This window comes from Neiella marina, from assembly GCF_002165625.1.
GTDB classification, from domain to species: domain Bacteria; phylum Pseudomonadota; class Gammaproteobacteria; order Enterobacterales; family Neiellaceae; genus Neiella; species Neiella marina.
In genome coordinates this window covers 57,672-143,987 of the sequence record NZ_NGNS01000010.1, presented here as the reverse complement: position 1 = coordinate 143,987, position 86,316 = coordinate 57,672, and the positions used below count along the sequence as shown (strand labels likewise).

Here is an 86,316-nt window from a genome sequence, read left to right as displayed (position 1 = left end):
GCACTTGAGCCTTGGCATGAAAACGCCAGAAGAAGTGCACAAAAAAGCCAGCGTTGGAGGAACGCTGGCTTAATCAAAAACCGTCAACTTATTTTAGGACGGCACATTTTCCGAGTACGAGCAATGGGTCAAAAACGAACGACCGTATTGCCAACTCCTACAGCGCGTTGCCAACTCATTCGTTTATGGGTTTGCATCATCACCATAGCCACAGGCCCCAACACCAGTCCCGCCAATGCCCAACGCTTCGGGCACAAAGCACTTGAGGTTGCAACAACATACGCCACCGACGCGAGCAACGCATGCAACAAAACAAGTAGAAACAACAACAGCGGATCTCCTATTCGATTGAGGCGCGAATTATATGTGCCTGATTGTTCAAATTCCAGCCACTTTTAGCCGTTTAATAAAAACTCTCATTGTCTTTAGCCATCTGCAGCAGCCTGTCACACGGCTCAAACCGACTGCCATGGGTCTTGGTTAACGACTCTAGCCGATTAACAACCTGTGCAGCGCCGAGAGCATCCAGATAACGGAAAGGGCCGCCCAAGAAAGGCGGGAAACCAATACCAAAAATGGCGCCAATATCGCCATCACGAGGACTCTGGATAATACCCTCTTCCAAGCAGCGTGCGGCTTCATTGAGCATTTGTAACACACAACGCTCAATCACATCATCTTGCCGTAGTGATTGGTTTGCCGACACGCCGAGCAGCGGATAAACGCTTTCATCGACTTTCTTAGTGCCCTTTCCGCCCTTGTATTGATAGAAGCCACGCTTGTTCTTCTTGCCCTTGCGATCGTCTGCCAATAATTTGTCAAAGGCGGCAGGGGCGGTAAACCGCTCTCCCAAATGTTGTTGCAAAATCGGCGCAATCTTAGAGCCGACATCAATACCCACTTCATCCAACAACTGCATCGGGCCAACAGGAAAGCCAAATTGCACCAAGCTGCGATCAATATGGTCAACGGGCTCTCCGGCTAATAGTAGCTGAGCTGCTTCATTGACATACAAAGCTAAGATGCGATTGACATAGAAGCCAGCACCATCTTTGACGACAATCGGCGTTTTACCCTGCTTGCGGGCAAAGGCAACGGTGGTGGCAATGGTTTGATCAGACGTTTTGTCGTGTGCAATGACCTCCACCAACGGCATTTTGTCGACTGGCGAGAAGTAATGCAGGCCAATGACATTCTCGGGACGCTTAGCATGAGCTGCGATATCGGCAATCGGCAGTGATGACGTATTACTGGCGAACACAGTGTGCTCCGAGCAATTTGCTTCTACATCAGCGACCATTTGATGCTTCAGCGACAGATCTTCGAATACTGCTTCAACGACAATATCGGCATCTTTTACCCCAGAGTAATTGAGCGTGCCGGAGAGCTTCGCCATCTGAGCAATACTTTGCGATTTGGTGACAAAGCGTCGCTTGACTTGTTTTTGCAAACGCTCGTAGCTGTACTGCAGGGCATGGCTAATGCCTTGTTCAGAAATGTCTTTTATGCGCGTAGGAATACCGGCTTTGATCGCTGTGACATTGGCAATGCCGCCGCCCATCAAACCACCACCCAACACCAAGGCTTTACTAATATCGGCTGGTTTGGCATCGCCGCCGCCAAAATCTTTCTTCATCTCGGTGGTGGCAAAAAACAGTTGTCGCAGTGACTCTGATTCCGGTGTCATCACCAACTTAGCAAACTCTTTGGCTTCTTTAGCCAACCCGCGTTTGATCCCGCGTTCAATACCATGGCGAACGACCGCCAAAATTGCCTCAGGCGCAGGGTAATTGCCCTTAGTTTTTGCCAATAGTTGTTTTTTGGCTTGGGAGAACAGTAACTGCCGGCCTGGGCCATTGGTTTCGAGAACCTTGGCCATCAAGTCACGTTTGAGCTGGCGCTTACCGGGTTTGCCGGTCTTGGCCAAGGCAATAGCGGTATTGAGTAATATCGACTCAGGCACCATGTCATCAGCCAATTTAGCTTTTAATGCTTGTTTGGCCCGCAATTGTTTGCCGGTGAGCATCATATCCAGTGATTTGGCGATGCCGACCAAACGAGGCAAGCGTTGAGTACCACCACCACCGGGAAGCAAGCCAAGCTGGACTTCAGGCAAACCTAAACGTGTTTTTTCATGATCGGTGATGACACGCCAATGACAGGCCATGGCCAACTCTAAACCACCACCCAAGCATGTGCCATGAATGGCCGCGACAACCGGAACCGGGAATTGCTCAATTTCAGCAAACACCTCATGACCAGCCAAAGCAAGGGCTTCGGCCTCGGCGGCGGTTGAGCATGCGTCAAGCATGGCAATATCTGCACCAGCGATAAAACTATTGCTCTTACCGCTGATCAACACGACCCCGCGAACCGTTTGTTCGGTCATTGCGCCACGGATCTGCTGCAGCACAGCTCGGACTTGATCGGCAAACTCGGCTTTCAAGGTATTAACCGACTCTCCCGGCACGTCCATGGTGACCACGGCAACGTCCTGTTGAAAGGATAACTGAAAGACTTGTTGTTCCATTGCTGTTTGCTCGCTCATTATTCTGCCTCCAACACCATTGCTGCACCCAAACCACCTGCGGCACACGCCGTGGTTAACGCCAAACCGCCACCTCGCCGTTTTAATTCATGGAGGGTCTGCGTGATCATGCGAGCACCGGTTGCGGCAAACGGGTGACCATAAGCAATCGAACCGCCATTGACATTGAATTTATCCATGTCGATGTCACCAATCGCCTTATTGCGTCCTAACTTCTGTTCAGCAAACTGTTTTGAGCCAAACATTTTGACATTGGCTAGGGTTTGAGCCGCGAACGCCTCATGCATATCAATAAGGGTTAAATCTGCGAGCGATACCCCGGCTCGGTCGAGCGCAATGGGGGTGGCGTAGCTCGGCCCCATCAACATGTCTTGCCAGACGTCAATGGCACTAAAGCCATATGAGCGGATGTAGCCGAGTGGTTCATAACCCAGAGCTTTGGCTTTGGATTCTGACATCAACACCACAGCGGCTGCGCCATCGGTCAACGGCGTGCTATTGGCCGCTGTCACACTGCCGTGGCGACGGTCAAATGCTGGTCTTAGTTTGGCGTAGGATTCGAGATTTGATTCGGCTCTGAAGACATTGTCTTGCTCAATAAAGCTCTTGTTTTGTGGGGTGTGAACCGTCATCACTTGCTCTGCCATTAGGCCTTCCTGCCACGCTTTGGCAGCCAAAGAATGAGAGCGATGGGCTAGAGCATCTTGATCGGCGCGACTGATTTGATGACTCTTGGCCATTTGCTCTGCGGTATCGCCCATGCTCAAGCCAGTTGAATATTCAGCGACGGCAGGGGGAACAGGCAATAAATGCTTGAGCCGCAGTTTTTTCAGAATGCGCCAGCGCTGATTAAACGTGCGCGCCTTGTTTAATTCCACCAAAGCTGTCGCTAAGGTTTTCGATACGCCAATCGGCAACACGGAAGATGAGTCGGCACCACCAGCAATCCCAACAGAGGTGTGGCCCGCGATAATGCTTTCGGCAACATTGGCGACAGCTTGGAAGCTAGTGGCACAAGCGCGCGACACGCTATATGCGTCGGTTTTAACATCCATACCAGTGGCCAATACGATTTCGCGAGCGATATTTGGCGCCTCTGGCATTTGAACCACTTGTCCAAACACAAGCAACTCAACTTCTTTAGGACTCAATTCCAACCGCGTTACCAATTCTTGAACCACGGTTTGCCCGAGTTCAACCGCCGGTATCTTATGGAAAGCAGTGGCTTGTTTGGCAAATGGCGTCCTTAGCCCAGCAACTACAGCGATGCGGTCGCCGCTGCGGGTCGTCAGCACAGAGTTGGACATGTAATGCTCCTGTGTCGTTATTCGTTATATTGCCTTGCTTGCGCAAGAGGTCAGACCTGTTGACTTTGGAGTGTATCAGGTTATTTTTGATTTTAAACACTTGTTTTGATTTTGCAGAGAAAACGGTGATCCTTGCCGAAAAAGTTGCTCTAAACGACAAACCAGATAGCTCTGTCACGGCGAGCTTACTTGCTGAGGAAAGTAACCGCCTTGCGGCAGCAAGCAAACAAGTTCATAAGCTGTTTCACTTTCATCAGGGCCAAACACTGGACGAATAGTTTCAGACACGGTAAAAATACCGCCCAAAGTCATCACACTGAATCTCGATCTCGAATCCATGAAACAAGCATTTGACGCACTAGCGCGCTACATGAGCACGCAGATCATTGGCCAACCAGAATTGGTAGAGAATATGTTGGTTGCCCTACTGGCAGAAGGACACATTCTGGTCGAGGGCCCTCCAGGTCTGGCAAAAACTCGAGCGGTCAAAGCGCTGTCAGACGGCATTGAGGGTGATTTCCAGCGCATCCAGTTCACTCCGGATCTACTGCCTGCGGATTTGACCGGCTCAGACATCTACCGACCAGAAGACGGTAGTTTCCAATTCCAGCCGGGCCCATTGTTTCATCCGTTGATTCTGGCCGATGAAATAAACCGGGCACCAGCCAAAGTGCAGTCAGCATTATTGGAGGCCATGGCCGAGCAGCAAATCACTGTCGGCGGTAAAACTTACCCGCTTCCCGATTTGTTCATGGTAATGGCGACACAAAACCCGATTGAACAAGAAGGCACCTATCCGCTGCCCGAAGCGCAGCTTGACCGATTTTTGATGCATCTCAGTCTCGATTACCCCGATGCTGACGTTGAGCAGCAAATTCTCCGTTTGAATCGCCGTGAAGCGCAAGCTCAGCAAGGCGAAACCGTCACGCCAATGTCGACCCAAGTACTATTTGCCGCGCGGCAAGAAACCTTGGCACTGCATATGGCTGAGTCGGTCGAACGTTACTTGGTGGAATTGATTATTGCCACCAGACAGCCAGCGCGATACAGCAAAGAATTGGCGCAATGGTTGTCTTACGGTGTCTCGCCACGAGCGTCGATTGCTTTGGAACGTTGCGCGCGCGCCCATGCTTGGTTGCAAGGCAATGACTTTGTCGCCCCGGACAATGTCCAAGCGGTATTTCCAAACGTGATGCGTCACCGCTTATTGTTAAGTTATCAAGCAGAAGCCAGTGGCGTTAGCGCCGATGCTATCGTCCAACAGTTACTGCAATTGGTGCCTGCTCCGTAATGAACTGGTGGCGCAAGTCAGAACCGGAACAACAACAGCCAGCCATGGGTGACGGCATCCACGTCACCATGGATGATTTGCTTGTCTGTCAGAACCTTGGTCGCTTGTTGGCACTTCGTCCTGATCCGCGAAATGTCGGACGCCGTCATGGTCAGTACTTGTCTCGGATGAAAGGCCGCGGAATGGAGTTTAGCGAAGTGCGAGCCTATCAACAGGGCGATGATATCCGGGCAATCGACTGGCGTATTACAGCACGAACTGGCAAAACCCATACAAAGCTTTACGACGAAGAAAGAGAGCGGCCGATATTTGTGCTGTTGGACTTATCTGCCAGCATGGACTTCGGCTCGACCCTGTATCTAAAGTCAACTCAGGCTTGTTATTTGGCAGCTGCTTTGGCGTGGTCGGCATTTAATGGTGGCGATCGCATTGGTTTAGTCGCTATGACGCCGTCGGGATTAACCGAAGTACCCGCTCGGCCAAGGCGTCAGGGTTTAACTGCGGTACTTGAGCGTATTTGTGAGTGCCAGCAACAGCATCTAGCGCATCAGCAACAGGCCGCACAATCACCAACACTGGCACAAGCTGCTGAACATTTACGTCGTCACGCCCACACCGGAGCCCTGATCGCAGTGATCAGCGACTTTCAGCAGCTCAATGACGATTCTCGTCAGGCATTATCTCTGCTGAAAAGACACAATCAGGTGATGACCTTTCAGGTGGTTGATCCGTTGGAGCAAAACCTTGCCGATGTCTGTCAGCAAGACTTGGCCGTCACTGATGGCCTCAGATCAGGTAACTTAACGTTATCCAGCAGCATCACCCAACGAGCTTACCGACAGTACATCCAACAAGGGTTGGCTCAGCGTCAACATGTACTTGCACAACTCACTCGTCACCAATACCTGATTAGTGCCGCCAGCAATCTTGAGCAGCAACTCCAACACCAAGGACAACAACCAAATGATGGGGTGAACGAATGACCCCAATGAATCTGCTAATGGCCAATCAAGCTGCGCCAACCATGCAGTTGCCACTGAAAGATATTGTCATCGCCGCACCGGTGTCATGGTGGCCATTGGCTCCCGGCTGGTGGTTGCTGATTGGGTTATTGTTATTACTCAGTGTATGGTTCGGTCGCAAACTATGGTTGCGTCAGCGAGCAAAACAGTTTGCCAACCAAGCCTTAAGTCGCATTCAACAATGGCAACAGGCACCAGCGGATGTGACTGCCAGCCAAGTCAATGAATTGCTCAAAGTCGTCGCTTGCCACTATGGTGAAGCCGAACAGTTGGCCAAACTCAGTGGTTATCCTTGGTATCAGTGGTTGCAGGCATCGAGCACCGAGAAACAGCGACCTCAAGTCGATCAAATGTGTCAATTGTTGCAGCACCACCTGTACAGCGGCGGCTCGTTAAACCCAGTACAGCAAGAACAACTACTGATAGGTTGTCAGCAGTGGTTAACGACGAGTTGGCGATTGGCCGCAAGCACAGCACAGGCAACTACTAACCAAGCGTCGTCGCAGCCAGACAGAGCCGGAGGTGCGGCATGATCACCTTTATCTGGCCTTGGCTGCTATTGCTATTGCCTCTGCCCTGGCTATACCGCCGCTTTCGCTCCGAGCAGCCTCGGCAAACAATTAAACTGCTGATGCCGAGCGCCATGCCGCTGGTTGATGGTGGCACTGGGCAACAGCAAACGCGCTTGCCTCACTTAGTGCTATCGTTGATTTGGCTATTGTTGCTCGCTGCGCTTGCGCGGCCGCAATGGCAAGGAGAACCGGTTGGGCGACCATTGGAAGGTAGAGATCTGATGGTGGCAGTCGATCTGTCAGGTTCGATGGCGCAGCAAGACATGCAACTCAACGGCCAAATGGTCGATCGTCTAGTCATCGTCAAACATGTGCTGAAAGACTTTATCGAACGGCGTCAGGGCGATCGAATCGGTTTGGTGCTGTTTGCCGACACAGCATACTTGCAAGCTCCGCTGACGTTTGACCGTTTTACGGTGGCGACATTCCTTGATGAAGCAGTTCTTGGCTTGGTTGGGCGCCAAACCGCCATTGGTGATGCTATCGGCGTGTCGATTAAACAGATCCTCAATCAACAATCTGAACACAGAGTACTGGTATTACTGACCGACGGCGATAATACATCCGGCTCGCTCGCCCCTGAGGAGGCGGTGAAGTTAGCCCAGAAGCACAATGTCACGATTTATACCGTTGGCGTTGGTGCCGAGGTCATGACACGTCGCTCATTACTGGGCACTCGCCATGTCAACCCATCAGCAGATTTGAACGAAGAGGCGTTGAAATCCATTGCTCAAGCAACCGGCGGCCAATACTTCAGAGCTACTGATGCGCAAAGCCTGGAGCAAATTTACCAGACCATTGATGCACTGGAGCCAATGGCAAGCGATGAAACCTTCTATCGTCCGGTGATTGATGTATTTTTCTACCCTCTTGGGGGGGCTTTGCTACTGGCGCTGTTATTGATGGGTTGGATCCAGCTGGCCACCAGTCGACTATTTGCCAAATCATCAAATCATGCTGAGCGGGAGACGTGGTAATGGACTTCGCTTGGATTAGACCCGACTGGCTTTGGTGCTTAATACCTTGGTTGTTGCTGTCATTGTTATCAATTCCCCGGCGCCAACAGAGCGGCAAAGTGCAACAGTTGGTCGCTAGCCATTTACGCCAGCACATGATCGAGCAACCGAAAGCAAGTAAAGGTCCGATGCCCATTGTGCTGACAGCATTATTAATTGCGATTATCGCTGGCGCAGGGCCAAGCTTTAGTCGCCAGAGCACACCTCTGGTCAGCTCAGAGCAAGCTAGGGTGCTGGTATTGGATATGTCGCTGTCGGTATGGGCGACGGATGTCAAACCCAACCGTTTGGCTCGATTACGCTATAAAGCGATCGATTTTATTAATGCCAGTCACAGTAGCGGTGGCGGCGAAACAGGGCTTATCGCCTATGCCGGTGACGCATTTATCATCAGCCCAATGACCAGTGATGCCCGAACGCTGACCACACTGATCAACTCGTTGAGCCCCGATATCATGCCGTCCTACGGCTCGCGACCTGATCGCGCGATTGAACAAGCCGTCGCACTACTCAATCAAGCAGGCCATACCAGCGGCAACATCATTATGTTTACCGATGGCATTGCTGAGCAGCGAGTTGATGCGATCAACGACAGCCTGCAAGGTAGAGATTTCCGCCTCAATATCCTCCAAATTGGCACCGCTGCGGGCGCTCCGATTCAACTTCCTAACGGCGAGTTACTGAAAAACAACCGCGGTGAAATCTCAGTCCCGACAGCGGATCCAGCAATCAGCAAATCGTTGGCGTCAACATTTGGCGGCGTCGCTATTGCCTTGACCGACTCGAACCGTGACATCGATTACTTGGTCAATACAACCAAAGCAGCGGCTAAATCTTCAACTAACCAGCAACAACAGCTTACCGCCGAACTGCGCGCTGATGCTGGCCCCTATTTGGCAATTCTGCTGGCCCCTTTGATGTTGTTGCTATTCCGCCGTGGCGCGGTCGTTGTCATCGCTGTTTGCTTGCTGTTGCCGTCTCAGCAAAGTGCAGCGTTTGGCTGGCAAGACTTATGGCAAACCAAAGCTCAGCAAGGTCAACAAGCTTTTGATCAAGGGCAACATCAACAGGCAGCAGGATTATTCAGCGAGCCAATGCGAAAAGGTATGGCGCACTATCGAGCCGGTGATTATCAGCTCGCTGCTGAGCAATTTCAGCAGGTCGATTCAGCCGATGGAAGCTACAATCTCGGTAACGCCCTCGCGCAACTTGGTCAGTTCGATGAAGCAATTGACGCCTACCAACAAGCGCTACAGCAACGCCCTGACTTTGCTGATGCTAAGGCCAATAAAGAGCTGCTTGAGCAACTTAAAGATCAGCAGCAACAACAACCGGATCAGCAAAACCAGCAGCAGGATCAGTCCGACCAATCACAACAAGACTCGGATTCGCCCGATCAGCAGGATCAAGATCAACAGCAATCGCAAGACCAATCTCAAGATCAGTCTTCCGAGCAAAATGACCAGCAGTCTGACTCGCAATCCGATAATTCAGAGCAAAATGGCGAGCAGCAGCAATCAAATAGCGATGATTCCGAGCCCAGTGATAGCTCTGAACAGCAGTCAGACCAATCTGCTGACAATGACAGTCAACAACAGCAAGATGAACAAGCTAATTCTGAGTTGCAATCTGATTTGGCCAACCAACCAGAATCAGAACCACAACAGCAACAGCCAGAAAACTCAGAGTCATCGCCACAAGCTAATCAACCACAGCCAGAGCAGCAAGAACCGGCAGCAGAGCTTGACCAACCGCCGGCAGGACAAGTTGCAGCGGGCTCGGATGATGAACCAAGCGATGAACAACAGCCGATCAGAGAAGTGCAACTAGAACGCCTTCCGGATGATCCATCTGTTTTGCTGCGCAACAAAATGCAACTGGAATATCAAAAACGGCAAGCGGATGGCACCTTGCTGGCAGAAGACGAAGTTTGGTAACCAACACAGAGGTTTGAGAAACAATGAAGCAATTGATTGCATTGGTTATTGCGTTAGTTAGTGCATTGGCCGCTTGGCCGGTATTTGCACTCACGCAAATCACCGCGGTGGTTGATAAGAACCCAGTGCTCACCAATGAATCTTTTGTTCTTGAAATCACCGCTGACGATGATCTAAAGCGCAACGCTATCGACACCACGGTATTGCTCAAAGACTTCGTCGTTGGTCAAACCAACATCAGTCGCTCAACGCAAATCATCAACGGCACTACCCGCCGAACCACAACCTGGACTACTTTGCTGATTTGTCGAATTCCGGGCAACTACACAATTCCTGCGTTTAGTACTCAGGGCGTATCCTCGGCTCCGATTGAGCTGGAGGTGGTAAAAGATGTCGGCAATGCCGCCCAACCTCGAGATATTTTCTTCCGCAATGAAGTCGTTGGCTCACAACTTTATCCCAATCAATCTGCCGTATTGGTCACCAAGCTGTACCTCGCAGCGCAGCTTGAGCGCGGCAGTCTTACCGACCCTGAGGGTGAAGGCATCAGCTTTAAACAAATGGGTGACGATCAGGACAAAGTAGAAATCATTAATGGCCGTCGCTATCGGGTGATCACCCGCAAGTATGCAATGACCCCGCAACAAGCAGGTACATTCACCATTAGGCCACCGATGTTCAGCGGCATGATCGTTACCGGCAAACCGCGAAGCTTTTTTGACAATGCCACCACCAAACCAGTGCAAGTTGTTGCCGACGACTTGACTCTCGAAGTCATGGCGGTACCAGAAGGTGCCAAACAACCTTTTATTCCAGCTCAGTACATCACCTTAGAAGAGTCCTTTGATGCTGCCGACAATCAATTAACCGTTGGCCAGCCGGTCACTCGCTCGATCACGGTGACTGCGACCGGCATTGATCAGAGCGTACTGCCGCCGCTGCAAGTGAGTTATCCGGCCTCGGTCAATGTTTACCCCGACAAACCGGAAGTATCGACCACCTACCAAGGTAATAGCGTGATTAGCCAACAAATCGAGGCTGCAGCAATTATCGCGACCCAACCCGGTGAGTACGTTCTTCCTGAAGTTCGCTTGGAGTATTGGGATACCCGCTATCATCAAATGGCAGAAGCGGTGTTGCCCGAGCGAACCATTACCGTTATCGCAGGTAACCAAGCCGCGCCAGTGGAAGACCTTGCACCTGCCCCAGCACAGCCGACAGCGGTTCAAGATGGAGGCTTTTCGTCACCTGTCGTCTTCGGCCTAGCCGGGCTGTGGCTAGCAACATTGGTGGGTTGGTTCACTCACGTTCAGATCATTCGTCGGCGCCAACCGATTGCGGTGACCAAACCAGCCAATGCTAAAGAACATGTGGCAACCGGTGATCATTGGCAGGCGCTGGTTGACGCCTTGTCTTCACATGACGCCAGCCAACTCAATCGCGCGTTAGGCGCCTGGCTGAGAGCAACTTGTGACTGCAGCTCATTGTCTCAAGTTGCTTCAACAGCTCATCAACAGCGAGCACTGGCTGCTTATCGAGCGATTGTTACCAGCCAATATGGCAAGTATTCGGCTGACGAGTTGCAACTTCAGCAGCACTACACTGATTTGCACTCTGCCCTGTCGGACCTGCGTGATGAACTGCAGCAACGGCAACAGCACGTTGACCCATTAAGTCTCTACCGCAATAAATAAATGTTGAGCGGGGGCTTGCATGCCCCTAATCGAACATAGCTGCTAATAATTGACAGCAGATTTTAGGCAAAAAAAAGGCATACCCGAAGTATGCCCAAAAGTGCTGGAGAGGCTGTGAGAATCGTTATCGTTGTCCAAGCTGAAAAATCAGCAGTTCAGCTTGGCACGAAAATGTGAGACTGGCGGTTAACTGAACACCTTGTTCGGTGGTTTCAACTTGATGTTTAACAACAACTGGCTCTGACGCAATATCGTCTGCGGCACTTTGCCAGCCTGCAAGAACATCATTTGCAGCGTTTTCATCAGCACACTCAGCGGTTAGAGTCGCTGTTGTATCACTGTTATCGAGAATCGAGCCCACATCTACACAACAACATGCTGGTGTGTCTTCAATCTTCTCTGCTACTGTTTTGCTCATATCAGTTACTGCCATAGGTCAATGGCGCTCACTATACCGAGGTGCTGGTCAAGGATCTTGAACTGGATCAAGTTCTGATCACACAATGGTTTTGTCCCTGTTTGCAGAATGGAATTGAAAAAAGTGCGAAATAAAAAACAGCACTCTCCGGTCATATCGGACATGAACAGTAAACAACAACGCTATGAAGCCCTCGTTGGGGCATTTCATAAAGACATATATCGATACGCCTACTGGCTCTGTCATGACTCAGCAGTGGCTCAGGACTTAGTGCAGGAAACATTCTTGCGAGCTTGGAAAAGCCTCGACTCTCTAAAGGATGTCAATGCTGCCAAATCTTGGCTCATTACGATTTTGCGGCGCGAGAACGCTCGTCGATTTGAACGCAAGCAATTCGATCTGGTTGACATGGATGATGTACCGCTGGCCGACAATGCGTCATTGGATGCTGAAGCGACCATGGAGCAGCAGCTAATTCGTCGCCAGATCCAAATGCTGGCGCCTGAGTATCGCGAGCCATTGTTGCTGCAAGTGATCGGTGGCTACAGCGGTGAAGAAATCGCGGAAGCATTAGGCCTAAATAAGAATACGGTGATGACGCGCCTGTTTAGAGCGCGTAATCAATTGAAAGAAGCATTGGAAAACAGTATTGATGACAGGAGGCAAGGCAATGGATGACTTAGAATTTCGTCGTCGGCTAATTGCCGAACCTTACGACGATGACGACGCAATCAAGCAAGCGCTGCTTGAGGGTGACAATCGTCAGCAGTTCGCCAAGGACATGAGAGCCCTTGATGATAAAATCGCCGCGGCCCTCGATGTCGATGTGCCTGAAGATTTGGCTAATCAGTTATTGCTGAAACAAAGGTTTGCCGAGCACAAGCAGCAAAATGAGCGTCGCAAGTGGATCTTCGCCATGGCAGCTAGCGTGACCTTGGTGGTGACCGCCACGTTTGCGCTGTGGCCGCAACCGCACGCCAACTTGGCCGATTATGCCTTAGCACACGTGTATCATGAGCCCGAGTCAATGACGACCTTGGATGAAAATGCCAACCTCAGCCAAGTCAACGCGAAACTCGCCAGTTATGGTGCCGAAATGAGTGCTCTGGACGGCCGGATTTTTTACGCCAATCATTGCGACTTCAAAGGCAAACGCAGCCTACACATGGTCCTGGAGCACCAAGGCCAACGTGTCACTGTCTTTGTGGTGCCACATATTGACGCCTTTAAAGATACACCTGCGCAATTTGAAGACGACCGTTATCACGGCATGATCAATCGTCATGGTGAGCAAGGCCTGATTATTATTGGCGAAAACCCAGAGCTAGTCGAAAACACCAGTAGTTCACTAGAGCATGCCATCAAGTGGCAACGCATCTAGTCTAGCTAAGTTCTCACGGCGGTTTTGACCATATCAATATGGTCGACACCGCCGTCATCATAAATCTCTCCAACGCACTCAAAACCAAGGCTCCGATAAAACGGCCGCAAATGCGCCTGAGCAGAGATAGCAATATCTAGCCGGGGATACAGGTTGTCGCACTCGGCCAGCAAGTCGAGCATGATTGCTCTCCCCAACCCTTTGCCACGGTGACTTTCACTGATCGCTAAACGGCCAAGGTGAACAACCATGTGGTCTGGTTGCGGCGGGATAAGTCGAGCATAGGCAATGGGTTTAGCATCCGACTCCAACACATAATGCCAGCACTGGCTATCCAAGCCATCCAGATCACGGTAAAGACTATTTTGCTCAATCATAAAGACATCTTGTCTCAGTTGTAGGCAGGCCATCAGACGCTGACAATCCAACTGGCAGAATTTCAAAAAGTGGCGAGAAAAGCTATCTATCACAGAACACCCGAATTATTACTGTCAAAACCAAATTAGTTAGCCGGTTACCGTTGCATATTGTATGCAAATAAATACACTGCGCACTCTTTTATCATTCTGTTCCTCGATTAACGATCATTTATGCCACATACAAAACGACTATCGCGCAGTGTCGCTTTCATTTCCTCGCTCGCAACAACGACCGTCAGCGCCGCAGGCTTTCAACTCAACGAACACAGTGCCAATGGCTTAGGGAGGGCATTCGCAGCGGAAGCGGCGACCGTCGAAAATGCCTCGATTTTGTCTCGTAATCCGGCAGCGATGAGTCGATTTGATGGTATCGCCATCAGCGGCCAACTCAGCTACGTTAATCCCGAAGTTAACCTTTCTGGCACCACGACCAATCACTTAGGCCAGCTATACAACTCATCATTAGCGCCAGCCGCTGAAATGATTTCTGGTAGCCCGTTGAATCGAGTGACCACCGAATACTCCGCTGATAGCAAAGATGTCGCTCCCGGTGCATTTATTCCAAGTTTTTACTTTATTGCCCCAATTACCGACCGTATCCACTTTGGTTTAGCCACTTTTTCAAATTTTGGCTTAAGTACGGATTATGACGATGATTTCAATGCTCTCGAGTACGGAGATAAAACTGAAGTCACAACGATTAACATCAATCCAAATATCTCATATCTGATTAATGAGCAATTCTCAGTGGGTATTGGTTTCAACGCACTATATGCCGACGGCAGTTTAAAAACTTCCACGCCAGCCTACATGAACGATCATGCTGCGACATACCAGCAATACAACCAAGTAGCGGCGTTAACCGCAGGTCAACTGCCAGAGATTCCGCTGGTGCCAGGCGGCGCAACCATCGCTGATGTTGAAGGCGATGGCTGGGATTATGGTTGGAACCTTGGTGTGCTTTGGTCGCCCTCCGAACAAACCGATATTGCCTTGACCTACCGTTCAGCAATTAGTGTCGACTTGGAAGGCCACTTTACTTCCGACTTGCTGCAAATGGATAAAGCGCCAGGTAAATTAGCACTCGATCTGCCAGCACTAGCCGAGTTCGCAGTGAATCATCGAATTAACGAGCAATGGTCTATCCAAGCCAGTTATCATTACACTGGCTGGAGTTCATTCGAGGAACTAGTCGTTGAATTTGATGACACCACTGAAATTGGTGACAGCTTACTCTTAAAAGAAGAAAACTTTGATAACTCATGGCGTGCAGCACTCGGTGCAACTTATATTTTAAGCCCTGAATTAACTCTTCGAGCCGGCTACGCCTATGACGCCAGTCCGGTTAAAGATCAGTACCGCACTATTTCTATTCCTGATACCGACCGACGCTGGTACAGCGCGGGCTTTACCTATCACTTAAACAACCACTCGAATATTGATGTTGGTGCTTCATTTCTCCATGGCAATTCGACCCGCGTTCACGAGGAATTCGAATTACAAGGTCAAACAATCACCACCCTTGATGTTGAGTTAAGTAAGGCCAACGCATATATTTTTGCAGCGCAATATAATCATCAATTCTAGTTTTATCGCAAAAGCCCGTTATTTTGACGGGCTTTTTACAATTTATTAGCTTCCTAACAATAACAATACTTTCGCCAATTGGATTTATTTTTCAATCGGATATAAGATTAACCCGTTATCGAAAATAAATAACCAAACTCCCCCTCCGGCAATTAGGAAGTAACATGACCAACATCATCGATATACTAGGTAATTATCGCCGCTTGCGTGCTGCGCTTCGTGGTGAGTCCTCGGACGCTTTGGTGGAATACAAAGAAAAATTAGAAGCACTAATTGAAGAAGTTAAAGCAGAAGAAGCTGAGCGTTTAGAAGAAGAGCAAGAGCGTCTGGCTAAAATTGAAGAGATTAAAGCGCTAATGGCAGAGAATAACATTAGCGAATCTGATTTAGGTGTTATTGCTGCGGCACCAAAAACTAAACGTGCGCCTCGCCCAGCTAAATATAAATTCACCTTGGCCGATGGTTCAGAGGCGACTTGGACTGGGCAAGGCCGCACTCCCAAGGCACTTAAAGCAGAGCTCGATGCAGGTCGCTCACTCGAAGAGTTTTTGATTTAGCCGCCGACATTAGAATTGTAATAAAAAAGCCCCGACCGAATCGGGGCTTTTTTATTACGGCAGAGCCAAATACCAGTTCGACAATCGTTGTATTTCAGGCGCACTTTCAGCATCAGATAATTGTATATCTAGCCAGCGTCCCTGTTCATTTTTATAAACTGCCAATTCGGCAATAAGGCGATTTCGCTTCATCAATATCAACGCATATTGCAATGTGCCAGGCGTCCCCTTGCCTTTGGCAAGCGCATCAATTGGATTAACAATCTGCAATTGACCTTGAAGATGGTCTATATCGGCCTTGTTTGCTGCCGCTTCTAAAACAACCTGATCAGCCATCGCAAATAGTGGTTGCAACTCGACTGGTTGCAGCCAAGGCTGCCGTTCAACTGTCAAGTCGATTGGTTTTTCTATTTGGTAGCTATAACCATCTTTATCGACGCGCAGCCACTGAGCATCATCGGCTATTGTTGATAACCAAACATGACGGAAAAAGTTTCCCTCCGCGAGTATGGTTAAATGAAATTGAGCAGTTAATTCACCAAAGTCAGTGGTGGTATTCCAAGGCGCAGTCGCCACAGTCTGAGATTGGTCGGGGTAATCCACTGACGCAACAATGGATGCCCGCGATAATTGACCAATGAGAGCCGCAAGTCGCTTCATATTAACCGGATAATCATCGGCTTCTTTCACCTGCCAACCTGTTGCTTGTTGATCTTGGGCTGGCTCCATTGTCAACCAAGGCTGTTGTTGTTGATCGTCAATCCGGATCTGCGTTAGCGCTGGGCTGTGTACCATCAACATGGGTAAAAAAATCCCCTGCCTTGGCCCTGTGGGTTGATTGCTGCCGCTAAAGGCGTATATCACCAAAGCAATAATCAATGACACGCTCACCGACCATAGGATCAGTTGACGACGAGTTCGATACATAAAGACAGGTCTCCGGACAGTTAATAAGCCATGCACTTGCGCTGTAATCGCAACCCGAGCAGAATACGCTGAGATTGCCGACATGGAAAATTTTATTGTGAATAAGCTGCCGTTATTACTGGTTGTGATGTTAAGTGCCTGTGCTGGCGATTATGACGTCAACACCAATTTAGATCCGCAGAACTTCAAAGAATATTTTAAACCCAGCGAAGTAAAGCTATATCCACCAAGCGAGCTACCACAAGAAGCTCAACGTATTGCCGCAGTATCAGGTTTCAGCTGCCAAGAAAGTGGTAATGCAGTACCGGCTTCCATCGCCGATGCCAGAACGGATGCTCGCATTAAGGCTGCCAACCTTGGCGCCAATGCTTTGGTCGTCGACGTTTGTGAAACGGAACAGGATACCGAGTCGCCAGCTTGTGTGTCGTTGGTCTCTTGTTACGCCCGCGCGTTCTCTATCCCCGTTACCGAGCAACCATGATCGCCATCGGCACTATTCGTTCTCCTTACGGCGAGAAGTTTGCAGTTCCAAGACAACCCGGTTTAGTGTCCGAAGCCCTTGGCTATTGTGAGCTCAGCGGTGAATTTGGCGTGCCAGAGACAGTCAGAGGGCTCGAGCAGTTCAGTCATATCTGGCTACTGTTCCAATTTCATCAGACAATCGAACAGGGCTGGCAGCCCTTGGTTCGACCTCCTCGGCTCGGTGGCAACAAGAAAGTTGGAGTCTTCGCCTCTCGCAGTACCTTCCGTCCCAATGGCATCGGCATGTCGTTAGTTGAACTGATAAATGTGGAGTCGCTAAAACGCAACGGCCAGCCTTTGAACCGTCTGACAGTCAAAGGGTTAGACTTAGTTGATGGCACACCGGTCATCGACATAAAGCCCTACCTGCCATACGCCGAGGCTGTTGTCGAAGCGCAAGCCGGATACGCAGCTCAAAAGCCGAGCAATACCCTCAAGGTCAGCTGGACTCAGCACGCTATTGACGCCCTGCAACGCCACAACAATAGCGATGTTGATGATTTACCAGCAATGAATACCAAGATACTAATTGACCAGGTACTGAGCCAGGATCCTCGGCCAGCCTACCAAGCAGGGCAGCTTAGTGACCGCACTTATGGGGTAAAGTTGGCCAACACCGATGTCAAGTTTCGCTTCCCTGCCCCAGAAGTTGTTGAAGTCATCAGCGTTGAGTAGTTGCCGTCTAGCTAAAACGAGTTTTACTGAGCGAGTCAGGCTCAATCGGATGTTGCTTGTAGTAGGTATCTTTCGCCTCATACATCCGCTCATCAGCGCGATGAAATAAATGGCTAACATCGACTTCTTCACTTGAGGCGTAGCCGACACTAAAGCTAATCGGAATTTGCTTGCTCGAACCGTCCTGTTGCAGCAAGGCTAACTGTTGGTCTTGCTGCTCTGCCAAACGCGCCATCAAACGCTCACAGCTGGCAATCGTTCCCTCTTGTACCAACAACGCAAATTCATCGCCGCCCATTCGAAATAGTTGATCGGTTTTGCGACAGCTATGCAGCAAAACTTCGACGATCGCTTTAATAAACTGGTCACCCGCATCATGGCCAAACTGGTCATTAACCCGTTTGAGACCATTGGCATCGATGACAAAAATACCAACATGGTTGTTGGGATAACGCTCAAGAATGTTACGGCTGCGCTCAAACGATTCGTTAAAGGCCTTACGATTCGGTAAGTCGGTTAGCTCATCAGTACGAGCTGCAAGCTCGAGCTCCGAAGTCAATTCAATGGTTTCAGTAATCACACTGATTTGCTTGGCAAATACTCGCACGATATCACGCTCTTGTGGACTTACTTCATCCAGTTGAAAAGCCAAAACACCCAAGAAGTTATGGGTTCGGGAAATCAAGTCAAATAGGTAGAATCGCTTGCCTTCATTGACCAGTGTTTCAGGCAAGCTCTGTCGTTGGTTGGCAATTCGCTGTTTAAGTTCGGCTAGCAGCCATTGTTCATCCTCAGCCATTAGGCCAAGCGACTGAAACTGGCGTTCGGTATTGCGTGAGGTTGCAATAAGCAGAGCGACAGGGACATCGTCAAACAGTTCGTGCAGCTGATTAAGGCAAAGCTCGGTGACATCAGCGTGCTCACCACACTGTTGAAGCTCAATGCTTAAGCGCTGCAAACTCTGCAGTATTTGTCGGCTTCTACCTTCTCGCGCGGCTGTTTCACTCAGCTCTTTGGTTTTCTCTGCAACTCGCGCCTCAAGTTGCTCATTCAGCGCTCGTACCTTGGTCAGATACTCGCCTTTCAAGTCGTCAATGCGCTGAAGCTCTTCATTTTTCTGATGCAGACTATCGAGCTGCATCCGAATAGTTTTGCCCATTTCGCTAAGTAACTGGCGAACATCTTCGAATTCGCTGAACTTGAACTTCTCTCCTTTGGAGCTGTAATGTCCCTGACCAAATCGCTTGAGGATTTCAGACAATTGCTTAAACGGTGTACCAAGCCAATTGGCGACCAAAAACGCAACTAACACCGACAAGCAGATAGCAATGGCAATGCCCAGCGTTAAGGCATTCATCGACTCTTGTAACTGCAGCATTCGAGCGGAGCGGCTAACATGCAGTTGCAACATGTATTCGAGTTGATTAGAGGTGTAATCGCTGGCCAACGGCAAAACATCTCGCTCGACCATTAGGTCATCATGCTCGAGTTCAACAAACTTGATGCGGGGGGAGGCAACGATAATTTCATCGTCGTGGAGGATCTCGATCAGTTCATCAGTGCCAAGATTATCTGCCACGATCTTGTAGACCACGTCAAATGGCAGTACCGCCAGAATGTAGCCCGCCGGTTCGCGCGTCAGCCCCTCTTGCAGCGAGTGGAAATAAAGCGGCATCAATACCGCAGCACCAAATGGCGACTCGGTGTTTAACTGTTGTTTAATTCTTGATGGTCTAACCAAGTTATTATTATCAAATTCAATTAGGTACTGTTGTTTTTCCCTCACTAAACCAGAGGCGACAGCGAGTTTAGCATCCGATAACAACTGACTACTTTCATAACTTGGAATATCACCTAACACTTCATCAACGACATGAAGTTCTGAGTCAAGCAGGTACAAACTCGACACCAAAGGGGTCTGTTCAACAAACTGCAGCATGGAGTTGTGGGCGTTGCTGACAAACAAAAAGCTGTCGAGCGCTTGGATTAAATAACGCTCAGAAGAGAACAATTTAAAATTGGTTGAAAAAATCGAGAACTTAAAGCGAATATCTTGTGACATGCTAAACAGGACTCGAGTCAATTCTTGCTCCATCGAGTCCTGAGTTGCTTTGTATTGTCGATCCAGCAGCATCAGTGAAATGGTAACCGAAGGCACCACTGCAGCAGCCAAAATGACGATTCCTAGCAAATGTCGGATTTTCACAACTACTCCTAACGCCCAGCCATGAAGCGGGCCAATTCTCGATCTGCCACTTGCTGCATGTATTGCGCAGTTTGCTCTGGCGTATAGCCTTTATTGATAAAGCGCTGATAAGCAACCGCCATTGCTTGCCAAACGATGGCCATTGATGCTTCGCTTGGCATTGGGTTGGTGGTCGCCAACTGCTGAAACAGCACTCGCTGTTGTCCTGATACACTGTCGCGCAAAGCAGCAAATACCGCGCTGTTGGTCGGCAGCAATTGATAGCTTTGATAAGTCTGACGTTGAATCAACTCACTTTGGACAAAACGGGCAAACAACCGTAACGTCTCTTGGCGCTTGCTATCGCCCATCACTCTTGGGAAAGCCAGGGTAAAAGTTGAGCTAAATGGTCGTAACGGTTTATCGTCAATTGCCGGCAGTACCGCTAGCCCCAAGTCATCACCCAACTCAGCTTTCAAGTCAGCATATGCCCAGTCACCATTGATGGCATAGGCGGTTGCACCATCGACAAAATCTTTTTGGGCGCAGTTGTAGTCACACCCGGGATCAATTAAACCTCGGTTGCTTAGTGATTGGTAAAAACGCAAGGCCGACACCATCTGTGGCGTATTCAAAGTGACTTTGCCATCAGTAATTGGCGTGCTGCCGTAGGCGCCGAGAAACGGCACAAACCAAAACATCTCGTTGTAATTCCAACCAATGGTTCGAACGCCCTTAGCAGCCAAAGCATCCTGCTGCTTGAGCAGCTGATGCCAACTGGTAGCGGGTTTCGCAACCAGCGATTTGTTGTAGTACAACATCAGGTGGTTGCCTTGGATCACTGGCACACCATAGAGATTGCCATCAATGACCGCGGTATCTTTGGCGTTGGCCGAAATAGCCGGATCTAACCAGCTGTCGTTAAGGCGGTTCAATTTCAGCTCATGGTAAAGACCAAGAAAGTCTGAGGGCACGAAGATCATATCGGGAAGCACATTGTTCTTCGCCCCCAATAGCAATTCAGCTTTGACCCGTGAGGTTTTATAAGCAGAGATTCGAATCCGCTGACCAGTTTCGGCCTCAAATTGCTTGGCCAGATGTACAACAAAGTCCTGAGCTTGATGGGCATGCCAAAGCTCAATATCTGCACTTTTTGACGCTGCTGATACGACAAACAGCATGACGCAGACAAAGGATCTAAACATCATTAAGGTTCCAATTTTAAAACACGTCATTAGACGACAAACACAACCAGCAGCATCATGCTTCACTCAAGCTTGCACCGGCTGCGTTTTCGATGCAGCAGCACGCTGATTGAACACCTTCGCTGGCACTACGGTTTTGGCGGTATCGTAACCTACTTGAAACAACCTTTCTTTGTCTTGATCACTTAAACGAAAATCGACTGGCGAGGTGTTACCAGTGTTAACAACTACGGTACGGTGCCAAAATTTGTCATTGACATATTCACGGCTAATCGTCGTCATGAAGGTACGAATCAGCAGCAAAACATAATTAACCACCGGGAACATGCCATCGGTTTCAAGGGGCTTTTCATCGGCATCGCCACGTAACCTGAAACATACGACAGGGGTACCATCATCGGCCCAATCTCGATGAAGGGCATCCTCAGATAAGATGCTACCATCCACCATCAGGTGTTTATCGTAGGGTTTAAAGGCAAAAATTAACGGGATGGACATTGAAAATCGGACTGCTCGTGAAACTTTTTCATTGGGAGTCAGGGTCCGATCAAAAACCACAGGGACGCCGTTGCGAACGTCAGTAGCCACGACATGAAGATCCATTGGTAGATCTTTAAAACACACGCCACCGAGTTGCTTATCGAGCCAAGCCTCAAACTTGTCTCCTGAGCAAAGCCCGCCGTTACGAATCAAACTGATGAGGGAAAAGCCCTTGAACTGTTCGAAATCAGTATCGAGGGCAATTTGCTTTATCTGTTCGAGTGATTTACCACTGGCGTAGAGCGCACTGATAATACTGCCACCGGAAACTCCAACAATGCGGTCGAAATCGATATTCATATCTCGCAATGCAGCCAAAATACCGATATGAGCCGGTAAACGAGTACCACCACCGGCGAAAATAGGCACCATTGTGCCGCCGACTGTATCTAAACTATCGCTCATTCTTGCCCTGATGCTTTGAAAATAGGTTCTTTGAGTATGGCTCAGGGTTAGGATTTCACGAATGTTCCAGAGCCAACTCTGTTGAAAGATTGCAAAGGGTCACAAAAGTAGAGCGAATCCAGCTACCTAGATAGCTGGATTGGTTTGAGAGATGGCGTTACTGCCCTACTTTCAACTGTTGCCAGTAACGATTGTAAATTTCAATTGCTTCACCGACGTCACTTTGAAATTCACCTTTCTCAATGATGTCAGCAGGCGGGAAAATAACTGGGTTATCACGCAACTCTTGATCGAGCATTGAGATCGCTGTTTTGTTTGGCGTCGCATAACCAACATACTCAACGCAAGATTTAGCAATCTCAGGCTTCATCATGAAATTAATGAAAGCGTGGGCTTCTTTGACATTGGCAGCTCCAGCTGGAATAGCAAAGCTATCCACCCAGAAAATAGCGCCTTCATCAGGATAGACATACTGAATGGTGTCATCTTCCTCTTGCGCCATCATCACTTCGCCGTTCCAAATCATACCGAAGTTAACGTCACCGGCCATGTAAGGCTCTCGCGGCGCATCAGAGTTAAACACCAATACGTTAGGCATCAACTTTTTCAACAGCTCGTATGCTTGTTTGATTTGTGCTGGATCTTTAGTGTTTGGCGAGTGTCCATTGAGCAACAAGGCGACATGGAATACTTCGCGAACATCGTCCATTAACAACAATTGCCCTTTGTACTTGGGGTCCCACAATTGTTTCCAACTATGGATTGCAGCAATGTCCATCTCGCTTGCATTGACTCCCAAACCTGTTGATCCCCAGAAGTAAGGGATGCTGTAGCTGTTTTTCGGATCGTACTCTTTGTCAAGCAAAGCAGGATCCAAGTGCTTTAAATTAGGCAACAAGTCCTTTTGCAGCGGCTGAATCATTTTCTCCTTGGCCATTTTGGCGACGTAGTATGTCGATGGCACCACCACATCGTAGCCAGCATTCTTTTGCAGTTGCAGCTTTGAGTACATGGTCTCGTTGCTTTCATAAGTGGCGTAAACCACTTCAATACCGGTTTCTGCGGTAAATCGCTCAATAGTGTCCTCGGGTATATATTCACTCCAGTTGTAAACCACTACCTTGCCACTGGCGATTGCAGCCAAAGGCGCGAGCAATACAGTTGTCGCAAACAAACGAATCCAGTTCTTCACGTCACTTTTCTCCTGACTAAAAGACTAAAGATAATTAGCGAGATAACAGATATAGCTAGCAACAACGTCGCTAGTACATTCACTTCTGGCGAAACCCCAACTTTCACCATCGAAAACACCCGAATCGGTAGCACGTCATAATCCGGTCCGGTAACAAACGAACTAATGATGACGTCGTCCAAACTCAAGGTAAAACTGAGTAGCCAGCTTGCCATCACCGATGGCAATAAAAGCGGCAACAACACAGTACGAAAAGTCAGCCACTCTCCGGCCCCCAAGTCTTGAGCCGCCTCGATTAAATGGTTGTCAAAACCCTTGAGCTGAGCGTATACCGTGATCACCACAAAGGGTAAACAAAAGGTAATATGGGCCAATAACAAGGTCCAAAAGCCCAGTTGAATTCCAAGCGCCACGAACAATACTAAAAAGGTAATCGCCAACACAATATCCGGCGACATCATCACCACAAAAAGCGCTGAGCTGGCGGCTTGTTTGAGACGGAATCGATAGCGGTAAATGGCAAGAGCCATCAAGGTACCAATCAGTGCTGCAGCAGTCGCGGCTAAAAAGGCGATGGTCACGGAGTGACTAAAAGCCGTCAACAAAGTGTCGTTGGCGAGCAGCTTTTCGTACCACTTCCAAGAAAAACCAGTCCACTTGTAGCCATACTTTGATTGATTGAAAGAGTTGACGACTAACACCACTATTGGCGCATAAAGGTAGATAAACACCAAAGCGACCAAGAAGATTTTAAAGATTCTCATCATCTAAACCTCCTTGGCGCTGAACAAATCGGTTGGCAATGACATACAGCCACAACATCGCTGCCATCATGACAATCAAGGTGATACTAAATGCCGAACCGAACGGCCAATCGCGAACAACCAAAAACTGGTTTTTGATGACATTGCCGAGCAACAGGTTCTTGGCGCCGCCTAGCAAATCAGCAACATAGAACATCCCCATAGCGGGCAAAAATACGATTAAGCAGCCAGCAATAATACCTGGCGCGGTCAGCGGCAAAACAACATGAACGAAACGCTGCAGTGCATTTGCTCCCAGGTCTTTCGAGGCTTCTGTTAAATCGGCGGAGAGCTTTTCGAAGCTTGCCATCAACGGCAACACCATAAATGGCAGTAGTACGTATACCAAGCCAACAATCACGGCAAACTCGGTGTACAACATGGTGATTGGCTGATCGACAATTCCCGTACCCACCAATACCGAATTGATAACGCCTTTTTTGCCTAATATCAGCTTTATGGCATAGGTTCTAATCAAGCTGTTGGTCCAAAATGGCACCATCATCAACACCAACATCACAGCTCGCGCCCAAGGTGGTTGCTTGGCAAGGATATAGGCGAATGGGTAACCAATAATCAGACACACCACAGTGGCAATCGCAGACAACCACAGGCTATGGAAGAACACATCGAAGTAAATCGGTTGCAGTACTTTTTGATAGCCTTGCAACGTCAGTGGCCACACTGCTAGGTGTTCGCTATCTGGGGTCATGAAGCTGGTCATAATGACCAGCGCATGAGGCGCAATCACCATCAGCATCAGCCAACCAAGCGTTAGCGTAATCACCAGTTGGCGAAAGCTCAGCACATTTGCTAAACCATTTTTGGTCATTCCAAAGGCCCCGCTTTGATCACGTGCTCCCAACCATCAATCCAGCTGACCCAAACCCGCTGATTGATTGAGTAATCGAAATCTGGATCATCCTCGTTGAAGAACTCGCTGGCCCGCAGGGTATTGCCATTCTCCAAGGCAATTAAGGTATCGATGGTTTTGCCGGTATAACTGCGCTCTAACACTTTACCCAAAAAGCCCTGCTCATCTTTGGGCTGATCTTCAATGTATTCGATTCGGAGGTCTTCTGGCCGCAACAGCACGTGTACTTCATCGCCGACTTCCAAGCGAAACTCTGCACCAGCGACTTTCTTCACCCCACCGATATTGACGGTATAGCTCAGCTCATCATTTTCAGCTTCTACCACGCCATCAAAGACATTGATCTCGCCGATAAAGTCAGCCACAAACATATTGCGGGGCGCTTCATATATTTCTCTTGGCGAGCCAATTTGCTGGGGTTGACCGTGATTCATGACCAAAACTCGGTCAGACATTGACAGCGCTTCTTCTTGATCATGAGTGACATAGACAAAGGTAATGCCGAGTTTGCGTTGGATTTGCTTCAACTCCATTTGCATTTGTTGTCTAAGTTTGTGGTCGAGCGCACTCAACGATTCGTCAAGCAGTAGCACCTTCGGCTTCATCACAATGGCACGAGCTATTGCTACTCGTTGCTTTTGGCCACCGGACAATTGATGTGGCTTGCGCGACTCAAAGCCGCTCAATTTGACCACTGCCAAGGCCTCCGCCACCCGCTGTTTGATTTCGGCTTTGGTCACTGCCGCCATTCGCAAACCAAAACCAACGTTTTCGGCCACCGACATATGAGGAAATAGTGCGTAACTTTGAAACACGGTATTGACCGGGCGGTGTTCGGCGGCAACAGCAGCTATGTCGGCATCGTCGAGTAATATTTGCCCGCTGTCTGCTTGTTCAAAACCTGCGATTAGCCGAAGCACCGTGGTTTTACCACAACCGGATGGACCTAAGATGGTAAAAAACTCGCCATCGAAAATATCCAACGAGAATTCTGACAACACCTTTTGTGAGCCAAAACCTTTGACGATCTTGCGCAACGACAACAACACTTCCGCGTCAGCCATATCAAATGAGCCTTCTTCTTAACTTCCGTTTAATCAAAAGTGTAATTCAGCGAATCCGAAACAAGGAAATAAAATCATTGTTGGGATGTTAGCCAAAAAAAACCGGGCGATGGCCCGGTTTCTCATACGTCTTGTAAGTTCGATCAGTTTACTGAACCGCAAGACCTCGACGAATCAACAATGCTTCAGTAGTTGGCTGTTGACCACGGAATAACTCGTAGCTAGTGGCAGGCAGCTTGCTGTTGCCGACAGCCAAAATGAACTTGCGATACAAATCACCATTTTCGCGAGTCAGACCACCGTTTTGCTGCACATAAGCAAACGCATCAGCGGCAAGAATTTCACTCCACATATAGGCATAGTAACCAGCCGAGTAACCACCGGCGAATACGTGAGCGAAGTACGGCGACTTGTAGCGAGGCGGAATCGCGGCAATATCAACACCGTGTTTCTTTAATGCTTGCTGTTCAAATGCTTCTGCGTCTTGCAATGGCGCATCAGCGCTGAGGGCATGCCATTCCATGTCGAGCAACGCAGACGCCATGTATTCAAGGGTATCGAACCCTTGATTAAAGCTACGTGACTTCAGCACCTTCGCTAACAATTCAGCAGGAATCGGCTCACCTGTTTCGTAGTGGCGCGCGTAGTTGCCCAGCACCAATGGATCCTTCGCCCAGTCTTCTTGGAAGGTTGATGGGAACTCTACGAAGTCACGCGAGACATTGGTACCGGCGAGCGTTTTGTAGTTGACGTCAGAGAACATGCCGTGAACGCCGTGACCAAATTCGTGGAACATGGTAGTCACATTGTCATAGCTCACCAGCGTCGGCTGACCTTCTGGCGCTTTTGGAATGTTCATTACATTGACGATGACAGGCTTGTTCTCCAACAATTTGGTCTGCTGCACAAATGCACTCATCCAAGCACCACCACGTTTGCCTTCACGAGCAAAGTAGTCACCGTAGAAGATAGCAATACTGCTGCCATCTTCGTCAAACATCTCATAAGCTTCAACATCTGGATGGTAAACCGGCAGATCAGGGCGTGGCTTCATAGTGATGCCAAACAAGCGATTCATGGTGAAGAACACACCATCATGCAGTACCCGATCGAACTCGAAATATTGTTTTACTTGGCCTTCATCCAAGTCGTACTGATCTTGACGAACGAGCTCAGCATAGTATTCCCAATCCCAAGGCTTAAGCTCGAAATCACCGCCGGTCTTAGTAATCATGGCCTGAATCGCTGCCGCTTCTTTTTCTGCGTTAGCAACAACAGCCGGCACCATGCTAGCGAACATGTCCATCACAGCTTGTGGCGTTTTCGCCATCGTGCTGTTGAGCTGGTAATCGGCCCAGCTATCAAAACCAAGTAACTTGGCTCGTTCTGCGCGCAATTGTGCTAGGCGCGTGACGAGAGGACGGTTGTCCAGTTCACCTGAAATGCCGCGACCCGCAGAGGCTTGCCATAGTTTTTGGCGGCTATCGCGATTATCCATCGAAGCAAGCAGCGGATGACGTGTGGTATTGGTAAGCTCAACCACATATTGACCTTCCAATCCGCGGTCTGCAGCAGCAGCGGCAGCTATCGCCAATTGTGCTTCGCTTAAGCCAGCAAGTTGTTCCTTGCTACTAAATACGACTGCGCCTTGGCGCGCCATTTTGAGCAGGTTTTGGCCAAAATCGTTGGTCAATGCTGCGTGCTCTTCGTTCAATGCTCGAATTTGAGTTTTTTCAGCTTCAGTCAACAAGGCGCCAGCAGCGACGAAGTTGTCATAATAAACTTCGACCAAGCGCAATGATTCAGCATCAAGATCAAGCGTTTGACGATTCTGATAAATACTCTGAACACGTTGGAACAACGCGTCATTGAGGTAGATATCGTCTTCATGCGCACTTAACAATGGTGCCATGCGACCTTGAATAGCACGAATCTCTTCGTTGCTATCTGTGCCAGCTAAGTTGTAAAAAACGCTCGCAGCGCGATCAAGCAAGGCACCGCTACGCTCCATGGCGACAATCGTATTGTCGAAGGTAGCCGCCTCGGTATTGTTGGCAATTGCTTTGATTTCTTTGCCTTGCTGTTCAATACCGGCCAGCATCGCTGGTTCAAAGTGTTCGGTAGCAATGGCAGTAAAATCGGGCGCTTGATACTGCAAAGAGCTGGCAGTCATTAACGGGTTGATAGTCTCGGCTGGAGCGGCTTGTGTTGTCTTCACGTCGTTTGTTGATTTTTCGGTAGATTGAGTCGTCGCTTGTTCTGAACAAGCGGACAAAGCCAGTGCAGAAGCAACGACGCTGGCTATTAGCGTTAAACGCATGGAAAACCTCATTGTTGTCGGTATGGAGTAAAGCGCTGCCACTTTATAGTGGCTAAGTCATTGTTATGTCCGGACTTCTCGATTGCTGGCTCAGCACCCGATAACACATATATTTCATATTAAATACAATATGTTAACAATCAAAAATAGAAGCCGACGGTCGATTGTACTCAGCCTTTGATGGGACACAAGTCAGGCAGCTAAAAACATGTCGATGATATGATCCGAAACAAGGCGGGAAGCAAAGCCACTCGCGGGAGTGGCTCACAATTGCTGTTGCAAAATTTGGTCTTGATACTGCTAGTCGCTACGACTGACAAGGCCGATAGCCTTTGGCGGCATCGAGCCAGTTGTTGTTTAACCAAGCGGGGCCCAACTTGGCTGATTTTAACTCGTTGGTCCATCGCAGTGGCTCTGCCATCAAGGATAAATCAGCCCCTGTGCCGCCAAACGGCTCAAACACCTGATCACCGGTGGCAAAGGCATCGCAGCCCGATAACTTGCTGGTGCGATCAATAGTGACACCTTCTTTCACTAAGTTAGAGACTGCCCAATCACTAATATTGCCACTTAGCGCCTTAAACGATGGAAAGTATTCCGCCACATTCTGCTTTCCTTGTTTATTGGTGTATTTTGACTCCGGTGTGAAATCGACACTGATCGCCTGACCCTTGACCCAATACTCATCCAATGGTTGATGCCCCATTTGAAACACTAGGTTATTGGTAAACGTCGTTTGTTGAGGTGGACGAGTCATGTCCTGATCGCGTTTGTACCAAGATGACAACATCACAGGTTGCACCGAGCGCACGACCGTATTACGGTCAAAAACGTTATTGACGCTTAATTGATAACCATTGATATGGGCTTTGTCATCAGCCTCAGAATAGCCCGCCGCCATACCCAACGCGGTGCGGTAAGTTTTGCCCTCAGTTTCTCCTTGCGCACCAGCGGCACCGTCGATGTAATTGTTCAACACCACATTATCTTTGCCGATGACCCGCACGCCACCTGAGCCTGGCCGTTGGTTTTGCAAAAACCAGTTGTATTGCACTGTGTTACGGTCACCGTGACGCAAGGTCAAACTCGCTGAGGTATTACGAATGGTGTTGTATTGGTACAAGTTATCGGACGATTTATTGGAAATAACTTCGGGCTCACCAGCAACGGATGCGTCATAAAACAGGTTCATTTCAACTCGCACTTGAGCACTAACATGCTGCCGACTCGACTCTCCAATGAGCAGGGCTTCACCGCCATTATCTAGCGGCTCACCTTCGTTTCGAGACGCAAAGTAGTTGTATTGAATACGATGATTGGCCGGTTTGTTTTCCTTATCGGCATGCTTGAGATTGAGCTGCAGTACCCGTCCTTGAGACTTTTTGCCACCAAAGTAGTTGTGGCGAACAATGTTGTAATAACCATAAATGTCGACCCACCGATAGTCGGCTGCCAGCGCCTCTGGATGTTCTTGGTCAATACGGATGTGCTGCAAGATGCACATTTGACACATATCCGCTGATTTTTCGGTACTCGCTCCGGGTTTTATATTGGCAATAGGCGCACGCAGTTTTTTGTTATAGAGCGAAGGCTTGATGTTCTTCAAATCAAAGCCATCGACCACCACATAGTGGCCATAGTAATAAATCCAACTTTCGCCGGTTAATACCACCCCTCCAGGCGTTTCAGCTTTCAGTCGAACTGGCTTAGAGCGCTTACCCTTGCCCTGAATGGTAATTTTAAAGTTGTGATACTCGCCGTCAGGGATGACGATAACATCACCACCCCGAACGCCGGTTTTCTTCCACTCTTCATTGCCACTGCCTTGGTAAACTATCGTTTTGGCCTGACAAAATGACATTAGAGAGAATCCCAATAAAACCGATATCATTAAAGATTTAAAGGTTCGAAACAGCACAGCAATACTCCGGAAGCCAGATTACAAAACGGAACCATTGTCATACCAATAAAAATATTTATCCAAACCAATTATCATTTAGTAGATAGCATCCACAAATATTGGTTATGCCAAAATAAAAAAGCCCGCTAGAACCGAGATCTAGCGGGCTTTTTAGAGTGGTAGAGCGAGTTAAACTTTGCCGGCTACCAGCTCAAAAGTCTTCTCAGCATCCAACACAGGCTGATAGTCAAGGTAATCCAAGCCGGCAGCAAAGACATAACGCGTTAAGGCGCGTTTGCACTCTGCTATCAATTCATCAGGATCCCAAGCTTTCTCAAAATATTGATCGATACCCGCTTGGTTAATCGCCTGTATCGTGTCTTGATGAGTCGCTAATCCTGTCAACAAAAACAACCGAGTTTTGTTGAACCGACCATCACTGGCGATCTCAGTCAGCATCTGAACACCATTTTTCTCGGGCATCACATGGTCAGAGATCACCAACGCAATTGGCTTTCCCTCTGCATCCAGCTCTTCAAGCAAATCCAAGCACTCTTGTGCCGATTGACACTCTTCGATGTCGCAATGGGAGCTCAGTGAATCGATATCTCGGGCCACAGCATTGAGTACTTCCGGTTGGTCATCAACACATATGATCGTTAATTTTTCCATTTTATGCTCCTTATACGTATCCAACGACGCGCATCAAATAAACCATCACAAAGGTCAAAGTCACACCAATAGCACCTAACGCCGCCCCCACTTTGGCCATATCACCGGTTGTTGTGTGGCCAGCTGCGTGGGCCAGTGCATTGGGCGGGGTACTAATGGGTAGCGACATGCCCAAAGACGCCGCAAAGGTGACACACAACAAAATGGCTTTGGTGCCACCAAAACCAGCCAGGCTATCCATGCTCACGGCTAATGCTGCAACGATCGGCATCAGTAAGTTTGCCGTTGCTGTATGCGACATGAAGTTTGCCATCAATAAGCACAATAAGGTGACCGCAAGAATCACCAACAGCGGCGAAAACTCTGAGAATGGAATTGCGCTAACAGCATGAGAAGCTAAGCCTGTCTTATCTAATGCTAGCCCCAAAGCAAAACCACCTGAGACCAGCCACAACACATCCCATGAAATGTTCTTTAGATCATCTTTGCCAATGATTTTCGTCACCGAGAATACTGCAACGGGAATTAATGCCACAGTGTAAGAGTTCATGCCATGAGAGCTGCCCATTAACCAAAGTAAAATGGTCACAGCGAAGGTGACGTAAACCACAATAGCTTTTGGTGTTTTAAGAAACTTACCCTTGATGGCCAATTCCATTTTGTCTTGCTGGCTTGGGAACAGGGTTTTCAGCAAAAACCATGCAATCAGCAACATCACCACAACAAACGGCACCGCGAAGGACATCCATTCACCGAAACCAATATAGTTTTCGCCAGTAAGATACTTCAGCGCAATGGCATTAGGCGGCGTACCGATAGGAGTGCCAATACCGCCAATATTGGCAGCCACCGGGATAGCTAAAGCAAATGCAGCCTTGCCACGATCTCCCGGCGAAAATATCGACAGCACCGGAACTAGAATGGCCAACATCATCGCAGTCGTTGCAGTGTTCGACATAAACATCGAGAAGATTGCCGTGATCACCATTAATCCCAGCATGACGTTCGCTGGCTTATGGCCAAAAGGTTTGAGTAGCACCCGAGCCAAGTTGACGTCCAATCGATACTTAGTCGCCGCCATAGCAAGAAAGAACCCGCCCAAGAACAACATGATAATTGGCGACGCAAAGGTTGCCATGATGTCTTTGTAGCTCAACACCACCCCGAAATCTGGCTGCTCAACACCGCTTTTGAAAAAGATCAATGCTTTATCTGACAGCACCAACAGCTCCAGCACAATCACTAGTACCGAAGTCGCGTAAATGGGGATTGGTTCTAGTACCCAGCACAATGCAGCCATAACAAATATGGCCACCACTCGTTGTTCCTGAATGGTCATGCCTTCGATGCCAAAAGCTGACAGAGGTAAACATAAAATGACGATCGGTAAGCCAAAGGCGAGCAAATACCGGAGTGCTTCCTTAAGTTTCACAGCAGACAAATCCTTCGATTGATGGCAGGTATCGAGATGACGGAACTTGTGAGTCTAGTCAAATCGTTGCGTATTGCGAATGCGTCAGATCAACTCGTTATGAATGTTCGTGATGTTGCACTGTTTTGAATACAGCACATTGCACAAATGAGAAGCATCATCTTCACCCCACCCCCATTTGCACCACAATAGAACATTTAAATTGATCTAAATCAATTTACCCATAAACACCAAAACCAAATACAAACCATTTAATTTCAACAAGTTAAAAAAACACCGCTTTATATTGGTGCGTTTGGTTCATTAATTGCTTGGAAAAACTGTCATTAATTTTTACACACCAAGCAATGCATAAGTTCAATACAACAGAAGCGAATCAAGGATGATGAGTCGACTACTACAGCAGCTCGGATGCTCTGGCTGCTACAAACTTAGTTTTATCATACCAATCCCCGCAATACTCAGCGCTGTCGCCGGTCAGTTTGAGGTGGCCTTTGCGCTGGCGTTAGTCGGGCTTGGTCTGCAAACAATCTTGTTCAAGGTGATTCACAACGATAGCGTCGCACTGAATGACTATTTACATGAATTAGAAACGCAGCATGACAACCACGTAGAACGCTGGCTTAAAGGCCCGCTGCGGCAACTGCAAGAACCGTTTGTTGATATGTTGCGTAGCAAAAGTCGCAGCCTAGACAGTTTGCAAGCCATTGTGCACGAAATGGGCTACTCCAGCGCCGAGCTTGCCAATAACGCCAACCAAGTCGCGACCCACTCCGAAGATCAATCTGCTGCGACCACCAGTACAGCCGCCGCAACGACAGAAATTTCCCAAAGCATCGACGAAGTTGCACAACGAATAGAGGACACTCGAACCGCGTCGGAGAGTGCAAAATCGATCTGTTTGGAGGGACATCAAGCGCTTCGATCGGCACAAGAACAAGTCAACACAGTGACAGCATTGGCTAACGAGACGGGCTCGCGAATCAAATCTCTGGAAGACAATCTATCGACCGTTGTCAGTATGTCTCAAATCATTCGTGAAATAGCAGAACAGACCAATTTACTGGCGTTAAATGCCGCGATAGAAGCCGCCCGAGCCGGCGATCATGGTCGAGGGTTTGCGGTTGTAGCCGATGAAGTACGCGGCCTCGCTCAGCGCAGCCACGAGTCGGCAAATGCTATTACCGAACATGCTTCTGGCGTCACCAACAACATGAAACAAGTGGCTGATCATATGGACCATGTAGTGTCACAAAGCGATCAGTGCTTAACCAGCGTGTCTTCAGCAGTGGATGTATTAGAACAAATCGTTAGTACTTCTGATCAAGTCTCTGATGAAATTGCCGGTATCGCCAGCGCAACCGAACAGCAAGTCATCGCCACTCGTGAAATTTCTTCCCATATCGAAAATGTCGCTGTTACTGCTAAGGAAAATGCTGTTATGGCAAAACAAACAGCCGATGTCGCTCAGCATTTAAGAGCCTTAGTGCAGTCATAGGATTAGTCTGATGAATAGTTATCTCAATATTATTTTGATGGTGGTAGCGATATCAGCGCTACTTATTGTTGTTATGTGGTTCAGCAACTACCGCATTCGCCAGCAAGCCAACATGCGCTACCAGCAAGGGATTGATTGGTTGCAGCAACTGCGCAAACTACTGACGTCAGTGCAACAACACCGAGGTTTAACCAATGGCTATCTCAATGGTGATGACTCAGCAAAAATTAGAATTGCTGAATTGCAGCGCCAGATCAGTCAGGTTATTGCCAAACTAAACCAGCAAGGACAATGGATTAAACGCTCTGAGCGCTGGAGCAGTATTCAAGATCACTGGGCTCGATTATCAACGAATTACATTAATCACCAAGCCAGTTACGCATTGGAGCAGCACAACCGTTTAGTGATGAACGTACTGCACTTGATCGAAGACTGCGCCGAGCAACATCATTTGCAAGAGTTACAGCTGACCTCAAATCAACCCGCTGAAGAGCTGTGGAAGTCGACTTTGTTTAATGCTGAATACATTGGCCAAGCCCGAGCGTTAGGAACTGGCGTCGCCGCATCTGCTCATTGTGGCAGCGTCGAACGAATTCGGTTGAAGTATTTGCACAGCAAACTGGAGGAATACCAACTCTCGGTGGCCACCAGCCAAATCAAAGGCAAACTATCGCCATTGCTGTCGAGTATGGAAGCCAACGTCATGGTTTCTCACCCATCAATTAAACCGGCGGATTACTTCGCTCTGGCGACAGAAGCGTTGGATACTGTGCTGGTAGGTTTTGACCAGGGGTTAGAACAACTTAATCGGCAGATCAAAACAACTTAGCGATATTCGCAAGTGCCATAAAAAATGCCAGCTGCAAGACCTGCAGCTGGCATTTTCTGGAGACATTCGTTGTTGGTGTATATTCAGCCTAATTTGAGAATGGCGGGCTGGGCTGTTCATCTTGCAACGATAGCAAGGTTTCACTAACTAGATTGTGAGCAAGCTGCTTTTGCTTCTCATCATGGAGATGAAGCCCACTGGTCATTTCTTGTGAATCTTCAGCTGAGTTGCTTTTCGCTCCGAGCGGTCGACAAATACTGTTGTCTACATTCGCCATATTGGCACCTCTAATAACGGGATAGTTCACGGATAGCCATCAATTATAGTTTTTACTTGGCTGGCTTCGTTATAGCTAATAATGATTATCACTCTGAGTCAAAATAATTATTTAGTCAGCTTGTTAATGTTAAGTTGCGAGCTGGATCATGGTTACTGCTGATAACTGTACCTCTGTGTCACCAAGCAGTTGCCGCCATCGCCTTAAAACCACTAATTTGCCCGATTAGCCGTCAGCGTCGTTAGTCAACTTTAAGTTAATTATCAACTGCAATTTGAGCCATAAATTATGATAAAAATCATATATTAATTACTATTTGGTAAGGCCAAACCGTACAGATATGCTAGGCTCAAAGAAGTTCTCAGGACACGGACCCTTGTCGGACGACATTTAACACATGATGGAAAACCAGCAATCGACAGATGTGCGGCAAACCAAATTGGCCCAGTCAGAAACCGGCTGGCCTAGCTTAAAAGAGTGGTTTGTCATCGCCGTAGGTGTGGCAATCTGCATTGGTATTTATTCTGGAATCAACGTCAACACCAGCCGCCTACTGCAAGCTAAACAAACCGTCGAGATCATCAGCTCTGCCCGAAGCACCAGTAATCAGGTGCTGCTATTTATCCAACAAAGTGACCTCAGACAAACCAAATTTGCCATTGAGCAGCAATTGATCAGCGTTCAGCAATTGCTGCATTTGCTGCAGCACGGCGGCAACTACCAACAACAAACCATCGCTGCTGTGACCACTACCAACCAGCAAAGCGCGCAGTTTACATCGGCTCAGCAAGCCCTGCTTGAGCTAACAACTAGCCTTAGCACAGCTGAGGACTATGATAATCACCTGCAAGCAGCGATGGTGTTAGAACAGGCGCTAGCTCAGCTTGAGCGACATTTTCAGCTTCAGCAGAGCAGTCAAATTGATTCGTTTTACTCATTGCAGCTGGGTTTAATTGCCGTCGTTTTGTTGATTACTGCTGCTGGCGTAATCGTATTGCGTCGCAGTCATGCCATTCATCAATCAAATGAGCAGTCACTCAAACAATCGGAAACAGCCGCTAAACATGCGGCTGAACAACTGCAACTTGTTATTGATGGTGCTGAGCTGGGTTTTTATGACTGGGATTACAACTCCGGCACCGTTTCAGTTAATAGCCACTGGCTAGAATTCTTGGGATTACCTGCCGATCGGCAGCAGTTCAATATTGAAGAGATTATGGGGCGAATTCACCCCGACGATAGTCACCTTGTGCAACAACAATTGAATGAATGCATTCAGACTGGTTCCGGCTATACCCTTGAATACCGACAACAGCATCAACTGGGCCATTGGGTTTGGTTCGAGGATTCAGGTAAGGTCGTCGAGGTAAATCATCACGCCAGTGGCAATACCCAGCGGATATGCGGCACGGTTAAGAATATCAGCAAGCGCAAACAAGCCGAATTGGAGTATCGGGAAAACGAGCGCCGTTTTCGCCACTTAATCGAGGCGCTGCCAACGGTAGCGGTTCAAGGGTATAACCGCGACCGAGAGGTCATTTATTGGAACGACGCCAGCCGCCGAGTCTATGGCTTTAGCAAACAAGAAGCTTTGGGGCAAAGGCTGGAGCATTTAATCATTCCCGAACCAATGCGCGACGCAGTGGTTCAGGCCCACCACGAGTGGGTATCTGGCGGTAAAGAAATCCCAGCATCTGAACTCAACCTACTGCACAAAGATGGCCATTTAGTGCCGGTGTTCTCAAGTCACGTAATGCTCAATCAGGACACCGACAATCCCGAAATGTTCTGTGTCGATGTCGATTTAACCGATCAACATCGGACCGCGGCAGAGCTTAAGCGGCTAGCATCAAAGGACTTGCTGACCAACCTACCGAATCGACGTTTCCTCGAAGAAGAACTAAATCGCCGACTGGCGGAAGCTCGCCGTTTCGATCAACAGCTGGCATTGTTGTTCATTGATTTGGACTTGTTCAAAGACATTAATGACTCAATGGGGCACAACGCCGGTGATCACTTACTACAGCAAGTGGCTGACCGGCTGAAAGCGCATTTGCGCCACTACGACACTTTATCTCGTTTCGGCGGCGATGAATTCATCATAGTGTTGCCCAACATGTCGGGCAGAAATGAAATCCAAACCGTGGCCGACAAAGTCATGGCGGAATTTGAGCACACATACCGCCTATTCGAGCAAGATATCTATGTCACCGCCTCCATTGGCATCAGTATGTATCCGGACGATGGAGAGAGCAGCGCTGAACTACTGAAGTTTGCCGATGCCGCCATGTACCAAGCCAAAGAATCCGGTCGCAATCGCTATCGTTTCTTCGCCGCGTCAATGAATGAACAGTTAAATCGGCAACGCCAGATCGCTATCAATTTGCGTCAATCATTGGATCGAGACGAATTTCATTTGGTGTTCCAACCGCAAGTCGATCTGCGCAATCAACATATTATCGCCTGTGAAGCTTTATTGCGCTGGCAACCGAAAGAAGCAGCAGATTGGGCTTCTCCAGCAGAATTTATTCCAGTGGCTGAGCGTTCAGATTTGATTATACGGCTCGGTCAGTGGGTCATTCAGGCGGCTTGTCGACAAGTGGCCAAATGGCGCTCACAGCAGTTGCTACCGATTCGGGTCGACATCAATGTTTCGGGCAAACAACTGCAGCAGCCAGGATTCTTCAACTTTTTCAGCGAAACGTTAGCCGAGTATGGCCTGACACCAAAAGATATTGGTATTGAGCTAACCGAGAATGTGTTGATCGGTGCCGACCAGGAATTGTTGCGGCGGCTGACATCGCTTCACGAATCAGGCATGGAAGTATCGATCGACGATTTTGGTGCGGGCTATTCGTCCCTCAGTTATCTCAAGCATTTCCCAGTACATACATTAAAAATTGATCGAGCATTTGTCGTTGAAGCTCCTTATCAGGATAAAGACAAGGCGATTTTGGAAGCCATCGTCCAAGTGGGCCACAAGCTTGGATTAAACATTGTGGTCGAAGGAATCGAAACCGAACAACAAGCAATATTTTGTCAAAAACTACACTGTGACTTGGCACAAGGTTACTATTTCTATAAACCGATGCCTGCCAATCAGTTGGCTGAACTGTTAGCTCAACCTAGCTAGGATTAATGATGTCACCGTGTTCATCGCAAAACCCCTTGCTGTTGCAAGTCAATACGCGGGTCGAGCTCACTCGCCTTAGCTTACAACTCGGCCGTGCGGCAACACTTGACGATATTGCTGACCAGCAAATTGCAAGTTGGCAAAACGACGGTTATCAATGGGTTTGGCTACTCGGTGTATGGCAGACAGGTGAGGCTTCAAGGCAAGTGTCACGCACACACCCTTATTGGCAGCAAGAGTACCAGCAAACTCTTGCTGATTTGACCGAGCAAGATATCGACGGTTCCTGCTTTGCCATCGCCGACTACCAAGTTCACTCCAAACAGGGTGGAACCGCAGCGTTGGCCAGACTGAGAAACCGGCTAGCACAGCATGGCCTCAAGCTGATGCTCGACTTTGTCCCCAATCACGTCGCGCTTGATCACCCTTGGGTCACGCAATCTGACAACATGGTGATCAAAGCAACAGAACAGCAACTGCGTGATCAACCAGAGAACTATTGTCGTTTGCACGATGGCCAGATCATCGCTTATGGCCGCGACCCTCATTTGCCCGGCTGGCCTGATACAGCACAGCTTGACTACAGCCAACCAGCGCTGCAGCAGGCAATGACTGAGACCCTAATAGCAATCGCCAAACAATGCGACGGACTTCGTTGCGATATGGCTATGTTGCAATTGCCAGAAGTCTTTGCCCGCACTTGGGGCCTGACCATGGCACCCTTTTGGCAGCAAGCCATTGAGCGGGTCAAAAGCAACAGCGCCGACTTCGTGTTTATGGCCGAAGTCTACTGGGATATGGAGTGGCAGTTGCTGCAACTCGGCTTTGACTACGCTTATGACAAACGCTTGTATGACCGGCTATTGACTATTGAACCAGAGGCCATTCGCGATCACCTAAATGCCGACCTGAACTATCAGCAAGGGTTGGTTCGGTTTATTGAAAACCATGATGAAGTGCGGGTAAGCCGCCAACTTTCCATTGAGCAACATCAAGCAGCCGCGCTAATTGCTTTGACCGCGCCTGGCTGTCGCCTTATTCATCAAGGTCAGCAACTGGGCTATCGAGTGCGAATCACCCCACATTTGATTCGTGGCCCAAATGAGTTAACGGAGCCGAGCTTATCCGAGTTTTACCAACAACTTTTGGCTTGCTTAAAACAGCCGGTGTTTCACAATGGCGATTGGCACTTGTGTGACTGCACGCCAGCATGGCCTGAAAACTATTCCTCAAACAGAATCATCACCATGAGCTGGAGCAACAACGAGCAACTGTTTTTGATTGTGGTGAACTATGCCCCTGACGCCAGTCAGGGTTACTTACAAGGACCATTCATCGACAACCAAACTGAACATCTGCAGTTCAATGACTTACTTAGTGAAGCACGTTATCTGCGTGACCGTGGCGAACTGCAAGATAAGGGCTTATATCTCGATTTGCCCGCGTGGCACTGCCATCTGTTTGAAGTCACCGGGACTTTAGCGTCACGATAAGCGTCGCCATAGTTCATCACTAAAGTGGTATATAAATCACACCACCAGCCGCAACAATTATTCAATATCAACGTCCATGCCATTAACTTCGATTAAGTTAGCTTGGCACTCGCGATACGATAGCAGTATTAGCACTTTTAATAATCGTAGACACACTGACTGACGCATGACCCAACAACATGAGAAGCAACGTCAACTGACGCGCTATAAACAGCAATCGACTGTAGGTCTGGTTTATCAAATCATCGATCAACTTGGCCCTGTTTCTCGCATCGAAATAGCTGAAATTGCCCACTTAGCACCTGCCAGCATTACCAAACTTACCCGCCAATTGCTGCCGCTTGGCATTATTCAAGAACAAGATCCACAAGCGTCAACAGGCGGCCGCCGAGCGATTAACTTAGCGACTACCCCGACGGCACATCACATTGTTGCTGTCAGAATCGATCGCGCGCAGCTGCACTTGGGGCTTTGCGACTTGGCTGGTCAAACACTGGCAACTCGACTGGTCGATTTGACTGCCGCTAGTGCCAAGCAACTGCTCAGCCAAATCAGCGATGAGGTATCGACGTTATTGGCGATTCATATCCGCAAGAAGCATCAGCTCATTGCCATCGCTATTACCTGTCCCGGCTTACTAAATACCGAAACAGGGGTGATTAGCTACTCGCCTCACATTCCGCTGGAACAGCCCTTCGCCATTGCCGACGAAATTAGCGCGGTGTTTAACGTCCCCTGCTACTTGGGCAACAGCACGCGTTCGTTAGCGCTGGCCGAACACTATTTCGGCAATGCGAAGGATTGCCGCGATGTCGTCGTGGTGCGCATCGATCATGGTATCGGCGCTGGCATCATCATGGATGGTGAAGTACTCATGGGGCAGGGCTTGAATCGAGGCGAAATTGGTCATATTCAAGTCAACCCTTTGGGTGAACGTTGTCACTGCGGCAATTTCGGCTGTCTGGAAACTGTTGCTGCCGATGACGCGGTGGTGAAACGCGTCAAACAACTGAAAGATTCGGGCTACGCAACCGGACTGTCAATGACCAACTTGACCATGTCAGCAATATGCCAAGCAGCATTGGCAGGCGATCAGCTCGCCCAGCAAGTGTTGAAAGAAACCGCCGAAGCCATCGGCAAAGCGCTCGCCACTACTGTCAATCTGCTGAATCCACAAAAGATCATCATTGGTGGCGATATAGTGCAAGGGTGGGATGTCGTTGCCCCTGTGCTCAACGCTAGCCTCCAGCAACAGACTCTTGAGTTGTTTTATCAACGGCTACAAGTGAAAGCGTCGACGATCAGCCAAGACAGCTTGCTGGCGCCATTTGCGTTGATTAAACGGGCACTAAACAAAGGCCCACTACTTTATTCAATGATCGACAAGTAGCAGACAATGTCAGCTTTGGCCGGTTCGCTATGCAGTTTGCGGCGGACTGATACGAATATTAGCCAGCTCAAGATGGCTTTTACCCGCGCAACTGAGGACAAACTTATTGGTGACCTGAGTCCAAGAGAAACCTGATTTACTCAATGACGCTAGTGGCACACTGAGCTCATGCCACTCGCCATCGGCAACTAAGGTTTGGTTAATATCAATCGCCGTAGTCACCAAGTCATTGGGCGCTGTCATGGTCAATAGCATTGGCTCGGTGGGTAGCGCAACAACCCGAACCATAAACACCAAATTGGCGCCATTATCAGCAAAGGTCGACAAATTACGGGCATGGCCCGCGATCGCAAAGGTCGCTAGCTCTTCACCAAGCCACTCCAGCCCTAACGCATCTTCTTGCACTTGCCAGTCGACAGTATGAATAGCCAACAGCTGCCCCAATTGCTGAGTGCTGCTCACCACTAGTTCCTGTAGCTCGCCAGCTTCTAACTGCAAATGCATGTTTTCGCCAGGAACTCGTTGGAACAGAATCAAATCGTCGGAAGGCTTTGGATACGGCAGCGTGTTTTGCTCTGGTAACTGTGCCAAACTCCGATCTGGGTGTTGATAATTCAAACCAAACCCATAAGCAAACAAGGGCTCATAATTCGGATCTTCTTGATTTAACATGAGCTGATCATCAGTGCGCGGCCATGAAAACGATAGCTTGCCTTGAAAATCATAACGGATTCGGCCAGCAGCATCGGCCACTAAAACATCTGCTACCCCTTCGCCTTCAGTTCCCGGTAGCCAAGCCACGACAAAAGCATCCGCAGCATTCAACTCCTTATTAACCCAAAGCGGGCGACCGGTGACAAATACAGCAACAACAGGAATACCCTCGGACTTGAGACGTTTGAGTAGTTTCAAGTCATCTTTGTGTTGATAGTCGTACTCAATGTGCTCAATATCACCGACCCCCTCGGCATAGGGAATTTCACCAAAGACAACGACAGCAACATCGGGCCGTTGTTGGTAGCTGCCATCAACCGACAACTCAGTGCTGCCTTGCTGAGAGGATATGGCATCGATTAAACCTTGGCCGATCGACTTTGCCCCCGGAAAGTCCGAGTTGGTGTTATCCGTGCCCTGCCAGGTCACGCTCCAGCCACCGCATTGACGAGCAATGTCATCGGCCGCATTACCGGCAATCAAAACATGCTGCTTGGGTTGAATGGGCAATAACTTGTCATTGTCCTTGAGCAACACCAATGACTCTCGCACCGCTTGGCGAGCAATCGCTCGATGACCATCATCACCGATTAATTCTTCGTTGCCAGCGTATCGGCGCTCAGCTGGAGGCAACGAATCCATTACACCTGCGCGATATTTCACTCGCAAAATTCGGCGCACGGCGTCATCAATACGCGCCATGGAAATTTCACCGTTATGGACTTGCTCTAGGGTATTGTCAAAAAGACCTTGCCAGTGCTGCGGCACCATAATGATATCGACGCCGGCATTAATCACTGCGGCACAACTGTCGTTGCGACAACCAGGCACTTGCGCATGACCATTCCAATCGCCAACAATTAAACCGTCAAACCCCATGCGTTGCTTCAATACGTCAGTCAACAAGTATTTGTGGCCATGCAATTTGTCGCCATGCCAGCTATTGAAGGAAGCCATAATAGTTTGTACGCCGGCCTCAATGGCACTGGCATAACCTTGGCCGTGCAGTTGATAGAGCGCTTGCTCATCGCTTAGATTGTTACCCTGGTCAATACCGCCATCAGTGCCACCATCACCGATAAAGTGCTTGGCACAAGCAATACATTTTTCCTCACTAAAGAAATCACTATTGCTGCCATTGCCTGTCGCCACGCCTTGGATCCCTTCGACCATAGCCTCGGCATAACATCGCACTAACCCTGGGCTCTCGGAATAGCTCTCATAAGTCCGTCCCCAGCGATTGTCTCGGACCACAGCGACCGTTGGCGCAAACAGCCACTCAATACCAGTGGCAAGTACTTCTTTTGCCGTAGCTTCACCAATGGCTTTAATGAGTTCAGGGTGATGACAGGCGCCCAAACCGATATTGTGCGGAAAGATGGTAGCGCCAATGACATTGTTGTGGCCATGAACGGCATCTGTGCCCCACATTGTTGGGATCCCTGCATCGCTGGCAATGGACGCTCGATAATACTTGTCAGCAACCGATACCCAGTCAGAGGTAGTCGCATGTTTATCATTGTTTGGATAAGAGCCGCCACCATTAAGATAAGAGCCAAAGCAATACTGCTGCATTTGCTGCTCAGTCACAAAGCGGATTTCGGGCTGAATCATCTGGCCAATCTTCTGCTCTAAAGTCAACGTCTGCAGCTGTTGCTCGATCTTGTCTTCCAACGTTAAATCGAAGCCAGGCTGTGCCGTCAACTTCGGCCAACAATTGATGTCATAGTTGTTGCGCAAAGGCATTTTGTTCTCCAGATCAAAACGGTGGCAACCGCTAAAGCAGTGGCATTTTAACACCGACACTTCTAATGGAAATGCAGCATAACCAAATTCGGCGACAAATGAAAACGTTTTCAAATCACATATAAGTTAACGGTAACAAATATGTCAACATAATTCTAATTATCACTATCATTAATTGTCCATTTAGCGAACCATATAACCGCCTTGTTCGCTCATTTGGGCCAATAAAAAACGCCCAGCTTTGCTGGGCGTTTTTTATTGGCAAGCACGTTGGACGAGGCTACTTCAGATCCCCTGCAATGCGAGTCATTTCGTCAATCCATATCGTGCGCATTTGATCGACCGCATCATCATAGTTGTTGGCAACAAACGATGCTTCTCGTTGAAACTGGCCAGTAATGTAATTGCCATCCGGCTGTTTCAGTTGATAGCGCCCAGCAACTCTCAATTGCGAGTCAGATATCAAATGGAAACGATTGACTTCAATTTCCAACACCATGGTCTCTTGCTCTGGACTCGAGCCAGCCAGCACTTTCACATCAGGCAGTGCTCTTGCAAAAGTTTCCACTGTCAACGCCGACAATTCACCGGCAAGCGGGCTCGCCCAACGCTGACGCGGCAAGCTAATAAGTTGATTGTCGCCTACTTGCGCCATGATTCGCGGATCATTTAAGTAATCAGCAACCAATACCCGACGCACTTCCAGCAAACCAGACAATGAACTATTGGTGACACCATTGAGTTCAACCGGCGAAGCAATCAACGAATATTGGTTTGGTTGCTGGGGCGGCGATGCGCAGCCAATGACCAAGGTTGCAGCTAACATCGCGGCATAGATTTTTAGCGCATTCATTCACTCGTGTCCTTCTTCAAAACTGGATCCTGCACCTGACCACCAAAGATAAGGGCGTCAGGCTTTTGATTCACCATTTCCAACAACGGCTTAAGCTCCCACAAAACATGCTCTAGCGACTGCACCGTTTGTCGTAAATCTTGGTGCAATGCGCTACTGCTATCGTAAGTCGCCAGTGTTTTCTGCAATTGCTCCAGCGTTGCCGCTAAATCAGCGTCAGACTCTTCATTAACGAGGATCTTATCCAGCTTGGCCGCTGCACCATCGAAGGTCGCCATCGCTTTATTGGCATTGCCAAGTACCGCGTTGAGGCGCGCCACCGTCGTTTCCAGCGGCAAATCTTCAATCTTGTTCATGATGCTAGAGATCTGCTCGGTCATCCGAGTTAACCCGCTTGGCATGGTTGGCATCATTTTGAAACCTGCATTGTGGGCAACTTTCGTCAGTGGCTCGGACACTGGCGCAGCATCATCGTAGAAGTCGAGATCAATATAACGAGCGCCTGTGAGCAAATTGCCGGTTTGGATAGTCGCCCGGAAGCCACGGGTGATCATCTCTTCCATATCGGCATACCACTCTTCCTTCGTTGGTATGTCACCCGGATCGAACCAGCGTTCAAATTCAAAATGAACCAACACTGGGATAATGCCGTTTTTCGACATCACTTCCGATTCAATCGGCTTGCGATACGGCGCTTCGATCACGGTGCCAACGCGAATCCCACGGAATTCGATAGGTGAGTTAGCGCCCAAATTGGCGATCGACTCTTCAAAGAACATCAACGCCGGTACGTAATGCTCAAAACTGGCTTCAGTGGCTTCTTTCTCCGACACATAAAGCTTGAAGCTATCACCACTTTTTACCTTTCCGAGCGGTAGTTCATCTTTCGAAAAGCCAAATGTTACACCGCCACTCAGCAAGCTCTCCATCGAATCAAGCTGAACACTTAAACCAGCGGTATTCATCTGCAACTGAATAGCCGATTGAATCCAAAACTTACTATTGCTAGCAAGCAAGTCGTCAAATGGAGCTTCGACAAACAAGGTGTAATCAATGTTGCCGGTCTCAGTGTTGTAACTCACTTGCTCAACTTGACCAACGGCAAAGCCCTTGTAGTTGACCGGCGTTCCTGCTTCAACAGACTTACTGCCGGTACTGAAAAGGCTGAGTCGAACACCATCGCGATCGGGGTCGCCCAAAGGCGGCTCGTTGAGTAATTGGTAACTCTTTTTGCGTTCTGAACTGTCGCCGGGGCGGACCTCAATGTAAGCGCCCGACAGGATAGTCGTTAAACCGCTAACCCCACCACGCCCTATTCTGGGTTTGACCACCCAAAGTTCACTGTCCTCAACCAACATTCCTGCGTAAGGCTTATCAATTCTGGCCTGTACTATGGTATGCGAGTAATCATCACTGAGGATGATCGATTCCACCTTGCCAATATTGACAGACCGAGATTTGAGCATGGTTTTTCCTGCAACCAAGCCATCTGCGTTAGGCATAGTAATAGTGACCAAAGGGCCTAAACTGCTGTAATGCTGATACGCCATCCACAGCCCAATGAGTGCCGCAACAATAGGCACAAACCAAACTGAAGATATCTTTGCCTTACTCATGAACGATTGTTCTCCTTGATGTGGCTATCATCCCAGATTAACCGCGGATCAAAACTCATTGCTGAAATCATGGTCAGGATCACGACGCCAGCAAATGAGACCGTCGCCGGACCGGGGTAGATGACGATTAAGCCGTCAATACGAATCAGTGCTGCCAGTATGGCAACAACAAAGACGTCGATCATTGACCAACGTCCAACAAACTCAGTGAGCCGATAGAGCTTGAGTTGCCTTTGCGGATCATAGTTTCGAGTTGATTTCACGCTGTATGCAAGCCAAGCGATAGCAACCATTTTAGCCAATGGCACCATCACGCTGGCAATGAAGATCACCATCGCCACCGGATAAGACTTTAACTGCCAGAGTAAAATCACCCCCCCCATAATGGTGGCTGGATCGGAGCCGCCCAATAGGCTGGTATCCATAATAGGCAATACATTGGCTGGAATATAAAGCACCACCGAAGCAATGAGAAAAGCCAGCACCCGATCTAAATTGGGGTCTTTGCGCGCATGGGTTTGATGATGACAGCGCGGACAAACTGATTCTGCGAGGTGATTAAGGTGGCCGCAATAGTGACACAATTGATAGTCATTGGCGTACGCTGAGCGCTGAACGTCGTTCACCTCGACCGCTTTAGCGGGCGACACCAACTGCTGCCACAGCCACGGCAAGTCGGTCACAATGGTGGTTTTAACCAGCAATATAGTGAACAGGCAAAATGCCCAGAAACTCAGACCAAAGCCGACATCAGCCATGCCCATTACCTTCACCAAGGACACCAAAATACCAATCAAAAACACGTCGACCATCAGCCAATGCTTAGAATGCTGCAGCATCAGCAAACAAGTGCGCGCAGCAAAGGGCTTTTTGTTCAGTATCATGGCGCCGTGCAAGTAAAAGATAATGGCCAAAAAGCCGAGAGGAAATATCACCAAGGTGACAAACAGCAGTAAGGCTAATTCATTGTATCCGTACGCGATCAGACTACGGACAGTTTGAGCGAAATTCATCGTCACCGAATGCCCAGCAGAAGCAAACGACATGAACGAGTACATCAGCGATGCCACCAACATCATGATAGCTGCGCTCGCATAGGCAATCGGCGCAAACAGCGGTGCTTTGTGAACAACTGAAATATGATGATGGCAGCGAGGGCAATGAATCGCTTCGCCGTCATCGGCTACCGCGTTATCGATAAGGTGGTCGCATTCTTCACAAGCTGTTTGCGCTGTCATTGATTGGCTTGATGAAGCAACCTGATGGGGCAATGGCTTTGATTCAGCAAACTCGCTAGTCGGAGTCGATTTCGCGCTGGTCGCTTGGGCGCTCACTGTATGGTCAATCCGTTAGTTTTGTGGCGTTAGGATTAACCTATCATCAATCTGGCGCCATTGAAAATACTTCAAAAAACTCATGCCCAAAAGCACAACACCGCCCTGCTCTGACGGGTTGATAAACGCCGCTACTCGTTGGCGTTGTAGACCGCCGAGTCGAACTTCATCGATTTCAGTACGAAACACCCGAATCCGACCGTTGGCAGTACTCACCGCGGCTTGTTGGCCTCGCCGCAGACCGGCTCGCTCGGCAATATCTTCGGGAATGCTGAGGTAGGTAGCACCGGTATCAAGCAAAAAAGTCACATCAACCCCATTAATTTGCCCTGGCGCCAAGTAATGGCCAGCTTGATTTCGGATTAATTCCACCCGCATTGAATCATCAATCACCAGCGATCGATTTGGATCTTGTTTACCTTCTAGGAAGTCATTGAAGAACAATCCGGCCAAAGCAAAGAAGCACAACCAGGCCATGATTGCCATCAATCGTCCCATTGACTTGGTTGTTGTTGCTGGCGATCCCATCTAAGCTCCTCTTTCTAAACGGCAAACTTGAATTTCAACTAAACGCTGACCGGTCGCTATCGGGCCAGCAATATCATCCCATAGGATACTTGATTATGTATGCTGTAATATTCCGCGCTGAATTGGAACAAGTCGACGCGCAATACTCACTGCTGGCCAACCAACTTCGTGAACTCGCATTTAAGCAATATAACTGTATCGAGTTTACGGCCTGCACTGAGGGAAGTTCAGAAATCGCTATTTCTTACTGGCGCAGTTTGTCAGATATCACGGCCTGGAAACAACATAGCAAACATTTGCTCGCCCAAGACATCGGTAAAAACCGGTGGTACAAAAGCTATCAAGTTGATGTAGCAGAAATTTCTCGAAGTTATGCTTTTGACAGGGAAGCACTAAGCGAAGCGGGTGAGAGTTAGCCCGAAACAAACAGTTGGTTTACCATTGAAGCAATGTCGTCCACTTCAGCAAGCGAATGCCACTGGAGAACCAACAACATGCGTTGCAAAACCCTGTTTTTTTGTTTTTCACTAATCCTTATCACTGCTTGTGGCGGTGGTGGCAGCTCCTCGCCTAGCGCTTCATCCGGTGGCGACAATGATGGCCCGAGTACAACACTAGCAACCATTTACCCCTATCGGACGAGCGCGTACAGCGCTGTGCTAAATGACTGTGTCACAGCCTACCAAGATGACATGTCGTGCTTTGTCGATACGCTACCGCCTTTAGGTATTGGCGATGACACGGTAACAGTTGATGACATCATGGATCGCTTAGTCGTCAGTCACGATTGGATGGCACAACGCTTTGAACGTTTCTTGCAGCAAGCTTCGCCAAGCATGATTGCAATGTTCGAGCCCTTAACCGCCGTGGTGATCGCGTTCGATATCCGGCCTGCTTTCTACCACCCATTGACTGGCGCTATGTACATCGACCCGGCATTTTTATGGTTGACTCCCACAGAGTATGCTTCAATCGATGATTCACCGGATTATCGTTCTGGGTTTGGTAGCAACTTGGCTCTGGATACTGGTTGGCGCTACGTTAATGTCCATGGCAACTACATTACCGTGAGTAACTTTTCCGATGGCAATGACAGCCGCTCATTTGCCGACATTGTGCCGGGCGTGACCAATCTATTGTTTCACGAATTAGCTCATGCCAACGATTTTCTGCCACCCGATGTTCGGAGCAGCGTTCGCCTGCCATTAGGGGATGACTCATTTTTCGACCTGATTGATGACGTATTTGCCAACAACCAGAGCATTCAGCAACGGCTTATCGAACCATTTCCGCTGCTCAACAATACCCTGAAGACATTGGCTGAAGTGTTGTTTGGCGGCAATGCGGCCAGTGCCAACCTGCTGCAATTAAGCGCGACCGAAGCTGGAGTGATGTTCGAGTTAGACGGCGCCTCGGACATGTATAACTATTACACCAGCGCCGAAGATGTCGCGATGTTGTTTGAAGAAGCCATGATGTCATACTCCATGGATGCCCTCAGAGACGTCGCGTTTTTAAACACCGACAGCGACAATTACTGTGACCAAACCATTGGCTGGGCTCAGCGCGGACGGATTGGTGAGTTTCAAGTCAACAATCGGGCGCAAATGGTGGTGACGATGATGCTGCCAAACCAAGCGATGCAAGTGAATGCGCACTTGGCCAACTTAGGTTCAGCTCAAATTATCCAACCAGGCTTACCCTGGTGTGATTCTCGCTCAGCATTGAGCATGCAACCATTAACGCTGCGATCGGCCGCAAATGCCCCCGGCAAAACAGAGTCGGAACAGCGCTTACCTATCGGCCATTAGCCAATGCGATGAGGCTCAACAGTAACATTGAGCAGCTTTGAGCCTCTCATCACCACTTCTCCGGTGTAGCGTTCATAACCCGTTGAGGTAAATTCAAACTGATAACAACGTTCAATCACCAGCTGGCCGGATTCGTTGCGCCGAAAACGCCAATGGCCTTGCACAACGCACTCATCGAGCAACTGCAATCCTAGGTTTTGGCAATATGCCCGAGCGGCTCTAAGCGCTCGCTCTTGAGCTTCTCTGGCCTTCCACCAAATCAAGCAAACACTGGCAAGACACAATAAAACGATGACAGTAGTTAAGTCGAAAACCATGACCAAAGAAATGCGCAACTTCAATAAGGCTGCATAGAGTTACATACCAGCAGCAGATTGCAACATTACTGTGGCTAAAGATCCTTGTGGTCAACCTTGCTGGCAACGACATGATCTAACACGGGTGTCATGGTCACAGGGCGTTCTTTGCGAATAATGGCCGACATCATTTTCTGCCGTGCTTCTTGGTCAGAATCTTCGATCCGCAATGCTTTAAGCCAATGCTGTTCGCTAGGCCAATAGGACAATGAGCGCCACCACCCATCACTGCACTTACTTAATTTCGAGCCCAGCGCGCCGTATTGATTGACGTTGCGATGGACAATTTCACTCCAACCTTCTTGAAACACCTGTTCTTTGCCAGGTTTTAACTGCCAACGGTAAAGTACGTGAAACATAATCTTTCTCTCCGGCAACAACTGGTTACCTTATTAATAGCATTCCCAAATGGAACAAGTGATGAGTAATCACTCAATTTACTGGGTTGAATGAGGTCCTTACCACAGTTTTGCGACAAACAAAGCATTTACTCCAGTAAAAGTCTATTCACAAGTCCGCTTTATTTTTTACATTTTTAGCGCATAATGAATTTCGTAACATCGACAAAAGCCTTAATTTTCAATGCGCGTGGAAATAACGATATGAAAAGGATAATGCGATTAGGGGCGCTGTTGTTGGGGATGGTTGGTATTGCTCAAGCAGCACCAACCACTGACGACTATCAGTTCCCTTTCTCTGACCCATTCAAAGCAACCGTTTTCGGCACTCCGGCCGATTTCAAAGCAGATCTGCCTGACGATATTCATCGTCGCGAGTTCAGTATTGATCTGTACCCAGAACGCGAAACACCCGAGGTATTTTGGTATCACGAAGGGTTCCAGTACTCCGTGGTTTACCAGAAAAAACCAGCGCCTTTGGTCTTTTCGATTGCCGGCACCGGCGGTAAGTACAATGGCGGCAAGATGATTGCGCTGGAAAAAGCGTTCTTCAAAGCCGGCTATAACGTCATTTCCATCACTTCACCAACGCACCCGAATTTCATTGTCAGTGCCTCGAGCAAACAAATGCCCGGCTACTTGGAAAAAGATGCCGAAGAGATCTATGCGGTGATGCAGAAGACATTGGCTGATGCTCAGAGCAAACTCGGTGACAAACTACAAGTAACCGACTTTTACCTCACTGGCTATAGCCTTGGTGGCGCCCACTCTGCCTTTGTTAGCAAGCTCGACGAAGAGAAAAAAGCGTTTAACTTCAAAAAAGTATTATTGGTAAACCCACCGGTGAGCCTTTATAACTCAGTGGTTATTCTCGATGGTTACGTTGAGTCAGTTGGCTCTGAGGGGCTGCGCAATACCGTCAACGGCATTTTCGATCGAGTTGGCGACAGCGTCTCTCACGCCACCCGCGTTGAGCTGACCCCAGAGTTTCTATACAAAATGTTTGTCGCAGCCAATGTCAGTGACCAAGAGCTATCGCAACTGATTGGACTAGCATTCCGGCTGAGCTCAACTGATATGATTTTTGCCATCGATGTGATGCAAAACATCGGCGCACTAACCTACAAAAATCACCAAATCAGCAAACATGAAAGCATTAGCCACTCGTTTTTACGCGGTGCGTCAATTGGTTTTCTAACCTACTTCGAGCGCGGCATGGTGCCGTTTTATCAAGCTCGCAATCCAGACTTATCGAGAGCCGATATGATTGATCGCTTGAGTCTGATTGAGCTTGAAGACTATCTCAAGACATCGGAAAAAATCGGTATGGTCACTAATGCCGACGACATCATCTTGGCCGGTCCAGATTTGAAGTTCTTAGAAAACACCTTTGGTGATCGCGGCTGGATTTATCCAAATGGCGGCCACTGCGGCAACATGGACGAGAAAGTGTGGGTGGAAGACATGCTCGCTTTTTTCGCCAGCAGTAATTAAGCAGGGAGCAATCAACGATGAAACAATTATATTTTGTGCGCAACCTGGTGCTCGCTGCTGGCGTCGCACTGCTTACTGCCTGTAGTGCGACACCCGATTTAGAGCCTGATGCTGAAGAACCGAGGATCCCACTGCCAGATACATCTGAGATGGATCCACGTGGCATCGGCTACGTCGACAATGATCCATGGGAAGGCTTCAACCGCCGCATGTATTACTTTAATGCCAAAGCTGACGAGTACGTGTTACTGCCGGTGGTTCGCGGTTATGAATACGTGACACCGGAAGTCATGCAAACCGGGGTGAACAATTTCTTCAGTAACTTGGGAGAAATCAACACCTTCATGAACTCGGTGTTGCAGCTCAAAGGTGAGCGAGCAATCACCACGGCGTTCCGCTTCGTGACGAACTCAACCATCGGTATTTTCGGCCTGTTTGACCCAGCAACCGCCATGGGTGTCTACCGTGAGAAAGAGGACTTCGGTCAAACCTTAGGTTACTGGGGTGTTGGCGATGGCCCTTATTTGGTGGTGCCACTACTGGGACCATCGAGTGCCCGAGATGGCTTTGGTTTAGTGGTTGACTCATTAGTCTACAACGAAGTCGTTGACGAAATGGGGCTGAAAACGAACGAAGAAATCGCGATGATGATTATTCGCTCAATTAACGCTCGAAAACAGATTCCATTCCGTTACTACTCAACAGGTTCAGCATTTGAGTACGAGTTAATTCGCTTCTTGTACTTCCGAGCTCGCGAAATTCAAATTCAGCGCTAACTGAATGTTGAAAAGACTCCGCTACGGCGGAGTCTTTACTTTGCAACAAACAACTAGCCCAATAATTCATATCATTGGCGAGCATCCATCAGTCACAATTTGACGTTAGACTCCAATGCTATTCTGAAGTGTTAGTTCCACTTGCCATTAAATGTGCAATGTTCATCAGTATCGAGAAGCAAGGATTAGGTTCATGAACAAACATCCCATCAAATTACGAGCACTAGCTTTATTGGCTATAGCTGGCATTACCGTGAGTTGCTCTGATGCGCCACCACCTCCACCACCAGCACCGAAAATCGAATTTCAAGTCATCGACCTGAAACCTCTTAATCCTGCAGTTGAGTTTGTTGGCCGCACCGTTGCTTCTGAAGACGTATCAATCAAAGCTAGAGTCAGCGGTCAACTGTTGGCGCGCCACTTTAAAGACGGCGCTAAAGTTGAGCAAAACCAGTTGTTGTTTGAGATTGACCCGGCCTCCTACACTGCTGAACTGAACCGTCAGAAGGCAACATTATCGCAAGCCAAAAGCGCTTATGAAGTTGCCTCATTGCAATATTCCAGAGGCAAACAGCTTAATGAGAAAAAGCTGCTGTCGGATATGGATATGGATGAGCTAACCTCACGCATGCTACAAGCCAAAGCATCCGTCGAAGGAGCTGAATCTGCAGTAGAGGTCGCCGAGTTAAATTTAGAATACACCAAGGTCCATGCGCCGGTTGCCGGTCGCATGAGTAAGTCGGAAGTATTTATTGGCGATTTGATTACTCCAGAGCGCCAAATGGCCAGCTTGGTTCAAGTGGATCCAATGTGGATCGACTTTCAGGTGTCAGAACGCAGCGTGTTAAATGCACGTCAGCAAATGCTAGAGAGCGGCGCCCATTCAATCGATGATTTGAACATCTCATTGCGTTTGCCCAACAACACCATGTTTGATCAGAAAGGCCGCATCAATGCGTCAGAAAACCGTATTGACCAAGCTACCGGCACAATCTCTATCCGAGCAATTTTCCCCAACCCGGACCAAATACTAATCCCCGGCATGTACGTCACCTTGATTATCGAGGGCATAGAGCCAGTCGAAGCGGTATTGATTGAACAACGGGCAATTTCTCAAGATCAGCAAGGCCATTTCGTGATGGTGGTGAAAGACGACAATACCGTTGAAAAGCGCATCATCAAAGTTGGCAACCAACAAGGCATCTTCTGGCATGTTGAGGAAGGCTTGAGCCCAGGCGAGCGCGTCGTCATCAACGGCTTACAGCGTATTCGCCCCGGCATCACCGTTGATCCGGTCGAAGTCACAGCCGTTCCGTTTGAAAGCAACTAAAGTAATAGGTGACGAACAATGATCAGTAAGTTCTTTGTCAATCGCCCCAAATTTGCTTTTGTCATTTCGATCGTCCTGACCATCATGGGGTTAATTGCCATTCCGGTATTGCCGGTGGCTGAGTTCCCCGAAATCGCACCACCTCAGGTAGCGGTCAGTACCTCTTATCCAGGGGCTAATGCGGTGGTGGTTCAAGATACCATCGCTAAAATCATCGAATCGGAAGTGAATGGCGTAGAAGACATGATTTACATGTCTTCTAAATCAGCCAACGATGGCAGTTACAGCCTGACGGTGACATTTGAAGTGGGCACCGATGCCGACATGGCTCAGGTCAATGTCCAGAACAGGGTGCAGCAAGCCATGCCGAAGCTTCCCGAGGAAGTCGCGCGGCAAGGTATCAAGGTCAATAAGAAAAGCTCAAGCATGTTGATGATCGTCAACTTGATCACTGAGCCAGACAAATTTGATTCGCTGTTTCTGACCAACTATGCCGGTATCAACATCGTTGACAACTTAACTCGAGTAACCGGCGTCTCCGAAGTCAACGTTATCGGAGCCATGGACTACGCCATTCGAGTTTGGCTCAACCCTGATCGAATGGCGGCACTGAATATCACCACCTCGGATGTTTCAGATTCTCTGCGCGAGCAAAACATTCAGGTCGCTGCCGGTCGAATTGGTGCCGCTCCGGTGCCTCGCGATCAACAATTCCAATATACCCTATCGACCCAAGGCCGGCTGTCATCGGTCAAGGAGTTCGAAGAGGTTATTCTGCGGACCAACCGTGACGGCTCGACTGTGTCATTGGGTGATATCGCTCGTATTGAACTCGGCTCACAAACCTATGATGCAGAAGGCAAGCTGAACAATGCCCCAAGTGCCCTGATCGCTATTTATCAAATGAGCGATGCCAATGCGTTGGATGTAGCAGATGGCATCTACGCCGAGATGGATCGGCTATCAGAAGCCTTTCCTGATGGCATGAGCTACGAAATTCTCTATGACACCACTGAATTCGTAGAAACATCAATCAACGAAGTGGTAACGACACTCTTTATCTCGGTAGCCTTAGTCGTGTTGGTGGTGTTCATCTTCTTGCAAGATGTCCGCTCCACCTTGATTCCAGCAATTGCCATTCCGGTGTCGCTGATTGGTACTTTTGTGTTCCTGTTAGCCGCCGATATGACCATCAACACGGTGTCATTATTCGCCCTGATCCTAGCCATCGGTATTGTCGTCGACGATGCCATTTTGGTGGTTGAAAATGTCAGTCGAATCATGGCCGAAGAGGGACTGTCGGCGCCAGAAGCAACCATCAAAGCCATGGCTGAAGTATCTGGTCCAATTATCGCAACAACCTTGGTGTTGCTTGCGGTATTTGCGCCAACGGCGGTCATGCCCGGTATTACCGGGCAAATGTATGCTCAGTTCTCAGTCACAATTTGTATCTCGGTGATTATTTCATCGATCAACGCGCTGACTCTGAGTCCTGCCCTCTGCGCCTCGTTACTGAAAGCGCCAAAGCAGAAGAACACCGGCTTCCATGGCCTGTTTAACAAGTACTTTGGCCTACTGACCGAAAAGTACACCGGCCTGGTTCGTCAAATCCTCGGCAAATTTATGCTGGTAGGAATTTGCTACCTGGTCATCATCGGCTGTACCGCATTGCTGGGTTCAGCACTGCCGACCGGTTTTGTACCGCAGGAAGACAAAAAGGCCTTCATGGTCGATGTTCAGCTGCCTGACGGTTCATCAATCAACCGCACCGATGAGGTGATGGAAGAAATGGTCAATATGGTGCTATCGGAGCCAGGCGTCGAGAACGTCATTCATGCCTCTGGTTTTAGTATTCTGACCAATGCCATTGCCTCGAATGCTGGTTTGATCGTGGTGAGCTTAAGTGGCTGGGATGAGCGTCTCGATGACGATATGCACGAGCAACAAATCCTCCGGCGAGTGCAAGCAAAACTCAATACCATTGCCGAAGCTCGAGCTGTTGGCTTCTCACTACCACCAATATCGGGGGTGGGTAACGTCGGTGGCGTCGAGTTCGTGCTGCAAGATTTGCAGGGCCGCGGTGCTGCCGAACTATCGAACGTGATGACTGGCTTTATCATGGCAGCCAATGCGCAACCAGAGGTTGGTGTTGCCTTTAGTAATTTCCGCGCCGATGTACCGCAGCTTTACGTTGATGTTGACCGCCGTAAGGCGAAAGTCCAAGGTGTACCCTTATCAGAGATATTTGGCACCCTATCGACTTTCCTCGGCTCTGCGTACGTCAATGACTTTAACCTGTTTGGTAAAGTGTTCCGGGTGATGACCCAAGCTGAAACCGAGTTTCGCGATGACCCTCGTGATATTCAGCGTTTTTACGTTCGCACCGGCAGTGGCGAAATGGTGCCTCTGAGCACCCTCGTGCAGGTGCAACCGAAGCTTGGGCCTGAGGTACTCGACCAATACAACCTCTATCCATCAGTCACCATCAACGCGCTGCCAGCCCCTGGTTATAGCTCTGGCGAGGCCATCCAAGCGTTAAGTCGGGCTGCGACCGAATCGCTACCCGCTGGCTACAGCTTTGAGTGGACCGGGCAAACCTATCAGGAGTTGAAAGCAGGCAACTTAGCCTTGGTTATTTTTGCCTTGGCGATTGTCTTTACCTATCTGTTCTTGGTTGCTCAATACGAAAGCTGGACCATTCCGCTGGCCGTGATGTTGGCCGTACCATTAGCGGTCATGGGGGCCTTCCTCAATGTTTGGTTTGCCAGTTCAGATGTCAATCTCTACACCCAAATCGGCTTAGTACTGCTCATTGGCCTAGCCAGTAAAAACGCGATTCTGATTGTCGAATTTGCCAAAGTGCTGCGAGAAGATGAAAAGCTGCCCATTCTCGAAGCGGCAGCCAAAGCTGCTCGGCTGCGTTTCAGAGCCGTACTGATGACGGCTATCTCATTTATCTTTGGCATATTCCCACTGGTGGTTGCAGTGGGAGCAGGTGCCGCAAGCCGCAACTCGTTGGGCTATGCGGTATTTGGAGGCATGCTGGTGGCAACGCTGGTTGGTACCTTGATCGTGCCGGTGTTCTTCGCCATGTTGCAAACCATGCGAGAGAAGGTCAAAGGGCGAGCAGAAACGGAGCAAGCTTAGTCCTAACGAATGACATCACAATCGTCAAATGCCGCCAATTGGCGGCATTATTTTTTGCGTTGGCGTTTGGACTAAACTGTTAGACAAAGATTCAATGCAAGGAAGTATCATGTCGACACCAACCATGGCGATCAGCGGCATTATCACGGCTGCAATGCTAAGTACCGCAAACGCCGAACCCGCCAAGCAAAATACCCTGCGCGCGGAAGCACAACAGCTGGTGCAACAATTCGGCCAGCGGCTCAAGCCGCAGCTGATCAAAAGTATGCAACAAGGTGGGCCGGTCGAGGCGATTGCAGTGTGTGCAACCAAAGCCCCTGAGATAGCGAGCCAATTGAGTGAAAGCTCGGGTTGGCAGATGAAGCGAGTGAGTCTGAAAGCACGCAATCAAACTTCTGCGCTGCCAGATGCGTGGGAAGCAAAGGTATTGACAGCATTTGATCAGCAAGCCGCCGAGGGCAAAATAAATGGCCCGCTATTCACCGATTCGCTCGAGCAAGGCAGCTATCGATTCATGCAAGCGCAACCGGTTGAGCCATTATGTTTGCATTGTCACGGTAAGAACTTAACACCGGATATCAAAGCCAGTCTCAAACAGAATTATCCACAAGACATGGCAACGGGCTACCAGCTAGGCCAAATCCGCGGCGCATTTAGCCTAACCAAGCCGCTCGATTAACGATGGAGATTACACACGGTAAAGTCTTCTGCTGGGACTTTGGCAACTTGCCAGTTGTCACCTTCAGCGCGGACCAAATAAGCTGTTTGAGCTATTTCGACAAGTTGCCAAGGCTGCTCTTGCCACTCAATTGATGGCCCTGACAACACAGAACCACTATCAGTGCCATCGGGTAAGTCATTACTTATCACCAAGTCATCGCGGCGGGCGAGCTTGTATTGCAAACAAAAACTGAATTTCAGTAGCTGCTCTGAATGTTGGCGCTCGGCTTGCCGCTGCGCTTGTTCCAGCTTGTGTCTGGCAACCAAAGCTTGTTCAGCTTCTCTGGCTTGTTGTTGCACTTGTTCGGCAGCTTGCTGTTCCTTTGCAACTTCGGCAGCAGCAAATTGCGATTCAAGGGCATCGGCAGAACTTGGCGGCGGCGATTTTGGCTCTACTGACGTGGGCGCCGCAGCCATGGCGTCTTCAGTCGCAACTTCCATTGGCACTTGGTTTTCGACAATGGTGTTGTCGGTCTGTGGTCGCCATTCAATCAGATCCGGTTGCCATAACCACCAGCCAACCACTGCGACTCCAATCACCGACGCGGCTCTCGCCCACATGGGTACCGACGCCCAATCACGACCCTTACGCAACTGGCTATGGGCTTGTAAGCGGATTGCCTCATCCACTTCGGCTTTTGGCTGCAACTCAGTCACTGCTTGGTAATAGGCTTTTTCTAAATCCCCATCACTTGGGCTATTTGGCTTGGATTCATTACTCATGATGGCGTTCCCAACAACGACGTAATTGACTGTAGGAAGCTCGGATGCGGCTTTTCACAGTTTCAAATGTTGCTCCGAGGATTAGGCTGATTTCTTCCACCGCAAGGCCAGTTTGTTTGAGCATAAAGGCATCGCGCTGCACTTTAGACAAGCGACCCACGCACATTAAGATCACCGCATTGGTGGCTTGTTGCAGCTGAATTTTTTGCGGGTCGACATCGTCACTAAACTGCTCTACGACGTTGCCATCATCACTTGTTTGACTCGGCTGACGTTGCTGACCACGCCAGTAGTCGGCAATTTTCCTTCTGGCGATGGTAAACAGATAGCCTCTAAAACTACCGCAGGGCATATAGTCCGATGCTTGCTCTATGACTACCATCCAGCAATCCTGAAATACCTCATTGGCAACGGCTTCAGGTAATTGTTGCCGAATAAAGCCAAACAGGGGCTGACGAAAACGCTGATACAAAATATCAAACGCGGCGGCATCGCCACGTTTGCCATAGTCATTTAACAGTTGGTCATCATTTCGCAGGGTCATTCAAAGTGCTTTCCATTGCTGCGAGTGGCGCAGCATGAATCGTCTCCATAGTCTGGGTTAACTGTGGTTGATCACCAAATTGTTGACCACTCTGCTGACTCAAACTTTGAGCCAGTCGTAATAAGCGAACAAATTCAGCGCGATAACCAAATCGATCAACGCCTTTTCCAGCATTCGCCAGTTCAATCAGCTGAGCATAATCGAAATCGGCCAGATAGTCGTTGTTTCTTAATTTTTGGCCAAATGCAGCGACAGCAATAGCAAACTTGTCATCACTGGATAATTCGCTCCGCGCCAGCAATTGCTGACGATTCAATCTCACTCGCTGAAGTTGAGATGCTTGCTGTTGCTGCAACTTATAGCGAACACGCAGTTCAGCCAAGTCGTCATTGTCATTGCCATGGTGTTGAGATTCATGCTGTGATTCACGCTGAAACACCAACGGATCGATGCGCGACGGTGCGTCCGCCAGCGTCAATTCGTACAAAGCTGTCACCGTGTGGCCGGCGCCAATATCACCGGCATCTTTGCGATCTTCATTAAAATCTTGCCGATTCAGCACTCTGTTTTCGTAGCCAATCAAACGATACTCGGTCACCACGGTAGGGTTAAATTCAATTTGTAACTTAACATCGTGAGCAACAACTTGCAGAGAACTTCCCAATTGATCCACCAATAGCTTCTGCGCTTCATGCAACGTATCGATGTAGCCAGCCATGCCGTTGCCGATATCGGCCAATTGTTCCATCAAATGATCGTTATAGTTGCCTTGGCCAAAGCCCAGAGTGGAAAAGTGAACACCTTGCTGGCGTTTGCGTTTAATCAACTGTTTCAGCTCATCAATATCAGTAACGCCAACATTTAAATCGCCGTCGGACATCAACATGATTTGATTAATGCCTTGCTCAATTAGATGTTGTTGGGCTTGTTGATAAGCCAGCTGAATGCCAGCACTGCCATGAGTTGAGCCGCCTGCCTGCAACCCAGCAATGGCCTGTTGAATCTTGCTCTGTTCGTTGGCCGGCGTGCTAGCCAAAGCGACACGAGCACCACTTGCATAGGTGACGATGGCAAGACGATCGTCGGCGCGAAGCTGACTCAGCAACAACTGCAGCGACTGTTTAACCAATGGTAACTTGTTGTGAGCACTCATCGAGCCCGACACATCCACTAACACCACCAGATTGGCATCTGGCCGATCGCTAACATCGGGTTGAAAACTATTAAGGCCAATTCTGAGTAAGTGGCGATTGCTATCCCAAGGCGCAATCGACAAGCTGGTGTCGATCGTTATCGGCTCTTCCGCATTTTGTGCCCGCGGGTAGTCGTAGTGGAAGTAGTTCAGCAACTCTTCCACCCGCACAGCATCTTTGGGTGGCAACCGGCCGCTCTCAAGCCAACGTCGGATATTGGCATAACTGGCGGTATCGACATCAGCGCTGAAAGTGGAAACTGGCTTGTCAGCAACCAAGGTCACTTGGTTATCGGCTAGTTGCTGGTAATTGTCGCCATTGGTTCTGCTCTGGTGGTGGCCCATATCAGCACTCAAAACCATTGCCTGAGGGGCTATCATCCGCTTAGCCGACTGCATTTGGTGAGCTTGTTCGCTGGCAAATCGCGGCTGCTGTGGTAACGGTTGCGCAACCACAGGCACGGATGCCGCATGACTACCATCAGTTTGCGGCGCCGCCGGTTGCTTAGCCATTTCGGTTTGGCTGCAAGCCGAGAGAGCAAGTACCAGACAACTGCTGGCGATTAGATATCTGGAGTTGTTAAGAGAACTAAAAGACATCGACGATTTCCTCTGGTTAATTCATCTGTCACAGAGGTAATCGTTTGACGACAAAAAACGGGGCAAACTTTTTTTTAGGTCTGTTTGTATATCGGTGACAATTGAGCAAAACGCAGTTTCGCTCGCCAAAGAAACAACGACACCGAGCAAGCAATAATCAATAACAACAAACGTACCCACCATATCGGCACCACATAGGCACTGAATGCCATTGTTGGCCACATCACTACCATCGCCAACCAAAATGCTTTTGGGCTTACCGCTCGATGTTCTTGATAATGACGCAATGACTTGCCAAACACCGGATGATTGATCAACCAAGCATGAAGTCTGGGCGAAGCACGAACACTCAGAGCGGCAGCCGCTAACAAAAATGGCGTGGTAGGCAACAGCGGCAAAAAGGCACCAAGTAGTCCGAGGCCGACACAAATCAGCGCGAGCAGGTGCATGAGTAAGTACTTTATTCGCATGAGCTCATGTTAGCGCTGGCCAACGAATTGGCGCAACCTAGATTTACCGCAAAGCTACCACCGGCGCTCTGATTAGCTTAAACTTTGCGCCAATGAGAGAACGGTTCCACTCAACAAACTAACAGGGCTGGCTTTTGGTACAACGCAATTTCGATCCGGGCTACGGTTACACAAAATCTCAACTGCTTGCAGTGCCCGCACCGCAAGAGCCGGATGGTTTTGTTGAGTTTTGGCAGCAGCGCTACCAACAAGTCAGTGAGCACCAACTCAATTACAAAGTCAAAGATACCGGCCGTACCGCCGATGGCTTTAAAATCTACCGTTATAAGTTCAGTTCTACCAAGGATGCAGTGATCCGTGGTTGGATGCTCGTTCCGATAGAATCGCCTATCCGCCGAGGCTTTGTCATTGGTCATGGCTACGGCGGCTGTGACGGTCCGCAATCGCATTTGCCGTTTCCCGATGCGGTCATGATGTTTCCCAGTTTTCGCGGTTTGGGGCAAAGCCCTCACCCAAGAATTTCATCTCAACCGCAGTGGCACGTATTGCACAATATTCAAGAGGTCGATCGTTATGTCATTGGCAGCTGCGTGGAAGATTTGTGGCTCAACATTTCTCTGATGTTGAAGCTGTTTCCTGAGCTTGCCGGTAAATTGGGTTACATGGGGATTAGTTTTTCTGGCGGCATTGGTGCATTAGCTCTGCCTTGGGATAAGCGGATCAAAAAAGCTCACTTCAACGTGCCGACATTTGGTAACTACCAAGTTCGCTTGCAGCTGCCAACCTTTGGTAGTGGTTTTAGCGTCCAGCGCTTTTTCAAACGTCATCCAGATGTCACACAAAAGACATTGTCGTTTCACGATGCTGCCATCGCAGCGAAATATATCCGTGCTCCAATGCACTTTGCTTGTGCAAAAAATGACCCAGTTGTGGCACCACCGGGTCAATTTGCCATCTATAACGCGGTACCAAAACATAAGCAGCTATACTGGCTAAGCCACGGCCATGCTGAATATCCGCAGCAACAGAAGGAAGATCAGGAGCTGTTGGCACAGCTAATGCATTTTTTCAGCGATTTGTCATCGTAACTAGACCAGGCTAGGAGCCAATGAAAAGGGAATATCATAAATGGTGGAGTGACCGACTCGGCCGTGACATGGAATTGTTAGTATTCGGCCACAGCGGCGATCGCATGTTGGTTTTTCCAACTCGCAATGCGCGTTTTTATGAATATGAAAACATGCGTATGATCGAAGCGATTCGCAGCAAAATCGATTCGGGACACCTGCAAGTATTTTGCGTCGATTCGATCGACTGTGAATCCTTGTATGCCAACTGGGCTCATCCAGCCAATCGTATTGGCCGCCACCTGCAATATGAGCAATACATCTTACAAGAAGTGTTTCCACTCATGGACTTGCTCAATAACGGTGGTCGCACTATTTCCCATGGCTGCAGCCTCGGCGCATTTCATGCGGCAAACATGGTATTTCGCCATCCCGACAAATTTCAGAAGTTGATTGCCTTCTCTGGGCGGTATGACTTGACCATGGGCGTCGAGTGGTTCGCCGATTTGTTCAACGGTTACTACGACGACAATATCTATTTCAACACCCCAACCCATTTCCTGCCCAATTTAAAGTGCGAGCATAGCCTAAAGGCAATTCGCGATACCGACATCACTTTAGTGATTGGCGAAGACGACCCCTTTAGGCAGAACAACGAGCATTTGAGTCAGATCTTGTGGCAGAAAAATGTTGCTCATGATTTGAAATACTGGGGAGAGCGCGCTCACCGCGGTTATTATTGGCGGCGGATGGCGCCGATGTTTATTTAGGGTGAAACTTGTTCAGCTTTTTAATTGACTTACGGCAATAACCAGATACACTCTCGGCAGCAAGAAAGCAGCACAAAATTTAAACGCACCAAGTTCGGCATATTATTCGTAACATCTCGTCCTGACGCCATTAAGTTCTCGCTTGTTTCCATGCGACCCAGCCTTCGGGCTTTCATTTTTTATTCAGGATATTCAAATATGTCTAAAGTTACTGGTACAGTTAAATGGTTCAACGAAACCAAAGGTTTTGGTTTCATTCAGCAAGACAACGGCCCTGACGTGTTCGCTCACTTCAGCGCAATTAGCAGCGAAGGTTTCAGAACCTTAGCTGAAGGCCAGCGTGTTGAGTTTGTTGTTGGCCAAGGCCAAAAAGGCCCTCAAGCCCAAGATATCGTGGCAATCTAACACACAGCTAAACGCTGGTGTTTGACGATTGAAGAAGCAAGGCAAATGCCTTGCTTTTTTTATGCCGCCAACTTATCCGAGAATCACCTCGACGCCAGCTAGGCGCAAATAATCGAGATCTTGCTGAGCAACCGCAGCATCAGTTAACACAGTCGTTATATCCGACACTTGGCTAATAGTAGACGAGTAGATCTGGCCGAATTTGCTCGAATCGGTTAAAACGATATTACGCCGCTTTTTCGCCACAATGGTCGCCGCAACATCAGCCCGCATCATATCCCGGCTGGTAAAGCCGGTATCACAATGAAAACCGTCAACCCCCAAAAACGCGGTACTAAAGTGAATGTTGTCAATACAAAGTTTGGTCAGAGGCCCCACTAAGCTCTCGCCTTGGTGTTGGTAAACTCCGCCAAGGAGAATGACATTGGCGTTAGAGTGACGCAGTAAATGAGCAATATATGCTGATGGAGTAATGATGCTCACATCGCCGCGTTCAGCTAACGTACGAGCCAGCAAAGCATTGGCACTGCCACCTTCAATCAGCACGGTTTCATTACTGGCAACCAGCTCGGCGGCCTTGTTTGCCAGCGCTTGTTTGATATCAAACCGCACTTCTAAGCGAGCATCGACATCGTCGACTTGCAACGCCACTGCCGCGCCATGCACTCGTTTCAAATAGCCTTGTTGCTCCAATAGATTGAGATCTTGGCGAATGGTCACTCCCGATACGCCCATCAAATCAACCAGCTCAGTCACCTGAATGCGTTTTCGTTCGCTCACCAACTGCAAAATTTCTGATTGTCTTGCGTTCACTTTAAATCCTTGGCTTGGGCAACGGAGCGCAGTATAACGCTCCGCCGCTTTCATTTGAAAGTAACTTGATGGGACTTGGTTATAATTCGTGCTCAGTACGGGCAATAATGTCGTCCTGAGCATCGGGCGACAGCGCGGTAAAGAACGCCGAATAACCTGCGACTCGAACCACCAAGTCTCGATAATTTTCCGGCTTCTGCTTGGCCGCTAACAGGGTTTCGCGCGATACGATGTTGTATTGCACATGCCAGCCTTTGTGGAAGTTGAAAAAGGTGCGAATCAGCATCGACAGTTTTTCTTTATCACTGTCGGTGGCGACAGCCGCGGGTGACAGTTTCTGATTCAACAACACCCCGCCGAGGATCTTGTCCGCTTGCAGTTTAGCCACCGAGTTGTATACCGCCGTCGGTCCCAAACGATCAGAGCCAGATGACGGACTGGCACCTTCGGCCAATGGCGTGTGAGCTTTACGACCATCTGGTGTCGCCATGGTTGACGCGCCAAACGGCACATTGGCAGAAATACTGGAAGTACCGGCATAGTAACCGCCACCAATTGGGCCTCGACCGAAGCGGGTGTTAACAAACTTGGCTAGTTCATCAATATAAACTTGGTAGGCTTCAGCCAACAATAAATCCACTGAATCATCATCATTGCCGTACTTAGGCGCATGGTTAACGATGCGTTGGCGCAACTGTTCATGCGCTGGGCCTTCGAAGTCATCAGCCAGTGCTTTGGCCAGTTCAGCTTGCGACAGTTGCCCTTGGTCAAACACCAAGTGTTTGATGGCCGCAAGGCTATTGCCCAAATTGGCGATGCCAACTTGTAAACCTGACACCCAATCGTATTTGGCTCCGCCCTCTTTCACCGTTTTACCGCGCTCTAAACAGCTATCGACTAGAGAAGAACAGAATACATCCTGCGCCTGTTGCTCTAACACTGAATCCACTACGGTATCGATTTCTATCGACTTTCTGGCGTAATAACGAACCTGCTCTGCCCAGCTCTGTTGAACCTCGTCAAAACTGGCAAAATTGCCTTTGGCTAATGACTTGTCGTGAGGCAAAAATGCCTTGCCGGTGGTGGCATCCAACCCTTCGTTGAGTGTCGCCAATAATACGCGAGCAAAGTTGATGAAACTCATGCCGGTGCAGCGATAGCCCCACTTACCTGGCACTGCCGTCTCGATACAGCCAATGGCAGCATAGTTGTAGGCATCCTCTCGCTCAACACCAAGCTTGATAAACTCCGGAATAACGATTTCGTCATTGTTAAACGCAGGCATACCAAAACCACACTTGATGACATCAACACAAGCCATCAAGAAATTCTGATCGAGACCTTGGTGATAGCGAACGCTCAAATTCGGTTGCGTTGAGCGCAGCTGGCCACATGACTCTAAGATTGCCCAAGATAGCGAATTGACCGCATCTTCAGGCTCGCCTTGCGCATTAAGCGTCTGACCACCAATACAGACATTTTGATAGAGCGGCGAGCCCGCAGAGGCCTTTGAGTGGGCACCGGAACGAATTTTGTTGACCTCAAGTAGCTTCAACCAACAACTTTGCAGCATTTCCAACGCCATCTCAGGAGTAAGCACACCAGAATCAATGTCAGCCTGATAGAAGGGATGAAGAAATTGGTCCATGCGACCAAATGATACCGAGTGGCCATTCGACTCAATTTGCAATATCAACTGCACGAAGTAACTCAGTTGTAGCGCTTGCCAAAAGTTCGCTGGCGGTTGTTTGGCAATGTGGTAACAGTTTTCAGCAATTCGCAGCAACTCCAACTGTCGATCTGGTCGCTGCTCTTTGGCAGCCATGGTACTGGCCAGCTCCGCAAAACGGATAATATGCTGCTGAATTGCTTCGATGACGATCTCAACCGACTTATAGAATTGCTCTTTTTTCAGGCCCTCTAGGGTCGCAACATCGTTGTCCGCGCGGCGTTGCTTCACTTCTGCTAACAAGCCATCGAAACCAATGGTTAGGATTTTGTCGTTGTCGACCGCAAGGTGAGCATCGCCAGATGTCATGTTGCCTTCAGCTTTGACGATGGTTGATGCCAGAATGTCTTGCTGCTCGTCAGTAAATAAGCCGTAGCAACGATCTTGCACCGTTTTGCCGCGCCAGTACGGGGTGATGGCATGAATCGCTTGCTTGTCTTGCTCAGTCACGGCAAAGCCAGCGCCTGGGCGGTCGGCTAGCTCATCAATCTCAGCTTCAATCCAACGTACCGTGTACTCTGGAAAAATCGGCGCCGCGCGGACTTTGCTCGCTTGGTTACCGACAATCAATTCATCGTGTTTGATCCAAATTGTTCGAGTACGCAAATGCTCTTGCAAAGCCAGCGCTCGTTGAACAATGACAGGCTTATCTTCATTGGCCTGATAAGCTCGGGTATAGGCTTCAGCGCGCTCGGTACAGATCGGCGGCGTGACAATGTTCACCAAAGCAGATTTATGTGCCTTAATGCGCTCTGGGAGAAAGTTCAAGTTCATGGTCAACCTCTAATTACAACGTCAAGGTGAGTATTGGAATGAGCATAAGCTTGGGCATCCTGCAGTAGCTCAGGCTTGTTTAGTGGCTTGTCAGCACATTCATAGGGCTGATCAAGCAAGCGATACTTGTTGATACCCAAGGTGTGGTAAGGCAACAAGTGCAACTCGTGGCAATGAGCCAACGAGGCAGCAAAATCAATGATGGCTTGCAGTTCTTCCATGCTGTCATTAAAACCGGGCACCACAGGGACGCGAACCACAAGGCGTTTGGCAATTGCCGCTAGGCGAGAAAAATTCTGTTTAATGCGGTCAACCGAGCCATGGGCCCACTGGTTAAATTTGTCGGCATCGGTATGCTTCAAGTCAGTTAACCAGCAATCGATGTATGGCGCGGCCATCTCAATGTTCTTCCATGGCACATGCATACAGGTTTCCACCGCGGTGGAGACTGATTGCTGTTGTAGCCGCTGAGCTAAATCAGCCACCAGTTGCGGCTGCATCAAGGGTTCACCACCAGAAAACGTCACCCCACCGCCACTTTGCTGATAAAAGGGCTTATCGCGCAATAGTTCAGCCAATAGTTGGTCGGCATCCGCTGGTTGACCGCAAACCGACAATGCTTGCGTCGGGCAAACCTGTTGCAAAGCAATTAATTGTTGCTGATCGATCAACGAACGTTCGATCCTTAACCGGCCTACATCACGTTGGATATGCGAACAAGCTTCAGCGCACAGCTGGCAATCTGCCAAACAGCTGCGTTGGTCAAATAGCAATGAACGCTTGCGGCTCTGGCTTTCTGGGTTCTGACACCAAGCACACGACAAGCTACACCCCTTTAAAAACAAAATGGTGCGAATACCATCGCCATCGTGGTTCGAGAAGCGTTGAATATTGAAGTACATACTTGCCTCGTCAATTGTGCTTAATCACTGGAGCTCGGCTAAATCTTCATTACCGGACCAACTTCCGCTATGAGAGTTAGTAGCCAAAGTTTCGCTTTGAGAAAACTATAGACCTTCATTTGAAAGTTAAATTGATTCAAATCAAGATCGAGTTCCATTGACCATCTATAGTTTCCGCATCGACTGAAGACCAGGGCCAACACCATGTTTGAACTCTATTTAGATACCGCAGATGTAAATGAAGTGAAGCGCTTTAATTGTTGCTTGCCTTTGCATGGCATCACAACGAATCCCACGATTCTGGCTAAATCGCATCAGGGCTTGAATGAAACGCTACGGGCGATGGCTGAGGTCATTGACGGCGAGCCTAGATTTCATGCTCAAGTGGTCAGCACCACAGTGGATACCATGGTTGCCGAAGCCAAACAATTGGCGGCACTGCCCTATGACATGGTGGTCAAAGTGCCTGCCACAGAAACCGGCTTAGCGGCAATCAAGCAAATGAAACAAGCAGGGATCACAGTGTTAGCAACGGCGATTTACACTGTTCAGCAAGGCTTACTGGCAGCTTTATGTGGGGCGGACTACTTAGCGCCATACGTCAACCGAATTGATGCGTTAAATGGCGATGGCGTGGGCGTGGTAGCTGATATTCAAACGTTACTGAATCAGCATAATCTCAAGGCCAAGATCCTTGCCGCCAGCTTCAAGAATAGCCAACAAGCGATGAATGTCTTGCGGTTAGGTATTGGTGCCATTACCCTGCCGGTTGATGTTGCAGCTCAATTATTCCAACATCCGGCAGTGCAACCAGCGGTTGATCAATTTAGCGCCGATTGGCAACAAAGCTTTGGCAGCAAACTTTCATTTGAAAGTTAGTGGCAAAAAGTAACAGCGGAGAGCTGAACGAGTCGGAAAAAAAAGCCAGCAAAACTGCTGGCTTGAATGACCTCGACTAGCTAAGTACTACATCCGCCCAAGCACTTTACTTTGCTTGAAGTGTTGTAGTGTGACCGAACTGACGTGGCCGCCAGAATCTGGGAAAGTCACTTTAATGGTGTTGTTCGCTGACAGTATGTTATACGGCACGGGAATCTCGATTACGCCGAAAAAGCGATCCCGGCCAATGCCATTGTGGTACTGATCATAACCGCGAAAATCGGTCGGTACAGCCACCTGAGTGCCATTGACCAACACCGTCGGCGTCAACGAAGCGCCATGGTCACGCCCCATACCGATTCTTAGCACGGCTTCACCATAGTTACCTTTATCGACATTGTTGATGCTGTAGCTTTGCGTCTGCCAAGCAGAAATTGCTTTTACTCCCTCGCTGACAGCGTAATGCTTGGTTTCTTGGCTGGAATGATTAATCGCGACCACGTTCTGATAGCTAACTTTCACAATCAGCGTCGACTCAGACCCCAAGGTGACAGCATCAGGCAAGCTAGCTTGATTCCAAATCGCCAGCTGCGGTTTTGATTGAGCATCGGGATACAAATGGCGGAACTGCACATTCGTCACCGCGTTACCGCTGTTGCCAAACATATTGAGATCAACTGAAGTTGCGTCAAATTCCAGACTGTTCAGAATCAAATAAACATCTTTGCCATCGACATAGGCATCAACCTGAATATCCAAATCGGTTGCCGCGGTATCCACCCGCTGACCATTGACATCAGCCCAGAGCTGGTAAAACTTCACTTGATCAGTGAATACCCACTCGTCACCCGTTTCGCCTTGGCCCTCAAACTTCTGGCGCATTAAACGCCAATAATAAGGGATGGATTCAGATATTCGGCCCCATTCGGCTTTGACCGGAATAAACGGAATAGCTTTTTCGATGCGATTTGGCCGTTCAAGAAAGTTCATCAACAATGAATTCATCGCTTTAAGACACAACCAATCGCGCTCTGGGCTCCACGGCAAGTTAAATGAGCCTTGCAACTGCGAACCATACTCAGAGATCACAATGGGTTTGATACTGCCCCACTTGTAAGCCATGTATTGTTCGAGTAAATCCAAGGTCGCCTCAACATTGCTGCCTTTGCGGTATTGAACTCGTTTGCTGCCATCTGGATAAGGGATATTGGGAAAGTCATAAAGATGAATGGAAATGAAGTCCATATTGCCACCAGCAAGATCGAGGAAGTACTTATCTCGCGTCGCCCAATGATTAAAGTTGTCCTTTTCATAATCCGGAAAAGCCACCGTGTAACCGCCGATTAGTACATCAGGGTTGGTTTCTCGAATCTTATTCGCGACCGAGTTGTGCATCCGGAAAATGTCGTAAATACTGGCCGGCTGATGACCTGCTGCTGGGTAATCCACCAACTCAAACAGCGGTTCATTCATCACCTCGACATAAGTTGGTTTCTTCTCACCATAAGGATCCGATTCGCTCTGTTTAAAGAATTTAGTCAGGTATTGCGCCATGAAGTCGCCGGTGGCGGTACCAAATGGCTCATTGGCAGTATCTGCTTGGGAAAACGACCAGCCCTGAGAGCCCACTTCGGTGCCATCTGGGTAGTATGGATGCTGCTGAGCACCGACAATGGATTCGGTATCACGGTGAGCGTGGCGGCGCATGGTTGCTCGTTGCGCACTGGTATCTTCGGAATACGTCCAACGGGTATTGCCGCCATTGGTGGTTAGCACCTCCGCGCTGGCATAGCCTGGTTTATTGGCATCCTCTGGTGCCTGCGACAACTGATAGGCCATTCCGCCGGTATCTCGGCCAAAATACACGTCGTAGGTATCGAGAAAGTTATCCATTAAATTGGCATCTTCGTTATCGGCGTAGCGACTCTGAACATTGCCACCAAACCAATCGTTTTCGGTATGGGTCGCGTGCAAAGTAATGAATTTACGCCGATCAAATTGATATTCCGTGCCCACTGCGTGCTTGGTGTCGAGGTTTACAGAAACTTCAACCTTGCCGCCATCGGGTGCTCCCTGGGTTTCAACGCTAAAGGCCAAGCGGTCTTCGTTGCAGCCTTCCCACATCACCAAATTAGTGTTGTCTGCTGGTGTTGCAGAGCCGCCATTGGGATGCACACACTTGTTGCTCGAAAGCTGTTGCATGCTACTTTGGCTAGTAGCGGAAAATCTCACCCGATCGGCAAAATCACAGCCGTCCCAAAGCACTAGCTTTTGACCGTTTTCGGGTATTGCCGCACCGCCGGGGTGAATGCAGCGACCGCTGGGACCATGCTGGACACTGCCGCCCGAAGTCCAACTAAATTGCGCGGCTTCACCACTGCAATCACTGTGCAGCACAACTTCTGTGCCATTGGTTGGCGAGGAGCTGCCATCAGCAGTTCTCAGGCACATGCCTGATGATGATTGCTGAATCACGGTTGCTCCCAAGGCAGGACAAGCCAAAGCAGTCAGTAGCAAGCCACTGGCTGTTGCTTTAATTCTGGTTTTCATTAAAGACACCTTCTGTATATGTGTTTTTGCTCATCAGTGAGCTTTAGTTATTGTTTTTATGGATGTTGCAAGAGCTTGAATATTGCAACATTTTGTTAACAATATTATTGTTAACAGTAAAACAGAAGATACATTAATGAACTGCAAGCCGTTTTTGAGTAGGCGATCACATCGATAGAAATGGCAAACAATAGTTGCAGGTCAACAACGACGACAAATTGTTAGCCCTCGAACGCTGGCTAAGACAGATCGGGTAGTTAAAAGGCCGCGCTATGAAGACGTGACTGATATAGCGGCTAAGGGGGCTGTTGGCTTGCAAGACTGCAGTATTTCGCAAAGCTGTCCTGAGTATTTTCAATGTCGACCTGTTCGGCGAGCTCCCAAGGCCGTTCGCATTGCTTGGTATGAGCACACCATTGATAGCCTGCGGAGCCAATACAGCCATGTTCATCACGATCACCGCCAAGGGCATTGGTCGGCACTTGTTGTTCGCTACAAGCAATGGCAAATAGGCTCAATATGAACAGCAAGAAATACTTACTCATGTTTTGAATCTCTCGATAGGTTTTGTTTGTCTAACAATGGGAACCTTAGTTGCCACTCGTGCGTTGAGCAATATTCAGCTCATAACTTGCACGGCACAATAGACAAAAAATCCCGGCTGCCCTAAGCCGGGAAAAACGCAACTACATCGATTGGGCTGCGCCACCTGTGCCGTGGCGCTTAGGAACCAACTTAACTCTATAAAACGTATTTGGCGGAGAAAATCAGACGGTTCATATCACCGGTCTCACCATTCTCAATTTCTCGTTCGGCATAGAAGTACTCAACCCCAAAGCTCAGCGGCGGGATTGGCGAATACACGAGGTTCAGGTGTCCGGAAAAGATTTGCTTGGTGGCTCCTTCGCCTGTCAGCTTAGTATCGTTATCGGCACTAATCGCCGAGACAAACAAATTGCTGCGCCACTTCTCATTCCACCAATGACGGTAACCAACAAAGCCACTCACGGTATCAATCGCTTCGAGCTCTCCGTCTTCGGTATACACCGCACCGTTAATGGCATTCAAACCAACATAGCGGCCGATACCTGAGCCATAGTTGGCCATAAAGCGAATATCATCTCTATCGCCGACCATCACCTTACCCGACGCACTCACGCCATAAGCCGTTTCAGTTTCATCACCGTCATCGAGATTACGAAACAAGCCTGCGACGGCTAAGTGCCCCCAGTCACCCTTGTGATTGTAACGCACCACCGCATCAGGCAGGCTGCTATCATCGACTGAGATCCTTGAGCCGCCACCATAAGGGGTGATGGTTGTTTCTGGGTTTTCTAGGGCAAATTGCCAGCTGCCGCTTTTGCTCACCGGAAGGGTGTATCGAATCTGAGTTTGGCGCTCAAAGATGGTACCTTCAGAGACACCAATAAAATCCATACTTTCAACCAACGCCCCAGTGTTCTGGAACGTACTCCAAGTCTGACCGATTAACACATTGTCGAACTGGATAAATGCATGACGCATCCTTGGACTGTAACTGTTAGACACTCGCTCATTACCATTTGGCGTCGCGGCAAAATCCATTTCTAAAAAGGTTTTGATGGTGTGATCACCATATTGGGTGGTACTACCAAAGTTGAATCGAGTGGTACGAGCGTGGGCATCAAATTGGGCATCGCCGCTGTCACACTCGCCGCTGCACACCGGAATAGTCGATGGCACATAGAACTGGCGACCGATGTTATTACTCGCTAATTTGCCATCGCTGTAATCACTCCAGAAGCTGTCTACTTTTATGTAACCACCAAAACTGAGTTTGGTTTGTTTAATCGCATCTTCAACGGTACCAATTTCAACTGCTGCGTGTGCCGTCAATGGCACCATCGCCGCGAAAATGGTGGTTGCTAGGGTATGTTTCAATAGTTTGTTTGAACGCATGGTTCATTCGCCTCTTATTGCTGTCTGATGCAGCCGTACAGCTGTTGTGCCGGTTCGCTGAATGAAACATTCCCCGTTGAATCAGCACACTTTCGACTGTTTTTAGGTAAAGCGATCCCCCGACCTTGTTTAGGCCGTTCAAAAAAGTCGGGGGATAAAGTCGGTTTATTCTTCGAGCGTACTCAAATCACCCTCATCCTGGCCGAGGGCGCGTGCTCTAAGAACCCGTCGCATGATTTTGCCGCTGCGTGTTTTTGGCAAAGACTCAACAAATTGCACATCTTCCGGTTGAGCAATTTTACCGAGCTCTTTGGCGACGTGCTCTTTAAGCTCTTGCTCAAGCGCTTTGTCGCCAATCAAGCCATCACGCAAGATGGCGTAGGTGTGAATGGCGTTACCTTTCACTTCATGTGGTAAACCGATTGCCGCGGCTTCAGATACTGCTTGGTGGCTCACCAACGCGCTCTCGATTTCTGCTGTGCCTAAACGATAACCGGACACTTTCAGGACTTCGTCCATCCGGCCAATCACCCAGACATAACCGTCTTCGTCGATCTTGGCGGAATCGCCCGCCTTGTAGTAGTCCTTATCGCCGTAGTCGCCCCAATAAAGCGACGCATAACGTTCGTCATCGCCGTAAATGGTCCGCGCCATACCTGGCCAAGGATTTTTAATCACCAGCTTACCTTCTTCACCAGCTGGCACTTCGTTACCTTCATCATCCACTACGGCTACTTCATTGCCAAAGAATGGTTTGGTACAAGAGCCCGGTTTCAGTGGCGTAATTGGCAATGGTGCAATCATCACCCCGCCGGTTTCAGTTTGCCACCAGGTATCAATAATCGGGCACTTGCTGTCGCCGATGACCTCGTAATACCACTTCCAGGCTTCAGGGTTAATTGGCTCACCAACCGAGCCTAAGATCCGCAAGCTACTGAGATCATGACGCTGCGGCCAACGCTCACCGAAACGCATCAGGCCACGGATTGCTGTTGGCGAGGTGTAGAACAAGTTAACACCATATTTTTCAACCATTTGCCATAAACGGTTAGGGTATGGATAGTTCGGCGCACCTTCGTACATGACAATGGTGGCACCATTAATCAGTGGCGAATACACCAAGTAACTGTGGCCGGTGATCCAACCCGGATCAGCCGCACACCACCAGCGATCTTCCGGTTTGACATCGAATAAACAACGGTGGGTAGTTGAGGTATACACCGCGTAACCGGCATGCGTATGGAGCATCCCTTTAGGCTTACCCGTGGTGCCTGAGGTATACAAAATAAACAGCGGATCTTCCGAATCCAGCACTTCGGTATCGCACTTGTTGCTGGCAACAGGCAGTGATTGCAAATCGTGGTACCAGAAGTCACGCTCCGACTCCATTTCAACATCAAGGCCGTTGTTGCGAACGGTAATACAGACCTCAATGGTTGGACTTCGCTTCATTGCCTCATTGGCAATGGACTTAAGGTCAATGGGCTTGCCACGACGGAAACCGCCATCGGCAGTGATCAACACCCGGCTGTGAGCATCTTCAATACGGGCCGCCAGCGCTTCGTATGAGAAACCGCCGTAAACCACCGAGTGAACAGCACCAATCTTGGCGCAAGCTAACATGGCAAAGACCAGCTCTGGAACTTGCGGCATGTAGATGGTGACCACTTCGCCTTTCTTCACCCCCATGCTCTTAAGCGTGTTGGCAAACTTGCTGACTTCACGATTCAGCGCGTGATACGAAAACGAACGCACCGCACCGGCTTCACTCTCCCAGATAATGGCCAGCTTGTTGCGGGTAGCGTCTTCTAAGTGGCGGTCAATGGCGTTGTGAACAATGTTGAAATTGGCACCAGTAAACCATTTGTAGAATGGCTTGTTGCTGTCATCGAGGACCTTGTCCCATTTTTTGTACCAACGAAGATGATCGGCCTGTTCGGCCCAGAATTGCTCCCGGTTTTCACACGAGTATTTGTACAACTGCTCGTACTCAGGGATGTTGGCATTAGCGACGACTTCTGCACTTGGGTGGTAAATTTCTGACGACTTCTCAATTGAGTTATCAGCCATGAGGGTTTTCTCCAGTTTGTCTTATTATTTGCCGCCCCAATCAATCCTCAACTGAGAAAATAATCGGGCGATGAGTTGCGTTGCCAGAAAAAGCTAGATGGCTAAAAATCAAACAGCCATTGGACTTTGGTCTAACCAAAATAATTTTGTGACATGGCACTAAGAGCTTGGTCTCAAAACGTTTTTATTTAGACTAAAGTCGACTTTCTAAATTGGTTAACCCTTTCTAGGTTGATTTTCAGGCCGACAAAGCCAGTTGATCTCCGGGGTGTTTGGGACGTTGAGATCAAACGCTCAATGACGGTCCTCAAACACACAAACAAGGGAAAAAACCCATGGCTTTTGAAAATGAACAACTGGCCAAAGACTACTGGAAAGCGAATGTGCGTCTGATGTTGACGCTGCTCGTGATCTGGTTTGTGGCCTCTTTCGGACTCGGCATTTTGTTGGCCGAGCCACTCAACGTGATTCGTCTCGGTGGTGTCAAGCTTGGTTTCTGGTTTGCTCAGCAAGGCTCGATATACATCTTTGTTGCCCTGATTTTCGTCTACGTCTGGCAGATGAATAAACTCGATCAGAAATTCGGCGTCAGGGAGGAATAATCATGGATATCAAAACACTTACCTTTCTGATTGTCGGTGCTTCATTTGCTTTGTACATCGGCATTGCGATTTGGGCTCGAGCGGGCTCGACCAAGGAATTCTATGTTGCAGGCGGTGGCGTCCACCCACTCGCCAACGGCATGGCGACGGCGGCCGACTGGATGAGTGCGGCGTCGTTCATTTCCATGGCTGGCTTGATTTCGTTCATGGGTTACGACGGCGGCGTGTACCTGATGGGCTGGACTGGCGGTTATGTACTGCTGGCGCTCTGTCTGGCGCCATACCTGCGCAAATTCGGCAAGTTCACGGTTCCCGATTTTGTTGGTGATCGTTACTACTCGCAAGCGGCGCGAACCGTTGCTGTATTCTGTGCCATTTTCGTGTCATTCACCTACGTTGCCGGCCAGATGCGCGGCGTTGGCGTAGTATTTAGCCGCTTCTTGGAAGTCGATATCGAGTGGGGCGTGGTCATCGGCATGGCCATCGTATTTTTCTATGCCGTACTCGGTGGTATGAAAGGCATCACTTATACTCAGGTCGCGCAATACTGCGTACTCATTTTTGCCTATCTGGTACCTGCCATCTTCATCTCCATCATGATGACCGGCACGGTATTCCCACAAATTGGTTTAGCCAGTGAACTGGTCGGCGAGCCCGGGGTTTATTTAATGGATAAACTGGACGGCTTGTCCACCGAACTCGGCTTTGCCGCCTACACCGATGGCTCCAAGGCGACCATCGACGTGTTCTTTATTACCGCCGCCTTGATGGTGGGAACCGCTGGTTTACCACACGTGATTGTTCGCTTCTTCACCGTACCTAAAGTACGTGATGCGAGAATCTCAGCCGGTTGGGCATTGGTATTCATTGCCATTCTTTACACCACTGCTCCTGCAATCGCAGCGTTTGCCCGGGTCAATATGATTGACACCATCAACGGCACCGATATGCAAGGCACCCAATATGAAGAAGCACCAAGTTGGGTGAAGAACTGGGAAGAAACAGGTCTCATTAAGTGGGAAGACAAGAACAACGACGGTCGTATGTTCTACGCTGCTGATGAGCGCAATGAGATGAAGATTGACCGCGACATCATGGTGCTTGCCAACCCTGAGATTGCCAATCTGCCGAACTGGGTCATTGCCCTTGTCGCAGCTGGTGGTGTAGCGGCCGCATTATCCACCGCAGCAGGCTTGCTACTGGTGATATCAACAGCAATCTCTCACGATTTGCTGAAACGAAACTTTGCCCCCAACATCTCTGATAAACAGGAACTGCTAGCTGCTCGACTTGCCGCTGCGGCAGCCATTTGTGTGGCCGGTTACTTTGGTATTAATCCGCCGGGGTTCGTCGCTCAGGTGGTGGCATTTGCCTTTGGCTTAGCCGCCAGCTCCTTCTTCCCTGCAATCATTCTTGGCATCTTCTCCAAGACCATGAACAAAGAAGGCGCTATTGCCGGTATGTTGTCAGGGATCACCTTCACCGCAGCATACATCATCTACTTTAAGTTCATTAACCCAGCGGGCAACGTACCTGAAAACTGGTGGTTCGGTATCTCGCCAGAAGGCATTGGTACCTTGGGTATGATCGTGAACTTTGTGGTGTCCATTGCAGTGAGCAAAGTAACAGCACCAGTGCCAGAAGATGTACAAGAAATGGTTGAATCAATTCGATTCCCGAAAGGTGCAGGTACAGCCCACGATCACTAACCCCCCGAGCATCTGCCACAAGGAGGTGGTGGTTGGCTTCTGACAACAACTAAAATGAGCGAGGACATGGACAATGGATGATGCACAACTGCCCGATGTGCTCGCTTTCTTAAGCCAAACTGCGCCGTTTTCGGAACTACCGGAAGCGGCGCTAACGGATCTGTGCAACCACCTTCATATTCGTTATCTAGCTCGCAATCAAACCAGTGACTTGTTGCAACTGCAGCAACTTCATTGGCTCCGCAGCGGCACTGTGCAACTCAAACAACAGCAGCAAATTGTCGATCATATCGACACTGGCGGTTGCTTTGGAGCTGCGTTGCCCGGCCATCCTGCCAACAGTGCACTGCAAGTGCTCCATGACGCCTTGGTATATTCTTTTGATCAAACAGCCATTGATGAATTAGCTGAGCAATACCAAGCCGTTGCCAATTTTCTTCAGCAGTCAGACAAGCGCTATCTGGCGCTGGAAAAGTCGCAAGCGACACCATCGTTGCAAGCACCTATTGGCGATTTACTAAAACGGCAACTGGTGTCCATCAAGCCCGATGCCAGCATTATCCAAGCAGCCAAACGCATGACCCAAGAACGAGTGTCGGCATTGGTTGTTATGCGTGATGACCGTTTATTTGGCATGTTGACCGACCGAGACCTGCGCAGTCGGGTACTCGCCGCAGGCCTGCCAGCAGACGCATTAGTTGATCAAGTAATGACCCACCCGGTGCATACCATTGAGCAAGATGCCAGTGTCATTGATGCCCTGCTCACCATGTCAGCACAGCAAATTCATCACTTACCAGTGACCGATGGCAACCAGATTGTCGGCTTAATATCGAGCACCGATCTACTCGCCCTTGCGCAAGCCAACCCGCTATATTTGGTCGGCGAAATTGCCCGCCAAAGTAGCCCGCAAGACATCGAGCATTGCTGCCAACAATTGCCCGCTCTGATCGATACCATGTTGCGCCAAGGCATGCGTAGCGACCGAGTCAGTCAGCTGATTACTTTGGTTGCTGACATTGCTTGCCGGCGATTATTAGTGTTGACCGAAGCCGAGTTGGGTCCTCCGCCACAGGCCTACGCATGGCTGTGCTTTGGCTCACAAGCGCGACAAGATATGTCTGCCAGCAGTGACCAAGATAACGGCTTACTGTTAGCCGAGCCGCCATCGCCTGAGCAACAAAGTTATTTTCAACAACTGGCATCTCGGGTCTGTGAGAGTCTCGATCGCTGCGGCTTTGTCACCTGCCCCGGCAACATCATGGCGAGCAATGCGGACTACCGTATGTCGCGCATCGATTGGCTGGCACAATTCAAGCAATGGCTCCAGAGCAGTGACCCGCAAGCCTTGCTCAATGCCAGCATTTTCTTTGATTTTAGGGCCATCACAGATCCTCATGGACTCGCCGAACAGCTCCATAATCAGCTCAGGTCGTTGTGCCAACAGGATCAAATATTCCTCGCGGCGTTGGCGCGCAATGCCACCGCTCAAAAGCCACCCATCGGCTTGTTTGGTCGGTTAATTCTGGAGCGGGATGGCAAGGGCTCGAAAGGTATCGAATTGAAAAAGCGGGCTTTGGCTCCTTTGGTCGAGATCAGTCGAGTTTACGGTTTAGCCGCTGCTGCCGACGACGCCGGGGTCGCAGCAAGATTACAAGCCGCGCACGCTGACGGTAAATTAAGTTCGACCGATACCAACAACTTAACTGAGTGCTGGCAGTTTTTGTTGGGGCTGCGTTTGAAGCTTAATCAGCAACAACAAACCCTGCTGAAACCTCAGCAACTCACCGACTTGCAGCGCCATCAACTGAAAGAGTGCTTTGCTCTAATTGAACAAGCCCAGCAAGCGGTGCTGCTGAAATTTGCCGGAGGCCACGGCTAAATGTGGTTTCAGTTTCGTCTTCAGCGGCAAATTGCCAAGGCCCGAAGAGCGCTGCACAAAGCGCCTAATCCAAGTGTCTCAGATTACTTAGACGCGCTGCCAAAAGTTGATGACCAGCCACTGTCACTCAGCAATATCCTGGCATTAGACTTGGAGCTAACTGGGCTTGATCCGAAACGCCACCAAATCGTTTCGGTAGGTCACGTTGCGGTGGATAATCTCGCTATCTCGTTGGGTTCGGCACAACAACACCTGATTCAAGTTGATGGTAGCGTCGGTGACAGCGCTGTGATTCATCACCTGACTGACGCCGATTTGGCATCGGCACGACCACTTTGCGATGCCATGGACGATTTACTTCAAGCACTCTGCGGCCGAATGTTGCTGTGCCATCATGCACCACTGGATACGGCTTTCTTACAGCAAGCATTTATCGCCTGCTTTGGAACTCGGCTACCGCTGTTGGTGATTGACACTCAACAAATCGAAAAGCGGCGCCAAGAACGCACCGCGCCGAATGTGCCTTTGCATCGACTACGCTTACATCATTGCCGGCAACATTATGAATTACCTCTATCATCCGGCCATCAGGCGCTGGGCGATGCCATTGCCTGTGCTGAATTGCTAATGGCGCAGCAAGCTCACCAAACTTCTGTGAGTCGACTTAATGATGTGGTGCAATTGGCTTGACGCTGTAGCGCTTCAATGCCAAGGTCTGGAGCAATCAAATAGAGCTTAGGATTGAGTAAGTTATGCTGACCCAGTGGCAACTGATTGTGATCAGTTTTGGCTATATCGGCCTGTTGTTTTTATTGGCCTGGTTTGGTGATCAGCAACGATTCCAGCTAAACGCTCGCATTCGGCCTTGGATCTATGGATTATCGCTAGGCGTTTACTGCTCATCTTGGAGCTTTCTTGGCACTTCGGCACAGGCCTCATCCGCCAGCTTTTCTCATTTGCCGATTTATCTGGGCCCTATCGCTCTGTTTCTATTTGCCTGGCCATTAATCCAACGAATGATGAGGGTCAGTCACAAACTGCAACTCACTTCGATCGCCGATTTAATCGCATCTCGTTTTGGTAAATCGCAAGGCTTGGCTTTAAGTGTCACCTTAGTGGCACTGATTGGCACCATGCCTTACTTAGCCCTGCAAATTAAAGCCATTGTCTACAGCGTGCAATTGATGAGTCCAACCACCTTCAGCGATGCCGAGTTGGGCTTTATGATCGCGCTGGTATTGGCGATTTTTACCATGTTGTTCGGAATTCGAACCGTCGATATGACCGAACGCCACCCCGGTATTATGCTGGCCATCGCCTTTGAATCCATTGTCAAAGTGCTGGCTTTTTTGCTGGTCGGTTTAGTGGTCTGTTTTGTATTTTTCTCTTCTCCCATCGAGCTATGGCAATCGGCGGCAGCTGCGGGCATGTCAGAACAGCAAATTGGCTGGCCAAGCATGCCAGCGATGCTAGGTTCAACCATTGTGGTAGCCGCTGCATTCTTGTGTTTGCCACGTCAGTTTCACGTCATGGTGGTGGAAAGCCGAGGCGCTGAAGAAGCAAAAACATCGCGCTGGCTGTTTCCGCTCTATCTGTTGGTATTCGCGCTATTCGCCGCTCCACTAGGTATTGCCGGTTACTTGATGCTCGGACAGCAAGTGGACCCCGATGCCTATGTGTTAATGCTGCCGCAGCACCAAGGCTACGAGTGGCTGTCGGTGCTAGCGTTTTTAGGGGCACTATCGGCAGCCAGTTCGATGGTGATTGTGTCCAGCATCGCCTTAGCGACCATGGTCAGCAACGAAATATTCCTGCCATTAATGTTTAAACGCGGCTTTGACCAACGCGCTCGCACCTTTGATGACTTTAATCAGCGCGTGCTTTTCATTCGCCGCGGTCTGATTGTGCTAGTGATCATCCTTGGCTACACAGCATTTTTACTGGCACCGCCAGATACCCTCAGTAGCCTTGGTGAAATTGCTTTCGCCGCTATTGCTCAGTTAGCGCCGGGTTTGCTGGCGGCATTTTACTGGCGTTGGGCTAACCGCATTGGGGTTGCGCTTGGCCTTTTATTGGGTGCCACCAATTGGTTGTTATGGGTGGTATTCCCGCACTTTGGCGTGCTGTCAGTACCCCCTTGGTTAGAAATTGACGGCATTTCAGCAATTACCGCTGGCACTTTATTCAGCCTTGGTAGCAATGTCTTTGGCTTGTGGTTCGGCAGCAGTTGGGCCAGACCGACTGTGGTCGAACGTATTCAGGCCGGCCAGTTTCAAGAACGCCATAATCCAGAAAGCCAGTTACCTCGCAATATCAGCCAAATTAGCGTCAATGAGATGAAAGCGCTGGCCGCGCGATTTGTTGGTGACCGCCGCGCAGATTCGACCTTTCGCCAATTTGAGCGCAGCATGCGCAATCACGAAATTAAACCCGGCACACCACGATTTCAGCAAACTCTGTTAACCCATAGCGAGCGATTGTTAGGCAGTGTGATGGGCGCCAGCTCAGCAAAGCTATTGCTGTCTTCAGCCCTTGAAGGGCGCGATATTGCCCTTGATGAAATTGCTCAATTGGTTGAACAAACATCATCGGAACGGATCGAATTCAGTCAAACCTTGCTGCAAGGGGCCATTGAAAATGCCGGTGAAGGGATGTCAGTGGTTGATCGCGATTTGCGCTTGGTCGCATGGAATAAACGTTATCTTGATTTGTTCCAATACCCCGAAAACATGGTTGAGGTTGGTACCCCCATTGCCAACTTAATTCGTCACAATATTTCCCGAGGCCTCTGCGGTGAGGGCGCGATCGAAGAGCAAGTTCAAAACCGTGTTGCTCACCTTCGCCGCGGCACCTCCCACACTTCAGAACGGACTCTGCCAGATCATAGAGTGATTCTAATTCGCGGCAATCCAATGCCTTCGGGCGGCTTTGTTATGACGTTCTCCGACGTCACCGTTTACCGTGAAGCCCAGCATGCCTTGCAGCGTGCGAACGAAGAACTAGAGAGTCGGGTAACCGAGCGGACTCACGCGTTACAAGAGGCAAACAGCGCGCTGGAGCAAGCTAACTTTAACAAGAGTCATTATTTACGGACCTGCAGCCATGATTTAATGCAACCGCTTGAAGCGGCTCGGCTGTTTAGTTCAGCGCTGGGACAACAACGCGACCTGACCATCTCACATCGCGATTTGCTCACCAATCTCAATAAGTCATTGGCGACCGCTAGCGAATTACTCAATGACATGGGCGATGTCGCCCGAATTGAATCGGGCCGCATTAAACCTGTGACCACCTCATTTGCAGTGAAGGATCTATTCGATATTTTAAGTCGCGAGTTCACTGCTTTGGCGACCCAGTACGAAATTGATTTTCGGGTTCAAAGTAACAGCATGTGGCTGCACTCAGATTTGAAGCTGCTGAGACGTATTCTGCAAAACTTGCTGACCAATGCCTTTCGTTATGCCAGTGGCAGCAAGGTGTTGCTCGGCTGTCGTCGCAGTCGGGGCGAAATGCTCATTCAAGTTACAGATACCGGTCCGGGCATTGATCCCGATAAGCACCAAACGGTATTCGAGGCGTTTACTCGCCTTGAGGGACAAAAGCGGGTGAGCGCGCAAGGCCTAGGCCTTGGTTTGAACATTGCACAGGGCTTTTGCCGAATTTTGGGTCATGACATCGAGCTGCAATCTCAGCCAAACCAAGGCTCTACCTTTTCAATCCGTGTACCTCGAGTTTGCCCGACCCAAGCTGCGGCGCAACTGGCGGCTCCAGTGAGGCGCCCTGGCTTTGAGATGATCGAAGGCCGAACCGTGCTGTGCGTCGACAATGACGAGGCAGTATTGCACGGCATGGCAGCACTGCTGGAGAGCTGGAAAGCCAATGTGTTGACGGCCTATAGCATCGCTCAGGCGATTGATGTGGTTGAAAGCTGCGAAGAGCCGGTGGCGATTATGTTAGTTGACCATCAGCTGGATCAGGGCGAAACCGGCTTGCAACTGATGGACTCGGTGAGACAAATCTGTGGCATGCCAATCCCAGGAATTCTTATCACCGCCGACAGCAAAGTTGGCCTACAGCAAGATGCTGAAGCGAGAGGCTACGGCTTTATGCGCAAGATGGTTAAGCCAGCTCGCTTGCGAGCAATGATTCAGCGTTCACTGGCTGAGTTGGAAGAGAGTTGACAACGTTGTTCGAACCAGAGATTCACTTAGTTCACCCCCTATTCAGTCCAGTGCAGTGCTAGCGAGCTGTCCACATGACTGTCTATGGGCCGTAATTATTCTTCGGTGAGGACCTTCCGCAGCAAGGATGCTGCGGTAGAGCGTACAAGGATGTATTCACCGCGTGTCCGAACTGGAGAATAACTGCGGCCTATCTGCTCTCTGCTGACCTTCTAGTTGGTTTGGAACTGGCCTAAATCCAGCTGACTGACGGCAATCACGGCTTGAGTTCGGTTGCGGACATTGAGCTTTTTGAAAATGGCGGTGGCATGCGCTTTCACCGTCGCCTCAGAAACACTCAAATCAATGGCGATTTGCTTATTCAGCATGCCGTCGGCAAACATCATCAGAATCCGATGCTGTTGCGGCGTTAACGACGCTAATCGAGCCACAATGTCATCATCGCCAGATTGCTCCAGGATCTTTGGGTCCGGCACCCAAACCTGTCCTTCAAGCACCGCCACCATGGCATCTCGAAGTTCATCTGGGTCAATCGACTTGGGAATAAAACCGCAAGCTCCGGCCTGCATCGCACGACGAATATTCTCGTCTTCTTCATGAGCTGACACCACAACCACAGGCAAATCAGGGAAATGCGAGCGAACATGAACTAAAGTGGAAAAGCCGTGGGCACCGGGGATCTGCAAATCGAGCACCAGCAAATCGGCGTCGGCGGCAGTCTCCAGAAGCTTATCGAGAACATCCACTGTGTCTGCTTCAAGCCACTCTACTCCCTGAAGCGCTGGGACAGCATTGAGAGTTAGCATCAAGGCTTGACGAAACAATGGGTGATCGTCAGCTATGATAATCTGGTCGGCTAAGCGCATGGGCTTCATCCTGAAGAGTCTTGATTAACGCGGCAGTATTTCAATTTGAGTCACTAACCTCAAGATCTATGACAACAATTTGGCACTTAAATCACCAAACTTAAGGAATCAATGATGATTACGCTACATGGTATTCCTCGCAGCCGATCGCTGCGAGTGAGTTGGACGCTAGAAGAGCTGAGGCTAGACTGGCAATATCACAAAGTCGATTTCGCCAGCGGCGAACACCGCAGTGCAGAATATCTGGCACTCAACCCATGCGGTAAAATACCAACATTGCTTGATGACGACCTTGTCATGACCGAATCGGCGGCAATCTGCCTTTACCTTGCCGAGCGTTATGGTCCAACGCAACTGCTTCCCCAAAGTATTGAAGATAAAGCACAGCATCATCGTTGGGTGCAATTAGTCACCAGCGAATTAGAGCAGCCACTGTGGACCATGGGTAAGCACCGATTTGCCCTGCCAGAGCCTCAGCGTGTGCCACAAATGCTCGAAACGGCCGCTTGGGAGTTTGACAAAATTTGCAACGAACTTGAGTGCCTGTTACCTGATACAGATACCCTATTCGACAACTTCACCGTGGCGGATATCCTCCTCACTCACACCCTCAATTGGGCGGTGAAATTTGAACAGCAGCTACCAGCTAAGCTCGCAGCGTATCGCAAACGCAATAGCCGACGTCCAGCGTTAGCCGCTGCATTGGAAAAGGAAATGGCCAGCTAGCGCTAGCTTTTGGCGTTGCTCGACTCGGAGCAACGCCTGATAATTTTCACCAAACCATTGGTTAAATTGACTAAGTAACGCGTTATTGTTCACGCCTCGATCACAAAATAAATAATATTTTCTAACAAAAACAATAAAATAAACTTTGGCACATTGTTTGATTGTGGTTTAACTAAATCAAGCACTAACCAACACATTTCGCTAATAAGGATGATGACAATGCGTAACGCCCTATTCGCCACCGCCGCTCTACTTTCCACATCGGTCATGGCCCATAACGATGAATGCTCTGTCGATATGACCATGGGCGTGGATTTGACCCCGACCAAAATTGAGTTACTGGTCGACGAAAAATCACCGGTTGTGATGACGGCTGATCGCTTGTACGTCGACGGTTCAGCGTTGGAGTTGAGCTCCGAACAGCAAGATGCTTATCAGGCCTATCAGCAAGGTATTCGAGAGTTCGTACCACAAGTCGTTGACCTAGCGGTGGATGCTGTTGAAGTCGCGATGATCGCAGTACAAGAAGTAATCAAAGGTTTGAACATCAATGATGATGGTCAGCGTGAGTTGGAAGAATCCATCGAACAACTCAAAGAGACACAGGAGAAGTACTTCTCAAAGGAGGAACAAACATATCACTTGGCGGCTCACAATAACGGTGAGTTTGATGAAGAACTGGAACAAGGAATTAGCCGGGTGGTAGAAAACTCCGTTGAACAAGGCTTAGGCTCTGTATTTAGTATGTTAGGAGAAGCATTCAGCTCCAGCGACGGTTCGTTCGAAGAACGCATGGAAGCATTCGGTAAGCGGATGGAGAAAATGGGTGAAGCCATCGAACAAAAAGTAGAAGCGTCTGCTGAATCCATTGAACAGCGTGGCGATCTAGTGTGTGAGCAAGCAGAGCAACTGCACAAACTAGAGCTTGAAGCTCACCGCCAAATACCGCAGCTACAAGATTACAGCCTACTGAAAATCTAATCTGTTCTAGCTAATCACCAAGATAGGGTAGTAGC

General features: G+C 49.2%; 73 protein-coding genes. 35 read left to right on the top strand and 38 right to left on the bottom strand.

Annotated features, from left to right (window positions below; all coding sequences use genetic code 11):
* Positions 1-128: 128 nt before the first annotated feature.
* The 4 genes from CBE68_RS09905 to CBE68_RS18735 all read right to left on the bottom strand — a co-directional run bounded on the left by CBE68_RS09905 (position 129) and on the right by CBE68_RS18735 (position 4,194).
* Entirely contained in the window at positions 129-329 is a 201-nt protein-coding gene (locus tag CBE68_RS09905) for a hypothetical protein (RefSeq protein WP_143824536.1), read from the bottom strand.
* Positions 330-403: 74 nt separating this feature from the next.
* Positions 404-2,530: a fatty acid oxidation complex subunit alpha FadJ gene (gene fadJ, locus CBE68_RS09900; protein ID WP_087505930.1), complete on the bottom strand. Its 2,127-nt coding sequence runs from the start codon at positions 2,528-2,530 to the stop codon at positions 404-406.
* A 17-nt stretch (positions 2,531-2,547) separates the two neighbouring features.
* Complete coding sequence (gene fadI, locus CBE68_RS09895; protein ID WP_087505912.1) at positions 2,548-3,855, bottom strand: acetyl-CoA C-acyltransferase FadI; 1,308 nt, start codon at positions 3,853-3,855, stop codon at positions 2,548-2,550.
* Positions 3,856-4,029: 174 nt separating this feature from the next.
* Positions 4,030-4,194: a hypothetical protein gene (locus tag CBE68_RS18735; RefSeq protein WP_158100567.1), complete on the bottom strand. Its 165-nt coding sequence runs from the start codon at positions 4,192-4,194 to the stop codon at positions 4,030-4,032.
* On the opposite strand from CBE68_RS18735, the gene CBE68_RS09890 reads away from it, so the two are divergent.
* From CBE68_RS09890 to CBE68_RS09865, 6 genes are read left to right on the top strand one after another with little or no spacing between them, the layout of a single operon-like run.
* Complete coding sequence (locus tag CBE68_RS09890) at positions 4,193-5,146, top strand: AAA family ATPase (RefSeq protein WP_087505911.1); 954 nt, start codon at positions 4,193-4,195, stop codon at positions 5,144-5,146. The two genes, CBE68_RS18735 and CBE68_RS09890, sit on opposite strands and share 2 nt — an antisense overlap.
* On the top strand, positions 5,146-6,129 hold the full coding sequence (locus CBE68_RS09885; RefSeq protein WP_087505910.1) for a DUF58 domain-containing protein: 984 nt from the start codon (positions 5,146-5,148) through the stop codon (positions 6,127-6,129). The genes CBE68_RS09890 and CBE68_RS09885 overlap by 1 nt, the downstream gene beginning before the upstream one ends.
* Complete coding sequence (locus CBE68_RS09880) at positions 6,126-6,701, top strand: DUF4381 domain-containing protein (RefSeq protein ID WP_087505909.1); 576 nt, start codon at positions 6,126-6,128, stop codon at positions 6,699-6,701. Before CBE68_RS09885 ends, CBE68_RS09880 begins: the two co-directional genes overlap by 4 nt.
* Positions 6,698-7,717 (top strand): vWA domain-containing protein, encoded by a 1,020-nt coding sequence (locus CBE68_RS09875; RefSeq protein WP_087505908.1) that lies wholly within the window; start codon positions 6,698-6,700, stop codon positions 7,715-7,717. The genes CBE68_RS09880 and CBE68_RS09875 overlap by 4 nt, the downstream gene beginning before the upstream one ends.
* Complete coding sequence (locus tag CBE68_RS09870; protein WP_087505907.1) at positions 7,717-9,693, top strand: VWA domain-containing protein; 1,977 nt, start codon at positions 7,717-7,719, stop codon at positions 9,691-9,693. The genes CBE68_RS09875 and CBE68_RS09870 overlap by 1 nt, the downstream gene beginning before the upstream one ends.
* Positions 9,694-9,716: 23 nt before the next feature.
* Positions 9,717-11,387, top strand: coding sequence for a BatD family protein (locus CBE68_RS09865; RefSeq protein ID WP_087505906.1), 1,671 nt, complete (start codon positions 9,717-9,719; stop codon positions 11,385-11,387).
* A gap of 124 nt (positions 11,388-11,511) precedes the next feature.
* Here the strand turns inward: CBE68_RS09865 and CBE68_RS09860 are convergent, their stop codons facing one another.
* Complete coding sequence (locus tag CBE68_RS09860) at positions 11,512-11,805, bottom strand: YfcZ/YiiS family protein (protein WP_087505929.1); 294 nt, start codon at positions 11,803-11,805, stop codon at positions 11,512-11,514.
* A gap of 108 nt (positions 11,806-11,913) precedes the next feature.
* Between CBE68_RS09860 and CBE68_RS09855 the strand changes: the two genes are divergently transcribed.
* Positions 11,914-12,483, top strand: coding sequence for a sigma-70 family RNA polymerase sigma factor (locus CBE68_RS09855; RefSeq protein WP_087505905.1), 570 nt, complete (start codon positions 11,914-11,916; stop codon positions 12,481-12,483).
* Positions 12,476-13,186: a DUF3379 family protein gene (locus tag CBE68_RS09850; RefSeq protein ID WP_158100566.1), complete on the top strand. Its 711-nt coding sequence runs from the start codon at positions 12,476-12,478 to the stop codon at positions 13,184-13,186. Before CBE68_RS09855 ends, CBE68_RS09850 begins: the two co-directional genes overlap by 8 nt.
* A 5-nt stretch (positions 13,187-13,191) precedes the next feature.
* Here the strand turns inward: CBE68_RS09850 and CBE68_RS09845 are convergent, their stop codons facing one another.
* On the bottom strand, positions 13,192-13,563 hold the full coding sequence (locus tag CBE68_RS09845; protein ID WP_158100565.1) for a GNAT family N-acetyltransferase: 372 nt from the start codon (positions 13,561-13,563) through the stop codon (positions 13,192-13,194).
* A 213-nt stretch (positions 13,564-13,776) separates the two neighbouring features.
* Here CBE68_RS09845 and CBE68_RS09840 point away from each other — a divergent pair, with 213 nt between their 5' ends.
* Together CBE68_RS09840 and CBE68_RS09835 are read left to right on the top strand one after the other, a co-directional pair.
* The gene (locus tag CBE68_RS09840; RefSeq protein WP_087505902.1) at positions 13,777-15,192 is read left to right on the top strand and encodes an outer membrane protein transport protein; all 1,416 of its coding nucleotides are present in this window, start codon (positions 13,777-13,779) and stop codon (positions 15,190-15,192) included.
* A 164-nt stretch (positions 15,193-15,356) separates the two neighbouring features.
* Complete coding sequence (locus tag CBE68_RS09835) at positions 15,357-15,749, top strand: H-NS family histone-like protein (RefSeq protein WP_087505901.1); 393 nt, start codon at positions 15,357-15,359, stop codon at positions 15,747-15,749.
* Between the two features lie 54 nt (positions 15,750-15,803).
* Here CBE68_RS09835 and CBE68_RS09830 read toward each other — a convergent pair whose 3' ends face one another.
* Positions 15,804-16,676 (bottom strand): hypothetical protein, encoded by an 873-nt coding sequence (locus CBE68_RS09830; RefSeq protein ID WP_143824535.1) that lies wholly within the window; start codon positions 16,674-16,676, stop codon positions 15,804-15,806.
* Positions 16,677-16,758: 82 nt separating this feature from the next.
* Between CBE68_RS09830 and rcsF the strand changes: the two genes are divergently transcribed.
* Together rcsF and tsaA are read left to right on the top strand one after the other, a co-directional pair.
* Complete coding sequence (rcsF, locus tag CBE68_RS09825; protein ID WP_229744725.1) at positions 16,759-17,157, top strand: Rcs stress response system protein RcsF; 399 nt, start codon at positions 16,759-16,761, stop codon at positions 17,155-17,157.
* Positions 17,154-17,873: a tRNA (N6-threonylcarbamoyladenosine(37)-N6)-methyltransferase TrmO gene (gene tsaA, locus CBE68_RS09820; RefSeq protein WP_087505899.1), complete on the top strand. Its 720-nt coding sequence runs from the start codon at positions 17,154-17,156 to the stop codon at positions 17,871-17,873. Before rcsF ends, tsaA begins: the two co-directional genes overlap by 4 nt.
* 7 nt (positions 17,874-17,880) lie before the next feature.
* Here the strand turns inward: tsaA and CBE68_RS09815 are convergent, their stop codons facing one another.
* The 11 genes from CBE68_RS09815 to CBE68_RS09765 all read right to left on the bottom strand — a co-directional run bounded on the left by CBE68_RS09815 (position 17,881) and on the right by CBE68_RS09765 (position 32,465).
* Entirely contained in the window at positions 17,881-20,079 is a 2,199-nt protein-coding gene (locus CBE68_RS09815) for a diguanylate cyclase domain-containing protein (protein ID WP_087505898.1), read from the bottom strand.
* 8 nt (positions 20,080-20,087) lie between these two features.
* Entirely contained in the window at positions 20,088-21,266 is a 1,179-nt protein-coding gene (locus tag CBE68_RS09810) for a sugar ABC transporter substrate-binding protein (RefSeq protein ID WP_158100564.1), read from the bottom strand.
* A 63-nt stretch (positions 21,267-21,329) separates the two neighbouring features.
* Positions 21,330-22,208, bottom strand: a complete 879-nt coding sequence (locus tag CBE68_RS09805) for a patatin-like phospholipase family protein (protein ID WP_087505896.1) — start codon at positions 22,206-22,208, stop codon at positions 21,330-21,332.
* 157 nt (positions 22,209-22,365) lie between these two features.
* The gene (locus tag CBE68_RS09800) at positions 22,366-23,400 is read right to left on the bottom strand and encodes an extracellular solute-binding protein (protein WP_087505895.1); all 1,035 of its coding nucleotides are present in this window, start codon (positions 23,398-23,400) and stop codon (positions 22,366-22,368) included.
* On the bottom strand, positions 23,397-24,167 hold the full coding sequence (potC, locus tag CBE68_RS09795; protein ID WP_087505894.1) for a spermidine/putrescine ABC transporter permease PotC: 771 nt from the start codon (positions 24,165-24,167) through the stop codon (positions 23,397-23,399). The genes CBE68_RS09800 and potC overlap by 4 nt, the downstream gene beginning before the upstream one ends.
* Positions 24,151-25,035, bottom strand: coding sequence for a spermidine/putrescine ABC transporter permease PotB (gene potB, locus CBE68_RS09790; protein WP_087505893.1), 885 nt, complete (start codon positions 25,033-25,035; stop codon positions 24,151-24,153). The genes potC and potB overlap by 17 nt, the downstream gene beginning before the upstream one ends.
* Positions 25,032-26,141 carry a spermidine/putrescine ABC transporter ATP-binding protein PotA gene (potA, locus tag CBE68_RS09785; protein ID WP_087505892.1) on the bottom strand — a complete coding sequence of 370 codons (1,110 nt, stop codon included), beginning with the start codon at positions 26,139-26,141 and terminating at the stop codon, positions 25,032-25,034. The genes potB and potA overlap by 4 nt, the downstream gene beginning before the upstream one ends.
* Before the next feature lie 148 nt (positions 26,142-26,289).
* Positions 26,290-28,461, bottom strand: a complete 2,172-nt coding sequence (locus CBE68_RS09780; RefSeq protein ID WP_087505891.1) for a M3 family metallopeptidase — start codon at positions 28,459-28,461, stop codon at positions 26,290-26,292.
* 307 nt (positions 28,462-28,768) lie between these two features.
* Positions 28,769-30,322 carry a polysaccharide lyase 6 family protein gene (locus tag CBE68_RS09775; protein WP_158100563.1) on the bottom strand — a complete coding sequence of 518 codons (1,554 nt, stop codon included), beginning with the start codon at positions 30,320-30,322 and terminating at the stop codon, positions 28,769-28,771.
* 228 nt (positions 30,323-30,550) lie between these two features.
* A complete protein-coding gene (locus tag CBE68_RS09770) occupies positions 30,551-31,033 on the bottom strand; it encodes a response regulator (protein ID WP_087505889.1) in 483 nt (160 codons plus the stop codon).
* 10 nt (positions 31,034-31,043) lie between these two features.
* Positions 31,044-32,465, bottom strand: coding sequence for an SLC13 family permease (locus tag CBE68_RS09765; protein WP_087505888.1), 1,422 nt, complete (start codon positions 32,463-32,465; stop codon positions 31,044-31,046).
* 382 nt (positions 32,466-32,847) lie between these two features.
* Between CBE68_RS09765 and CBE68_RS09760 the strand changes: the two genes are divergently transcribed.
* Positions 32,848-33,963 carry a methyl-accepting chemotaxis protein gene (locus CBE68_RS09760; RefSeq protein WP_087505887.1) on the top strand — a complete coding sequence of 372 codons (1,116 nt, stop codon included), beginning with the start codon at positions 32,848-32,850 and terminating at the stop codon, positions 33,961-33,963.
* Positions 33,964-33,973: 10 nt separating this feature from the next.
* Positions 33,974-34,792 (top strand): nitrate- and nitrite sensing domain-containing protein, encoded by an 819-nt coding sequence (locus CBE68_RS09755; RefSeq protein WP_087505886.1) that lies wholly within the window; start codon positions 33,974-33,976, stop codon positions 34,790-34,792.
* 88 nt (positions 34,793-34,880) lie between these two features.
* Here CBE68_RS09755 and CBE68_RS09750 read toward each other — a convergent pair whose 3' ends face one another.
* Complete coding sequence (locus CBE68_RS09750; protein ID WP_087505885.1) at positions 34,881-35,069, bottom strand: hypothetical protein; 189 nt, start codon at positions 35,067-35,069, stop codon at positions 34,881-34,883.
* Positions 35,070-35,466: 397 nt separating this feature from the next.
* Between CBE68_RS09750 and CBE68_RS09745 the strand changes: the two genes are divergently transcribed.
* From CBE68_RS09745 to CBE68_RS09735, 3 genes are all read left to right on the top strand, one after another.
* Entirely contained in the window at positions 35,467-38,202 is a 2,736-nt protein-coding gene (locus CBE68_RS09745; RefSeq protein WP_087505884.1) for a bifunctional diguanylate cyclase/phosphodiesterase, read from the top strand.
* Between the two features lie 8 nt (positions 38,203-38,210).
* Positions 38,211-39,695 carry an alpha-amylase family glycosyl hydrolase gene (locus CBE68_RS09740; protein ID WP_087505927.1) on the top strand — a complete coding sequence of 495 codons (1,485 nt, stop codon included), beginning with the start codon at positions 38,211-38,213 and terminating at the stop codon, positions 39,693-39,695.
* A 166-nt stretch (positions 39,696-39,861) separates the two neighbouring features.
* A complete protein-coding gene (locus CBE68_RS09735) occupies positions 39,862-41,085 on the top strand; it encodes an N-acetylglucosamine repressor (protein ID WP_087505883.1) in 1,224 nt (407 codons plus the stop codon).
* 27 nt (positions 41,086-41,112) lie between these two features.
* Here CBE68_RS09735 and CBE68_RS09730 read toward each other — a convergent pair whose 3' ends face one another.
* The 5 genes from CBE68_RS09730 to CBE68_RS09710 form a co-directional block, all read right to left on the bottom strand.
* A complete protein-coding gene (locus CBE68_RS09730) occupies positions 41,113-43,545 on the bottom strand; it encodes a glycoside hydrolase family 3 protein (protein ID WP_087505926.1) in 2,433 nt (810 codons plus the stop codon).
* Between the two features lie 280 nt (positions 43,546-43,825).
* Complete coding sequence (locus CBE68_RS09725) at positions 43,826-44,398, bottom strand: PqiC family protein (RefSeq protein ID WP_087505882.1); 573 nt, start codon at positions 44,396-44,398, stop codon at positions 43,826-43,828.
* Positions 44,395-46,014 (bottom strand): intermembrane transport protein PqiB, encoded by a 1,620-nt coding sequence (gene pqiB, locus CBE68_RS09720; RefSeq protein ID WP_087505881.1) that lies wholly within the window; start codon positions 46,012-46,014, stop codon positions 44,395-44,397. The genes CBE68_RS09725 and pqiB overlap by 4 nt, the downstream gene beginning before the upstream one ends.
* Positions 46,011-47,348, bottom strand: coding sequence for a paraquat-inducible protein A (locus tag CBE68_RS09715; protein WP_229744723.1), 1,338 nt, complete (start codon positions 47,346-47,348; stop codon positions 46,011-46,013). The genes pqiB and CBE68_RS09715 overlap by 4 nt, the downstream gene beginning before the upstream one ends.
* Before the next feature lie 15 nt (positions 47,349-47,363).
* Positions 47,364-47,876 (bottom strand): retropepsin-like aspartic protease family protein, encoded by a 513-nt coding sequence (locus CBE68_RS09710; RefSeq protein ID WP_087505880.1) that lies wholly within the window; start codon positions 47,874-47,876, stop codon positions 47,364-47,366.
* A gap of 95 nt (positions 47,877-47,971) precedes the next feature.
* Between CBE68_RS09710 and CBE68_RS09705 the strand changes: the two genes are divergently transcribed.
* Complete coding sequence (locus CBE68_RS09705; RefSeq protein WP_188708141.1) at positions 47,972-48,292, top strand: antibiotic biosynthesis monooxygenase family protein; 321 nt, start codon at positions 47,972-47,974, stop codon at positions 48,290-48,292.
* A gap of 78 nt (positions 48,293-48,370) precedes the next feature.
* Positions 48,371-49,687 (top strand): hypothetical protein, encoded by a 1,317-nt coding sequence (locus CBE68_RS09695; RefSeq protein WP_143824532.1) that lies wholly within the window; start codon positions 48,371-48,373, stop codon positions 49,685-49,687.
* Here CBE68_RS09695 and CBE68_RS09690 read toward each other — a convergent pair.
* Positions 49,684-50,028 (bottom strand): DUF3301 domain-containing protein, encoded by a 345-nt coding sequence (locus tag CBE68_RS09690; protein ID WP_143824531.1) that lies wholly within the window; start codon positions 50,026-50,028, stop codon positions 49,684-49,686. The two genes, CBE68_RS09695 and CBE68_RS09690, sit on opposite strands and share 4 nt — an antisense overlap.
* Before the next feature lie 50 nt (positions 50,029-50,078).
* Positions 50,079-50,402 carry an antibiotic biosynthesis monooxygenase family protein gene (locus CBE68_RS09685; RefSeq protein ID WP_087505876.1) on the bottom strand — a complete coding sequence of 108 codons (324 nt, stop codon included), beginning with the start codon at positions 50,400-50,402 and terminating at the stop codon, positions 50,079-50,081.
* Between the two features lie 243 nt (positions 50,403-50,645).
* Between CBE68_RS09685 and CBE68_RS09680 the strand changes: the two genes are divergently transcribed.
* The 5 genes from CBE68_RS09680 to CBE68_RS09660 all read left to right on the top strand — a co-directional run bounded on the left by CBE68_RS09680 (position 50,646) and on the right by CBE68_RS09660 (position 57,867).
* Positions 50,646-51,935 carry an alpha/beta hydrolase gene (locus tag CBE68_RS09680; protein ID WP_143824530.1) on the top strand — a complete coding sequence of 430 codons (1,290 nt, stop codon included), beginning with the start codon at positions 50,646-50,648 and terminating at the stop codon, positions 51,933-51,935.
* A 17-nt stretch (positions 51,936-51,952) separates the two neighbouring features.
* Positions 51,953-52,711: an MlaA family lipoprotein gene (locus CBE68_RS09675; RefSeq protein WP_087505874.1), complete on the top strand. Its 759-nt coding sequence runs from the start codon at positions 51,953-51,955 to the stop codon at positions 52,709-52,711.
* 193 nt (positions 52,712-52,904) lie between these two features.
* Positions 52,905-54,041 (top strand): efflux RND transporter periplasmic adaptor subunit, encoded by a 1,137-nt coding sequence (locus CBE68_RS09670; RefSeq protein WP_158100562.1) that lies wholly within the window; start codon positions 52,905-52,907, stop codon positions 54,039-54,041.
* Between the two features lie 18 nt (positions 54,042-54,059).
* Positions 54,060-57,188: an efflux RND transporter permease subunit gene (locus tag CBE68_RS09665; protein WP_087505872.1), complete on the top strand. Its 3,129-nt coding sequence runs from the start codon at positions 54,060-54,062 to the stop codon at positions 57,186-57,188.
* A gap of 109 nt (positions 57,189-57,297) precedes the next feature.
* Entirely contained in the window at positions 57,298-57,867 is a 570-nt protein-coding gene (locus CBE68_RS09660; RefSeq protein ID WP_229744722.1) for a Tll0287-like domain-containing protein, read from the top strand.
* Here CBE68_RS09660 and CBE68_RS09655 read toward each other — a convergent pair.
* From CBE68_RS09655 to CBE68_RS09640, 4 genes are all read right to left on the bottom strand, one after another.
* The gene (locus CBE68_RS09655) at positions 57,864-58,631 is read right to left on the bottom strand and encodes a hypothetical protein (protein ID WP_087505871.1); all 768 of its coding nucleotides are present in this window, start codon (positions 58,629-58,631) and stop codon (positions 57,864-57,866) included. The two genes, CBE68_RS09660 and CBE68_RS09655, sit on opposite strands and share 4 nt — an antisense overlap.
* On the bottom strand, positions 58,624-59,175 hold the full coding sequence (locus CBE68_RS09650) for an RNA polymerase sigma factor (RefSeq protein ID WP_087505870.1): 552 nt from the start codon (positions 59,173-59,175) through the stop codon (positions 58,624-58,626). Before CBE68_RS09650 ends, CBE68_RS09655 begins: the two co-directional genes overlap by 8 nt.
* Positions 59,159-60,967, bottom strand: a complete 1,809-nt coding sequence (locus tag CBE68_RS09645) for a vWA domain-containing protein (protein ID WP_087505869.1) — start codon at positions 60,965-60,967, stop codon at positions 59,159-59,161. The genes CBE68_RS09650 and CBE68_RS09645 overlap by 17 nt, the downstream gene beginning before the upstream one ends.
* 74 nt (positions 60,968-61,041) lie before the next feature.
* Positions 61,042-61,416 carry a YbaN family protein gene (locus CBE68_RS09640; protein ID WP_229744721.1) on the bottom strand — a complete coding sequence of 125 codons (375 nt, stop codon included), beginning with the start codon at positions 61,414-61,416 and terminating at the stop codon, positions 61,042-61,044.
* A gap of 155 nt (positions 61,417-61,571) precedes the next feature.
* On the opposite strand from CBE68_RS09640, the gene CBE68_RS09635 reads away from it, so the two are divergent.
* The 3 genes from CBE68_RS09635 (at position 61,572) to cspE (ending at position 63,679) form a co-directional block, all read left to right on the top strand.
* Complete coding sequence (locus CBE68_RS09635; protein WP_087505867.1) at positions 61,572-62,525, top strand: acetylxylan esterase; 954 nt, start codon at positions 61,572-61,574, stop codon at positions 62,523-62,525.
* Positions 62,526-62,545: 20 nt separating this feature from the next.
* On the top strand, positions 62,546-63,274 hold the full coding sequence (locus CBE68_RS09630) for an esterase family protein (protein ID WP_087505866.1): 729 nt from the start codon (positions 62,546-62,548) through the stop codon (positions 63,272-63,274).
* A gap of 198 nt (positions 63,275-63,472) precedes the next feature.
* Positions 63,473-63,679 (top strand): transcription antiterminator/RNA stability regulator CspE, encoded by a 207-nt coding sequence (gene cspE / locus CBE68_RS09625; protein ID WP_087505865.1) that lies wholly within the window; start codon positions 63,473-63,475, stop codon positions 63,677-63,679.
* 72 nt (positions 63,680-63,751) lie between these two features.
* Here cspE and CBE68_RS09620 read toward each other — a convergent pair whose 3' ends face one another.
* From CBE68_RS09620 to CBE68_RS09610, 3 genes are all read right to left on the bottom strand, one after another.
* Positions 63,752-64,492, bottom strand: coding sequence for a DeoR/GlpR family DNA-binding transcription regulator (locus CBE68_RS09620; protein ID WP_087505922.1), 741 nt, complete (start codon positions 64,490-64,492; stop codon positions 63,752-63,754).
* 79 nt (positions 64,493-64,571) lie between these two features.
* Complete coding sequence (locus CBE68_RS09615; RefSeq protein ID WP_087505864.1) at positions 64,572-66,995, bottom strand: formate C-acetyltransferase/glycerol dehydratase family glycyl radical enzyme; 2,424 nt, start codon at positions 66,993-66,995, stop codon at positions 64,572-64,574.
* A 2-nt stretch (positions 66,996-66,997) separates the two neighbouring features.
* Positions 66,998-67,897: a glycyl-radical enzyme activating protein gene (locus CBE68_RS09610; protein WP_087505863.1), complete on the bottom strand. Its 900-nt coding sequence runs from the start codon at positions 67,895-67,897 to the stop codon at positions 66,998-67,000.
* Positions 67,898-68,101: 204 nt separating this feature from the next.
* Between CBE68_RS09610 and CBE68_RS09605 the strand changes: the two genes are divergently transcribed.
* On the top strand, positions 68,102-68,776 hold the full coding sequence (locus CBE68_RS09605; RefSeq protein ID WP_087505862.1) for a fructose-6-phosphate aldolase: 675 nt from the start codon (positions 68,102-68,104) through the stop codon (positions 68,774-68,776).
* Positions 68,777-68,863: 87 nt separating this feature from the next.
* On the opposite strand, the gene CBE68_RS09600 is transcribed toward CBE68_RS09605, so the two are convergent.
* From CBE68_RS09600 to acs, 4 genes are all read right to left on the bottom strand, one after another.
* Positions 68,864-71,326, bottom strand: coding sequence for a ricin-type beta-trefoil lectin domain protein (locus CBE68_RS09600; protein WP_087505861.1), 2,463 nt, complete (start codon positions 71,324-71,326; stop codon positions 68,864-68,866).
* A gap of 296 nt (positions 71,327-71,622) precedes the next feature.
* Positions 71,623-71,871 (bottom strand): hypothetical protein, encoded by a 249-nt coding sequence (locus tag CBE68_RS09595; RefSeq protein WP_087505860.1) that lies wholly within the window; start codon positions 71,869-71,871, stop codon positions 71,623-71,625.
* 196 nt (positions 71,872-72,067) lie between these two features.
* A complete protein-coding gene (locus CBE68_RS09590; RefSeq protein ID WP_087505859.1) occupies positions 72,068-73,264 on the bottom strand; it encodes a DcaP family trimeric outer membrane transporter in 1,197 nt (398 codons plus the stop codon).
* A 165-nt stretch (positions 73,265-73,429) separates the two neighbouring features.
* Positions 73,430-75,334, bottom strand: coding sequence for an acetate--CoA ligase (acs, locus tag CBE68_RS09585; protein ID WP_087505858.1), 1,905 nt, complete (start codon positions 75,332-75,334; stop codon positions 73,430-73,432).
* A 335-nt stretch (positions 75,335-75,669) separates the two neighbouring features.
* On the opposite strand from acs, the gene CBE68_RS09580 reads away from it, so the two are divergent.
* From CBE68_RS09580 to CBE68_RS09560, 5 genes are all read left to right on the top strand, one after another.
* Positions 75,670-75,936, top strand: a complete 267-nt coding sequence (locus tag CBE68_RS09580) for a DUF4212 domain-containing protein (protein ID WP_087505857.1) — start codon at positions 75,670-75,672, stop codon at positions 75,934-75,936.
* Between the two features lie 2 nt (positions 75,937-75,938).
* A complete protein-coding gene (locus tag CBE68_RS09575; protein WP_087505856.1) occupies positions 75,939-77,645 on the top strand; it encodes a sodium:solute symporter family protein in 1,707 nt (568 codons plus the stop codon).
* Between the two features lie 73 nt (positions 77,646-77,718).
* Entirely contained in the window at positions 77,719-79,527 is a 1,809-nt protein-coding gene (locus CBE68_RS09570; protein WP_087505855.1) for a DUF294 nucleotidyltransferase-like domain-containing protein, read from the top strand.
* Positions 79,528-80,217, top strand: a complete 690-nt coding sequence (locus tag CBE68_RS09565; RefSeq protein WP_087505854.1) for a 3'-5' exonuclease — start codon at positions 79,528-79,530, stop codon at positions 80,215-80,217.
* Between the two features lie 62 nt (positions 80,218-80,279).
* Positions 80,280-83,708 carry a hybrid sensor histidine kinase/response regulator gene (locus CBE68_RS09560; protein WP_087505853.1) on the top strand — a complete coding sequence of 1,143 codons (3,429 nt, stop codon included), beginning with the start codon at positions 80,280-80,282 and terminating at the stop codon, positions 83,706-83,708.
* Between the two features lie 212 nt (positions 83,709-83,920).
* On the opposite strand, the gene CBE68_RS09555 is transcribed toward CBE68_RS09560, so the two are convergent.
* Complete coding sequence (locus CBE68_RS09555; protein WP_371870488.1) at positions 83,921-84,583, bottom strand: response regulator; 663 nt, start codon at positions 84,581-84,583, stop codon at positions 83,921-83,923.
* 105 nt (positions 84,584-84,688) lie between these two features.
* Between CBE68_RS09555 and CBE68_RS09550 the strand changes: the two genes are divergently transcribed.
* Positions 84,689-85,300, top strand: coding sequence for a glutathione S-transferase family protein (locus CBE68_RS09550; protein WP_087505920.1), 612 nt, complete (start codon positions 84,689-84,691; stop codon positions 85,298-85,300).
* 219 nt (positions 85,301-85,519) lie between these two features.
* Complete coding sequence (locus CBE68_RS09545) at positions 85,520-86,281, top strand: DUF2884 family protein (protein WP_158100561.1); 762 nt, start codon at positions 85,520-85,522, stop codon at positions 86,279-86,281.
* Positions 86,282-86,316 lie beyond the last annotated feature (35 nt).

Bases quoted from the DNA above. Each gene is read 5' to 3' on its own strand.
- potC (WP_087505894.1), bottom strand. From the start codon at position 24,167: ATGATGAGAATCTTTAAAATCTTCTTGGTCGCTTTGGTGTTTATCTAC.
- CBE68_RS09640 (WP_229744721.1), bottom strand. From the start codon at position 61,416: ATGCACCTGCTCGCGCTGATTTGTGTCGGCCTCGGACTACTTGGTGCC.
- CBE68_RS09885 (WP_087505910.1), top strand. From the start codon at position 5,146: ATGAACTGGTGGCGCAAGTCAGAACCGGAACAACAACAGCCAGCCATG.
- CBE68_RS09710 (WP_087505880.1), bottom strand. From the start codon at position 47,876: ATGGGATCGCCAGCAACAACAACCAAGTCAATGGGACGATTGATGGCA.
- CBE68_RS09730 (WP_087505926.1), bottom strand. From the start codon at position 43,545: ATGCCTTTGCGCAACAACTATGACATCAATTGTTGGCCGAAGTTGACG.
- CBE68_RS09550 (WP_087505920.1), top strand. From the start codon at position 84,689: ATGATTACGCTACATGGTATTCCTCGCAGCCGATCGCTGCGAGTGAGT.
- CBE68_RS09855 (WP_087505905.1), top strand. From the start codon at position 11,914: ATGGAATTGAAAAAAGTGCGAAATAAAAAACAGCACTCTCCGGTCATA.
- CBE68_RS09735 (WP_087505883.1), top strand. From the start codon at position 39,862: ATGACCCAACAACATGAGAAGCAACGTCAACTGACGCGCTATAAACAG.
- CBE68_RS09840 (WP_087505902.1), top strand. From the start codon at position 13,777: ATGCCACATACAAAACGACTATCGCGCAGTGTCGCTTTCATTTCCTCG.
- CBE68_RS09580 (WP_087505857.1), top strand. From the start codon at position 75,670: ATGGCTTTTGAAAATGAACAACTGGCCAAAGACTACTGGAAAGCGAAT.
- CBE68_RS09675 (WP_087505874.1), top strand. From the start codon at position 51,953: ATGAAACAATTATATTTTGTGCGCAACCTGGTGCTCGCTGCTGGCGTC.
- tsaA (WP_087505899.1), top strand. From the start codon at position 17,154: ATGATCGCCATCGGCACTATTCGTTCTCCTTACGGCGAGAAGTTTGCA.
- CBE68_RS09610 (WP_087505863.1), bottom strand. From the start codon at position 67,897: ATGTACTTCAATATTCAACGCTTCTCGAACCACGATGGCGATGGTATT.
- CBE68_RS09880 (WP_087505909.1), top strand. From the start codon at position 6,126: ATGACCCCAATGAATCTGCTAATGGCCAATCAAGCTGCGCCAACCATG.
- CBE68_RS09890 (WP_087505911.1), top strand. From the start codon at position 4,193: ATGAAACAAGCATTTGACGCACTAGCGCGCTACATGAGCACGCAGATC.
- CBE68_RS09645 (WP_087505869.1), bottom strand. From the start codon at position 60,967: ATGTCTTTTAGTTCTCTTAACAACTCCAGATATCTAATCGCCAGCAGT.
- CBE68_RS09845 (WP_158100565.1), bottom strand. From the start codon at position 13,563: ATGATTGAGCAAAATAGTCTTTACCGTGATCTGGATGGCTTGGATAGC.
- CBE68_RS09595 (WP_087505860.1), bottom strand. From the start codon at position 71,871: ATGAGTAAGTATTTCTTGCTGTTCATATTGAGCCTATTTGCCATTGCT.
- CBE68_RS09870 (WP_087505907.1), top strand. From the start codon at position 7,717: ATGGACTTCGCTTGGATTAGACCCGACTGGCTTTGGTGCTTAATACCT.
- CBE68_RS09600 (WP_087505861.1), bottom strand. From the start codon at position 71,326: ATGAAAACCAGAATTAAAGCAACAGCCAGTGGCTTGCTACTGACTGCT.
- CBE68_RS09810 (WP_158100564.1), bottom strand. From the start codon at position 21,266: ATGATGTTTAGATCCTTTGTCTGCGTCATGCTGTTTGTCGTATCAGCA.
- CBE68_RS09570 (WP_087505855.1), top strand. From the start codon at position 77,719: ATGGATGATGCACAACTGCCCGATGTGCTCGCTTTCTTAAGCCAAACT.
- CBE68_RS09875 (WP_087505908.1), top strand. From the start codon at position 6,698: ATGATCACCTTTATCTGGCCTTGGCTGCTATTGCTATTGCCTCTGCCC.
- CBE68_RS09555 (WP_371870488.1), bottom strand. From the start codon at position 84,583: ATGAAGCCCATGCGCTTAGCCGACCAGATTATCATAGCTGACGATCAC.
- CBE68_RS09695 (WP_143824532.1), top strand. From the start codon at position 48,371: ATGCGTTGCAAAACCCTGTTTTTTTGTTTTTCACTAATCCTTATCACT.
- fadJ (WP_087505930.1), bottom strand. From the start codon at position 2,530: ATGGAACAACAAGTCTTTCAGTTATCCTTTCAACAGGACGTTGCCGTG.
- CBE68_RS09805 (WP_087505896.1), bottom strand. From the start codon at position 22,208: ATGAGCGATAGTTTAGATACAGTCGGCGGCACAATGGTGCCTATTTTC.
- CBE68_RS09745 (WP_087505884.1), top strand. From the start codon at position 35,467: ATGATGGAAAACCAGCAATCGACAGATGTGCGGCAAACCAAATTGGCC.
- potA (WP_087505892.1), bottom strand. From the start codon at position 26,141: ATGGCTGACGCGGAAGTGTTGTTGTCGTTGCGCAAGATCGTCAAAGGT.
- CBE68_RS09835 (WP_087505901.1), top strand. From the start codon at position 15,357: ATGACCAACATCATCGATATACTAGGTAATTATCGCCGCTTGCGTGCT.
- CBE68_RS09740 (WP_087505927.1), top strand. From the start codon at position 38,211: ATGTCACCGTGTTCATCGCAAAACCCCTTGCTGTTGCAAGTCAATACG.
- CBE68_RS09705 (WP_188708141.1), top strand. From the start codon at position 47,972: ATGTATGCTGTAATATTCCGCGCTGAATTGGAACAAGTCGACGCGCAA.
- acs (WP_087505858.1), bottom strand. From the start codon at position 75,334: ATGGCTGATAACTCAATTGAGAAGTCGTCAGAAATTTACCACCCAAGT.
- CBE68_RS09565 (WP_087505854.1), top strand. From the start codon at position 79,528: ATGTGGTTTCAGTTTCGTCTTCAGCGGCAAATTGCCAAGGCCCGAAGA.
- CBE68_RS09665 (WP_087505872.1), top strand. From the start codon at position 54,060: ATGATCAGTAAGTTCTTTGTCAATCGCCCCAAATTTGCTTTTGTCATT.
- fadI (WP_087505912.1), bottom strand. From the start codon at position 3,855: ATGTCCAACTCTGTGCTGACGACCCGCAGCGGCGACCGCATCGCTGTA.
- CBE68_RS09775 (WP_158100563.1), bottom strand. From the start codon at position 30,322: ATGTCATTTTGTCAGGCCAAAACGATAGTTTACCAAGGCAGTGGCAAT.
- CBE68_RS09545 (WP_158100561.1), top strand. From the start codon at position 85,520: ATGCGTAACGCCCTATTCGCCACCGCCGCTCTACTTTCCACATCGGTC.
- CBE68_RS09680 (WP_143824530.1), top strand. From the start codon at position 50,646: ATGAAAAGGATAATGCGATTAGGGGCGCTGTTGTTGGGGATGGTTGGT.
- CBE68_RS09860 (WP_087505929.1), bottom strand. From the start codon at position 11,805: ATGAGCAAAACAGTAGCAGAGAAGATTGAAGACACACCAGCATGTTGT.
- CBE68_RS09830 (WP_143824535.1), bottom strand. From the start codon at position 16,676: ATGTATCGAACTCGTCGTCAACTGATCCTATGGTCGGTGAGCGTGTCA.
- rcsF (WP_229744725.1), top strand. From the start codon at position 16,759: ATGGAAAATTTTATTGTGAATAAGCTGCCGTTATTACTGGTTGTGATG.
- pqiB (WP_087505881.1), bottom strand. From the start codon at position 46,014: ATGAGTAAGGCAAAGATATCTTCAGTTTGGTTTGTGCCTATTGTTGCG.
- CBE68_RS09560 (WP_087505853.1), top strand. From the start codon at position 80,280: ATGCTGACCCAGTGGCAACTGATTGTGATCAGTTTTGGCTATATCGGC.
- CBE68_RS09850 (WP_158100566.1), top strand. From the start codon at position 12,476: ATGGATGACTTAGAATTTCGTCGTCGGCTAATTGCCGAACCTTACGAC.
- CBE68_RS09655 (WP_087505871.1), bottom strand. From the start codon at position 58,631: ATGAGTAATGAATCCAAGCCAAATAGCCCAAGTGATGGGGATTTAGAA.
- CBE68_RS18735 (WP_158100567.1), bottom strand. From the start codon at position 4,194: ATGGATTCGAGATCGAGATTCAGTGTGATGACTTTGGGCGGTATTTTT.
- CBE68_RS09725 (WP_087505882.1), bottom strand. From the start codon at position 44,398: ATGAATGCGCTAAAAATCTATGCCGCGATGTTAGCTGCAACCTTGGTC.
- CBE68_RS09605 (WP_087505862.1), top strand. From the start codon at position 68,102: ATGTTTGAACTCTATTTAGATACCGCAGATGTAAATGAAGTGAAGCGC.
- CBE68_RS09865 (WP_087505906.1), top strand. From the start codon at position 9,717: ATGAAGCAATTGATTGCATTGGTTATTGCGTTAGTTAGTGCATTGGCC.
- CBE68_RS09660 (WP_229744722.1), top strand. From the start codon at position 57,298: ATGTCGACACCAACCATGGCGATCAGCGGCATTATCACGGCTGCAATG.
- CBE68_RS09615 (WP_087505864.1), bottom strand. From the start codon at position 66,995: ATGAACTTGAACTTTCTCCCAGAGCGCATTAAGGCACATAAATCTGCT.
- cspE (WP_087505865.1), top strand. From the start codon at position 63,473: ATGTCTAAAGTTACTGGTACAGTTAAATGGTTCAACGAAACCAAAGGT.
- CBE68_RS09590 (WP_087505859.1), bottom strand. From the start codon at position 73,264: ATGCGTTCAAACAAACTATTGAAACATACCCTAGCAACCACCATTTTC.
- CBE68_RS09630 (WP_087505866.1), top strand. From the start codon at position 62,546: ATGAAAAGGGAATATCATAAATGGTGGAGTGACCGACTCGGCCGTGAC.
- CBE68_RS09575 (WP_087505856.1), top strand. From the start codon at position 75,939: ATGGATATCAAAACACTTACCTTTCTGATTGTCGGTGCTTCATTTGCT.
- CBE68_RS09755 (WP_087505886.1), top strand. From the start codon at position 33,974: ATGAATAGTTATCTCAATATTATTTTGATGGTGGTAGCGATATCAGCG.
- potB (WP_087505893.1), bottom strand. From the start codon at position 25,035: ATGACCAAAAATGGTTTAGCAAATGTGCTGAGCTTTCGCCAACTGGTG.
- CBE68_RS09780 (WP_087505891.1), bottom strand. From the start codon at position 28,461: ATGCGTTTAACGCTAATAGCCAGCGTCGTTGCTTCTGCACTGGCTTTG.
- CBE68_RS09750 (WP_087505885.1), bottom strand. From the start codon at position 35,069: ATGGCGAATGTAGACAACAGTATTTGTCGACCGCTCGGAGCGAAAAGC.
- CBE68_RS09770 (WP_087505889.1), bottom strand. From the start codon at position 31,033: ATGGAAAAATTAACGATCATATGTGTTGATGACCAACCGGAAGTACTC.
- CBE68_RS09760 (WP_087505887.1), top strand. From the start codon at position 32,848: ATGATGAGTCGACTACTACAGCAGCTCGGATGCTCTGGCTGCTACAAA.
- CBE68_RS09650 (WP_087505870.1), bottom strand. From the start codon at position 59,175: ATGACCCTGCGAAATGATGACCAACTGTTAAATGACTATGGCAAACGT.
- CBE68_RS09685 (WP_087505876.1), bottom strand. From the start codon at position 50,402: ATGTTTCACGTACTTTACCGTTGGCAGTTAAAACCTGGCAAAGAACAG.
- CBE68_RS09670 (WP_158100562.1), top strand. From the start codon at position 52,905: ATGAACAAACATCCCATCAAATTACGAGCACTAGCTTTATTGGCTATA.